The sequence below is a fragment of the Pseudomonas sp. ACN5 genome, assembly GCF_002303975.1.
Taxonomy (GTDB): domain Bacteria; phylum Pseudomonadota; class Gammaproteobacteria; order Pseudomonadales; family Pseudomonadaceae; genus Aquipseudomonas; species Aquipseudomonas laurylsulfatiphila.
This window is the reverse complement of the sequence record NZ_MRCP01000003.1, coordinates 57672-173014: the sequence shown is the minus strand read 5'-3', so window position 1 is coordinate 173014 and position 115343 is coordinate 57672. Positions and strand designations below refer to the sequence as shown.

The 115343-nt window shown below is 59.7% G+C and carries 106 protein-coding genes and 2 tRNA genes (1 of these 108 only partly in view); 64 read left to right on the top strand and 44 right to left on the bottom strand.

Annotated elements, in window-relative coordinates:
- Positions 1 to 23: 23 nt before the first annotated feature.
- From BSF40_RS06930 to BSF40_RS06920, 3 genes are all read left to right on the top strand, one after another.
- Positions 24 to 99: transfer RNA gene (locus tag BSF40_RS06930), tRNA-Phe, on the top strand.
- 315 nt (positions 100 to 414) lie between these two features.
- Positions 415 to 1494 carry a hypothetical protein gene (locus BSF40_RS06925; RefSeq protein ID WP_095964559.1) on the top strand — a complete coding sequence of 360 codons (1080 nt, stop codon included), beginning with the start codon at positions 415 to 417 and terminating at the stop codon, positions 1492 to 1494.
- A gap of 72 nt (positions 1495 to 1566) precedes the next feature.
- Complete coding sequence (locus tag BSF40_RS06920) at positions 1567 to 2373, top strand: TSUP family transporter (RefSeq protein ID WP_095964558.1); 807 nt, start codon at positions 1567 to 1569, stop codon at positions 2371 to 2373.
- Between the two features lie 30 nt (positions 2374 to 2403).
- On the opposite strand, the gene BSF40_RS06915 is transcribed toward BSF40_RS06920, so the two are convergent.
- Positions 2404 to 2853, bottom strand: a complete 450-nt coding sequence (locus BSF40_RS06915; RefSeq protein ID WP_095964557.1) for a hypothetical protein — start codon at positions 2851 to 2853, stop codon at positions 2404 to 2406.
- A gap of 254 nt (positions 2854 to 3107) precedes the next feature.
- Here BSF40_RS06915 and BSF40_RS06910 point away from each other — a divergent pair, with 254 nt between their 5' ends.
- The 6 genes from BSF40_RS06910 to vapC all read left to right on the top strand — a co-directional run bounded on the left by BSF40_RS06910 (position 3108) and on the right by vapC (position 6932).
- Positions 3108 to 4166, top strand: a complete 1059-nt coding sequence (locus BSF40_RS06910; protein ID WP_095964556.1) for a YhcG family protein — start codon at positions 3108 to 3110, stop codon at positions 4164 to 4166.
- Between the two features lie 68 nt (positions 4167 to 4234).
- Positions 4235 to 5209: an alpha/beta fold hydrolase gene (locus BSF40_RS06905; protein WP_095964555.1), complete on the top strand. Its 975-nt coding sequence runs from the start codon at positions 4235 to 4237 to the stop codon at positions 5207 to 5209.
- A 36-nt stretch (positions 5210 to 5245) separates the two neighbouring features.
- The gene (locus BSF40_RS06900; protein ID WP_007972780.1) at positions 5246 to 5662 is read left to right on the top strand and encodes a hypothetical protein; all 417 of its coding nucleotides are present in this window, start codon (positions 5246 to 5248) and stop codon (positions 5660 to 5662) included.
- Between the two features lie 6 nt (positions 5663 to 5668).
- Entirely contained in the window at positions 5669 to 6124 is a 456-nt protein-coding gene (locus BSF40_RS06895) for a hypothetical protein (RefSeq protein ID WP_015093065.1), read from the top strand.
- Between the two features lie 170 nt (positions 6125 to 6294).
- The gene (gene vapB / locus BSF40_RS06890) at positions 6295 to 6525 is read left to right on the top strand and encodes a type II toxin-antitoxin system VapB family antitoxin (RefSeq protein WP_015093064.1); all 231 of its coding nucleotides are present in this window, start codon (positions 6295 to 6297) and stop codon (positions 6523 to 6525) included.
- A complete protein-coding gene (gene vapC, locus BSF40_RS06885; RefSeq protein WP_095964554.1) occupies positions 6525 to 6932 on the top strand; it encodes a tRNA(fMet)-specific endonuclease VapC in 408 nt (135 codons plus the stop codon). Before vapB ends, vapC begins: the two co-directional genes overlap by 1 nt.
- 70 nt (positions 6933 to 7002) lie before the next feature.
- Here vapC and gabP read toward each other — a convergent pair whose 3' ends face one another.
- Positions 7003 to 8394, bottom strand: coding sequence for a GABA permease (gene gabP, locus BSF40_RS06880; RefSeq protein ID WP_015093062.1), 1392 nt, complete (start codon positions 8392 to 8394; stop codon positions 7003 to 7005).
- 563 nt (positions 8395 to 8957) lie between these two features.
- On the opposite strand from gabP, the gene BSF40_RS06875 reads away from it, so the two are divergent.
- The 12 genes from BSF40_RS06875 to BSF40_RS06820 all read left to right on the top strand — a co-directional run bounded on the left by BSF40_RS06875 (position 8958) and on the right by BSF40_RS06820 (position 23831).
- Positions 8958 to 9731 (top strand): ABC transporter ATP-binding protein, encoded by a 774-nt coding sequence (locus BSF40_RS06875; RefSeq protein ID WP_007972784.1) that lies wholly within the window; start codon positions 8958 to 8960, stop codon positions 9729 to 9731.
- Between the two features lie 13 nt (positions 9732 to 9744).
- Complete coding sequence (locus BSF40_RS06870) at positions 9745 to 10494, top strand: ABC transporter substrate-binding protein (RefSeq protein WP_095964553.1); 750 nt, start codon at positions 9745 to 9747, stop codon at positions 10492 to 10494.
- A 72-nt stretch (positions 10495 to 10566) separates the two neighbouring features.
- Positions 10567 to 11262 (top strand): ABC transporter permease, encoded by a 696-nt coding sequence (locus BSF40_RS06865; RefSeq protein ID WP_015093060.1) that lies wholly within the window; start codon positions 10567 to 10569, stop codon positions 11260 to 11262.
- A complete protein-coding gene (locus BSF40_RS06860; RefSeq protein WP_015093059.1) occupies positions 11259 to 11948 on the top strand; it encodes an ABC transporter permease in 690 nt (229 codons plus the stop codon). Before BSF40_RS06865 ends, BSF40_RS06860 begins: the two co-directional genes overlap by 4 nt.
- Positions 11929 to 13158, top strand: coding sequence for a methyltransferase (locus BSF40_RS06855; protein WP_095964552.1), 1230 nt, complete (start codon positions 11929 to 11931; stop codon positions 13156 to 13158). Before BSF40_RS06860 ends, BSF40_RS06855 begins: the two co-directional genes overlap by 20 nt.
- 343 nt (positions 13159 to 13501) lie before the next feature.
- On the top strand, positions 13502 to 14326 hold the full coding sequence (locus tag BSF40_RS06850) for an FkbM family methyltransferase (protein WP_095964551.1): 825 nt from the start codon (positions 13502 to 13504) through the stop codon (positions 14324 to 14326).
- Between the two features lie 78 nt (positions 14327 to 14404).
- Positions 14405 to 14480 (top strand) — tRNA-Thr (locus tag BSF40_RS06845).
- A 493-nt stretch (positions 14481 to 14973) separates the two neighbouring features.
- Positions 14974 to 16998, top strand: coding sequence for an NUDIX hydrolase (locus BSF40_RS06840; RefSeq protein ID WP_095964550.1), 2025 nt, complete (start codon positions 14974 to 14976; stop codon positions 16996 to 16998).
- A gap of 70 nt (positions 16999 to 17068) precedes the next feature.
- Positions 17069 to 19435 carry an EcoAI/FtnUII family type I restriction enzme subunit R gene (gene hsdR, locus BSF40_RS06835; RefSeq protein WP_095964549.1) on the top strand — a complete coding sequence of 789 codons (2367 nt, stop codon included), beginning with the start codon at positions 17069 to 17071 and terminating at the stop codon, positions 19433 to 19435.
- A gap of 87 nt (positions 19436 to 19522) precedes the next feature.
- Positions 19523 to 20992, top strand: a complete 1470-nt coding sequence (locus BSF40_RS06830) for a class I SAM-dependent DNA methyltransferase (protein WP_095964548.1) — start codon at positions 19523 to 19525, stop codon at positions 20990 to 20992.
- Positions 20989 to 22701: a restriction endonuclease subunit S gene (locus BSF40_RS06825; protein ID WP_095964547.1), complete on the top strand. Its 1713-nt coding sequence runs from the start codon at positions 20989 to 20991 to the stop codon at positions 22699 to 22701. The genes BSF40_RS06830 and BSF40_RS06825 overlap by 4 nt, the downstream gene beginning before the upstream one ends.
- A gap of 38 nt (positions 22702 to 22739) precedes the next feature.
- On the top strand, positions 22740 to 23831 hold the full coding sequence (locus BSF40_RS06820; protein ID WP_095964546.1) for an endonuclease NucS domain-containing protein: 1092 nt from the start codon (positions 22740 to 22742) through the stop codon (positions 23829 to 23831).
- A 472-nt stretch (positions 23832 to 24303) separates the two neighbouring features.
- On the opposite strand, the gene BSF40_RS06815 is transcribed toward BSF40_RS06820, so the two are convergent.
- The 14 genes from BSF40_RS06815 to BSF40_RS06750 all read right to left on the bottom strand — a co-directional run bounded on the left by BSF40_RS06815 (position 24304) and on the right by BSF40_RS06750 (position 35363).
- Complete coding sequence (locus BSF40_RS06815) at positions 24304 to 24600, bottom strand: hypothetical protein (protein WP_095964545.1); 297 nt, start codon at positions 24598 to 24600, stop codon at positions 24304 to 24306.
- Positions 24601 to 24940: 340 nt separating this feature from the next.
- Positions 24941 to 26740 (bottom strand): DUF927 domain-containing protein, encoded by a 1800-nt coding sequence (locus BSF40_RS06810; RefSeq protein WP_095964544.1) that lies wholly within the window; start codon positions 26738 to 26740, stop codon positions 24941 to 24943.
- Positions 26733 to 27608 (bottom strand): toprim domain-containing protein, encoded by an 876-nt coding sequence (locus BSF40_RS06805; protein ID WP_095964543.1) that lies wholly within the window; start codon positions 27606 to 27608, stop codon positions 26733 to 26735. The genes BSF40_RS06810 and BSF40_RS06805 overlap by 8 nt, the downstream gene beginning before the upstream one ends.
- Positions 27601 to 27891: a hypothetical protein gene (locus tag BSF40_RS06800; RefSeq protein ID WP_095964542.1), complete on the bottom strand. Its 291-nt coding sequence runs from the start codon at positions 27889 to 27891 to the stop codon at positions 27601 to 27603. The genes BSF40_RS06805 and BSF40_RS06800 overlap by 8 nt, the downstream gene beginning before the upstream one ends.
- A gap of 6 nt (positions 27892 to 27897) precedes the next feature.
- On the bottom strand, positions 27898 to 28107 hold the full coding sequence (locus tag BSF40_RS06795; RefSeq protein WP_095964541.1) for a hypothetical protein: 210 nt from the start codon (positions 28105 to 28107) through the stop codon (positions 27898 to 27900).
- 3 nt (positions 28108 to 28110) lie between these two features.
- Positions 28111 to 28329 (bottom strand): AlpA family transcriptional regulator, encoded by a 219-nt coding sequence (locus BSF40_RS06790; protein ID WP_095964540.1) that lies wholly within the window; start codon positions 28327 to 28329, stop codon positions 28111 to 28113.
- A 431-nt stretch (positions 28330 to 28760) separates the two neighbouring features.
- On the bottom strand, positions 28761 to 30203 hold the full coding sequence (locus BSF40_RS06785) for a tyrosine-type recombinase/integrase (RefSeq protein ID WP_095964539.1): 1443 nt from the start codon (positions 30201 to 30203) through the stop codon (positions 28761 to 28763).
- Positions 30204 to 30479: 276 nt separating this feature from the next.
- Positions 30480 to 31190 (bottom strand): SDR family NAD(P)-dependent oxidoreductase, encoded by a 711-nt coding sequence (locus BSF40_RS06780; protein WP_007972810.1) that lies wholly within the window; start codon positions 31188 to 31190, stop codon positions 30480 to 30482.
- A 44-nt stretch (positions 31191 to 31234) separates the two neighbouring features.
- A complete protein-coding gene (locus tag BSF40_RS06775; RefSeq protein WP_095964538.1) occupies positions 31235 to 31891 on the bottom strand; it encodes a DsbA family oxidoreductase in 657 nt (218 codons plus the stop codon).
- Positions 31888 to 32109, bottom strand: coding sequence for a 4-oxalocrotonate tautomerase family protein (locus BSF40_RS06770; RefSeq protein ID WP_008046542.1), 222 nt, complete (start codon positions 32107 to 32109; stop codon positions 31888 to 31890). Before BSF40_RS06770 ends, BSF40_RS06775 begins: the two co-directional genes overlap by 4 nt.
- Before the next feature lie 264 nt (positions 32110 to 32373).
- Entirely contained in the window at positions 32374 to 32664 is a 291-nt protein-coding gene (locus BSF40_RS06765; RefSeq protein WP_095964537.1) for a DNA-binding transcriptional regulator, read from the bottom strand.
- Entirely contained in the window at positions 32664 to 32978 is a 315-nt protein-coding gene (locus BSF40_RS06760; protein WP_095964536.1) for a hypothetical protein, read from the bottom strand. The genes BSF40_RS06765 and BSF40_RS06760 overlap by 1 nt, the downstream gene beginning before the upstream one ends.
- A 166-nt stretch (positions 32979 to 33144) precedes the next feature.
- A complete protein-coding gene (locus BSF40_RS06755; protein ID WP_095964535.1) occupies positions 33145 to 34431 on the bottom strand; it encodes an OprD family porin in 1287 nt (428 codons plus the stop codon).
- A 260-nt stretch (positions 34432 to 34691) separates the two neighbouring features.
- Positions 34692 to 35363 carry a DsbA family protein gene (locus BSF40_RS06750; RefSeq protein WP_095964534.1) on the bottom strand — a complete coding sequence of 224 codons (672 nt, stop codon included), beginning with the start codon at positions 35361 to 35363 and terminating at the stop codon, positions 34692 to 34694.
- A 263-nt stretch (positions 35364 to 35626) separates the two neighbouring features.
- Between BSF40_RS06750 and BSF40_RS06745 the strand changes: the two genes are divergently transcribed.
- Positions 35627 to 37720 (top strand): TonB-dependent siderophore receptor, encoded by a 2094-nt coding sequence (locus tag BSF40_RS06745; protein WP_095964533.1) that lies wholly within the window; start codon positions 35627 to 35629, stop codon positions 37718 to 37720.
- Between the two features lie 178 nt (positions 37721 to 37898).
- Here BSF40_RS06745 and BSF40_RS06740 read toward each other — a convergent pair whose 3' ends face one another.
- From BSF40_RS06740 to BSF40_RS06730, 3 genes are all read right to left on the bottom strand, one after another.
- Positions 37899 to 38111: a hypothetical protein gene (locus BSF40_RS06740; protein WP_007972820.1), complete on the bottom strand. Its 213-nt coding sequence runs from the start codon at positions 38109 to 38111 to the stop codon at positions 37899 to 37901.
- Positions 38112 to 38355: 244 nt separating this feature from the next.
- Positions 38356 to 39462 carry an agmatine deiminase gene (aguA, locus tag BSF40_RS06735; protein WP_095964532.1) on the bottom strand — a complete coding sequence of 369 codons (1107 nt, stop codon included), beginning with the start codon at positions 39460 to 39462 and terminating at the stop codon, positions 38356 to 38358.
- A gap of 294 nt (positions 39463 to 39756) precedes the next feature.
- Complete coding sequence (locus BSF40_RS06730; RefSeq protein ID WP_095964531.1) at positions 39757 to 42669, bottom strand: aminotransferase; 2913 nt, start codon at positions 42667 to 42669, stop codon at positions 39757 to 39759.
- 258 nt (positions 42670 to 42927) lie between these two features.
- On the opposite strand from BSF40_RS06730, the gene rfbC reads away from it, so the two are divergent.
- From rfbC to BSF40_RS06710, 4 genes are all read left to right on the top strand, one after another.
- A complete protein-coding gene (gene rfbC, locus BSF40_RS06725; RefSeq protein ID WP_095964530.1) occupies positions 42928 to 43473 on the top strand; it encodes a dTDP-4-dehydrorhamnose 3,5-epimerase in 546 nt (181 codons plus the stop codon).
- 93 nt (positions 43474 to 43566) lie between these two features.
- Positions 43567 to 45375 carry an ATP-binding protein gene (locus BSF40_RS06720; RefSeq protein WP_095964810.1) on the top strand — a complete coding sequence of 603 codons (1809 nt, stop codon included), beginning with the start codon at positions 43567 to 43569 and terminating at the stop codon, positions 45373 to 45375.
- Positions 45372 to 46766 (top strand): sigma-54 dependent transcriptional regulator, encoded by a 1395-nt coding sequence (locus BSF40_RS06715; RefSeq protein WP_095964529.1) that lies wholly within the window; start codon positions 45372 to 45374, stop codon positions 46764 to 46766. The genes BSF40_RS06720 and BSF40_RS06715 overlap by 4 nt, the downstream gene beginning before the upstream one ends.
- A 41-nt stretch (positions 46767 to 46807) precedes the next feature.
- Positions 46808 to 47263: a YiiD C-terminal domain-containing protein gene (locus tag BSF40_RS06710; RefSeq protein WP_095964528.1), complete on the top strand. Its 456-nt coding sequence runs from the start codon at positions 46808 to 46810 to the stop codon at positions 47261 to 47263.
- A gap of 153 nt (positions 47264 to 47416) precedes the next feature.
- On the opposite strand, the gene cysQ is transcribed toward BSF40_RS06710, so the two are convergent.
- Positions 47417 to 48244, bottom strand: coding sequence for a 3'(2'),5'-bisphosphate nucleotidase CysQ (gene cysQ, locus BSF40_RS06705; RefSeq protein ID WP_095964527.1), 828 nt, complete (start codon positions 48242 to 48244; stop codon positions 47417 to 47419).
- Positions 48241 to 48807, bottom strand: a complete 567-nt coding sequence (nudE, locus tag BSF40_RS06700) for an ADP compounds hydrolase NudE (protein WP_095964526.1) — start codon at positions 48805 to 48807, stop codon at positions 48241 to 48243. Before nudE ends, cysQ begins: the two co-directional genes overlap by 4 nt.
- A gap of 88 nt (positions 48808 to 48895) precedes the next feature.
- Between nudE and yrfG the strand changes: the two genes are divergently transcribed.
- Positions 48896 to 49558, top strand: coding sequence for a GMP/IMP nucleotidase (yrfG, locus tag BSF40_RS06695; protein WP_015093038.1), 663 nt, complete (start codon positions 48896 to 48898; stop codon positions 49556 to 49558).
- Positions 49559 to 49687: 129 nt separating this feature from the next.
- On the opposite strand, the gene lysM is transcribed toward yrfG, so the two are convergent.
- Complete coding sequence (lysM, locus tag BSF40_RS06690; protein WP_007972838.1) at positions 49688 to 50128, bottom strand: peptidoglycan-binding protein LysM; 441 nt, start codon at positions 50126 to 50128, stop codon at positions 49688 to 49690.
- Positions 50129 to 50256: 128 nt separating this feature from the next.
- Here lysM and BSF40_RS06685 point away from each other — a divergent pair, with 128 nt between their 5' ends.
- The 4 genes from BSF40_RS06685 to BSF40_RS06670 all read left to right on the top strand — a co-directional run bounded on the left by BSF40_RS06685 (position 50257) and on the right by BSF40_RS06670 (position 55297).
- A complete protein-coding gene (locus BSF40_RS06685; protein WP_095964525.1) occupies positions 50257 to 51144 on the top strand; it encodes a LysR family transcriptional regulator in 888 nt (295 codons plus the stop codon).
- Positions 51145 to 51236: 92 nt separating this feature from the next.
- Positions 51237 to 52091 carry a formate dehydrogenase accessory sulfurtransferase FdhD gene (gene fdhD, locus BSF40_RS06680; RefSeq protein WP_095964809.1) on the top strand — a complete coding sequence of 285 codons (855 nt, stop codon included), beginning with the start codon at positions 51237 to 51239 and terminating at the stop codon, positions 52089 to 52091.
- On the top strand, positions 52088 to 54436 hold the full coding sequence (locus BSF40_RS06675) for an FdhF/YdeP family oxidoreductase (protein ID WP_095964524.1): 2349 nt from the start codon (positions 52088 to 52090) through the stop codon (positions 54434 to 54436). The genes fdhD and BSF40_RS06675 overlap by 4 nt, the downstream gene beginning before the upstream one ends.
- Before the next feature lie 369 nt (positions 54437 to 54805).
- The gene (locus BSF40_RS06670) at positions 54806 to 55297 is read left to right on the top strand and encodes a glycine zipper domain-containing protein (protein WP_095964523.1); all 492 of its coding nucleotides are present in this window, start codon (positions 54806 to 54808) and stop codon (positions 55295 to 55297) included.
- 66 nt (positions 55298 to 55363) lie between these two features.
- On the opposite strand, the gene BSF40_RS06665 is transcribed toward BSF40_RS06670, so the two are convergent.
- The 3 genes from BSF40_RS06665 to BSF40_RS06655 all read right to left on the bottom strand — a co-directional run bounded on the left by BSF40_RS06665 (position 55364) and on the right by BSF40_RS06655 (position 59370).
- Positions 55364 to 55786, bottom strand: a complete 423-nt coding sequence (locus tag BSF40_RS06665; RefSeq protein ID WP_095964522.1) for a thioesterase family protein — start codon at positions 55784 to 55786, stop codon at positions 55364 to 55366.
- A 176-nt stretch (positions 55787 to 55962) separates the two neighbouring features.
- Entirely contained in the window at positions 55963 to 57189 is a 1227-nt protein-coding gene (locus tag BSF40_RS06660; RefSeq protein ID WP_095964521.1) for a 3-hydroxyacyl-CoA dehydrogenase, read from the bottom strand.
- A 246-nt stretch (positions 57190 to 57435) separates the two neighbouring features.
- Positions 57436 to 59370: an ATP-dependent DNA helicase RecQ gene (locus tag BSF40_RS06655; protein ID WP_095964520.1), complete on the bottom strand. Its 1935-nt coding sequence runs from the start codon at positions 59368 to 59370 to the stop codon at positions 57436 to 57438.
- A 263-nt stretch (positions 59371 to 59633) separates the two neighbouring features.
- On the opposite strand from BSF40_RS06655, the gene BSF40_RS06650 reads away from it, so the two are divergent.
- The 7 genes from BSF40_RS06650 (at position 59634) to BSF40_RS06620 (ending at position 63689) form a co-directional block, all read left to right on the top strand.
- Complete coding sequence (locus tag BSF40_RS06650) at positions 59634 to 60698, top strand: S8 family peptidase (RefSeq protein ID WP_095964519.1); 1065 nt, start codon at positions 59634 to 59636, stop codon at positions 60696 to 60698.
- A gap of 410 nt (positions 60699 to 61108) precedes the next feature.
- A complete protein-coding gene (locus BSF40_RS06645; RefSeq protein WP_095964518.1) occupies positions 61109 to 61447 on the top strand; it encodes a hypothetical protein in 339 nt (112 codons plus the stop codon).
- Between the two features lie 13 nt (positions 61448 to 61460).
- On the top strand, positions 61461 to 61628 hold the full coding sequence (locus BSF40_RS06640; RefSeq protein WP_331459849.1) for a hypothetical protein: 168 nt from the start codon (positions 61461 to 61463) through the stop codon (positions 61626 to 61628).
- Positions 61629 to 61964: 336 nt separating this feature from the next.
- Positions 61965 to 62264, top strand: coding sequence for a hypothetical protein (locus BSF40_RS06635; protein ID WP_095964516.1), 300 nt, complete (start codon positions 61965 to 61967; stop codon positions 62262 to 62264).
- Positions 62265 to 62520: 256 nt separating this feature from the next.
- The gene (locus BSF40_RS06630; protein ID WP_095964515.1) at positions 62521 to 62691 is read left to right on the top strand and encodes a YhfG family protein; all 171 of its coding nucleotides are present in this window, start codon (positions 62521 to 62523) and stop codon (positions 62689 to 62691) included.
- 56 nt (positions 62692 to 62747) lie between these two features.
- On the top strand, positions 62748 to 63299 hold the full coding sequence (locus BSF40_RS06625; RefSeq protein ID WP_256589441.1) for a Fic family protein: 552 nt from the start codon (positions 62748 to 62750) through the stop codon (positions 63297 to 63299).
- A 36-nt stretch (positions 63300 to 63335) separates the two neighbouring features.
- Entirely contained in the window at positions 63336 to 63689 is a 354-nt protein-coding gene (locus BSF40_RS06620) for a DUF1493 family protein (RefSeq protein WP_095964514.1), read from the top strand.
- Positions 63690 to 63747: 58 nt separating this feature from the next.
- Here BSF40_RS06620 and BSF40_RS06615 read toward each other — a convergent pair whose 3' ends face one another.
- The 3 genes from BSF40_RS06615 to BSF40_RS06605 form a co-directional block, all read right to left on the bottom strand.
- Positions 63748 to 65289, bottom strand: a complete 1542-nt coding sequence (locus BSF40_RS06615; protein WP_095964513.1) for a phosphoenolpyruvate carboxykinase — start codon at positions 65287 to 65289, stop codon at positions 63748 to 63750.
- Between the two features lie 180 nt (positions 65290 to 65469).
- Positions 65470 to 66372, bottom strand: coding sequence for an Hsp33 family molecular chaperone HslO (hslO, locus tag BSF40_RS06610; RefSeq protein ID WP_095964512.1), 903 nt, complete (start codon positions 66370 to 66372; stop codon positions 65470 to 65472).
- Positions 66373 to 66601: 229 nt separating this feature from the next.
- Positions 66602 to 67006: an RNA-binding S4 domain-containing protein gene (locus BSF40_RS06605; protein WP_015093021.1), complete on the bottom strand. Its 405-nt coding sequence runs from the start codon at positions 67004 to 67006 to the stop codon at positions 66602 to 66604.
- A gap of 234 nt (positions 67007 to 67240) precedes the next feature.
- On the opposite strand from BSF40_RS06605, the gene BSF40_RS06595 reads away from it, so the two are divergent.
- Positions 67241 to 67702: an ATP-dependent zinc protease gene (locus tag BSF40_RS06595; RefSeq protein ID WP_172435679.1), complete on the top strand. Its 462-nt coding sequence runs from the start codon at positions 67241 to 67243 to the stop codon at positions 67700 to 67702.
- Positions 67699 to 68604: a 30S ribosomal protein S6--L-glutamate ligase gene (gene rimK, locus BSF40_RS06590; RefSeq protein ID WP_007972871.1), complete on the top strand. Its 906-nt coding sequence runs from the start codon at positions 67699 to 67701 to the stop codon at positions 68602 to 68604. The genes BSF40_RS06595 and rimK overlap by 4 nt, the downstream gene beginning before the upstream one ends.
- A gap of 168 nt (positions 68605 to 68772) precedes the next feature.
- Here rimK and BSF40_RS06585 read toward each other — a convergent pair whose 3' ends face one another.
- The gene (locus BSF40_RS06585; protein WP_095964511.1) at positions 68773 to 70086 is read right to left on the bottom strand and encodes an ATP-binding protein; all 1314 of its coding nucleotides are present in this window, start codon (positions 70084 to 70086) and stop codon (positions 68773 to 68775) included.
- Between the two features lie 115 nt (positions 70087 to 70201).
- Positions 70202 to 70942: a two-component system response regulator OmpR gene (gene ompR / locus BSF40_RS06580; protein ID WP_007972873.1), complete on the bottom strand. Its 741-nt coding sequence runs from the start codon at positions 70940 to 70942 to the stop codon at positions 70202 to 70204.
- Positions 70943 to 71303: 361 nt separating this feature from the next.
- Here ompR and BSF40_RS06575 point away from each other — a divergent pair, with 361 nt between their 5' ends.
- From BSF40_RS06575 to BSF40_RS06540, 8 genes are all read left to right on the top strand, one after another.
- Positions 71304 to 73628, top strand: a complete 2325-nt coding sequence (locus tag BSF40_RS06575; RefSeq protein ID WP_095964510.1) for a Tex family protein — start codon at positions 71304 to 71306, stop codon at positions 73626 to 73628.
- A complete protein-coding gene (locus BSF40_RS06570) occupies positions 73628 to 74011 on the top strand; it encodes a PaaI family thioesterase (protein ID WP_008003235.1) in 384 nt (127 codons plus the stop codon). Before BSF40_RS06575 ends, BSF40_RS06570 begins: the two co-directional genes overlap by 1 nt.
- A gap of 243 nt (positions 74012 to 74254) precedes the next feature.
- On the top strand, positions 74255 to 75838 hold the full coding sequence (gene gshA, locus BSF40_RS06565) for a glutamate--cysteine ligase (RefSeq protein WP_095964509.1): 1584 nt from the start codon (positions 74255 to 74257) through the stop codon (positions 75836 to 75838).
- A 245-nt stretch (positions 75839 to 76083) separates the two neighbouring features.
- Positions 76084 to 77061 (top strand): taurine ABC transporter substrate-binding protein, encoded by a 978-nt coding sequence (gene tauA / locus BSF40_RS06560; protein ID WP_095964508.1) that lies wholly within the window; start codon positions 76084 to 76086, stop codon positions 77059 to 77061.
- A 16-nt stretch (positions 77062 to 77077) separates the two neighbouring features.
- A complete protein-coding gene (tauB, locus tag BSF40_RS06555) occupies positions 77078 to 77872 on the top strand; it encodes a taurine ABC transporter ATP-binding subunit (RefSeq protein WP_095964507.1) in 795 nt (264 codons plus the stop codon).
- Complete coding sequence (gene tauC / locus BSF40_RS06550; protein WP_095964506.1) at positions 77869 to 78702, top strand: taurine ABC transporter permease TauC; 834 nt, start codon at positions 77869 to 77871, stop codon at positions 78700 to 78702. Before tauB ends, tauC begins: the two co-directional genes overlap by 4 nt.
- 128 nt (positions 78703 to 78830) lie before the next feature.
- On the top strand, positions 78831 to 79673 hold the full coding sequence (gene tauD / locus BSF40_RS06545; protein WP_095964505.1) for a taurine dioxygenase: 843 nt from the start codon (positions 78831 to 78833) through the stop codon (positions 79671 to 79673).
- Positions 79674 to 79886: 213 nt separating this feature from the next.
- Complete coding sequence (locus tag BSF40_RS06540) at positions 79887 to 80147, top strand: hypothetical protein (protein ID WP_041474972.1); 261 nt, start codon at positions 79887 to 79889, stop codon at positions 80145 to 80147.
- A gap of 23 nt (positions 80148 to 80170) precedes the next feature.
- Here BSF40_RS06540 and betT read toward each other — a convergent pair whose 3' ends face one another.
- Positions 80171 to 82132, bottom strand: a complete 1962-nt coding sequence (gene betT, locus BSF40_RS06535) for a choline transporter BetT (protein ID WP_172435678.1) — start codon at positions 82130 to 82132, stop codon at positions 80171 to 80173.
- Between the two features lie 406 nt (positions 82133 to 82538).
- Positions 82539 to 83465 (bottom strand): serine O-acetyltransferase EpsC, encoded by a 927-nt coding sequence (gene epsC / locus BSF40_RS06530; RefSeq protein ID WP_007972891.1) that lies wholly within the window; start codon positions 83463 to 83465, stop codon positions 82539 to 82541.
- Between the two features lie 190 nt (positions 83466 to 83655).
- Here epsC and BSF40_RS06525 point away from each other — a divergent pair, with 190 nt between their 5' ends.
- The 13 genes from BSF40_RS06525 to BSF40_RS06460 all read left to right on the top strand — a co-directional run bounded on the left by BSF40_RS06525 (position 83656) and on the right by BSF40_RS06460 (position 96924).
- A complete protein-coding gene (locus BSF40_RS06525; protein ID WP_095964503.1) occupies positions 83656 to 84648 on the top strand; it encodes a D-cysteine desulfhydrase in 993 nt (330 codons plus the stop codon).
- Positions 84649 to 84949: 301 nt separating this feature from the next.
- Entirely contained in the window at positions 84950 to 85750 is an 801-nt protein-coding gene (tcyJ, locus tag BSF40_RS06520) for a cystine ABC transporter substrate-binding protein (protein WP_095964502.1), read from the top strand.
- Positions 85750 to 86415, top strand: a complete 666-nt coding sequence (gene tcyL / locus BSF40_RS06515) for a cystine ABC transporter permease (protein WP_007972897.1) — start codon at positions 85750 to 85752, stop codon at positions 86413 to 86415. Before tcyJ ends, tcyL begins: the two co-directional genes overlap by 1 nt.
- Before the next feature lie 4 nt (positions 86416 to 86419).
- Positions 86420 to 87175 carry an L-cystine ABC transporter ATP-binding protein TcyN gene (tcyN, locus tag BSF40_RS06510; RefSeq protein ID WP_007972898.1) on the top strand — a complete coding sequence of 252 codons (756 nt, stop codon included), beginning with the start codon at positions 86420 to 86422 and terminating at the stop codon, positions 87173 to 87175.
- Between the two features lie 480 nt (positions 87176 to 87655).
- Positions 87656 to 88429 carry a hypothetical protein gene (locus BSF40_RS06505; protein ID WP_095964501.1) on the top strand — a complete coding sequence of 258 codons (774 nt, stop codon included), beginning with the start codon at positions 87656 to 87658 and terminating at the stop codon, positions 88427 to 88429.
- A 372-nt stretch (positions 88430 to 88801) separates the two neighbouring features.
- Positions 88802 to 90034 carry an SfnB family sulfur acquisition oxidoreductase gene (locus BSF40_RS06500; protein ID WP_095964500.1) on the top strand — a complete coding sequence of 411 codons (1233 nt, stop codon included), beginning with the start codon at positions 88802 to 88804 and terminating at the stop codon, positions 90032 to 90034.
- A 23-nt stretch (positions 90035 to 90057) separates the two neighbouring features.
- Positions 90058 to 91251: an SfnB family sulfur acquisition oxidoreductase gene (locus tag BSF40_RS06495; RefSeq protein WP_095964499.1), complete on the top strand. Its 1194-nt coding sequence runs from the start codon at positions 90058 to 90060 to the stop codon at positions 91249 to 91251.
- A complete protein-coding gene (locus BSF40_RS06490; RefSeq protein ID WP_095964498.1) occupies positions 91252 to 92604 on the top strand; it encodes an LLM class flavin-dependent oxidoreductase in 1353 nt (450 codons plus the stop codon). It abuts the gene before it with no gap.
- A 119-nt stretch (positions 92605 to 92723) separates the two neighbouring features.
- Positions 92724 to 93533, top strand: coding sequence for a MetQ/NlpA family ABC transporter substrate-binding protein (locus tag BSF40_RS06485; protein WP_095964497.1), 810 nt, complete (start codon positions 92724 to 92726; stop codon positions 93531 to 93533).
- Positions 93534 to 93535: 2 nt separating this feature from the next.
- The gene (locus tag BSF40_RS06480; RefSeq protein WP_095964496.1) at positions 93536 to 94657 is read left to right on the top strand and encodes a methionine ABC transporter ATP-binding protein; all 1122 of its coding nucleotides are present in this window, start codon (positions 93536 to 93538) and stop codon (positions 94655 to 94657) included.
- Positions 94647 to 95291, top strand: coding sequence for a methionine ABC transporter permease (locus BSF40_RS06475; protein ID WP_007972909.1), 645 nt, complete (start codon positions 94647 to 94649; stop codon positions 95289 to 95291). The genes BSF40_RS06480 and BSF40_RS06475 overlap by 11 nt, the downstream gene beginning before the upstream one ends.
- A 467-nt stretch (positions 95292 to 95758) precedes the next feature.
- Complete coding sequence (locus BSF40_RS06465) at positions 95759 to 96100, top strand: DUF6124 family protein (protein WP_095964495.1); 342 nt, start codon at positions 95759 to 95761, stop codon at positions 96098 to 96100.
- A 197-nt stretch (positions 96101 to 96297) separates the two neighbouring features.
- The gene (locus BSF40_RS06460; RefSeq protein ID WP_095964494.1) at positions 96298 to 96924 is read left to right on the top strand and encodes a bifunctional 2-polyprenyl-6-hydroxyphenol methylase/3-demethylubiquinol 3-O-methyltransferase UbiG; all 627 of its coding nucleotides are present in this window, start codon (positions 96298 to 96300) and stop codon (positions 96922 to 96924) included.
- 134 nt (positions 96925 to 97058) lie between these two features.
- On the opposite strand, the gene BSF40_RS06455 is transcribed toward BSF40_RS06460, so the two are convergent.
- Genes BSF40_RS06455 through BSF40_RS06445 form a run of 3 tightly spaced genes read right to left on the bottom strand, consistent with a single transcriptional unit; the run spans position 97059 to position 102270 of the window.
- Complete coding sequence (locus tag BSF40_RS06455) at positions 97059 to 100109, bottom strand: efflux RND transporter permease subunit (protein ID WP_095964493.1); 3051 nt, start codon at positions 100107 to 100109, stop codon at positions 97059 to 97061.
- Entirely contained in the window at positions 100106 to 101170 is a 1065-nt protein-coding gene (locus BSF40_RS06450; protein WP_095964492.1) for an efflux RND transporter periplasmic adaptor subunit, read from the bottom strand. The genes BSF40_RS06455 and BSF40_RS06450 overlap by 4 nt, the downstream gene beginning before the upstream one ends.
- Positions 101167 to 102270 (bottom strand): efflux RND transporter periplasmic adaptor subunit, encoded by a 1104-nt coding sequence (locus BSF40_RS06445; RefSeq protein ID WP_095964491.1) that lies wholly within the window; start codon positions 102268 to 102270, stop codon positions 101167 to 101169. Before BSF40_RS06445 ends, BSF40_RS06450 begins: the two co-directional genes overlap by 4 nt.
- A gap of 177 nt (positions 102271 to 102447) precedes the next feature.
- Between BSF40_RS06445 and BSF40_RS06440 the strand changes: the two genes are divergently transcribed.
- The gene (locus tag BSF40_RS06440; protein WP_095964490.1) at positions 102448 to 103644 is read left to right on the top strand and encodes an AAA family ATPase; all 1197 of its coding nucleotides are present in this window, start codon (positions 102448 to 102450) and stop codon (positions 103642 to 103644) included.
- 395 nt (positions 103645 to 104039) lie between these two features.
- On the opposite strand, the gene BSF40_RS06435 is transcribed toward BSF40_RS06440, so the two are convergent.
- From BSF40_RS06435 to BSF40_RS06400, 8 genes are all read right to left on the bottom strand, one after another.
- Positions 104040 to 104822, bottom strand: coding sequence for a MetQ/NlpA family ABC transporter substrate-binding protein (locus tag BSF40_RS06435; protein WP_007972924.1), 783 nt, complete (start codon positions 104820 to 104822; stop codon positions 104040 to 104042).
- A gap of 268 nt (positions 104823 to 105090) precedes the next feature.
- Positions 105091 to 106011 (bottom strand): sigma 54-interacting transcriptional regulator, encoded by a 921-nt coding sequence (locus BSF40_RS06430; protein WP_095964489.1) that lies wholly within the window; start codon positions 106009 to 106011, stop codon positions 105091 to 105093.
- 55 nt (positions 106012 to 106066) lie between these two features.
- The gene (locus BSF40_RS06425; protein WP_007972928.1) at positions 106067 to 106648 is read right to left on the bottom strand and encodes an alpha/beta hydrolase; all 582 of its coding nucleotides are present in this window, start codon (positions 106646 to 106648) and stop codon (positions 106067 to 106069) included.
- Between the two features lie 276 nt (positions 106649 to 106924).
- The gene (locus tag BSF40_RS06420; RefSeq protein ID WP_007972930.1) at positions 106925 to 107326 is read right to left on the bottom strand and encodes a biopolymer transporter ExbD; all 402 of its coding nucleotides are present in this window, start codon (positions 107324 to 107326) and stop codon (positions 106925 to 106927) included.
- 1 nt (position 107327) lies between these two features.
- Positions 107328 to 108053: a MotA/TolQ/ExbB proton channel family protein gene (locus BSF40_RS06415; protein WP_007972931.1), complete on the bottom strand. Its 726-nt coding sequence runs from the start codon at positions 108051 to 108053 to the stop codon at positions 107328 to 107330.
- Between the two features lie 44 nt (positions 108054 to 108097).
- Complete coding sequence (locus tag BSF40_RS06410; protein WP_095964488.1) at positions 108098 to 108907, bottom strand: energy transducer TonB; 810 nt, start codon at positions 108905 to 108907, stop codon at positions 108098 to 108100.
- A 259-nt stretch (positions 108908 to 109166) separates the two neighbouring features.
- Positions 109167 to 111527, bottom strand: a complete 2361-nt coding sequence (locus BSF40_RS06405; RefSeq protein ID WP_095964487.1) for a TonB-dependent receptor — start codon at positions 111525 to 111527, stop codon at positions 109167 to 109169.
- Positions 111528 to 111661: 134 nt separating this feature from the next.
- Entirely contained in the window at positions 111662 to 112582 is a 921-nt protein-coding gene (locus BSF40_RS06400; RefSeq protein WP_095964486.1) for a TauD/TfdA family dioxygenase, read from the bottom strand.
- Positions 112583 to 112765: 183 nt separating this feature from the next.
- Here BSF40_RS06400 and BSF40_RS06395 point away from each other — a divergent pair, with 183 nt between their 5' ends.
- Entirely contained in the window at positions 112766 to 113686 is a 921-nt protein-coding gene (locus BSF40_RS06395) for a LysR family transcriptional regulator (RefSeq protein WP_095964485.1), read from the top strand.
- A gap of 103 nt (positions 113687 to 113789) precedes the next feature.
- On the opposite strand, the gene BSF40_RS06390 is transcribed toward BSF40_RS06395, so the two are convergent.
- Positions 113790 to 114803, bottom strand: a complete 1014-nt coding sequence (locus tag BSF40_RS06390; RefSeq protein WP_095964484.1) for an ABC transporter substrate-binding protein — start codon at positions 114801 to 114803, stop codon at positions 113790 to 113792.
- Positions 114804 to 115184: 381 nt separating this feature from the next.
- On the opposite strand from BSF40_RS06390, the gene BSF40_RS06385 reads away from it, so the two are divergent.
- Positions 115185 to 115343: the 5' end (the start) of an ABC transporter permease gene (locus BSF40_RS06385; protein WP_095964483.1), read on the top strand. The gene runs 1440 nt beyond the window's last position; only the first 159 of its 1599 coding nucleotides appear in the window; the start codon lies at positions 115185 to 115187; its stop codon lies off the right edge, out of view.

The following is a 115343-nucleotide window of genomic DNA, read 5'->3' as shown; positions in this document are numbered from 1 at the left end:
AAACCCGTTTAATGCGCCCCGTTGCCCAGATAGCTCAGTCGGTAGAGCAGGGGATTGAAAATCCCCGTGTCGGCGGTTCGATTCCGTCTCTGGGCACCAAATACCGAAAACCCTGAATCGCAAGATTCAGGGTTTTTTTATGCCTGCGATTTGATTAGGCACTGGTCCGGTCACCATCAAAGCGACAATTCCCCCCCCTATCACCACACCTGCCAGCATCCGCAACGGTTGCCGGGGCCAAGCCCCGAAAAGCTTCAGGCATTGGAGATCAGCCCTTCCTGGCAGTCTTTGGTCTGTAAGAACGCTCCGTATGCTTTACCGGAAGCGGATGACATACGCTGATCTTCAGTTTGTGCAGAATCGAAGGAGGAGCTGCCGCATAACCGGGAGCGGATACACAACAGGATGTAGACAATGACTGACGCCATCAAACCAGACGTCGAAACCACTGGGTTTTTTACTGAACAAGAAATCAGAACTTTCAGCTTTGATATTCACCAGTCAACACTGCTTCACACGTTCACCAAAAAACTGGCCGCCATCGGCAGGCCGCAGGCACCAGGAGCCAAGTCCAAAGCGTTTCTGGCAGCGACCGAATTAAAGCTCTCGTTTTCGAAAAACCAATGTGAACTGTTGGGCGCCTATTCCGATGGCCTTATCTCCGTGTTGATTTTTGAAGGGCTGCAAAAAATCACCGAAATCAGCCCTCCAAATGAACTGCCAGATCTGGCATCCCTGGAAAATCGTTACGACGTACTTTGCCTGGCCGCCCGCAATCAGATCTTGTTGAAACTGGTGGATAACAGTGCCTTTGCCTATGACATGGACAATGAAGGAAAACTGATTCGACTGGTGGCCAACTTCAAGGGCGGCGGACTGACCAAGATCCCAGCCGAGCCGGACATCAAGGAACTGAGTTCCCATTCCGGCCTCGCGCTTGGACCGCATACAGAGGCGCCTTACTGGTGCGCCGTGACCGCGAAAGACGGGCACTCGCCCTCTCCGTCGTCGCTCATACTTTCCGCCTTGTGGAACCCGAGCCTGGAACCTACGCGAGTCATTGCACTACCCCCCATACTCGAAAAAATCGGCATCACCAACTGCCTCGCACTGACCACGGGCAACTTCCAGTTCACTCGTAGTGACTCCTTTGTCAGTGGCAAAGGGGAGGATGGCCGCAACGTTTCGATTCTGGAGTTCGACGATAAGGTAGGGTTCGCAGCCCGCTTCAACTCGTATCGCTTTTCGGTCAATGACAACGCCTCGACCTTTGTGAAAACGGCTTACACCGCCCTTTGCCAAGGTGTGGATGAAGCAACTCCGATCGAATGCACGCTGACCCAGGAATCAGCCATGGTTATCAATAACATCCGGGCTCTGCACTGTCGCGATGTCATCAAAGACAACAGACGGGTCTTGGTTCGTATTTTCGGACTTTCAAAATTTTCTACCCCCATCGTTGTTTCAGAAGACCCGTTAGTGCTGCAGGGCTGATTCCTTATGTGATCAGGCTGTTGAACGACCAGTCATGTGATTACTGGCCAATAACCATAAAGAGAGAATGCAATGTCCTTGGATGTAATTGGCATGTTGGCGCTCGTCGCTTTTTGCGCCGGCTTTTTTGATGCGATTGCCGGTGGGGGTGGTTTGATCACCTTGCCTGCATTGTTTCTGGCAGGTGTAGATCCGATCAGTGCAATTGCAACGAACAAGTTCCAGGCCGCTTCGGCAACTGTTTCGGCAACGGTGACCTTTGCTCGCAAAGGATTGATCGAGTGGCGCGAAGGCCGTTTCCTGGTTATTTGCGGATTTATTGGTGGCGCTAGTGGTGCCTTGCTGGTCAGCTCTATTGATAAGCACTACCTGGAAGTTTGCGTGCCTATCATGCTGATTCTGGTAGCCATCTATTTTGCGCTATCTCCAAAGCTGGCCAATGAAGATCGACGCAAGAGAATTGGTGTACTGCTGTTTTCGTTTACCGTGGCACCTATCCTGGGTTTTTACGATGGTGTATTTGGCCCCGGCGTGGGCTCTTTCTTCATTGTCGGATTTGTACTGCTCTGCGGCCTGGGCATGATGCGGGCCATGAGTTTTACCAAGCTTGCCAACGCCTCTTGCAACCTCGGCTCTCTGTCGGTCTTTATCACCAAAGGTGTGATTATCTGGCCGTTAGCCATAGCCATGGCTTTGGCGGCCTTCATCGGCGCTCAATTGGGTGCACGGGCCGCCGTCCGGGTCGGACCACGGTTGATCAAACCCATGTTGATCGTGGTCTGCTGCGCCTTGGCCATCAAGCTGCTGAGCGTAGAAACCAACCCTTTACGCGTTGCACTCATCCAAGCGTACGCGGGCGTTAATAACGATAAACCCTGAGTCGCAGGACTCAGGGCCTAGAGCGTCTCGCTAACTCGCATCATTCCAGTGGAAAACCAGGTTACGGGCTACACCACCGCCAACATCGGCAACGTCCTGCCGGGTTTCGCCGTTGCGCGTCGCAATGACCGTGTATTTACCGGCAGGCAGCTTCACGTAAACCAACGGACCGGCGTTATTGAGTGTCAGCACGGTTTGCCCCGGGGCTTTCTGAATGACCACGCTCACGTCAGGAATGTATTCATTTTTCGCCCCGACAGAGAACGTCATGTGCAGGTTATAGCCGGTGGTCTGCTGGATGGCCCTGGACTCATCCTCGCCGATACCGCCGGACAGGTAGGCGATGCCGTTTTGCTCCTGGCGCTGCACCTGTACGCCAGTGCTTTCGATTGGATCAAGGCTGGCGGCGGGCGACATCGATGGAAACATCAGCACGCCGACGGCGGTGAGTGGCAACAGGAGTGAATGGAGGTACTTCATGATGACGACTCCCGGGTTCTGCAGAACCCAATCGTTACATTCTTTGGATTTCCAGTCGCAGGGCGGGGTTTTAGATTGATTTGGCCTGAGTACGAAACGTACTACGCCATTTGCTCCTCAGCCCTCGCCTGCCCTCCGACGCGTCCTGCCAGCGAACCTGGCATTTCCTGCCTGTTTTTCAGTCACTCCCGGCAGCTTCGAAGGGTGCTCACTGGTCATTCTCTTTCGCTATCCAATCTGCTGCGGAAGACCTCATGACGGCCCTCACACCCAACGACACTCACGACCCCTATCTGGCTTCACTGCTTGGGAACCTTGGCAAATCGATCCATCAGGCACGTCAGAAGGTGCTTCGGGCGGTCGATACCGTTCAGGTGCAAACCTGTTGGCAGATTGGTCGACATATCGTCGAGTTCGAGCAGGAAGGCGCTCGGCGGGTGAGGTATGGCAAAGAATTACTCTCGACCCTGGCAAACAGGCTTACTGCAGAATTCGGGAAAGGCTTTGACGAAACCAATCTGCGAAAAATGCGCCAGTTTTATCAGGCGTTTCCAATTCGTGACGCACTGCGTCTCGAATTGAGCTGGAGCCACTACCGCCACCTGCTTCGGGTCGACAACGACAGCGCCCGTCTCTGGTACATGAACGAATCAGCCACCCAAAACTGGTCAAGCCGCGCCCTGGAACGCCAGATCAATACGCTGTACTACGAACGCCTGCTGGCGAGCCGAGATCGCGGCAGTGTCAAGCAGGAGGCCGCCACCAACATTCAAAACATGAAGGCCAGCCCTCGGGACTTCATCCGTGACCCGGTGGTAATGGAGTTTCTGGGCTTGCCCAATGCCGGCAAGCTTCAGGAAAGCGGGATCGAACAGGCGTTGATCGAACAGCTGCAAGGCTTCTTGCTGGAGCTGGGCAGGGGTTTCGCGTTCATTGCCCGCCAGCAACGCATCAGTACCGACAGCAAAGACTTCTACATCGATCTGGTGTTCTACAACTACTTGCTCAAATGCTTCGTCATCTTCGATATCAAGCGCGGTGAACTGACCCATCAGGATGTGGGGCAGATGGACATGTACCTGCGCATGTACGACGACCTGAAACACAGCGCGCAAGACAGCCCTACCGTCGGCATCATTCTCCGTGCGCAAAAAGATGAATCCGTGGTGCGCTACTCAATGCGGGAAGGAAGCGAACAACTGCTCGCCAGCAAGTACAAGCTCGTCCTGCCGAGCGAAGAGGAACTCCGTAACGAACTGGATCGGGAACGGGCGGCCCTTGAAGAACGATTGCCCGATCAATCACTGCGTTGAGGCCAATGGATTGTTCATCAACGGCATCAAGACTATCGTTGGCAGCTACCCGCAAAGGTCCGACGCCGATGAGTTTGCAGGAAACGCCTTCACTCGTCCCAACTCAAATCGAGTTGCCGTTGCAACGCGTTGCGTCCGGCGAACCGTTCAAGGAAACCGCTGCAGACGGCTTTGTCCTCGGTGGTTTCACCTGGCGACACCCGTCCCGGGATGCCGCTCGTCCGGTCGTCATCATCAACGCCGCCACCTCGGTCCGTTGTCGTCATTACTCGCGCTTCGCCGACTATCTGTTCGATCACGGCTTCGACGTCATCACCTATGACTACCGCGGCATCGGCGAGTCGCGGCCGGCATCGCTCAAAGGTCTCAAGGCCTCATGGACCGATTGGGGAGCGCTGGATTTCGAGGCGATGCTCAAGCGCGCACAGCGTGAGTTCCCCGGGCAGCCTATCGATGTGGTCGGCCACAGCTTTGGCGGCTGCGCAGCGGGCCTGGGGGCGTCCGGGCACCTGATCCGGCGTCTGGTGACGGTCGGAGCGCAATTCGCCTACTGGCGCGACTATGCACCCGCCCTTCGCTGGCGGATGTTTGCCAAGTGGCATGTGCTGATGCCACTGGTGACGATGATCTACGGCTACTTTCCGGGCAAGCGCCTCGGATGGCTGGAGGACACACCCGCCGGCGTGGTCCGTGACTGGAGCCTGTCCACTGCCCGTTACGAAAAACGCTCCAGCGGCCGCGCGATCAGCACAACAAGCGGGCAACTGCCCTTTGCCGACGTCACCGCACAAACCCTGGCCATCAGCATCAGTGATGATCCTTACGGCACGGTCCCGGCCATCGAACGCCTGCTCAGCTACTTCACCGGCAGTACAAACGCTCACCTGCGTATCCATCCCGAAGACATCGGCGAAGAAGAAGTCGGACATTTCGCCTTTTTTCGCAGCCCATACCAAGCCACACTATGGCCCATTGCATTGGCCTGGCTGCAAAACGGCGAACTGGCCCCCGATACCCCCGGGCGGCGAGTACCGCACAGCTAAGTCAATTGCCCTTTCAACGAATACGGAACGACGCCCATGGCCTCCGCCAACAAGCAGCACAAACGCGCCTCCCGCGCCAAGGCCAAGGCCAAGCAGAACCGCACCCAGCGGGCCGCCGCGCCGGTCGAACTGGACCCGAACGACGATCGCATCGATTTCGAATCGGTGGACCTGACCGAACTGTTCAAGAAAATGATCGACGCCGAAAAGATCAGCCAGCAAGCCATGTGCACAGCCTTCCTCGAAGACCCGTTGCTGGAGCTGGTGTACGAGCAGGAAGGCGAAGAAGGCGCGATGGACTTCATCCTCGCCGCGCTGATCGAGTATCGCCAATGGTCGGCCGAAACAGACGAAGCCGGCGCCCTGGCGTGGATCGAATCTCCGGCCTTCCAGGCCGACTATGTGGCGGCGTCCGACGCCATTGCCGCGCAAACCCAACAGAAACCGAACTGAGTTCCCATGGCCTCCCTGAACAAGCAACAGAAACGCGCCAAGCGTGCAAAAGCCAAAGCCAAGCAGATCAATATCCACGGCAGGAAACCCGCTGCACTGGACGATGATGAACTCGGCCACCTCGCCGAACCGATCCCGGAATACACCCTGGCGATGTTCAGCAAAATGCGCGACGCCGAAGCCGTCAGCCGCAGCGAAATGCTCTCGGTCCTGCTGACGAACCTCGCCTTTATCATCGTCGACCACCCAGAACTGCTGGACATGGAAAACGCCGACGACGAAGGCATGGCCGCCACCCACCTGGCCGCCGACATGCTGATCGACTACCGCATGTGGGCCGACGGCATGGACCGCGACGCCGCCCAGGCATGGCTGAGCGAACCACAGTTCATTACTGACTTCGGCACTGCGCTGGACGCCTACCGCGAGTCGCAGGAAATGCCGGCAGAAAAAGCCGAGTAAAGGTTACGGCGCAAACAAAAACGGCCGCTTGTCATCACTGACAGCGGCCGTTTTTTTGCTCCGAATTGGGCGCTTTCCTTCCGTCAGGCACCACGTATATCCCATTGACATATCCAACACAAAACCTATCCTTTGGACTCAAAGCGCCAGCAAAGGCGCAGGAGGTCCAAATGGAACAGACAACCCTTTTCATGAGCAATCGAAGCCAGGCCGTTCGCCTGTCAAAAGCCGTGGCCATGCCAAGCGACGTGAAACGGGTCGACGTGGTCGCCGTAGGCAGAGCCCGCATCATCACGCCCGCAGGTGAAACCTGGGACAGTTGGTTCGATGGCGAAAGCGTCACCGCAGACTTCATGACCGATCGCGAGCAACCCGCCGAACAGGAGCGTGAGTCGTTCTGATGATCAAGTACATGCTCGATACCAACATCTGCATCTTCACCATCAAGAACAAACCACAGGCGGTACGGGAGGCGTTCAACCGTCATCACGGCCAACTGTGCATCAGTGCGATAACGCTGATGGAACTGATCTACGGAGCGGAAAAGTCAGCAGCACCCGAAAAAAACCTGGCGGTCATCGAGGGCTTCGCTGCCCGACTTGAAGTCCTGCCCTTCGACAACGAAGCAGCAGCGCACACCGCAATGATTCGATCCGAACTGGCAAAGGCCGGCACTCCCATCGGCCCGTACGACCAAATGATTGCCGGGCACGCACGCTCATGCGGGTTTATCGTGGTCACCAACAATCTGCGGGAGTTTGAGCGCGTTCCGGGGTTACGTGTAGAAGATTGGGTTCACATCGAATGAACAATCGATAGAAACAAAAACGGCCGCTCGTCATCACTGACAGCGGCCGTTTTGCATTACGCGATATGGATCAGTTCAGCACCACCGCGCCACGCTTTTCCAGTTTGCGACGGCGAGCCACCAGCAAGCCGGCTGCTACTACCAGGGCACTGAGCAAGCCGGTCGCGAGGATTTCCACACGATGGGCATCCTGGAACAGCATGATGGTCAGGGCCGCAACGATGAAGACGATCACCGCGTAGGTCAGGCCCGGGAAAAGCCACATGCTGAAGACGATTTTCTCACCACGAGCCATACGCTGCTTGCGCATGCGCAGTTGCGAAATCGCGATCACCAGGTACACCAGCAATGCGATGGCGCCGGAGCTTGCCAGCAGGAATTCGAACACGGCAGCCGGGGCCACGTAGTTGGCGAATGTTGCCAGGAACGCAGCGCCGGTGGACAACATCACCGCCCAGTAAGGTGTGCCACTTTTGTTGGTGCGCGTGGACATGGCCGGTGCATCACCGCGCTTGCCCAGGGAGAACAGCATCCGCGACGAGGTGTAGAGCGCCGAGTTCAGGCAGCTGGTCACAGCAACCAGTACCACGATGTCGACGATCATCTTGGCATTCGGGATGCCCATGCGCTCAAGCACGGTCTGGTAGGAGCCCAGGCTTGCCAGTACCGGGTCGTTCCAAGGCACCAGGGCCACAACGATGAAGATCGACACGAGGTAGAACAAGCCGATCCGCCAGATCACCGAGTTGGTGGCCTTGGAGATTTGCTTGCCAGGGTTCTTCGATTCCGCGGCCGCGATGGTCACGATCTCGGTGCCCATGAAGGAGAACATGGTGGTCAGGATCGCGCCCAGTACTGCGCCCATGCCGTTTGGCAGGAAGCCCTGGGTGTCGAACAGATGCGAAACGCCGCTGACCTGGCTGTTCGGCAGGAAGCCGAAGATCGCCGCTACGCCGAGAATGATGAAACCGATGATCGCCAGGACTTTGATCAGGGCGAACCAGAATTCGAACTCACCATAATTCTTCACGCTGAACAGGTTGGTCACGGTCAACAGCATCGTGATGACCAGGGCGAAGGCCCAGATATCCACGCCAGGGAACCAGGCATGCAGGATGGTCGCGGCAGCGTTGGCTTCCAACGGGATCACCAGAACCCAGAACCACCAGTACAACCAGCCGATAGTGAAGCCGGCCCAGTGACCGATCGCGCGGTCGGCGTAAGTCGAAAACGAACCGGTGTCCGGCGAGGCAACGGCCATTTCGCCGAGCATGCGCATCACCAGCACCACCAACATGCCGGCGGCGGCGTAAGCCAACAGAACAGCCGGACCTGCAGCGGCGATGGCGTGACCCGAGCCGACGAACAAGCCGGCGCCGATAACCCCGGCAATCGACAGCATGGTCACATGGCGCGGTTTGAGCCCCTGTTCGAGGCCATTAGAGCTTTGGGTACTGCTCATTAAAACTACCTTTGTAAGGAGAAGCGAATGCGTGCATCCCGTTCGGCGGACCTTCTCGTAAAAAGAAGCCAACAGGGCGTTCTGGATTCTGCACGCAATAATTGCGCCAAAATATTTCAAAACCCTCTAACCCGGCGGCCTCGCCTCGACCGGACAGTCATCGCAACCCATTGAATTTAATGGCACTTTGCCAGAGCGTTACCCTGCGACCCACTTTGTGTGGTGAATCAGCGCACCGGAAACACACCTGAAAATGGCTGCGCGCACATTAAAAGTGCACAAGCGGTGCATTTGGCCGGATAGCGCTTCCAACACCCTGTCAAAGCTGGCAACATCGCGCCTTTTTTTGCGGCAGCCACCGCGCTTTTTATCGACAGCAAGGTTCAAACGGCTGTTCGGTTGTTGATGGGGCGACAGTCTGCTGCGCCGATGCGACAACCTGCCACGTACCAGCCGTTTACCGTCCGTAGCGCTGTTGGCTGCCATTGAAACGCTATGCTAGGTTGGCCGCCTCGCCAGGAAGGCCGCCAAGAGCAGGAGCGCAACATATATGAGGAACGCACATGGCTGAGGCCACGCCCGCGCTTGAAATCCGCAACTTGCACAAACGCTACGGTTCGCTGGAGGTGCTCAAAGGCATCTCGCTGACCGCCCGCGACGGCGATGTGATCTCGATCCTGGGTTCCTCCGGCTCCGGCAAATCCACGTTCCTGCGCTGCATCAACCTGCTGGAAAACCCGCACCAGGGCCAGATCCTGGTGGCCGGCGAAGAACTCAAGCTCAAGGCTGCGAAGAACGGCGAGCTGGTGGCCGCCGACGGCAAGCAGATCAATCGCCTGCGCAGCGAAATCGGTTTTGTATTTCAAAACTTTAACCTGTGGCCGCACATGAGCGTGCTCGACAACATCATCGAAGCCCCGCGCCGCGTGCTCGGCCAGAGCAAGGCCGAAGCCATCGAAGTCGCCGAAGCCCTGCTGGCCAAGGTCGGCATCGCCGACAAGCGCCACGCCTACCCGGCGCAATTGTCCGGCGGCCAGCAACAACGCGCGGCCATCGCCCGCACCCTGGCCATGCAGCCCAAGGTCATCCTGTTCGACGAGCCCACCTCCGCGCTTGACCCGGAAATGGTCCAGGAAGTACTTAATGTCATCCGCGCGCTGGCCGAAGAAGGCCGCACCATGCTGCTCGTGACCCACGAAATGGGCTTCGCCCGTCAGGTCTCCAGCGAAGTGGTGTTCCTCCACCAGGGCCTGGTAGAAGAGCAAGGATCGCCACAGCAGGTGTTCGAAAACCCGCTTTCGGCGCGCTGCAAACAATTCATGTCCAGCAACCGCTAACGGAGCTATCCACATGCAGAACTACAAAAAGGTCTTCCTGGCTGCCGCCGTCACCCTGGCGTTCAGCGCCGGTGCCATGGCCGAAACCCTGAAGATGGGCATCGAAGCGGCCTACCCGCCGTTCAACAACAAAGATGCCAGTGGCAATGTCGTCGGCTTCGACAAAGAGATCGGCGACGCGCTGTGCGCCAAGATGAAAGTCGAGTGCACCGTCGTGACCTCCGACTGGGACGGCATCATCCCGGCCCTCAACGCCAAGAAGTTCGACTTCCTGATCTCCTCGATGTCGATCACCGACGAGCGCAAGCAAGCGGTGGACTTCACCGACCCGTACTACTCCAACAAGCTGCAGTTCATCGCCAAGAAAGACATCGACTTCAAAACCGACAAGGCGGCGCTCAAAGGCAAGATCATCGGCGCCCAGCGCGCGACCCTGGCCGGCACCTTCCTGGAAGACAACTATGGTGACGACATCACCATCAAGCTCTACGACACCCAGGAAAACGCCTACCTCGACCTGACTTCCGGCCGCCTGGACGGCATCCTGGCCGACAAGTACGTCAACTACGAATGGCTGAAAAGCGACGCTGGCCGTGCCTACGAGTTCAAGGGCGACCCGGTGGAAGAAAGCGACAAGATCGGTATTGCCGTGCGCAAGAAGGACCCGATCCGCGAGAAGCTGAACACCGCACTCAAAGAAATCGTCGCTGACGGCACCTACAAGAAGATCAACGACAAGTACTTCCCGTTCAGCATCTATTGATACTGACCTGCCTGACCGGCGCCTGATGGCGCCGGTTCTCGGCCTTGCCTGCCGCGATTTGAAAAGAAATCCATGATTATCGACCTCTACGGATTCGGCCCGGCGCTCGCCGCTGGCGCGCTGATGACTGTGAAACTGGCACTCTCGGCCCTGTGCCTGGGGCTGGTGCTCGGCCTGCTCGGCGCCTTGGCCAAGACTTCCCCGTACAAGCCGCTGCAATGGCTTGGCGGCACTTACTCGACCCTGGTTCGCGGCATCCCGGAATTGCTCTGGGTGCTATTGATCTACTTCGGCACGGTCAACCTGATGCGTGCCCTGGGCGAGTTCTTCGGCAACCCCGACCTTGAACTCAACGCCTTCGCCGCTGGCGTGATTGCACTGGGCCTGTGCTTCGGCGCCTACGCCACGGAAGTGTTCCGCGGTGCGATCCTCGCCATCCCCAAAGGCCATCGCGAAGCCGGCGTGGCCCTGGGCCTGTCGAAGTGGCGCATCTTCACCCGGCTGATCATGCCGCAGATGTGGCGCATCGCCCTTCCGGGCCTTGGCAACCTGTTCATGATCCTGATGAAGGACACCGCGCTGGTGTCGGTGATCGGCCTGGAAGAAATCATGCGTCATGCGCAAATCGGCGTGACCGTCTCCAAACAGCCGTTCACCTTCTATATGGTGGCCGCGTTTATGTACCTGAGCCTGACGGTGCTGGCGATGACCGGCATGCACTTCCTGGAAAAACGTGCCGCTCGCGGCTTCGCGAGGAGCACCCAATGAACTGGGAAGTCATCATCAAGTGGCTGCCGAAACTGGCCCAGGGCGCGACCCTGACCCTGGAACTGGTGGCCATCGCCGTGATCGCCGGTTTGCTGCTGGCCATTCCACTGGGCATCGCCCGCTCGTCGCGCCTGTGGTGGGTACGGGCATTTCCCTACGGCTACATCTTTTTCTTCCGTGGCACGCCGTTGCTGGTTCAACTGTTCCTGGTCTACTACGGCCTGGCGCAGTTCGACGCGATCCGTAACAGTTCGATGTGGCCGTACCTGCGCGATCCGTTCTGGTGCGCCACGGCGACCATGACCCTGCACACCGCGGCCTACATTGCGGAAATCCTGCGCGGCGCCATCCAGGCGATACCACCGGGCGAGATTGAAGCGGCACGGGCGCTGGGCATGTCCAAGCCAAAAGCGCTGTTCTTCATCATGCTGCCGCGCGCGGCGCGCATCGGCCTGCCGGCCTACAGCAACGAAGTGATCCTGATGCTCAAGGCCAGCGCCCTGGCCAGTACCGTGACCCTGCTGGAACTGACCGGCATGGCCCGCACCATCATTGCCCGGACCTACCTGCCGGTGGAGATCTTCTTCGCCGCGGGCATGTTCTACCTGGTGATGGCTTACGTGCTGGTGCGCGGCTTCAAGCTGCTGGAGCGCTGGTTGCGCGTCGATGCCTGCCAAGGACGTTGAGGATGGCGTGTTGACGGGCGAGGCCCTGCTCGCCCGCTTCACCGCGCTGGATGCTTTTCTGACAGAGCATCAGGCACTGTGGAAACCTCGGCCGTTCACTCATCTGCAGCTTCCCTGGGAAGCGTCCTACCCAGCTCTGGCCGAATGGCTACGCAAGCGGTCGCTGGAAGATGCGGAAAACGCCCACAATCAACCAGCCCTACTGAATGCGCCGGAACCCTTTGCTTCCTTGGCATCGATGTCCGTTGCCTTGAGTGCTGTGGATGAATTGCCTGCACACGCACTCGAAGCGGCCGGCCATCGGCTGAACGTCGATGTACCGGGGCGCAAATGGCAGCAGATCGAAGCCTTCGCCAGTCGATTGCAGTTCTGCGAAACACCGAAGCATTGGCTGGACTGGTGCTCGGGCAAGGGACACTTGGGGCGCCGCCTGCTGCAACCTGGGCAACAACTGACTTGCCTGGAATACGACCCGGCACTGGTAGCCAGCGGCCAGGCACTCAGCCAGCGTCATGACCTGCATGCGCTGCACATTGAACAGGATGTGCTCGCGGCAAACGCAGCTTCGTTACTGAGTGCGCACCACACGCCCGTCGCGCTTCACGCCTGCGGTGATTTGCATGTGCGGCTGATTCAACTTGCCAGCGCCACAGGCTGCAAACAACTCGCCATTGCGCCGTGCTGCTACAACCGGATCAGTCTTGCCCAATACTCGCCGATTTCCTCGGCCGCCCAAGGCTCCGGCCTACAGCTTTCCCTCGACGACCTCGCGCTGCCCATGAGTGAAACCGTCACCGCTGGCGCCCGCGTGCGCCGTCAACGCGACACCTCCATGGCTCGGCGCCTGGGCTTCGACTTGCTGCAGCGGCAACTGCGCGGCATGGACGAGTATCTGCCAACCCCTTCCCTGCCCAGCGCCTGGCTGGACAAACCCTTTGCCGATTACTGCCATCACCTGGCCGCACTCAAAGAGTTATCCACAGTCGGCCCGCAAAATTGGCCAGCCCTCGAAGCCGCCGGTTGGCAGCGACTGGCCGAAGTGCGCAACCTTGAACTGTTACGCGGACTTTTCCGACGCCCACTGGAGCTTTGGCTGGTTCTTGACCGGGCACTTTTCCTCGCCGAGCAGGGCTACAGCGTCCGCGTCGGCACCTTCTGCAAAACCCCGCTCACACCGCGTAATTTCCTGCTCCTGGCCGAACGCGCTTAAGCACATCCGACCTGTGGATAACTCTGTTGATGAAATAATCGTGGATCCAATATCTACGCCTGTTTCAGGGCTAAATCCACACTGTTCATTTTTTGTACACCCGCATAAAAAATCGAAAAAACAGGCATTTGCGGACAAATGAGAACGGATCCACAAATTCGGCCTAAACCCAGTGCGCCGCCAATGCCATTGTGCATAAGCATTTAACCAAAACGACATAAACGCCTAATCCCGGACCGCAGACAGGGGAAATTGCACCCTTTCATTACTCTTGATATACACACACGCAAGGGCGCCGGCAGTGCGGCCACGAACAAGATCATTCCTCCGACAGGATGCGCCAGTGACGTTCATTTCCTACGCACAGAATTTCGAAGACATACGCCTGTGGCGCGCCCTCAAAACCGTCGAGAACGGCTTCTACATCGACGTCGGGGCAAACGACCCCACCCATGACTCGGTCACCAAGGCGTTCTACGACAACGGCTGGACCGGCATCAACGTCGAACCGATGCCCAACTACTACGAAGCCCTGTGCCAGCAACGCCCCAAGGACACCAACCTGCAATGCGCGGCCGGGGAAAGTGCTGAAGAACTGACCTTCTACGGCATCGCCGGCACCGGCCTCTCGACCCTCGACCCAGCCATGGCGAAAATGCACAAAGACGCCGGCATGGACGTTCGCACCCAGACGATCAAGTCCCGCACCCTGAGCTCCATCTGCGAAGAACACGCCCGGGGCCGCGCGATCCACTTCCTGAAAATCGATGTCGAAGGCCACGAAGAAACCGTCCTGCGCGGCATGGACTTCACCCAGTGGCGGCCATGGGTGATCCTCATCGAAACCCCTTGGGCCCGCGACCAGGCCTGGGAAACCCTCGTCACCGACGCTGGCTACCACTCCATCCTGTTCGACGGCATCAACACCTACTACCTCGCCGAAGAACACCTGAACCTCAAACCCGCCTTCGACATCCCGCCGTGCAACCTGGACGAGTTCCAGTTCTGCAAAGGCCACAACTTCAGCCACCCCGTCAGCGATGCCGAACACCAGCTCGCCGCCGCCCTGCAACGCGCCGAACAGGCCGAAGCACAGCTGCGCGCAATGCAAAACAGTCGAACCTGGAAAGCCATTCAGAAACTCAAGAAAACCCTGCTGCGCGCCTGACCCGAAGTCCGCGCAAAAATAGTCAGAATTCAGGGGTTTACAGAACCTATCCAATCGCTATAATCGTCGCCCTGACACGCCGGTATAGCTCAGATGGTAGAGCAACTGACTTGTAATCAGTAGGTCCCGGGTTCGATTCCTGGTGCCGGCACCATACAAAACAACGACTTAGGCTCACCGGAAGGTGGGCCTTTTTCGTTTATGGGTAATTCAAGGCGATTTGGTCACAGCTTTGGTCACAGCTTCTCGTATGGTTGAACATTCCAAGCCGTAGTCACCCCTTCTCCCCCGCAACACCTTGAACGCCTGCCAAGCCAGCGCAGACAACCTTCGCCAGTGAATAAATCAGAACACAGCACTAGCTTAACGGGCCGTATCACGCTACCTCACAGATACTGCGCCTCGACAACCTGACAGGTATATCGGCACCTACCTGCCTGGCAATCGTAAGGTGACAAAACACCAATCTCTTTTTTGTGTTTCCCGTGACAAGCGCGAGGGTGACACGTCACCCCAAGTGGCACCATCACCCAAACGCAGCGTTAATTTAACCTCGTCAGGCCCTGCTAAATTAACTTTGAGATTGATCTCCAAATTAAGGCGTTGCCGCCCCCCAGCTAGCCCACTAGAGCAAGGAGGCTACATCTATGTGGCTCATCACACCTCTCGGTTTTTTCAGCATCGTCCAGAAGTCAGGTGACAAGCAAAATGGCACATTGACCGTTCGTGCTCGGGTACGCGGCGATCTAGTTGCTCTCAAACAACACTACCTCCCCGGACTTGGAGCGATTCAGGAAAGCCAGGACACCGACTATCGCTTCCGCGCAACAGCGCCACGAGCTGAAGTGTCTGCCGCAATGGCTCGTTTCGTCGATGATCTGGACTACAGCAACTTCAAATCAGAAGTCGCCAAGAAGCAGGGAAACCAGCGATCCCATCTTTACCACGACGTTTGGGACGTTTTGCTCAAACTGCAAACCGACCCTGCTTTTGCCGAGAAAGAGCAGGCGACTGAAAGCTATGGCGGTGTCGTCATCAGCGGAGGTGGCAAGGTTCTTCTCCGCGAGCCGACCAACCATCACGGTGGCTACGCTTGGACGTTTGCCAAAACTGAAGTGAAGCCGGGCGAGTCACCGCGCGATACTGCTATCCGTGCAGTACGAGAAAAAACCGGCTACGACGCACGCATCCGCATCAGTGTGCCGGGGCTCTACGAGGGCTCCTCGACCAGCTCGAATTTTTATGTGATGGATGCCAAGCATCCTCCCACGAAACCAAACTGGCAAACCCACAGTCTTCGCTGGGTTAGTTTTGACGAAGCGCGAGTATTAATTCGTCAGTCACACAACGCTCAGGGGCGAGATCGAGACCAAGCCATCCTTAATGCCGCAGAAAAAGTAGCTGGTTTCATTTCTTACAAAGAGCATGCAAGCGTCCAGCCAGAAGACTGGAATGACCTTATGAGCATGTCCGAGCGCCATACAACTTTGCATCCGAGACTTTGCTTTACCCCCGACGAGATGGAGAAAATCCAGCGTGGCTTCTATCCCACTGTGCCGGAACAAAAGTGGTTCATCTACTTTACTGGCACACGTCTACGTCTCCACCGAAGCTGGACAGGACATCTCTACTACGACGTAGGGTTTAACTTTGATCCGAAAGGTGGAGCCTCGGTTACGGACGTCATAGTTAATTGCGAACTCCATGGTCCAGACTACAGATTTGACGAGACAGAGGAGCTTGAGCTGCTTGAATTGATCCTTCGGACCTATTTGCTGGAACCACTTGAAGAGCCCTTAGTGGATGGTCTGGTTATGGCCCTATCACAGGCCCTCAAACCGAACTATCTAGGTTCACCAGAAGTGGTTTCCAACCTGCTCGAAGGCATCTTCGACGTCGTAATAGGTCAGATTAAGGGCGAGGCAACCCGAGATGACTTCGAGGCATCAGTAATCAAGGTGCTTGCCGCTTTTACGGACGACTCATCAGGTTATACGCGCATGCCAGACTGGCATACAGCCAACCAGATGGGCGCAGCCATCAAGACATACCTAGCCTCTGCCTCGGTTTTTCAAGGTCAGGAAGACTTGGCAAAGATACTGGGTACCGGAATGGCGGCCCTGGCGTTGAAACTTGGCGAAATTCTCGCAGCTTTCTTGACGGACCCAACTGCGGCCTGGGAGAAAGACGCATTGGTGCAACTCAACGCCGTTCACCAGTTTGTCGTCGCGGTACTGTTGGGCACCAATACCTTGACCTACGGTGAAAAGACACTGCTGGATTTCGACTGGAAACCAGTAGCGAAAGCAAAACCTAGCGACATCAAGGTCATCCTAAGCATGGACTACGAGGGTGGATCACTGAAGCTGCTAGGACTTCATGAGCATGACTCATGGAAGTTCATGGTAAAAACGGGAGGATCTGACGTCCAGAACACCCTGGATGAGCTAAGCCAAATCTCGCCTGAAGACCAGCATTGGGTATCTACGTGGCGTAGCGCCTTGAAACTGCTGGATCAGTATCCGTGGACACAACTTGCCCCAACCGTTATTCATTCGGGGTTCAGTGTCAAGCTCATGTCGGCTTTAGATAAACGGCAAAAAAAGGGAATATTCGTCGTCTGGAGTAACTGGGGCGAATGGGAAATGGCAGAAACTCCAGTCTCCTTCTGAGCCTCAGGTCGTGAGAACAGCTGCGACGTCTGATAAAGTCGCCGCACGCTGAATCAGGAGCTATGCGGTCATGGACAAGAAATCGCTTTCCGAACGGGACATTTGCACCAAGTTCATCACTCCGGCCATCCAGCAGGCTGGCTGGGATATCCAGAAGCAAGTGCGTGAAGAAGTCAGCTTCACCAAGGGCCGCATCATCGTCCGTGGCAAACTGCATAGCCGTGGCGAGTCCCGTCGCGCCGACTTCATCCTTTATCACCAGGCCAATCTACCAATTGCAGTCATCGAGGCGAAAGACAACAAGCACTCCGTCGGCTCTGGCATGCAGCAGGCCCTTGGTTACGCCGAAGCGCTGGACGTGCCTTTCGTGTTCTCCAGTAATGGGGATGGTTTTCTGTTCCATGATCACAGCGGTACTGGCGATCAAGTTGAAACCGAACTAAGCCTCGAGCAATTCCCTAGCCCCGATGAGCTATGGCAGCGCTACTGCCAGTGGAAAGGCTTGAACGGTTATGCCCGTCAGAAAGTCGAGTCGCCCTACTACGATGACGGCTCCGGGCGCACGCCGCGTTATTACCAAACCAATGCAATCAATCGTACCGTCGAGGCCGTAGCCAAGGGGCAGTCACGCATTCTGTTGGTCATGGCCACCGGCACCGGCAAAACCTACACCGCCTTCCAGATCATCTGGCGGCTTTGGAAGTCCAAGCAGAAGAAACGCATTCTCTTTCTGGCCGACCGCAACATCCTGGTCGACCAAACCAAGAACAACGACTTCAAGCCGTTCGGCCAGGCGATGACCAAGATCGCCAAGCGCCAGATCGACACCTCCTACGAGATCTACCTGTCGCTCTATCAGGCCGTGACCGGCACTGAAGAGGAGATGAACGTCTACAAGCAGTTCTCCCGCGACTTTTTCGATTTGATCGTGATCGACGAATGCCACCGTGGCAGCGCTGCCGAGGATTCCGCCTGGCGCGAAATCCTCGATTACTTCTCCAGCGCCACCCATGTCGGCCTCACCGCCACGCCGAAGGAAACCAAAGAGGTGTCCAGCATCACCTACTTCGGCGAGCCGGTGTACAGCTATACCCTCAAGCAGGGCATCGAAGACGGCTTCCTCGCCCCCTACAAGGTGGTGCGCATCGACTTCGACAAAGACCTGCAAGGCTGGCGCCCGCCCAAGGGCATGCTCGACAAAAACGGCGAGCTAATCGAAGACCGCATCTACAACCTCAAGGACATGGATCGCACGCTGGTCATCGAAGCACGCACCCAACTGGTCGCGCAGAAGGTCACCGAGTTTCTCAAGGCCAGCGATCCGTTCCAGAAGACCATTGTCTTCTGCGATGACATCAACCATGCCGAGCGCATGCGCCAGGCCCTGGTCAACCTCAACCCCGAACGCGTGGCCGAGAACCGCAAGTACGTCATGCGCATCACCGGGGACGATCAGGAAGGCAAGGCCGAACTGGACAACTTCATCAACCCAGAGGAGCGCTATCCGGTCATCGCCACCACCAGCAAGCTGATGACCACCGGCGTTGATGCCCAGACCTGCAAACTGATCGTGCTCGACCAGCACATCAAATCGATGACCGAGTTCAAACAGATCATCGGCCGCGGCACCCGCATCAACGAAGACTTCGGCAAATACTGGTTCACCATCATGGATTTCAAGAAGGCCACCGAGTTGTTTGCCGACCCGGCCTTCGACGGTGAACCGGTGGTGATCTATGCCCCTGAAGGCAATGAGTCACCCGTGCCACCGGATGATCCTCAGACAGATGAGGATGGCATGGGCTCGGGCTCCGACCCAGATGGCGATGATCCGGACTTTCCCGGGGATGATGACGGCAAGAAGCGCATCAAGTACGTCATCGACAGCATCCCGATCTATGTGATCGCCGAGCGCGTGCAGTATTACGGCCCGGATGGCCGGCTGATTACCGAATCCCTGCATGACTACACCCGCGCCTGCGTGCAAAAGCAGTTCGCCTCGCTGGATGACTTCCTGCGGCGCTGGAGTGATGCCGAGCAGAAGAAGGCCATCATCGAAGAAATGGCTACCCAGGGCGTGATGTGGGAAGCCTTGGCCGAAGAAGTTGAAAAGAAACAGGGCAAAACCCTCGATCCATTCGACCTGATCTGCCATGTGGCCTTCGACCAGCCTGCGCTGTCGCGCAAGGAGCGTGCCGAGCAGGTGAAGAAACGCAACTACTTCGGTAAGTACTCCGGTGCCGCACGCCAGGTGCTCGAGGCATTGCTGGACAAGTATGCCGACGCCGGCATCGAGCCCATCGAAGACATCAAGATCCTGCGGCTCGCGCCCTTCAGCCACATCGGCGCGCCCATGGAGCTGGTCAATTCATTTGGTGGTAAGGCCGGTTACAACAAAGCCATCCATGAACTGGAAGATGAGCTCTACGCCAGTTAAGCTTCCCGCCCCGCATTTTCGGCCCAGGCAGCCCTACGCTGCCTGGGCCTTGAGCCCTCCATTATGCAGTAAGCCAGCGAGATTCCCATGTCCATCAGCAGCACCATCAAATCCATCCAGGACATCATGCGCAAAGACGTTGGCGTCGATGGCGACGCCCAGCGCATCGGCCAGTTGGTCTGGTTGCTGTTCCTGAAGATCTTCGATGACCGCGAAGTGGAATGGGAGTTGATGGACGACGACTACCACTCGCCGATTCCCGCGAGTTGCCGCTGGCGCTCCTGGGCCGCCGATCCGGAAGGTATGACCGGCGACACCCTGAAGGACTTCATCGACAACAACCTGTTCCCGCAGCTGCAAAACCTCAACGAATACAGCAACACCCCTTCCGCCTTCGTGGTGCGTAGCGTGTTCGAAGACGCTTACAACTACATGAAGTCGGGCCAACTGCTGCGTCAGGTGATCAATAAGATTCAGGAAGGCGTGGACTTCAACAAGGCCCAGGAACGCCACGAGTTCGGCAACCTCTATGAGCAACTGCTGCGCGACCTGCAAAACGCCGGCAATGCCGGTGAGTTCTACACCCCGCGCCCGGTCACCGAATTCATGGTGCGCATGGTCGACCCCAAGCTGGACGAAAAGGTCATGGACCCGGCCTGTGGTACGGGCGGCTTTCTCACCTGCGCCATCGAACACAAACGCAGCCGCTACGTAAAAACCCCGGAAGACGAACGCACCCTCCAGGCCAGCATTTACGGCGTCGAGAAAAAGCCGCTGCCGCACCTGCTGGCCACCACCAACATGATCCTGCACGGCATCGAAGTGCCCAGCCAGATCCGCCACGACAATACCCTGAGCAAGCCGCTGATCAGCTGGGGCCCGAGCGAGCGCGTGCATTGCATCGTCGCCAACCCGCCGTTCGGCGGCATGGAAGAAGACGGCATCGAAACCAACTTCCCCGCCGCCTTCCGCACCCGCGAAACCGCCGATCTGTTCCTGGTGCTGATCATGCAACTGCTCAAGGACGGTGGCCGCGCCGCCGTAGTGCTGCCCGATGGCTTCCTCTTCGGCGAGGGCATCAAAAGCCGCATCAAGGAAAAGCTGCTGACCGAGTGCAACCTGCACACCATCGTCCGGCTGCCCAATGGTGTGTTCAACCCCTACACTGGCATCAAGACCAATTTGTTGTTCTTCACCAAGGGCACGCCGACCAAGGATGTGTGGTTCTACGAACATCAGTACCCGGCCGGGGTAAAGAACTACTCCAAGACCCGCCCGATGCGTATTGAAGAATTCGCCGTGGAAGAAGCCTGGTGGGGCAGCGAAGCCGATGGCTTTGCGGCTCGGGTAGAAAACGAATTCGCCTGGAAGGTCAGCGTTGAGGAACTGCAGGCGCGTAATTGGAACCTGGATTGCAAGAATCCGCATATTGGCGAGCAAGTTAGTCATGATCCGGATGAGTTGCTGCGTGACTATGCCAAGTTTCAAGAAGAGATCAGTGAGTTGCGTGATCAGCTTAAAGCGGTGTTAGCTGAAGCGCTGGAGCGTCAGGTATGACTGCGTTGCTGACTGAAAACCTGCCGCTGCTGGCGGGTGCACCGAATGGGATCAAGAAGCTGCGAGAGTTGATTCTGGAGTTGGCGGTGCGAGGGAAGTTGGTGCCGCAGGATCCAAGTGATGAACCGGCTAGTGAGTTGCTTAAGCGGATTACCGAGGAAAAGACGCAACTGGTGGCTGAGGGCAAGATCAAGAAGCAGAAGCCGCCGGTTGAGATCAATGAAAGGGAAAAGCCATTTGAGGTACCCCTAGGATGGGCATGGACTCGTTTGGGCTGCACTTCGAGCTTGGAGAACGGCGACCGTAGCAGTAATTACCCCAACAAAAGCCAACTCGTTGACTCAGGCATCCCGTTTATCAATGCTGGGCATCTCCAAAGTGGACTTGTTGATTTGCGAGAGATGAACTTCATAACTAGGAGTTGCTTCGATAATTTACGAGCAGGCAAAGTTCAGGAAGGCGACATTCTGTTCTGTTTGAGAGGTTCACTGGGAAAGGCTGCAATTGTTCGCGGAATTTCTGAAGGAGCTATTGCGTCATCGTTAGTAATAGTTCGCATGACGGAATCATTTAGCGCTCAGTACCTGATGATCTATTTTTCCAGCCCTTTAGCCTTTGGAATGGTTAAGCGTTTTGACAATGGCACAGCCCAGCCAAATCTGTCAGCGGCAGATTTGAATCGCTTTTTGGTGCCAGTACCGCCTCTTGCCGAACAACACCGCATCGTCGCCAAAGTCGATGAACTGATGGCCCTATGCGACCGCCTTGAAGCCCAGCAGGCCGACGCCGAAAGCGCCCACGCCCAACTGGTACAAGCATTGCTCGACAGCCTGACCCAGGCCAGCGACGCCATCGACTTTGCTGCCAGCTGGAAGCGCATGGCCGACCACTTCCACACCCTGTTCACCACCGAATCCAGCATCGACGCCCTCAAACAAACCCTGCTGCAACTGGCCGTGATGGGTAAGCTGGTGCCGCAAGATCCAAGTGATGAGTCTGCAAGCAAGTTGCTCAAACGAATTGATGAGGAAAAAAGAAGGCTCGTTGCTGAAGGCAAGATTAAAAAGCAGAAGCCGCTGACGTATATCGACGAGGATGAAGCACCGTTCGATTTACCTAAGAGCTGGCAATGGGCTCGCTTAGGAGATCTTTCCGAGTTGATCACCAGTGGCTCGCGAGACTGGGCTCAACACTACTCTAATGACGGTGCAATCTTTGTCCGAATGGGCAACCTTTCCCGTCGTAGCTATGCGCTACGCCTCAGTAGCATTCAGCGTGTTTCGCCTCCCGAGGATGGCGAAGGAAGCAGAACCAAGTTGGAACCTGGTGACTTACTGCTATCCATCACAGGTGAGGTTGGCCTGTTGGGATTGATCCCGGAGAAATTTGGTGAGGCGTACATAAATCAGCATGTGTGCCTAATTCGCTTTATCAGTTCAGTTCGCGGTCGCTTTCTCCCCGAAGCACTGCGATCTCCGTTGGCTTACGAGCAGTACGAAGCGCCTCAGCGAGGAATAAAAAATAGTTTCCGCCTGAGCGATGTCTCGGAAATTTTGGTGCCGTTACCACCTCTCGCCGAACAACACCGCATCGTCGCCAAAGTCGATCAACTTATGGCCCTCTGCGACCAACTGAAAGTCCGCCTAAGTCAGGCCCGTCAACTCAACGAACAACTGGCCAGCACCCTGGTCGGGCAGGCGGTCGCCTAGGGCGAAGCCTTCAAAGAATTTGAGCCAAGGACAATCCCATGCCCATCAAGACGCAAATCTGGACGGTAGGCGGCCAACCTAGCCAGCTTGGTGAGTGCATCCTGCCCAGCGAGCAGTTGCTGGAAGACATGATCGTTGCTGCGCCACGGCTGCTGTCGGATGAGTGGATGCTGATCGGTCGCCAGGAAAGCACCGGGCTGGGTGGACGGATCGACCTGCTGGCCATCGCCCCAGATGCCTCGCTGGTGCTGATCGAACTCAAGCGCGACCGCACACCGCGTGATGTGGTGGCGCAGGCGCTAGATTACGCCTCCTGGGTGGACCGTCTGGCAGCCGAGGATATCGCTGCCATTTACAAGCGCTTCAATAAGGATGCTGATCTGGCTGCCGATTTCCGCAAGTACTTCGGCCAGCCGCTGGATGAGGATGCACTCAACCAGCGCCATCAGATCATCATCGCCGCCTCCGGGCTGGACGCCAGCACCGAACGCATCGTGGCTTATCTCAGCGAGCGGAATATTGCGATCAACGTGCTGTGTTTTCAGGTGTTCCAGCTCGGCGAGCAGCAGTTGATCAGTCGCTCCTGGCTGATCGACCCGGCAGAAACACAGGTCAACGCCAGCAGTGGCAATGCGGGTGGGCAAAGTGAACCCTGGAATGGCGAGTACTACTGCTCCTTCGGTCACAGCGCCAGGCGTACCTGGCAAGATGCGCAGGCATTTGGCTTTATCTGCGGGGGCGGCGGTACTTGGTACAGCAAAAGCCTGAAGATGCTCGCGCCAGGCGACCGGGTATGGGTGAACATCCCGCAGCAAGGCTACGTGGGTGTCGGCCGAGTCACCGGTTTGGCCACCGCCGCGGCGGACTTCACCGTGAAACAAAACGGTATCGATGTGCCGGTCATGCAAGCTGACATACACGGCAACTACCATGCCGAGCACATCAGTGACCCTGACAAATCCGAGTACTTCGTGCCGGTTGAATGGCTACAAACAGTCCCAGTCGAGCAGGCCGTCAAGGAGGTCGGTATGTTCGGTAACCAGAACACCGTCTGCCGCCCGACCACGCCGAAGTGGCGTTGGACGATTGAACGATTGAAAGAGCGTTTTCCGCAGTACGACAAAAGCTGACTGCAGCACCTGGCTCTAGGCTGGAACGGATGGGCGTTGATGATGGCTGGAGGGCCAGAGACTGGCAAATCGCAGGCAACAAAAAACCCCTGAACAGTCTGAGCACCGAAGCGCATCAACCGACAGGGGCCGTGTTGCCGGTGATTGTAGGTAGTCGCGGGCCTGAGTCTTCTGCGACTCAGCCCAACTACCGCTTTGACTTGGCTTTCAGAACACTCTCCGGCAGTGTATCTGATACCCAGCGGCGACCCGACCAAGCCCGTCTGACGAGGGTCACCAGATGTCACGCTGACCATCCATAGCCGCCAGCACGACGAACTCGACATGGCGCATGTCCCCCCGCCCCTCAGGTGACACCCCTTTTTTTATACTCGCAGCGTCACCTTGTCACCTGTCACGGATACGCTCGAGCTGATGCCGGGCTTATCGGCAATATTCAGTCATCAAGATCGCGGTTCAAGGACTGTTTTGATCATGACGACTCCATAGGGGTGCGGTCGTAGGTAGCGCGCAGGTCGGCGCCAGCCAGGCAGTAACGAGCTTTAGGCGCGCAGCAGGCGCGACACGTCATGACGTGATTGAGGTATTGGTCGCGGGCAAAACGCCATTCAGACGTGGCATTGGCGGCGTTCATGTAGGGTGAGGTGACCGGTGCGTGCTCAACCCTGCGAACAAGCACCAGGACTGGCGCCGGTTGAGCTGGGCGTGCCAGGCGCTCCGGCGCAATGGTCGGCGGCATGTTATCGAGCAGGCCGGAAAGGAGACTCATTCGACCACCTTGCCCGGATTGTTCAAGAACACATGTTGCTGTGATTTCAAAAACGGTGGGAACAGTGGGAACGATTGGAAAAGCCAATGTTTCCGGGAGGTTGAGCGCTCCCGATCTGTTCCCACTCTTTTTTTTGTGGGAACAGTGAAAACCAAAAGGCACATAATTGCCGCGGTCTTATATTGAAACTTTGGTGTGTGTTCCCAATTGTTCCCACTTTTTTTATAGGGTGGGAACGGCTGCAAGCCGCGGCTTTGCTTGGCGTTCCCACCGCTCCCAATGTTCCCACCGAATTCAGGTTCCTATGAATATGGGCATTCGTGATTGTCGGTGGTCGCGGTCATACGCTGCCCCCTTCGCCGTCGATGGTTTCTGGGTTGATCACATACAAGCCAGGCGACCCGCCACCCGGTACGCGGTATTTTTTGGTGTGGCGTTTGCGGTCAGAGTCGCGCTTAGCAATGGCGCCAGCCCCCTCCAGCGCCTTAATAATGCGACTAAGGCCGTACCCATGCGCAGCCTCGATCAGAGCCGACTTGTTGAACAGGTACAACCGCCTGGTGCCAATCAGCTCCCAATACCCGGCCCGGTTGAACACCTTGGTGTCATCATCTGATGCGTTCACATCGGAAAAACGGCTGCTACCGTGTTTGTCGATGAAGTCGGCGATGCCTGCGAGGATTTGGCGGTCTTCGGCATTGCCGCTGCCAACACGGCCCAGCCACTCGCCATAGAGCAACTGGCAGTCGGCCAGGGCGCTCCCCGGCGTCCAAGGCAGCAGGCCATAGGCGATAGCCATTTCCCCCGCCAGCGCTATGACGGCGAAGCGATCCGCTACCCGTCCGGCTTGGGCGTTGTCCTCGGTGAATCTGGAGCGGATGCCGGCGAAATCTTTCAGCAGGCCGGGACGGTCATCACTGGCGAGCAGCTTTTCCACGAATGCTGGCCCGATATGCCCATGGTGGGCACCGACAGCAACCGTCAGTTCACGGTGGAAGTTGGCGCCGTCAAGACCGTGCAACTCATCGAAGGCCCGGTGGGTGCGAGTACCGGCGTTCACATCCACCATGCGCAGCTCAGCGCCAGCGTGGGCCGCATTGCCGCCGATGGCCGCGTGTTCGGACAACGACCGCTCGCCGCTGGAGAGCGTCAGCAGGCGCCAGCTTAGCTTGGGCCGACCTTCACGCTCGCGGGTCATGGTGCCCTTGCCCTGGCCGTTGGCGAGCGAGTAGGCCATTTCCTGTACGCGCTTGGGGTCGGCGCGCTTGATCTCGTCCAAGGGCAGCAGAGTGTCATTGCGGCCCGAGGCTTCAATCTCCAAACCACCCTTGGTCATGTCCCAGGACGCGGCAAAGATGCTAGGGTCGCCCCACACGGAGGAGCCGATCAGTTGTGCCAGTGACTTGCCGCTGGAGCTGTCACCCACCAGATGGACACCGCCACCCAATACGCCCACCAGGCTCAGCAGCGGGCCAGCTAATGCGCAACCGATAGCGAGGGTCAGCACCGGGTTGCCTTCACACTTGGTCGCGACTTCGGTTTTCCAGGCCTCCAGGTCGCCGCGCAGACTGAACAGGCTCTGCCCCTTGCCGCTGGACTGATAGCGCACCTTGTCGCTGCCAAGGGTGCGCCCAGGCAGTACAAAGGCGCCCGACTCATGCCAGCCCGGTCGGCAAGTGGTGGCGAACACCTCGGTGGGGCACTGCGCCAACAAGTACTCCATGAACGCGCCACGTTTCTTGAGCGCGATGATGCCGCCCATGCTGAACAGCTGCCGTCTTGCATCCTCGCCACTGCCGCCGAAGACTTCCATGGGGATAATCCATTCCCTGACCCCGCGCTCGGTCACCAGGCGCAGTAAGCGGCCTTCGCTGTCGTCGTCGCTGTTGGTGGTGCGGGCAATCACCGTCACCGGGGTGGCGATCCACTCGTCAACGGTGGGGCGGGCGGTGTTGCTGTCCTCGTCGGTTTCTTGATCGAGGACGCTGCGCTTGAAGCCATGCCGGTACACGCCCGGACGCAGCTTTTCGCCCTTCTCGTTCGTTACCCAGTGTTCATACACGGCCCAGCACGGGCGATCCGGCTTAATGGTCGCAACGTCTGGGCGCAGTTTGATGACGTTGGCGTCAGGGTTATTCATGGGAGCGTTTCCAGTTGGCGAGGTCGTTGAAGTCGGAGAGCGCGGTGGGCGCGTCGGCGGGCCAATCGGGGAAAGCCACTTGACCACCGGCAGCGACTGCCGCCGCATTGGCAGCAGTGCGCCCCGGATTGCCCTCGGTATGCCTGTCGTCGTCGCCAGCGAGGATGAGTTCCAGACCCGGATAGCGGGCACGCAGCGCCAACGCGCTCGGCTTGAGGTTGCCCGCGTTCATGGCGGCGGCAACGGTGTAGCCGCCCTCCTGATGAAGCGTGGCACCCGTGGCCCAGCCTTCGCAGATACACAGCGGACGGTCGGCGGTGACCTGACCCAATAGCGAATAGCAGCCCTTGATGCGCCCGCCGAACAGAAAGCGCTTGCTGCCGTCCAGGGCAATGCGTTGCAGGTTGACCAACTGGCCATCGGCGTTCAGTGGCACCAGCAGTTCGTCACCACGCTGGCGCAGGCCGTGAGGGCCTACCCCCTTGGCCAACAAGTACGGGTGATCCGGATCGGCGCGGCGCGCATCCCTCCACCAGTGGTTGGCCAACCTGGCGGTCTTCTGCTGACGCCGCTGTTGCTCGGCTTCGCGCTGCTGGCGGGCCTGCTCGATGCGTTGGCGCACCTGATCGGCCTCGCGATAATCGGCAGGTTCACGACTGCTCCAGGTTTGAGTGCCGCCAGCCTTCCAGCTGCCGAACGCACCCGAGGGAATACCGTCCAGGTACAGCACGTACCAGCCATTGAGCGAGCCGGACTTGTCGTCGGGCACACAGAAACGGTGAATAGCACCATCCGGCACTGGCAACCAGTCGAGCGAGCCATAGACCGACTGGAGCACCTCATGGAAAAGGATCGTGGCATCAGTCATGGCGGGCGCTTCCTTGGTGATCAGCGCCAGCAAAGGCCCGACAGACCTGCCCGTTATTCACGGCGTGCGAGCGGGTGAAGTCGTCCAGGTGATCGACCAGAGCGGACGTAACTACGGCATCGGCATTACGCATGACGATGCGCCCACACTCGGCGTCGGCTTCGGTCAGGAACGGCCCCATCAGCGGTTTTGGCGTTTTCGGATGGGTCACATAAAACAGCTTGGTGACTTTCTTCGGACAAGCCTTCGGCGTACCCGCGGTATTGCAGGTTTGGTTACTCATGCTGGGTTAAGTCCCTGGCTTGATGGCGGCGCGTCGGTCGTCGAGGGCGCTATCGGTGAGCGTTGCGATGGATTGGACTGGGGAGGTCAGCCAGAACAAGACGATCAGCAACAGCAGCAGGCCAATAAAAATCTCTCTGTGGCATGGCTCAGCAGCGGCTTTCTTGAGGTAAAGCGATTCCCGCCCCGTCAGTTTGCAGGGTTGTTTGAGTACCATTTATTACACCTCCTGCTGAGTCAGGAAGGCGTTGACCGCTTCGATAGGCCAACGAACGGAGCGACCAAAACGAATAGCGCGCGGAAAACCAGTAGTCTGCGACCAACGCCACCAGGTAGTGCGGCTGATTTGGTAACGGTTACAGAGCTGCTCAGTGGTAGCAAGGGTGCCGGGCTTCGGCAGGTTGAGTTCACAGGTAGCACGATCGATAGTTCGAGTCATATCAGGCCCTTCACAATGAATAAAAGAACCGAAGGGCGTGAGCTAGAAACCACCAGAGCGAACAGCAGGGACATTTAGATAACTGCACCTGAGTAAAATTTTGATTGTTGTTGCACAAATCAAACTCTGATAATACAGTTCACATCGTCAGGCGCGAATGCGCCCAACTGTTGAAGAGCATCAAAAATCTTCACCCCCTCGGAGCGGTACTGGCTTAGCTGGTAAGCGAAGGACACGGCAAATGTCCTCCTCCAAAGATCTGTCTGGGTACGGCAAATACCCAGGCTTTTCCCATCTTTAAAGTGGTGCGAGCATAAAAGCGACGCTAGTTGCAGAGCCACCCGTCACCAGGATGCTCAGCCAGTTAGTTCATCTTATAGTGTTTTCATTAAACTGCCGGTTGTTACGTTTCAACAGCAGTCAATAAGTCACTAACCGCCCAGCTTCCGATGGTGAAGCGACACGACGTTAATGTCGCTATTACCTTTTTCTCCAAGCACCTTCGCTAGCGCTTGATCAAATTGCTCAATGGCTCGACGTTTCTCCGGCAATGCCGCTTCTGGATTATTGCGGTAGTGAGTAGCGACGACCCCAGTCTGTCCATGTGCCTGCACTAGATCGGACAGCCGATCATCAATGCCATGCTTTTGCATCAACTGAGTACAAGTACGACGGAGATCGCGCGGCGAGAAGCGCGGGAAAGAATGACTATCGATAGCTGCGCGCTCTGAACTGAGCCAATCAGCCACAGCATGGGTCGGACTGCTGATAACAAATGGTTGCTTGCCATGAGTTGTCCACGGCCAAGAGTAACAGCCGTTGATCTGCCGCACTCGCTCCAGAATCTCGATGGCTCGCCCGGTCAGCGGTACCAAGTGAGGCCTGCTCATTGTCTGCCCCCCTCGCCCTTTACGGTGGATCAGTCGCACCGTGCCGGCCTCTACATCGTAATCATCCCAGGTGGTTTCGATGATGTTCTTGATACGTTGCCCACCAGTGGCGATTACAAATTTGAACAGCAGAGCCATTGCTGGACCAACACCCTCGGTACTTTCGATGGTTTCCCAAAATCGGCGCAGCTCGATATCAGATAGAGCGCGTTCAACAGGCGCCGAGACCTTCTCGACAGCGACCACAATGGCTGGATTGCTCTCCAAGCTATAGCTCTTGGCATTCGCTCGTCCGACAGCATTCTCCGCGCGCAACCCATGATTGAAGGCCGCGACCAGAAATGAACGCATACGATCAGCTTGTACCTTTGCGCCGCGATCCCAGATCGGATTGAGAATATCGAGGATGTGGTCGGAGCGAATTTCACGCGCCTTCATCGCCATGATGCTGGGGTGAGGGCTCAGCATATTGGTCTGATACAGCCGCTCCAGCTCCTTGACGACGCCAGCAGTGGCCTTCTCCCGGCGCGACTCGATGTAGTCGAGAAAAAGCTCTCCGAAGGTGCCGCGTGACGCTTCGATCTCAGCCAGGCGCTGACGCTCTCGGGCTTCCTCCTCCGCTTTCAGTAATGCTGCCTCGACAGCGCGCTCATTTTCGATGCGCGCCGCTTCGAGCTTTGCCAGGTACGCCTTAACGTCGCCGTGCGCTTTAGCTATCTGCGCCATTGCGGCGGCTTGGTCGCGCAGTTCCGGCAGGGAAAAGCCGACTTCCCGAGTTGTGCGTCGATATACTCCTAGTTTGATCAGCACTTGCTTGCCGGCCAAGTGATAGCGGTAGTAGCAAACGGGTGAGCCCTCGTTCGCACGCTTGAACACAAGTGACCCGGTGCCACGTCCTGGCAGGCTTTCGACCAGAGGTGAGCAGCCGGGAGTCATGCCTCGCACTTTCTGGTCATTCACTGTCTTCGATGCGTTGTTCGCCATTGGTCACCCCTCGGTCTCGGTCACAGCTTTGGTCACAGCTTCTCGGATCACTGAAGGCTACAACGAGTAACGAAGCGAAACAACGAAACAAGGTAAATCCCTTGAACTCAAAGGACTTGTCGGATTTTTGTTACCTGGTGAATCATGAAAAAACGCCGAAGCAAGCCGCTTGTAATCAGTAGTTCCCGGGTTCGATTCCTGGTGCCGCACCATACAAAACAAAGCCCCTGCAGAAATGCAGGGGCTTTGTTGTTTCCGGACTTTGAAAAATCGCTTTCAGTGACCCGCGCTCTGACCACCATCCACATGCAGGATTTCGCCAGTTACAAACTTGGCGCCGTCCAGATACACAACCGCCTGCGCAATATCATCGACCTCGCCCATGTGCCCGACCGGGTGCAGATTGCCCAGTGCTTCATGGGTTTCTGCGCCATGCATCGGCGTCTTGATGATGCCCGGGCTGACCGCGTTCACCCGGATTCCGCGCTTGGCGTATTCGATGGCCAGGGATTTGGTGGCCGCGTTGAGGCCGCCCTTGGTCAGCGAAGCCAAGACCGATGGCACACCGTCGATGGCGTGGTCCACCAGGCTGGTGGTGATGTTGACGACGTGGCCGCTGCCTTGCTTTTCCATCTCGGCGATGGCGAGTTGGGTGATGTAGAAGAAGCCATTGACGTTCACCGACAGCACATTGGCGTAATCTTCTGCGGTGTACGCGGTGAACGGCTTGGCGATGAAGATCCCGGCGTTGTTGACCAGGGTATCGATGCGACCGAAACGGGACATCGCTTCGCGGATGACGCGGCGGGCGGTTTCCGGCTCGCCGATGTCACCGGCCACGGTGAGAATGTCCGGGTCGGTGGATGGCTTGATCGAGCGCGAAGTGGCGACGATCCGGTAACCGAGTTCACGAAAGGCTTTGACCATACCGTCGCCGAGACCTTGGGATGCGCCGGTGATTACGATGACTTTTTTCGAAATGCTCATGATGAAGACCTCTGACAATTAAAAGTGGGGGTAAAAATCTGTGATCAGGCGTCGGCCGGTGCCTTGGCCATTTCTCTCAACATCTGTTCGTAGTACTCGACCGATTGCGAGCCGGACACCAGGTGGCGACCGTTCAGCACCATGGCCGGGACCGAGTTGATGCCGCGCTGCTGGTAGTACGCTTCAAGCTCCCGCACCTCAGCGGCGAACGCACCGGACGCCAGCACCTCTTGTGCAGTGGCCCTGTCCAGCCCCGCTTCAGTCGCCAGACTCACCAGCGCCTGGTGATCGCTCGGGTTCTGGCCTTCACTGAAATAGCCCTGCAGCAGCTCCTTCTTCAGCTCGACTTGCCGCCCTTCCTGCAACGCCCACAGCAACAAACGGTGTGCATCAAAGGTGTTGTAGAAGTGCGTGCGCTTCTCCAGATCGAATTTGAAGCCGATGGCCTCGCCGCGAGCGATCTGCATGGCCTTGCCGGCAGCGACGTCGTCGGCGGTTCTCCCGTACTTGCGCATCAGGTGCTCGACCGCTGGCTCACCTTCAGCCGGCATGTTCGGGTTCAATTCGAACGGCTTGTAGGTCAGCTCGACCGAGACTTCCCCGGCCACGTTCTCGATCGCCTGCTCCAGCGCCGTCGCCCCCAGCGCGCACCAAGGGCACACCACATCGGAGATGAAATCGATGGTGACGGAGGACGTCATGACTGCCCCTCCGCCTCAGCCAGTTGCTTGCGGTACTGGGTGGTGGTGATGCCGGCGTAACCCCAGTTATCGGTGTCGACTTCCTCGATCACGATGTGGGTCAGGTCAGGGCGCTTGTTGAGGACGCGTTCCAGTGTTTCAGTGATTTCGGCGATCACCTGAGCTTTCTGCTCAGTGGTAACGCCATCGCGAGTGATGCGTACAGTTACGAAAGGCATGAGGGCAACTCCAGTGACCTTCCCGTCGGGATGATGGGAGAGGCGTTGGAGATGAATGTATGGGGTTGGCGGAAGGGGATAAAGGTGGGGGCGGGAACTTCATTCGTTACGTGGTGTAATGAGTTTGGCATACCGAAAATACAAGACTGCAAGACTCATCCGGGTCAATGCGACCCGCGTCCAACAAAAAACGCAGCCTTGGGAGGCTGCGTTTTTTGTGACGGGGGCTGGAAACGCCGCAATCATTAAACTGAGATTGACTGATCAGTAACCCAACGCTGCAAGTACATGCTCCGGGTCATTATGAATCGCTCGCAACAACGCACGGGCAGGCCCCTCAGGATCACGACGTCCTTGCTCCCAATTGCGTAACGTTCCCACAGGAACATCAATTCTCTTGGCAAACGCTGCCTGGGAAAGTCCCGTGGCGAGGCGAATTTTTTTAACCTGTGCAGCATCGACATGGAATTCGCGTGATGGCTCTCGCTCACCTCGGTCGATCTCATCCATCTGCGTCATGCTTTCAACAAGACGATCGAAGAGATTTTTTTCCATTATTTCCATCCTTTATTGATGGCACAAAGAACTGCTTTTTCTCTATCCGAAAGGGTGTCTTGAATCCCTTTCCGGTAAATCAGTAGCAAACGTATCTGAAAAGCAGAGGTTACGTGATAGTAGATCACCCTTACGCCACCGCTCTTGCCCCTGCCATGCGCGGCCCAGCGAATTTTTCTAAGCCCGCCAGTGCCCTCGATCAAAGCGCCTGCCTCGGGATGCTCGGCGAGATACTGCTGAAATTCTCCATATTCGTGATCGCCCAGATGACCTGGAAGGTCAGCGGTAAAAATCGGCGTCTCGATGAAGACCATGCAGTCCCTGCTATGCGTCAATGGCGTATAGCATGAATTCTAGGTGTCAGGATAGTTAAGGGCAATTAGTCTTTCATTTCAGCGTTTTTATTAAAAAAAAGCCCCGAACCAGTCGGGGCTTTTTCTTTCTCAGCCTCTGATCAGGCCTCGAGACCACAACCCATCATCAGAAGATGTTGATCGGGTAATCCACAAACACACGCACTTCATTGCCGCTGACGTTGTACTCGCTCGACTTCTGCGACACGCGCAGGACCGAGCTGCGCAGTTTCACGCTGAGGTCTTTGGCCGGGCCGCTTTGGACGACGTATTTGATCTGGTTGAAGATCTCGCGCTCGGTGCCGCCTTCGCTGGTGGACGTGGTGATGTTGTCACCGCGTACGTAGGCGAAGTTGTAGCTCAGGCCCGGTACACCGAAGGTGCTGAAGTCCAGGCCGTAGCCCAGTTGCCAGCTGCGTTCGTCTTCGGCGTTGAAGTCGGACCAGTAGGAGTTCGCCAGGTAGATGGTGTTGCCACCGTCGCCGATGCGACCCTGGTCTTTCTGGTAGCCGCCGTAGGCGTAGCCCAGGTTGCTGTCGCCAGTGCTGCGCTGGTGCGCGAGGGTGAACGAGTGCGGGCCGGTGATGAAGGTGGCCGCCAGGCTCCAGATCTTGTTGTCGTCGCCGGTGATAGCGTTTTCGCGGACGTAGGAGTCGTCCAGCTTGGTGCGATAGCCGTTGAAGTCCAGGGTCAGGGACTGATCCTTGTCGATCGGGAACACGTAGTTGGCGTTCACGTATTGCTTCTTCAGCACGTCTTCGACGTCGGAAGCGTACAGCGCGGCCTTGAATTGTTCGGTGAACTGGTAGCTACCGCCCAATACGTTGATCGACTTCAAGCCACCACTGTCACGGCCTTCAGCGCTTTTACGCGATTCGGCGGTGAAGCGCCCGGCGTCCAGTTGCAGGCCTTTGATCTCCCTGGAGGTGATCAGGGTGCCGGTATAGCTTTCCGGCAGCAGGCGCGAGTTGTCGTAGCTCAGCACCGGCAGGGCCGGCATCTGGTCGCCGTAGGTCAGGGTGGTGCTGGACAGGCGGAACTTGATCGCTGCGCCGCCCTTGGACAGGTCGTCCGCCGGCTGGCCGCTGTCGCCCTTTTTGAAGAAATCGATGCCTTGCGCGCCGCTACGGTCTTCGCTGCGCTCCAGGTTCAATGCGTACAGGCCAAAAGCGTCCACACCCACACCCACGGTGCCTTGGGTGAAGCCGGACGAGAACGTGCCGATGGCCGCCTGGCCCCACTCGGACTTATCCGGGTTGCCGTCTTTGTAGTCACGGTTGATGTAGGCGTTGCGCAGCAGCACTTTGAGGCTGCTGTCTTCAACGAAACCCTTTGATTCGGCCTGGTCGTTCGCCATGGCCTGTGTAGCGCTCAACATCCCCAGAGCAATCAGGCTGATTCTCTTGTTCAACATTTTGTTTTTTTCCTTGATACGGTTGATACGCGCTGTGTCGAATGGCCGAAACGGCGCTATTGCGCTCTTATTTCAAGGCGAAAACAAAAAGGCCCGCCCACGATTTCTCGCGGCGGGCCTTTTATTGTTTTTGAGTCGTGGCGGTCGGCCACAGGCGTTGGGCCGAATCGTAGCTGCGCCCTTAACGAGGTGTCAATTTCATGAATCTTCTAGAAATAGGCGAAAAACGTCTAAGAAACTGCTTTACGCGGCAGAAATATTCAATCCGCGCAGCCTTCGAGAGCACAGGCTGCTACGGTATTGGATGAGTGCTGCTCCGGCAGCGACTGACTCAGCCATTGCGCAAATGCCTGGGGTTTGCCCAGCCATGGCCCGATATCGATCAGGGTGAATTGGCCATTGTGTTCAAGTACCAGGGTCGGAAAACCCTGCCCGCCCACCTTGGCCAGCAAAGCCCGGCTGTCATTGATATGGCCCTCGGTGTCGGCTGCCCCGAAGGCTCTTTCGAAGGCTTGAGGCTCCAGCCCCATACCGTTGGCCAGTTCAAGCAGTACCGACTCGTCGGCGATGCGGCGCCCTTGCACGTAGTGAGCGCTTTGCAAACGCCCCAGCAACTCCAGCCCGCGACCAGCCATTTGCTCGGCAGCCAGCACCGCAGCGATGGGTGGAGCTGAGTCGAACACGGCACTGTGATCTCGCAGCAAACCTTCGAAATAGGCTTCACCGAACGGCTGCCCGCTGTATTCGGCAATGCGCCGGTCATGGGGCATGACGTAACTGCGCAGTTGTGGCGAAACCCTTTGCCGATTGGCCCCCGTCATCATGCCGCCACCGTGGGCAAGCACGGGCAGCACAGCCTGGGCGGCTTGCACCAGCGGTTTGGCGCCGTAGCACCAACCGCACAACGGGTCATAGATGTAGTGCAGGATCATGGGAAAGCTCCGACAGAAATTCAGGAAAATTCGATGTCGGCAGATTAGTGCCGTAGCAACCCCGGAAAAACGCCGGATCAGCTTTCAGTCTGTTGCTTGAATCGGTCGAATGACTGCGTAAACCCGTTGTATCAACTCAGAAATAATTCGAAACAATCAAATGAGAAAAGCTCTCAATAACCACTAACAACAGTAAATGACAAGCATTACTATTCGCGCCCTCCACATGCTTCAACCTAAAAATCCCACGGATGCGCTCTTCAATGCCTGCCCCTTTTCGCCTTGCGCCCTACAGCCTTGGGCTCTCTGCCTTGTTGTCTGCCGGTTTTTCCTTCGCTGCACCGACCACCTTGCCTGCCACATCGATCAGCGCCGAAGCTGAAGCCGACGACCCGCGCGTGACACAAACCAACACGGCGACCCGGACCGCCACGCCGGTGCGCTACGTGCCACAAGCCATCGACTCGATCAAAACCTCGAACGTGATGGATTACGGCACCAACGATCTGGGCACGGCGCTCAGTGGCATCCCCAACGTCAGCAGCGGTGCCGACACACGCTTCGACAGCCTGCGCATCCGCGGTTTCGACGCCAGCAACGATTTCTATCTCGATGGCATCCGCGACGACAGCCAGTACGTGCGCGACTTGCACAACATCGAACGCATCGACGTGTTAAAAGGCCCTGCCGCCGTGTTGTATGGCCGTGGCAGCCAGGGCGGGATCGTCAACCGGGTGAGCAAACTGCCCGAGTTCGGTCGCCGCTCGACCCTTGAAGCCCAGGGCGGTAGCGAGGACTTGCGCAGCCTGTATGCCGACCTCAGCACCGATCCTTCCGAAAACATCAGCCTGCGCCTGAACATGGGCAACATGGACGAGAACAGCTTTCGCGATGGCGTGAGTGGCAATCGCCAGCTATTCGCACCCTCGATGAGCTGGCAGCTGACACCCGACCTGAATTGGTTGGTGCAGTACGAATACAGTCGCTACAACCGCACGCCGGATCGTGGCGTCCCCGGCGTAAATGGGCGCCCGGCCGACGTAGGACGCGATACCACCTACGGCAGTGAAAACGATTTCATCGACGACAAGGCGCAATCCCTGCGCTCGAAACTCACCTATGAACTGAGCGACAACTGGCAACTGCGCCAGACCCTGGGCGTGTTCAAGCTCGACAGCGATTTCGACAATACTTACTTGAGCGGCTATGTCCCGGCCACCAACAAGGTCACGCGCCAGCACTGGCAGCAGGACCTGAGCACCCGCAACCTCTACAACAACGTCGAGCTGGAAGGTGGCTTCGATACGTTCGGCCTGGAGCACCGCCTGCTCACCGGTATCGAGATCGGCAGCCAGCGCCGCGACCCGCTGCTGTACACCGCGGCCACTTCAGGGCCGGGCAGCTCCCCGGTGCCGGCGCTGGACCTGTACGCCCCCGACCGCAATTTGCGTCATACCGGGCGCATGGTGGTGTCGAGCAACACCCATACCGAGGTCGAGAGCCGCGCGGTGTATGTGCAGGATCAACTGCGCCTGAACGATCAATGGCAGTTGCTCGCCGGCCTGCGTTACGACACGTTCGATATCGAGTCGACCAACAAGGTGCGCAACATTTCCGAATACCTTGACAGCCATAGCACCAGCCCTCGCGTTGGCGTGGTCTGGACGCCGCTGCAAAATCACTCCTTCTACGCGTCCTGGAGCAAGACGTTCTCGCCGGTCGGTGGTGGCTTGATCGGCATCACCCCGGGTGCGGCCGGTAACAGCAATGACCTGAGCCCCGAGCTGACCAGGCAGAAGGAAATCGGGGTCAAGAGTGACTGGCTCGATGATCGCCTGAGCACCACGCTGGCCATCTACGAGCTGGAGCTCTACAACCGCCGCACCAGCGATCCGAACAACCCGACCATTACCCTGCTCTCAGGGCTGCAACGTTCACGTGGTATCGAGCTGACCGCTGCCGGCAGAATTACCGGCAACTGGTACGTTCGCGGTGGCGTGGGTCTGCAGGACGCAACCATCGAAAAGGACAACAACGGCCTGGAAGGCAAGCGCATCAACAACGTGGCCAAGCACAACGGCAGCCTGTTCCTGACCTGGAAACCGGAAATGGGCTGGTATGCCGAAACCGGTTTGACCCTGGTTGGTGACCGCTATGCCGACAACCTCAACACCGTCGTGTTGCCGGGTTATGGCCGCTGGGACGCCTTGGCGGGCTTCCGTCAGAAAGATTGGGATTTGCGCGCGGCGTTGAACAACATCAGCGACAAGACGTACTACTCGTCGGCGACCAGTGCATTCCAGATCCAGCCGGGGGCACCGCGTAGCCTGGTGGTGACGGGCACCTACAGCTTCTAGACACCACAAAACCTGTGGGAGCGGGCTTGCCCGCGAAGGCGTCGTGTCAGCCGATGGCAACGTTGCTGACACACCGCTTTCGCGAGCAAGCCCGCTCCCACAGTGTTCAGTGAGTTGAAAAAAAAAAGCGCTGCCATCCCGGCAGCGCTTTTTCTTGATCAATCCGTTGTTGTTCTTCTTATCCTTCCATTACATCCCACAACGCATCCAGTTCCGCCTCGCTGAATAAACCAGCAGGGTAACGCTCGATCATCGTCCGGCGCGGATCAGTTTCACTGATCTGACGCATTCCATTGGACTTGAACCAGTGCGCCAGAATCTGGAGCGATTCGCTGTTTACGGCCAGGGGATGCAACGCCTTGTCGCTCACTACGTTCACTTCGGCGTTCATTTCAGCGCTCTCTCCCGGTTTGTGAGCGGCTAACTTATCCAAGGTTTATGACAGAACATCGAAGTCCTCCCCCTCCCCGAATTACACCAGCAGAGATACAAGAGCTGTGCCAAGGTGTCTGAAGTGTGGCCTCGCGGATACAAAAAAGCCCGCAACCCTGAAGGGCTGCGGGCTCTGCGCATGGCGGGAGGCTGATTTACAGTTTGAGAAATTTCGCAATCAACTCAAGATGTTACAACCTCACTCACTCCTTGTGCGGCGCGGGTTGCTGCTGGGTAAGGCAGTGAATATTGCCGCCCCCCAGTAACAGTTCGCGACCAGGCACCATCACCACTTCATGCTGTGGGAACAGGTTCTGCAGGATTTCCTTTGCCGGGCCATCCTGCGGGTCGTCAAAGCATGGCGCGATGATGCCGCCGTTGACGATCAGGAAGTTCACGTAGGAACCGGCCAGACGAACAGTCGGGTTACGTTCCTGAGTACCGTCTACCGGATCGACGCCGGCACATTCTTCCTCGGTCGCAAACAGCGGGCCCGGGATCGGCATTTTGTGCACCGTGAACGGGCGACCCTTCGCGTCGGTGCTGCCTTGCAGCACGTTCATCGCCGCCTGGCAGCGCGGGTAGTTCGGGTCCTGCGGATCATCGGTCCAGGCTAGCAGCACTTCACCCGGACGCACGTAGCAGCAGAAGTTATCCACATGGCCGTCGGTTTCGTCGTTGAACAAGCCATCCGGCAGCCAGATGATTTTATCCACAGCCAGGTTCGCACTCAGGACCGCTTCGATTTCTTCGCGGTTCATGTGCGGGTTGCGATTGCGGTTGAGCAAGCACTCTTCAGTGGTGATCAGCGTGCCTTCACCGTCGACGTGAATCGAACCGCCTTCAAGTACGAAGCCTTCGGTGCGGTAACGCGGGCTGCGTTCGATCTCGAGGATCTTGCCGCCGACCTGCGAGTCACGGTTCCACGGCGAATACAGGCCGCCGTCAAAACCGCCCCAGGCATTGAAGTCCCAGTTCACGCCACGGACTTCGCCACTGTTATTGATGACGAAAGTCGGGCCGGAGTCGCGAACCCAGGCGTCGTCACTGGACATTTCCACTACGCGAATATTCGGCACGTCCAGACGGGCACGGGCGTTTTCGTACTGGCCGGCGGAAACCGCCACGGTGACCGGCTCGAAACGGGCGATGGCCTTGGCCACGGCCACGTGGGCGGCCTGTGCCGGTTTGCCACCCAGGCGCCAGTTGTCCGGGCGCTCAGGCCAGATCATCCAGGTCTGGGTTTGGGGGGCCCATTCGGCTGGCATGTAGAAGCCGTCGGCGCGAGGGGTGCTGTTCAACGTGGTCATGACTCAGGACTCCGGAGTGGCGTTGATGCCTGACAGAAAAGAAAGCGCATGGGTACACGCCGTGGACTGGCCACTTTATATCCGATAAATATCGGCTTTTAAAGCACCGTCAATCCGTAGCTACAAAAATAACCGACAGAAAGCCGATATCAATCGAATTAACACCACCCTTCCTGTGGGAGCGGGCTTGCTCGCGAAGAGGCCGGTACATCCGACGCAAATATTGAGCCTGGAATGCCGCTTTCGCGAGCAAGCCCGCTCCCACATTGGCCCGCATTTACAGGGGGAATGTGTCTACAACCCTTCCGCCAGCACCTTCGACAGCATGTCCACGAAGAAATCCACGCTCTGGCGCGAAGTGACCATCGGCGGCTTGATCTTGAGGATGTTCAGGTAATCGCCGGTCGGTTGCATGAAGATCCCCAGCTCACGCAAACGATCACACAGCGCGGTGGTTTCCTCGGTGGCCGGCTCCAGGGTTTCGCGGTTGCGGATCAACTCGACGCCCAGGTAGAAACCGGAACCGTGCACCGCGCCCACTAACGGATGAATATCGATCAACGCTTCGAGGCGCTGCTTGAAGTGACCGCCAACGACCTGAGCGTTCTCCCAGAGCTTTTCCTCTTCCATCACGTCCAGCACGGCCATGCCGACCTGACAACTGACCGGGCTGCCACCGGCGGAGGAGAAGAAATAACCCTCGGCCTCCAGCGCCTCGGCGATTTCCCGGCGGGTGATGACCGCGCCCAATGGCTGACCGTTGCCCATGCCTTTGGCCATGGTGATGATGTCCGGCACCACACCTTGCTCTTCGAAGCCCCAGAAGAAATCGCCCATGCGTCCGTAGCCGACCTGCACTTCGTCGGCGATGCACACGCCGCCCTGGGCCCGGACCATGCCATAGACTTGCTTCAAATAGCCTGGTGGCAGCGAGATACCACCGGCATTGCCGTACACCGGTTCGCAGATGAAGCCGGCCAATTGGCGTTTCTGTTCGGCGATTTTCGCCAGGTTGTGCTCGACGCTGCGCACATAATCAGGCGCACTGTCGGGGCCACGGAATTCACCGCGATAGGTGTTTGGCGCGGTCACCGGGTGTACCCAGTCCGGGCGGCTGCTCAAGGCCTTGGGGTTGTCGGCGATCGAGGTCGACACCGAGTCCGCGCCCACCGTCCAGCCGTGATAGGCCTCCAGCACGCTGAGCATGTCGCGGCCGCCGCTGTAGGCCCACGCCAAACGAATCGCCAGGTCGTTGGCCTCGCTGCCGCTGTTGACCAGAAACACGCGGTCCATGCCGTCAGGGGACAGTTTCAGCAAGCGTTCGGAGAACTCGGCCACGGCCGCGTAGTTGAAACGCGAGTTGGTGTTGAGCAACGACCACTGGCGGCTGGCGACCGCCGCCATGCGCGGATGACCGTGGCCCAATACCGCGACGTTGTTGAGCATGTCGAGGTAGGAGCGCCCCTGCATGTCGATCAAATGGTTGCGCCAGCCACGCTCGATGCGCGGCGGGTCGACGTAATAATGTTTTTGCGTACGGGCGAAACTGGCGTCACGCCGGGCCAGCAAGGTCGCGCCGTCGAGTTCTGCTTCGGCATCACAGGCCAGCCCCAGCAGTGCTGCGGGTGATGGGCACAGTGCCTGCCAGGCAGCGGCGCGCGATGGCGTGCAGAACAACGGCGCATCGATCGACGCGCCACGGCTCAACTGCACGATCAACGGCCCGCTGACCGAACCCAGTACCTGGCCTTTGACCAGTGCCGCGCCGCTGTGCAGCGACGGCGTGACACCCCAAAGCCGCACACTCAATTGCGGGCCGTCCAGTTGCAGCATGCCCGTCGACGGGTGGTGCACCACACCGGCAAACGGTGCTTCGACCGTCGAGCCCTGAGGTACACGCAGTTCAACGTGCAAGGGGCAAGTGTCCGGTTCGGTGGCGCTGTCCGGGCGAGTGTGGGACAGGCGGTACTGTCCATAGCGACTGGCCGCCAGACCATGAGCCACGGCCGCTTCATCCAGCAGGCGCTGATCGACACCCTCCTGCTCCCAGTTCCCGGCCTCGAAATGCGGGCTGAGCACCCCCAGATCGATCAAGGCGAACTCTCGCCCCACCAGACTTGGCAACAGCGGTGCAAAGCCTTCACTGCCGATGGTGGGCAGGTTCTGGCCGACGGCAGTGAGGATCGCCGCTTCCATCAATGCCAACGGCACCGACGCGGCCACCCGGAAGATTTCCCATTCATGGACCAGGTTATCGCGACTGTAGGCATTGCCCGGATCGATGCTGACCTGCTGTTCGCCACTGAGCACCAGCACCGCCGCACGGGCGACGATCAGCGGCCACAGCGCCAGCAGCTCTTCGTGTTGCAAGGGGTTGACCGCGTGGTACGCCTGGATTGCCGGCAAAATGCAGAACGGATCGCCCTCGCCATGATGCAGCAGCGCGGCGCAGGTGACCGACAGATCGGTAATGCGCCAGGTACGCACCAGGTCACCGAAATCGATCACGCCTTGCAGTTGCCAATGGCGTTGCGCATCGCGCTGCCACACCACGTTGTCGTCGGTGATGTCCATGTGAATGGCCTGCACCGGCAGCCTGGCTTCCAGCGGCTGCAAATGCCGCTCGGCTTGTGCAGACGCTTCGACGATCAGTTTGCGCTGGGCTTCATCCTTGATCACCGGCAGCAAGTGCGCGATCAGGGCGTGAGCATGGCGGGCGTCCCATTGCAGGGTTCGCACCAGGCCCGGATGGTCGAAATCCGCCAGGGCCAGGTCCATTTCACCGCACAGGCGACCGAAACCGGACACCACCGTCGGGTTGAAATGACCGAGGCTCGTCAGCGGCTGGCCTTCGATGTAGTCGAGCAGGCGAACGTGCACGGCCTGGCCACCCACGTCCAGAGACAGCAGGTCTGCACCGTTTTTCGCCACGATAACGCGCGGCACATGGACATCGGGGTGCGCGCCCAAGTGCTTGAGCCCGGCATGCTGTGCCTGAAGCTCAACGACCGAGTAGTCGCCACGGCAGATTTTCAGGACGAAACGTCCCCGCTCGCTGTCGACGCGGTAGTTCAGGTCTTGCTGGCTGCCCAGGGCCTGAAGTCTGCCGCTGAACCCGTAATGTTCTTCCAGGAGCTCTAGCGCTTGCTCCGCAGACACCTGCGGGCTGGGCAAACTGGCGCGATGAATCAACGTGGCGAGCGGCATACAACAACCCCTGAAATTTTATTAGGCGCCTATATCGCCACTGCTTCGGGCGATACGCAACCCCCCGCAAGCTGCTATGAGGGCATTTGTGGGAGCGGGCTTGCTCGCGAAGGCGGGGTGACAGGCAGCCTGAATGTGACTGACACGCCCTCTTCGCGAGCAAGCCCGCTCCCACAGGTTTTGGTTCTGGCACTCGCCTCGAATGGCACTTTGCGCAAGAATGGCGGCCATTAAACGCATGCAACTGGAGAGCCCACCATGAACGTAGTGACCACCGACCTGCCCGGTGTTCTGATCCTCGAACCCAAGGTCTTTGGTGACGAGCGTGGTTTCTTCTACGAAAGTTTCAATGCCAGGGCCTTCAAAGAGGCCACCGGGGTGGACACTGAGTTCGTTCAAGACAATCACTCCCGTTCGCAGAAGGGTGTGCTGCGCGGCCTGCATTACCAGCTGGAAAATACCCAGGGCAAACTGGTCCGCGTCACCGTCGGTGAAGTGCTGGACGTCGCCGTGGACATCCGTCGCAGCTCGCCGCACTTCGGCAAATGGGTCGCCGTGCGGCTGTCCGCCGCCAATCATCGGCAGCTCTGGGTCCCGGAAGGCTTTGCCCACGGGTTTGTCGTACTCAGCGAATTTGCCGAGTTCCTGTACAAAACCACCGACTACTACACGCCATCGGCCGAACGCAGCATTCGCTGGGACGACCCGGACCTGGCCATCGACTGGCAACTCGAAGGCACACCGCAACTGTCGGCTAAAGATCAGGCCGGCGTGTTTTTCAAGGACGCCGACGTCTTTGCCTGAAAGACCGGCTGAAACTCGCCTTTCAAGATGCAACTGACCCAAGGCGGGCAAGCCTAGGCATAATGCGCCTGTACCCATAGGCGCATGCTGCTCATGAAACCAACTCTCCCCCCCAGACCCCGTTGGCGCAGCCTGGCCTTGTTGGCACTGTGCCTGGCGCCGTTGCTGTGGCCGCTGGAGCATCTGGCCGAGCGCTATTACCGCAGCGAACTGGCCAGCCAGAATCGTCAGACCCTCGACCTCTATGTCGCCAACCTGTTGGGCACCCTGCACCGCTATGAAGTGTTGCCGCAAATCCTCGGTGACCTGCCGGCCCTGCGCGCTGTTGTCGGTGCACCGGACGATGGCGTCACCCAGGGCAATGCCAACCGCCTGCTGAAAAATATCGCCACCCAGACCGGTGCCGAAGTCATGTACCTGATGGACGCCACCGGCAAGACGCTGGCCGCCTCCAACTGGGACAAGCACGACAGCTTTGTCGGGCGCAATTTTTCCTTCCGGCCGTATTTCAGCGAAGCCATGGCCGGGCGGCTCGGGCGCTTCTTTGGTTTGGGTACCACCTCCGCCAAGCGCGGTTACTTCTTCGCCGCCGGCGTACGCAATGGCGAAAAAATCGTAGGGGTGCTGGTGGTCAAGGTCGACCTCGACCACACCGAAAGCCTCTGGGGCAAAACCCCGGAACAACTGCTGCTGACCGACCACAACGGGGTGGTCATTCTCACCTCGAGACCGGAGTGGCGATTCCGCTCGACCCGCCCGTTGAGCGAGGCCGAAAGCAAAGCCATCACTGCGATCCAGCCCTATCCAACCCGCGATCCCAAACCGCTGGAGCTCAACCCCAACGCCTGGCTGACCCAGACCCAGCAGATCGCCGAAACCGGCTGGAATGTCAGCATCCTCGCCCCGCGCACCTTGATCGACCGTCCGGTGCGCACGGTGGTGGCCATCGGCGGTGCAACGCTGCTGGTGGTGATGCTGTTGCTTGGCCTGATGATGCAGCGCCGCCGCCATTACCTGGATCGCATTGCTTTCGAAGCCAAGGCCCGCCGCGAACTGGAAGGTCGGGTCGCCGAGCGCACCAGCGATCTCGAAGGCCTGAACCGGCGCCTGAAACAGGAAGTACTGGAACGCGAGCAGGCCCAGCAGGAGCTGGTCCGCGCCCAGGACGATCTGGTCCAGGCCGGCAAACTGTCGGCACTGGGCACCATGTCGGCGAGCATCAGCCATGAACTCAATCAGCCACTGGCAGCCATTCGCAGTTATGCGGAAAACGCCGAGATATTGCTCGACCACCAGCGCACCGACGATGCCCGCGGCAATCTCAAGCTGATCAGCGAACTGACCGGTCGCATGGCCTCGATCATCGCCCACCTGCGCGCCTTTGCCCGGCGCGACCGGCATGCCCCGGAAAGCGTGGCCCTGCAACCGGCACTGGATGATGCCCTGGCCTTGTTGGCCAAGCGCCGACGCAGCATGGACGTCGAGCTGATCCGTGATCTGCCCGCCGCCACCCTGTGGGTCGAGGCCGGGGAAACCCGCCTGCGCCAGGTGCTCGGCAATCTGCTGGCCAACGCCCTGGATGCCCTGACGGAAAAAGGCCCGCCACGCAAACTCTGGTTGAGTGCCCAATCCACGGCCGAAGGCGTCAACCTGTACATTCGCGACAACGGCCCGGGCTTTTGCATGGAGGCCCTTGGACGCGCCAGCGAGCCGTTCTACACCACCAAGACTCGAACCCAGGGTCTCGGTCTGGGTCTGGCGATTTGCGAAACCCTGATGCGCGCCTTCGGGGGTGAACTGTCGTTCGCCAACCACAAGGAAGGCGGCGCCCTGATTACCCTGAAGCTGCGCGCAGGCGCACCAGGCGTGAGCCTGCAACCGTCCGAGGACCGAAGTGCATGACCATCGACAACCGCATTCAGGTCGTGTTGATCGACGACGATCCCCACTTGCGCCAGGCCTTGAGCCAGACGCTGGATCTGGCCGGCCTGAAGATCCTGCCGCTGGCCGAAGCCAAGGGCCTGGCCGGGCAACTGGAGCGCGACTGGCCGGGTGTGGTGGTCAGCGACATCCGCATGCCTGGCATGGACGGTCTGGAACTGCTGACCGAACTGCACGCCCAGGACCCTGAATTGCCGGTGCTGCTGATCACTGGCCACGGCGATGTGCCACTGGCGGTGCAGGCCATGCGCGCCGGGGCCTATGACTTTCTCGAGAAGCCGTTCGCCAGCGACGCCTTGCTCGACAGCGTGCGCCGCGCGCTGGCCCTGCGCCGGCTGGTGCTGGACAACCGCAGCCTGCGGTTGGCCTTGAGCGACCGCAACGAGCTGAGCGCCCGCCTGGTTGGCCATTCACCTTCGATGCTGCGCCTGCGCGAGCAGATCGGCGCCTTGGCGGCGACCAAGGCCGACGTGCTGATCCTCGGCGAAACCGGCGCCGGCAAAGAAGTCGTGGCCCGGGCGCTGCACGATCTATCAAGCCGTCGCAACGGTCCGTTCGTGGCGATCAATGCTGGTGCCCTGGCCGAATCAGTGGTCGAAAGCGAGCTGTTCGGCCACGAGCCCGGCGCCTTCACCGGCGCGCAGAAACGCCGCATCGGCAAGTTCGAATTCGCCAATGGCGGCACCCTGTTCCTCGATGAAATCGAAAGCATGAGCCTGGATGTGCAGGTCAAATTGCTGCGCTTGCTGCAGGAGCGCGTGGTCGAACGCCTGGGCGGCAATCAACAAATCCCGCTGGACATCCGCATCATCGCCGCGACCAAGGAAGACCTGCGCCAGGCAGCGGACCAAGGGCGCTTTCGTGCCGACTTGTATTACCGCCTGAACGTCGCGCCGCTGCGGATTCCACCCTTGCGCGAACGGGGCGAAGACGCGCTGATGCTGTTCCAGTATTTCGCCGATGAAGCCAGTGCCCGCCACGGCTTGCCGCCCCATGAACTGCAACCGGGACAACGTGCCTTGCTGCTGCGCCACACCTGGCCCGGCAACGTACGCGAGCTGCAAAATGCGGCCGAGCGTTTTGCCCTCGGGCTGGAACTGGCCCTCGACAACAGCACACCGGAAGGCGGCGCTGGCCCTTTGGCCGAAGTCGTCAGCGGCGGTTTGAGCGAGCAAGTGGAGAACTTCGAAAAAACCCTTATCGCCGCCGAACTGGCGCGCTCGCACAGCTCCGTGCGCAGCGTCGCCGAAGCCCTCGGCATTCCGCGCAAGACCCTGCACGACAAACTGCGCAAGCACGGTTTGAGTTTCTCGGACAGTGGCGCTTCAGCCCACCCTGACGACCTCGACTGAGCTACCGTCCAATCATCCACTTCAAGCAAGAGGCCCCCTGAATGAGCCGCGACAGTCGACAACTGGAATCAGTCCTCCATCACGACATTCCCCTCACCCGGGACATGGGCCTCAAAGTGCTCGACTGGCATGACCAGCAACTGCGCCTGCACTTGCCGCTGGACGCCAACGTCAACCACAAGAGCACCATGTTCGGCGGCAGCCTGTATTGCGGCGCGGTCCTGGCCGGTTGGGGCTGGCTGCATCTGCGCCTGAAGGAAGAAGGCATCACGGACGGGCACATCGTGATTCAGGAAGGGCAGATCAGCTATCCGCTGCCGGTGACGGGCGATGCCAACGCCATTTGCCAGGCGCCGGATCCGGTGATCTGGAAGAAATTTCTGACCACGTTCCAGCGGTACAGCCGAGCGCGGTTGACGCTGCATACACGGGTCGTCAATGAAGGTCGTGATGAAGATGCGGTGAGGTTTGTCGGGCAGTACGTGCTGCACCGCTAAATCGGGACCACCACAAAACCTGTGGGAGCGAGCTTGCTCCGGGCGGTGTTCCGACGATGGGGTCGTCCAGGCCAACATTGTAGTTGCCTGACCCACCGCCATCGCGAGCAAGCTCGCTCCCACAAGGATTTTCATCAGCGCGCGGGAACGATCTTATGCGCGTGCCAATCCCAGCAGCTTCTCCCGCCAAGCAGCCTTCGCCGGCAACGCCAGAAAGAACGCATTCAACAGCGACTCCCGCGCCGGATAGCTGAACGGCTCACCGCTCAGCTCCAGCACCTCACCACCCGCACCTTCCAGTACGCCTTGCGCCGCCGCCGTGTCCCACTGCGAAGTCGGTGCCAGGCGCGGATAGCAATCCGCGGCCCCTTCAGCCAGCAAACAGAATTTCAGCGAACTGCCGATGTTGACCAGTTGCAGCTCGCCAAGACTGGCGCTCAACCCGGCCAGCAAACGTTCCTGCTCCGGGCTCGAATGGCGACGGCTGGCCACCACGGTGAACGACTCTCCGGGCGCTAATGCATCACGCACCTTGATCGCCACGGGCGTACCACCTTTATCGCCGCGCCAGGCGCCGAGGCCGGCGCCACCGACATAGAAGCGACCGTTGGTCGGCATCGACACCACACCGAACACCACCCGACCGTTTTCGATCAGGGCGATGTTGACGGTGAACTCTTCGCTGCCGCTGATGAACTCCTTGGTGCCATCCAGCGGATCGACCAGCCACCAGCGCTGCCATCCGGCCCGCACGCTTTGCGCAATGTTGGCGTCCTCTTCGGAGAGCACCGGGATGCCCGGATCCAGCGCCGTCAGTCCGGCCAGAATCAGGTGGTGCGCGGCCAGGTCAGCAGCGGTCACCGGCGAATCATCCGCCTTCGCCGTGACGGCCGTGCCTGTACGCCAGAACGGCAGGATCGCATCACCGGCTCGCAGGGCCAGCTCAATGACCGGTGCCATCAACGGATGCGGGAAATTCATGACTGGAACGCTCCGCGCTGAGCCAACAGGTCTCGGGCCAGGTACAGCGCCGCCAAGGCACGGCCTTCGGTAAATTGCGGGTTTTGCGCCAGCGCCGAGAGTTCACGCAGATTGACCTTGTCCACCCGCATCGGCTCGGGTTCGTCGCCTTCCAGGCGCGCTTCGTAGAGGTCGGTGGCCAGCACCACCTGAATCTTCTGGCTCATGTAACCGGGGGACAGCGACAACTCGGTCAGGTGCTCCAGCTGTCGCGCGCCGAACCCGGCCTCTTCCTTGAGCTCACGCTCGGCCGCCGCCAACACGTCTTCGCCCGGCTCGATCAAACCCTTGGGCAAAGACATTTCGTATTCATCGGTGCCGCCGCAATACTCCTCGACCAGCACCGCATGCTCGGCATCGAGCATCGCCACGATCATGACCGCGCCGTACCCGGCCCCTTTGCCAACCAGGCGCTCATACGTACGCTCCACGCCATTGGAAAAGCGCAGCTTCAGCTCCTCCACGCAGAACAATCGACTGGTGGCGACAATTTCGCGGGCGAGTATGGTGGGTTTCTGGCGCATGCAAAGCTCCTTGGCGTGAACGCGCTACTATAACGCGGCTTTCCCGTTTGTTTACGCCAGAAATCTTTCTACTGCCCGAGACGTTGCCATGCCTTCATTACCCTGGTCCGACATCGATACCGTTCTGCTGGACATGGACGGCACGTTGCTTGACCTGCATTTCGACAACCACTTCTGGATGGAGCACCTGCCCCAGCGTTACGCCGAATTGCACGGGGTCAGCCGGGCCATGGCCGAGATGGAATTGCAGCCGTTGTTCGAGCGCAATGCCGGCCAGTTGCAGTGGTACTGCCTGGACTTCTGGAGTGCCGAACTGAAGCTGTCGGTGCGCGACCTGAAACTGGAAACCGCGCATCTGATCGCCCTGCGCCCGGATGCCGATACCTTTCTGACGGCCATCAAACGGGCCGGCAAGCGCGTGGTGCTGATCACCAATGCCCATCGGGATGCGCTGTCGTTGAAGCTGGAAAAAATCGAACTGGCACCCTACTTCGAACGCCTGATCAGTTCCCATGACTACGGTTTCCCCAAGGAAAACCCGCAGTTCTGGGATGCGCTGCAAGCCGATATCGATTTCGATCCGGCGCGCAGCCTGTTCATCGACGACACCTTGCCGATCCTGCGCAGTGCGCGGGATTTTGGTGTGGCGCATTTGCTGGCCGTGCGCGAGCCGGATAGTCGCAAGGGGCCGAAGGATACGGCGGAGTTTGCGGCGGTCGGGGATTATCGGGATTTGATCGCAGGACTTTGATACCGAGGCGCCTGCTTCGCGGGCAAGCCACGCTCCCACAGGATCTGCGTCGTTCGCATCCTTTGTGAAACGGCTCAGATTCTGTGGGAGCGTGGCTTGCCCGCGATGGCCATCACGCGGTTTGACGACTTACTCAGGAATCCGCAACGACTGCCCCGGGTAGATTTTGTCCGGGTGCGACAGCATCGGTTTGTTGGCTTCGAAAATCTTGTTGTACTTGTTGGCATCGCCGTACACGCGCTTGGAAATCGCGCTGAGGGTGTCGCCCTTCACGACGGTGACAAACACCGCGGCCTTCACCACCGGCCCGGTCACAGTGATCTGATCATCCACGCTGCCAACCCCGGCAATATTGCCCACGGCCAACAGAATTTTTTCCTTCTCTTCCTGGCTTGCCACCTCACCGGTCACGGTCACCTTGTCCCCATCGACCGTCGCCTGCACATTCGGGTTGCCCAGGCCGACCTTGCTGATGTGCTCCTTCAACTGTTCACTGGCATTGGCGTTGCCTGGCGTCAGCAGATCCAACAGTTTTTCGCCTGCTTCCTTCACAAAGCTCAAAAGACTCATGGTGCACTCTCCTTGGGGTTGGGGTTCCAGACGCAAAAGCCTAGACCACGGCCGCCACTTGCGAATCCAACCCGACCAATGACCCCGCTTGCGATAGAATCCGCACCTTCCCGCGCCCAGGAGCGAAGATGGACATCAAGCAGCTGAAATTCCTCATCGCGCTCGACGAAACCCGCCATTTCGGCCAGGCCGCCGCACGCTGCCACATCACCCAGCCGACCCTGTCCATGCGCCTGCGCAGCCTCGAAGAAGAACTCGAGCTGCCGCTGGTCAATCGCGGCCAGCGCTTCGAAGGCTTCACCGCGCCGGGCGAGCGGGTGCTGGCCTGGGCGCGCACGGTGTTGGCGGCCTATGACGGCTTGTATGCCGAGGCCGCTGCCTGTCGCGGCAATCTGGTCGGCACGTTGCGCCTGGGCATGGTGCCGTTGTCGAACTTCGATCCGCTGCCCCTGCTGCAACGCCTGCACGCCCAACACCCGAACCTGCGCTTCGAGCTTTCAGCGTTGAGTTCGGAACAGATCCTCGAACAACTGGCGAACAATCGCCTGGATCTCGGTGTTTCCTACCTGGAACGCCTGGACGCCGAACATTTCGACTCCCTGGCCTTCAGCGAAACCCGCATGGGTCTGCTCTACGACCAACGCTTCTTCACCTTTGGCGAGGCGCCGCTGAGCTGGGAATCGTTGATCGAACTGCCACTGGGCATGCTCACCAGCGGCATGCACTTTCGCCAGTCCATCGACCATAACTTCCATAGCCGCGGCCTCACCCCACAACCCTTGCTGCAGACCGACGCCGTCCATCAACTGCTTCAAGCCGTGCACGGCGGCCTGTGTTGCGCCGTGATGCCCCTGGACGGCGGCCTCGAAGGACTGACCGAACACTTGCGCCTGCAACCGATCGAGAACGCCCAGACCCTTGGCCGCCTGGGGCTGATCATGCGTCGCAGCGCGCCACGCTCGGCCTTGGCGGAAGCCTGTTTCGCGATCTATCAGCAATCACTGGCGAGCGCTTGATCGACGGCATCTATCGGTAGATCAGTATTAGCGATTAGACGCGACAGTTTGCCGCGCCTAGTCTTAAAGCTGATCAAACCGTGGGTGATGCCATGAACACCAAGCGCCCTGCCTGCGCGGCGCCTGCCCTCGAAACGCCCGCGCCCGCCGCCAGCCAGACGTACAGCTACAGCAATTTCCGCCCCACCGAAACGGAAAGCGTCGAATCGGACAGCACCGCGCTGGCCGAGGAAGTCGCGTTGGCGATTGCCTATAACGGCATCAGCCAGGCGGTCATGCTGGTAACGCCAACGGATCTGGAGGACTTCATTGTCGGCTTCAGCCTGGGCAGCGGCATCATCCAGGACGCCACGGACATCTACGACCTGCAACTGAGCGGCTCGGGCTCGGCGCAATACGCGCAAGTGACCATCGCCAATCGCGCCTTCTGGAACCTCAAGCAGCAGCGTCGGCAACTGGCCGGCACCAGCGGTTGCGGGCTGTGCGGCGTAGAAGCGGTCGAGCAGGCGTTGCCGGACCTTCAGGTATTGCCCGGCGCCCCGCTGCCACCCGTTGAATGGCTCGATGGCCTGCGCCAGCGCATCGGCGCCTTCCAGCCGTTGGGCCAGCATTGCGGTGCGGTGCACGCAGCGGTGTTCATGAACGACCAGGGCGAGTTGCTGATGGGCCGCGAAGACATAGGCCGACACAACGCCCTCGACAAGCTGATCGGTGCCCTTGTCCGCCAAAACATCCCGACCGCCGGCGGGCTGGCGATTGTCACCAGCCGCTGCAGTCTCGAATTGATCCAGAAAGTCCTGCGCGCCGGCATCCAGACCCTGGTCAGCCTGTCGTCGCCCACGGGCCTTGCCGTGCAATGGGCTCGGCGCCACAACCTCAACCTCATCCATTTGCCACAGAAGAATGCGCCGCGGGTCTACAGCCCAACGTTGGAGAATCAAGCGTGAGTCAACACCGTCAAGCCGACCAGACCCCCGTCCCTCGCTACAAGCCCTACAAAGGTCCTGCCGGTGGCTGGGGTGCTCTGATCAGTGTGGCCCAGGCCTGGTTGACCAGCGACAACGCACTGAAAAACCTGCGCATCATGCTCAAGACCAACCAGAACGGTGGCTTCGACTGCCCGGGTTGCGCCTGGGGCGATTCTCCGGAAAAGGGCATGGTGATGTTCTGCGAGAACGGCGCCAAGGCGGTGAACTGGGAAGCGACCAAGCGCCGTGTCGACGCCAAATTCTTCGCCAGACACAGCGTCACTTCGTTGCTGGAGCAGAGCGACTACTGGCTCGAATACCAGGGTCGCCTGACCGAGCCGATGAGCTACGACGCCGAAACGGACCGCTATAAACCGATCAGTTGGGACGACGCTTTTGCACTGATCGCCAAACACCTGAACGGCTTGTCGAGCCCGGACCAGGCCGAGTTCTACACCTCGGGCCGTGCCAGCAACGAAGCGGCTTATTTGTACCAGCTGTTCGTGCGCGCCTACGGCACCAACAATTTCCCTGACTGCTCGAACATGTGCCACGAGGCCAGCGGTGTGGCGCTGTCGCAAAGTGTCGGCGTCGGCAAAGGCACCGTGACGTTCGACGATTTCGAACACGCCGATGCGATTTTCGTCTGGGGCCAGAACCCCGGCACCAACCACCCACGCATGCTCGAACCGCTGCGTGAAGCGGTGAAACGCGGTGCGCAAGTGGTGTGCATCAACCCGCTCAAGGAACGCGGCCTGGAACGTTTCCAGCACCCGCAACACGCGATCGAAATGCTCACCAACGGCGACAAACCGACCAACACCGCGTTCTTCCGCCCAGCCCTGGGCGGTGACATGGCGATCATGCGCGGCATGGCGAAATTTATCTTGTTGTGGGAGCGCGACGCACAGAAAACCGGCGCACCCGCGGTGTTCGACCATGACTTCCTCAATGAGCACAGCGCCAATGTGCTGGAGTACCTGGCAGTCATCGACGACACCCCGTGGGAGCAGATCGTCGAGCAGTCCGGCCTGACCCTGGTCGAGATCGAGCAAGCGGCGCGCATGTACGCCAAGGGCAAGAACGTCATCATGTGCTGGGCCATGGGTATCACCCAGCATCGCCATTCGGTGGCGACCATCCAGGAGATCGCCAACCTGATGCTGCTGCGCGGCAACGTTGGCCGCCCGGGTGCCGGCCTGTGCCCGGTGCGGGGTCACAGCAACGTGCAGGGCGACCGGACCATGGGCATCAACGAACGTCCGCCGGCAGCCTTTCTCGATGCCCTGGAGCGCCGCTTCCAGTTCAAGGTGCCACGCCACAACGGCCACAACGTGGTCGAGGCGATTCATGCCATGGCCGAAGGCCGGGCGAAAGTCTTCATCGGCCTGGGCGGCAACTTCGCCCAGGCCACGCCGGACAGCCCGCGCACGTTCCAGGCTTTGCAAAACTGTGACCTGACCGTGCAGATCAGTACCAAGCTCAACCGCAGCCATTTGACCCACGGCAAGGACGCGTTGATCCTGCCGTGCCTGGGCCGCACCGACATCGATATCCAGAACGAAGGCCCGCAAGCAATCACCGTCGAAGACTCGTTCAGCATGGTCCACGCCTCCAATGGCCAGTTGCAGCCGCTGTCGAACCAGATGCGCTCGGAACCGGCGATCCTGGCCGGCATCGCTGCCGCGACCCTGGGCAGCCACCCGGTGGACTGGAACTGGCTGGTGGCCGACTACAGCCGCATCCGCGACCTGATCGCCGAGACCATTCCCGGTTTCAACGACTTCAACGAGAAGGTCAAGAATCCCGGCGGTTTCTACCTGGGCAACAGTGCCGGCGCACGCAAGTGGAGCACCGCCTCGGGCCGGGCCAACTTCCGCCCGAACGCACTGCCCAAAGACCTGGTGCACGAACGCACCCGCGCCACCGGTGTGCTGCCGGACCTGATCATGCAATCGATGCGCTCCCACGATCAGTACAACACCACGATCTACGGCCTGAATGACCGCTATCGCGGGGTGAAGGGACAACGCGACGTGTTGTTCGTCAACGAGGCCGACATCATTCGCCTGGGCTTCAAACCGGGGCAAAAGGCTGACATCGTTTCGCTCTGGGACGATGGTGTCGAACGTCGGGTGAAGGGCTTCACACTGCTGGCATTCGACATCCCGGCCGGGCAAGCGGCGGCGTACTACCCGGAAGTGAATCCGCTGGTGCCGCTGGAAAGCACCGGCGATGGCAGCCATACCCCGACATCGAAGTTCGTGGCGATCCGGTTGGAAGCGGCGAGCGAGACCGGGTTGATCATGGCCAGGTCTGCGTAACGCGTCGCCTGAGCCGGCCTCTTCGCGAGCAAGCCCGCTCCCACATTGGATCTTCAGCGAACACAAATTTTGTGAACGGCAGAGATTCAATGTGGGAGCGGGCTTGCTCCGGGCGGCGTTCCGACGAATACGGTAGATCAAACAACAAACTTTCTGAATTCTGCACTTTCCTTTCGCCCACAAAAAAGGCCGTTTCCTCATGGAAACGGCCTTTGCGAAGTAGTAAAAGACCGGCAAAAAAACGTTAAGTTCCGCCCAAAAAACAGCAACTTGCAATATTGTATACAAGTCGTGTTATTCGTCGGATTTCGATTGTCACGCCCATTCCAGAGCCTCAGGATCGCGCCGTCATCCCCTTGAGGTTCCTCCATGAAGTTCTCCTCGATTCTCTTGTTGTCCCTTGGCCTGGTCAGCGGTATCGCGTCTGCTGGCGGCACCACCGAAGCCGGTGTAGGCGGCGCATTGGGCGGGGTTCTAGGCTCGGTCGTCGGTCAGTCGTTAGGCGGCAGTACAGGCTCCACCATCGGCGCGGCCCTGGGCGGCGCGGGTGGTAGTGCCGTCGGCGCAAACAAACACAGCCGTGGCGAAGCGGCCATTGGCGGTGCGTTGGGCGCCGCGGGCGGTAACGTGGTCGGCCGCAGCGTGGGCGGCACCACCGGCAGCCTGATCGGCGCAGCAGCAGGCGGCGGCGCCGGTGGCGCGCTGGGTAACTACATGGGCAAAGAGTACGATAATGATGACGACGACGATCGTCGTTCGTATCGCGGCCATGGTGATCGTCGTTACTACCGTGACGGCCATCCAGGCCGCGGCCATGCCTATGGCCATCGCAAGCACCGCCACAAGTACTACCGCGACTAAGGCCTCGAGCGCCTCGCTGATCAGTACAACAAAAATCGCAGCCCAAGGGCTGCGATTTTTTTTGCCTTACTGAACCACCAGACGCTCCAGCGCCCCGCGTAACCTGGCAGGAATCGCCACGGGTTGATTCGACCCGCGATCGACAAACACATGCACGAAGCGCCCTGCCGCACAGGCTTCATCCTCGCCTTGCTTGAACACGGCCAGTTCGTATTGCACCGAACTGTTGCCCAACTTGCCCACGCGTAGACCGATCTCGATACGATCCGGGAACGCGATGGACGCAAAGTAATCACAGGAGGAGCTCACCACGAACCCCACCACCTCGCCGTCATGGATATCCAGGCCGCCGACTTCGATCAGGTAAGTGTTCACCGCCGTATCGAAGAAGCTGTAATAGGTGACGTTGTTGATGTGACCGTAGGCGTCGTTGTCGTGCCAGCGGGTGGTGATGGGCTGGAAGTGGGGGTAGTCGGTGCGTTGGGGCATTGGCGTTGCATCCTGGAATGAGTTCACCAAGTCTAAGGCGAAAACCGCGTTATCGTTCTTCGCGAGCAAGCCCGCTCCCACAATTGATCTTCGGTGAACACAAATTTTGTGTACGACCGATATCCAGTGTGGGAGCGGGCTTGCTCGCGAAGGCGCCCTTGCAAGCGCCACATCAATCACATGTCAGCAAAGCCCTTGCCCGCCACCGCCAACTCTCCAATCAACTGCGCCGGGTTCCAGTGATCGCCCTGACGCGTCTCAAGATCGATCAGGCGCCGATGGATATCCGCCAGCCCTTGTTGATCCGCCCAGGCCATCGGCCCGCCCTTGTCCGCCGGAAAACCGTAACCATTGAGGTAGACCAGATCGATATCCCGAGCCGATCCGGCAATGCCTTCCTGCAGGATCTTCGCGCCTTCGTTGACCAGTGCCAGCAAGCAGCGCTCGAGAATCTCCTCCGGGCCGATATCGCGACGCTGAAATCCCAGCTCTTCACTGACTTGAAGCACCAGTGCATCGACCTGCGGATCGTGCTCGGCCTGCCGGCTGCCCGGTTCGTAATGGTAAAAACCGTTGCCACTCTTTTGGCCGAAACGTCCCATCTCGCACAGTCGATTGTCCACCTGAACTTCAGGCGCGTCCTGCCCGACACCGGACAGTTGCCGTGCTCGCCACTGCAGGTCGACGCCTACCACGTCGAACATGCGGAACGGCCCCATGGCGAAACCGAACCCTTGCAGCGCTGCGTCCACCTGGTAGGGATAAGCCCCTTCGAGCAGCATTTTCCGCGCCTCAAGCACATAGGTATTGAGCATGCGGTTGCCGATGAAACCGTCACAATTGCCCGCCACTACACTGACCTTGCCCATGCGCTGGCCGAGCGTCAGCGCCGCGTCAAGGACTGCCGGAGCAGTCTGCGCGCCACGGACGATCTCCAGCAGCTTCATGATGTGCGCCGGGCTGAAGAAATGCAGGCCCAGCACTTGCTGTGGCCGGCGTGTGACTGCCGCGATAGCGTCGATGTCCAGCGCCGAAGTATTGCTCGCCAGAATCGCCTCAGGTTTGAGCAGGCCATCGAGCTCACGGAAGATTTTCTGCTTGAGCTCAAGGTTTTCGTACACCGCTTCGATGACCAGGTCGACATCGCGGATGGCCACATAACCATCGGCCGCCGTTACGCGCGCGATACGGGCGTCGGCTTCTGCCTGATCAATGCGGCCCTGACGCACACTGTGGGCATAGGTGTCCGCCACGGTTGCCATTGCCTGTTCCAGCATTTGCGGATTGTTGTCGACCCACTGCACGGCCACTCCGGCGTTGGCCAGGCACATGACAATGCCACGGCCCATGGTGCCCGCGCCGATGACGGCGGCGCGCTGAATATTCGACGGTGTCTGGCTCATGTTTTGTTCTCTTGTTGGCGATCCGAAGACAGCCACCACCATAGTCAGCCACTGCACATTTTTGAAATTTATTCCTGTGATGAGCAACATTCAGCGGATGGATATAGCCCTTTGAGTACACCGTAAATCCCTGTGGGAGCGAGCTTGCTCCGGGCGGCGTTCCGACGATGGCGATTTGTCAGTCACCATCACTGTTGAATGTGCCGGCCTCATCGCGAGCAAGCTCGCTCCCACAAGGGTTGTGGTTCAGCCTGCCAGATGCCGCTGGGCCCACCCGCGTACCTCGGCGTACGGATAATCTTCCAGCGCCGCAAATCCGGGAATCGCCCGTGCCTTGAGTTTGGTGAACAGCGGCACGCTGATCCCGCACAGAAACCGCGTCACGCGTTCAGCCGAAGGCACGTTGTCCGTGTGCTGCTCGTGCCTGTGGATAAAGTCGCCACACAACGCTTCGAAATTTTTATCCACAAGCGCCGGCAACTCTGGTGGTGCCGGTAGCCGCGCCACATGCCCATGACACACCGAACAATGACCACATTGCTGCGGAGCATTGTGGTCGCCGAAATACTCGGCCAGGCGATAGCCCAGGCAACGGTCGGTGGCGAACAGATCCAGCATCGCGTGAATCCGCGCGATCTCGGTGTGTTCATGCCGAGTGAAATAACTGTGCAGCTCTTCGCTCAACGCGGCGCTGTCGAACCCGCTTTGCAGCACGCTGTAGACCTCGGTCATCTGCTTGCTTTCGAGCTCCACCCAACCCTTCTCCTGGAAGTAGTCCAGCGCCTTGACCACCCGACTGCGCTCGGCCTGATGCTGCTCGTGCAACGTCTCGAAATTCACCGTAGCCCAGGTCCGGGCGCGGCTGGAGGTCTGGATGATCGCAGCGACAAAATCCCTGCGCTCGCCTTCAAAACGCGCCAACAGTGCCTCGGGCTCCTCCAGATACTTGAAACGGTACTCGGCGTAGTAGGCGTAACGCGGTGCGATCAACCCGCGCAGTTCGAGTTGCACCAGCAAGGTCTTGAGCGGCAATTGGCGAATATTGCTCTGATCCGCCAACGGCCCCAGCAGAAACTCCCACTGCCCTTCGGGTGCTGCGGCAAGCATCTCGTCCAGCACGCAACGAATGCCATCGAGCTCGGGGGTGTCGCCGTAGACGAAGTTCTCCAGCACGTTGAGGCTGTCGCGGTTGGCCAACACCAGGCAGTCCGACGGCTGCCCGTCACGCCCGGCGCGACCGATTTCCTGGCTGTAGTTTTCGATGGATTTGGGCAGGTCGAAATGCACCACATTGCGGATGTCGCTTTTGTCGATGCCCATGCCAAAGGCGATGGTGGCAACGATGCAATTGGACTGCCCGCCCATGAAGCGGCGCTGGATCGCTTCCCGTTGTTCATGAGGCAACCCGGCGTGATAGGCCTCGGCCTGAATGCCGTTGCGGTTCAGGTGTTCGGCGATGTGTTCCGCCGTTTTTTGCAGGGTGACGTAGACGATGCTGGGCTGGTCCGCACGCAGGCTCATCCACTCGACGAGGCGTCTGCGCTTGTCCGCTCCACGAACCGGTTCCACCAGCAAATTGAGGTTCGGGCGATAGAAACCGGTGGTTACCACATCGTCGGTGGCGATGGCGAACTTCGCCTGCATGTCGGCGATGACCCTGGGCGTCGCCGTTGCGGTCAGCAGCAGCACCTGAGGGATATTGAACTGGCGTTGATAGTCGGGAAGCTTGAGGTAGTCCGGGCGAAAGTTGTGCCCCCATTCGGAGATGCAATGCGCCTCGTCCACCACCAGCAGCGAGATCGGTACTTGCTGCAGAAAATGCCGGAAGCGCTCGTTCTTCAGGCGTTCCACCGAGATCATCAGAATCTTCAGTTCACCGGATTTTGCCCGAGCCATGACATCGCTGGCGTCATCGCGGCTCTGGGCCGAATCGATACTGCCCGCCGAGATGCCGTGGCGTTGCAGGAACGCCAGTTGATCCTGCATCAACGCCAGCAACGGCGAGACCACCAGCGTCAGGTGCGGCAGCAACAACGCCGGCAATTGGTAGCAAAGGGATTTGCCGGAACCGGTGGGGAAAATCGCCGCCGCCGAACGCCCGGCCAACACGGCACTGACGGCCGCCTCCTGACCGGGTCGAAACTGTGGATAACCGAAAACCTGTTCCAGGGTGTTGTGCATAAGCTGTCACTCCATTGACCGCTGCGGAGTCAAAAGCCTAGCCGGCGATTGCAGCGAGTCGAGAAAAGGTCGGGGGCGAAAACGCTACGGGATGATACAGCGTCCCAACCCACCGCCCCTTGGCCATAGGTTGAAACACAGGAGGCACTTTGCCCACTGATCTCGGCCTTACATCACCCGGTATGGTTTACCGCCATCAACTTCCGCCAGGTATCCATCATGCAGGAAGCCTGAGATACGCGGATCTTTATCAAGGAACGACCATGTCCCCACAACACTTTTTTCCGCTTGCCTGCACCCTCGCACTCCCCCTTCTTTTGAACGGATGCCTGACCGTCGCGCAACAGCCTTCCCTGAACACAGCAGCATTTGAAACGCCGGAGTATCAGGCCCAAAAAGGTCTGGCGATTGTCAACGCATCAAGTCTTTATGCCCGCGGCGGCACCGGCCAGGATGTAGCTGTCGCACTGATCGATTCGGGTCTGAACAGCAGCCTGCCGGCGTTTCGAGGAAGGCTCCGTGATCCGGGTTTTGACCATGTCGAGAATCAGGTCGGCACTTTTGATCGGGTCGGTCACGGCACCCAGATGGCCGGCATCCTCGCAGCCAACAAGGATAATCAGGGCATGCACGGCGTCGCGTTCAACGCACAGCTGATCCCCTATCGCTTCGGCGACGACAACGAACCCTTTTTCTTCGACCGTGAAATCGCTCAGTCCTGGCAAGCAGGTTTCGACAAGGGCGCGCGCATCCTCAACAACTCGTGGGCCAACGCCATTCCTGCGACCGAAATCAACGAGGCGCGTTACAAGCAAGTCATGCCGCAATCACTGGTGACCGCGCGGAAACTGGTTGAGGACGGCGCCGTCTTTGTTTTCCCTACCGGCAATGAACTGAAACGAGAACCCTTGGCTGAACCCGGCTTGCCTGTCGCCCTACCCGAACTGGAAAAAGGCTGGATCGCGGTGGTTGCGTTGAAAAACGACGGCAGCGCCATCAATGCCAAATCCAACTATTGTGGCGTGGCGGCAGCCTGGTGCATTGCTGTACCGGGTGGCGACTCCGGTGCAGGGCAAGGCCTGCTGACCACCAACAAGGATGGCACCTACACCCAGACAGCTGGCACCTCGCCTGCTGCCACGCTGGTCAGCGGAGCATTGGCGGCACTGCAAAGTCGTTACCCCGAGCTCACTGCGCAGCAAGTGCGCGAGCGTCTGCTGGCGACGGCGAACCGGACTGGCCTCTATGCCAACAGTGAAGCGTACGGTAGAGGCTTGATGGATCTGGAAGCAGCCTCGCGCCAAGCGCCAGAAGTCATGACCGAGTAAGCCTGTAGGGGTCGTTCGGCAGCGTCGAGACAACCTCACCAGTCTGAACCACCCACACGACTCAGGCCCCTTGTGGGAGCGGGCTGGCTCCGGGCGGCGCTCCGACGAAGAGGTCAGCACAGCCACTGTAAAACTCGAAACACCCGACATTGTCCGAGGCACCCTCTACCGAGAGGTAATGCGAAGCGACTGAGAACGCTGTAAGCATTTTTACCTCTCGCCATTTCACGTTGAAAAACCAGCAACAACCTGTAGTCCCCTTCCTCCAAATATGACAAAACCCTTACAAAGCCTGTCGACCTCAGCCGTCTTGTCCCCCAACGCCATACCCTCCTATAGTTTCCTGCGCGGCTGAAAACAGTGTCTCGGCCTGCCGGGAACACTTGCCGATTTCGCACAGGACGCACTCAATGAAAAACCGCGACTCACTAACAACCCGCTACCACCCGCTAAAGACCCGCTACAGCGAAACCCCGGTGCTGGTCATCGATACCGAGGCCGATCCCTACGAGATCCTCGACGCCGCCCGACAACGCATCCGCGCCGCCAGCGACCTGCTCGAAACCCTTTATTGCACCTGCTTCAAACAGGCCGAAGCGAGTGACATCCCCAATATCGTCAGCGCCCTGTACCTGCTGACCCAGGACGGCAACGACCTGCTCGACATCGCCCGCCAGCGCTTGCCGAAACACGTTGCTTGCCCCACCACAACTCCCTGTGGGAGCGGGCTTGCTCGCGAAAAACGATAACGCGGTGAGCCAGATGAAAAACAAAATACCCGATACCCAAGAACCGCTCGTACAAGCAGCCTACGACGCATGGTTCAAAGCCCAAGTACAAGCCGGCCTAGACGATTCCCGCCCCTCCATTCCAAATGAAGAGGCTAAACGCTTGATGGCAATCAAACGCGAAAAATTGCGCAAGAGATAAGCCCGTCAGCAACGCCCTATCAAAGCTTCGGCAAGGTCCTACAAAACAAGACACCTTATCGGCTATCGATGACCAGCCACTCAATCCTATAGTCCGGGCTGTCGCTGCCAAATCAGCGACCGGGTTTGGTCACCCGAATAGGGAACTCATTTTGCTTCCGATGTATGCTGCGACACCTCAAGTGTTTGCACGCTATATGGTGGCTGTGTTCGGGACGTCTTCGGGCGTACCGGCAATGTGAGTTCTCACCGGTTTGACCAACCCGAACACAGTCCGCCTCCCATCGCTTGGTCACGATAATGGCGGTTTTTTCTAAAGCACTTGAGAATTCTCACAATGAACAAATGGAATCCGTTCACCAACGAACGCTACCTGCCGCTCCACACCAACCTCACCGACACTACACCGCTAATCATCGACACAGAAGCCAACCCCCAAGACATCCTCGAAGCCGCACTTCAACGCATCCGAGCTTCCAGCGAGCTCCTCCAAACCCTGCACTGCCAAAGTTTCAAGGACGGTGACGTCGAAGACATTCCCCACATCACCCACGCACTTTATCTCCTGACCCAAGACGGCTGCGACCTGCTCAAGGTTGCCCAGCAACGAATGTTGAACTGGAAAGCCCCGGTCTGACGCCATGCACTCGCAAGTAAGCCGCCTGCCCATTGGTGCCGGTTTGCTTGCGATGAAAAAGGAGTAGGTAAGTGGCATTATTCTGGCTGTTAAAGCGCATTACAGCTGGAATAATGGCAGTTCATGCGCGGTTATCGCCGGCCTTATTCCCATGGTGTGCATGGAAATGGTCAACCCCGCGAAACATCAAAAATACCGGTCTATCGACCAAATCCTTTGAGCTACACTGGGTCATTGCACTAAAGAGGCAGATGTCATGAGCGAACTGACTTTCCAGCAAAAGCAGGATTATTACGACAAGGTGCGCCGTTCAAACTATCTGGCGAGCTTGCGCCTTGAAGGCTTCAATACTTCCCGTGCAGACGCAGAAAAACCACTGCCGACGCGGGAGTCGGTGCTCGAAAAATATCGTCAGAACCCACGTTAATGGTGGATAAATATGGGGTCTGACAAGACCCCTATTGCTACCCAGGTAGCGACGTTCTGCGTAACTTGCTCAATATCCAAGACGAAGAACAGCTACAAAAAGCGGAGCGAGAACTCTCAGAAATTGCCGTCAGCAATTTTCGCCTCCTCCCCCCTCCATACGACCTTAGCCTTCTACAACACATTCATAAGACCTTGTTTTCAGATATCTACGAATGGGCGGGATTGCTGCGAACTGTCAACATCCGCAAAGGCGACACACTTTTTTGTACCGCAGACCGAATTGCCCCTGAAACCGAGAAAATTTTTCGCGTCATGGAGGGTGCTTCGTGGTTTGTCGGAACCAGTAAAACCGAACTAGTCGAGAGGATTGCTGAATCGTACGGTGATCTTAACGTCGTTCACCCTTTTCGTGAGGGCAACGGTCGCGCTCAAAGGATCCTATTCGAACAGATCATCATTAATGCCGGCTTTGCAGTAGATTGGTGGCTGATAAAAGACGCTGTATGGGTACCCGCGAATATCGCTGCGGTGGCCTGCGACTACCGTGGTCTTGAAGCTATTTTCGAGCATTGCATTGGTGACCCGTTGAATGCTCCACATACTTGACCGTTTCCCGCTCCAACATCGGATGCACTCCCCGCAATGAACCTCGCCCCCAACCTCCCCGACGACCACTTGATGCAGCAACTCATGCAACTGCTGCATGAAGAACTCGGCTTCCCCGAACGCAAAACTATCAGTTTCAACACCTCGATCAACTTCGACCTGGGCTGCAACGGTGCCGATGCTCAACACCTGATCGAAACCCTGGAAGACCACTTCGCCATCGATTTCGTGGATTTCGACAGTTATCGCTATTTCCAGCCCGACGGCCACGATATGAATCTAAAGCGAAAAGCCAAGGGTCGCGGCAATAAGGTGCCATTGACCATCGGCATGCTCTACCGGGCCATCAAGACCCAACGCTGGGACACGCAGGCGCTGGAAGGATTGTAACGACGCGCACAAAAAAGCCGCCCCGAAGGGCGGCTTTTTCGTTAGCTCAATCCAGCACTTACAACTTTGGACCCGCAGACTTGATCGCGTCGCTCACTTCGAACTTCTTGAAGTTTTCGATGAACAGGCCGGCCAGTGCTTTGGCGGCTTCGTCGTAGGATGGCTTGTCGGCCCAGGTGTTGCGCGGGTTCAGCAGGCCAGTCTCAACGCCCGGTACGGCCACTGGCACGTCGAGGTTGATGGTGTCCAGGTGCTCGGTCTCGGTGCCGATCAGCGCGCCGCTCTGGATCGCTGCGATCACGGCACGGGTGGTCGGGATGTTGAAGCGTTTGCCGACACCGTAGCCACCGCCGGTCCAGCCGGTGTTGACCAGGTAGACCTTGGAGCCGAAGCCGCGGATGCGCTTGATCAGCAGCTCAGCGTATTCACCAGCCGGACGCGGGAAGAACGGTGCGCCGAAGCAGGTGGAGAAGGTCGACTTGATGCCGCTGCCCGAACCCATTTCAGTCGAGCCCACCAGTGCGGTGTAGCCGGACAGGAAGTGGTAGGCCGCTTGTTCTTCGTTGAGGATCGACACTGGCGGCAGCACGCCGGTCAGGTCGCAGGTCAGGAAGATCACAGCGTTCGGCTCGCCACCGAGGTTCTTCTCGGAGCGCTTGGCAACGTGCTCCAGCGGGTAGGCGGCGCGGCTGTTCTGGGTCAGGCTGACATCGGCGTAGTCGGCGTGCTTGGCATCGTCGATAACGACGTTTTCCAGTACCGCGCCGTGCTTGATGGCTTTCCAGATAACCGGCTCGTTCTTCTCGGACAGGTCGATGCACTTGGCATAGCAACCGCCTTCGATGTTGAACACCACGCCTTCGCCCCAGCCGTGTTCGTCGTCACCGATCAGGTAACGGCTTTCGTCGGCGGACAGGGTGGTCTTGCCAGTGCCGGACAGACCGAAGAACAGGGTCACGTCGCCCTCTTCGCCGATGTTGGCGGCGCAGTGCATTGGCAGTACGTCGGCAGCCGGCAGCAGGAAGTTCTGCACCGAGAACATGGCTTTCTTCATCTCACCGGCGTAACGCATGCCGGCGATCAGCACTTTCTTCTGTGCGAAGTTGATGATCACGCAGCCGTCGGAGTTGGTGCCGTCACGCTCTGGCACGCATTCGAAGTTGGCAACGTTGAGGACCTGCCACTCGTCACGACCCGCCGGGTTGTACTGAGCCGGGTTGATGAACAGGCAACGGCCGAACAGGTTCTGCCAGGCAGTCTGGGTGGTCATCTTCACGGCCAGGTAATGCTCGGAAGCCGCACCTACATGCACGTGGGAAACGAAATGCTCTTGCGCGTTGTTGAAAGCTTCAACACGGTCCCACAGGGCGTCGAACTTGTCGGCCGGGAACTTGCGGTTGATCGGGCCCCAGGCGATGGCGCCTGTGGTGCTCGGCTCATCAACGATGAAACGATCGACTGGCGAACGGCCGGTACGGTGACCGGTACGAACAACCAGTGCGCCGGTATCGGCAAGCTCGCCTTCACCGCGATTGAGGGCTTCTTTAACCAGATCATCAACACTCAGATCGGTGTACACGGCATTGTTGGCTTGCGTCATGAGGTTCCCCGTCGGCCAGTGGCCGAGTGCTCCAAACGTTTTTGTAGTAGAAAGTCGTGCACTACTACCGCGAAAAAAGTGGGCCGGATTATGCCAGAAAAGCCCAAAAAAAGTAGGCCCCTCCTGTCGTAACGGCGTTAATCCGGCGGTAGCCAGTGAATTTACCTGCGCTGAACCGTTTTAGTGACGGGTATCTGACGGCGTCTCGATACCCGCGCCGGCGAACAATTGGGTGACATCGGCGGCATCGAACAGGTAGCGCTGGTTACAGAACTGGCAATCGATTTCGATGTTGCCACCGTGTTCGACCACCAATTGCTGCGCATCTTCCACACCCAGACTGACCAGCGCATTGGCCGAACGTTCGCGCGAGCAGCTGCAACGGAAGCGCAACTTCTGTACATCGAACAGGCGCACCTGCTCGTCGTGGTACAGGCGATGCAACACGGTTTCGTTGTCCAGGCCCAGCAGTTCATCGGCGGTCAGCGTGCCGCCCAGGGTGGTGAGATGCTGCCAGCTGGCGGCGCGCTCGTCTTCGTCCTTCAAACGGTCGGCAGGCAGCTGTTGCAGCAACAGGCCACGGGCGCGACGGCCGTCGGCGTACAGCCAGAAACGTGTGCCGACTTGCTGGGACATGACGAAATAGTTGGTGAAGCATTCCGACAGGGTGGCGCCATCGAGGTCGACGATGCCCTGATAGCGCTGGCCCTGTTTCGGGTCGATGGTCAGTGCCAGGACGCCATCGGGCATCAGGTCGGCCAGGGTCGCGTCAGGTGCGATACGGTCCGCGTCGTAACGGGCCAGGCCACGGATGTCGCGCTCGCTGGAGCACTCGATCATCAGCAGAGGGATCGGGCCTTCGGAGCGGGCTTGCAGAATCAGCAAGCCATCGAACTTCATCGCGCCGACCAGCAACGATGCAGCCGCCATCAGCTCGCCGAGCAGTTGCGCGACCGGCTGCGGGTAGGCGTGTTTGGCCAGGACTTCGGCGTAGCTGAGCTCCAGCGAGACCAGCTCGCCACGGGTGTCGCTGTCATCGAAGATGAAGCGTTGGGTGAAGTCGTTATCCGGTAGGTCGGTCATAAGTCTGGGTATCTGAAGTGGTGACAAAAGTGATTACAGAATTCGAGGTCGCGCCTTGCGCCATAGCGTCTTGCTGTCTGGTTATGGCTTACAGGCGGGCGATTGTGTGCGCTTTACGACGAATGGCACTGCCAATGGCTCGTTTAGGGTAGGCGAATTACCCCATATGGCTACGCGCAAGCACAATTACAAGTCGTTGCCTGTTTGAGTGATCGACGGACCCGGTCACTCATTCGTTGCTACTGCCACGAAACTTGAACAGATCCCGTCGCTGTTTCTTGCTCGGTTTGCCATCGGTGCTCACGCCCAGGGCGCCTGCCTTGCGCTCGGCGGCGGCGTTTTCGCGCTTGGCGATGCTGGCTTCCGTTTCGGCGTACAGCATCTGCGCCTCCGGTGCGCCACGGCGAACGATCGACAACGCCTGGACCACCACCGTGCGCTCCTCGAAGCCGGTACGGATCACAAACTCGTCACCGACCCGTGGCTCTTTACCCGGCTTGCAGCGTTCGCCCCGGCAGTGCACCTTGCCGCTTTCGATCGCCGCCTTGGCCAGCGCGCGGGTCTTGTAGAATCGTGCAGCCCACAACCATTTATCGAGGCGGACTTTGTCGTCCTCTTCGCTTTTTTGTGCCATGGAATTTCCTCATTCTGAAATATTGGTGAACTGTACTACCGTTTCTGACGTACCAAGAATTTCACCGGCTCGGATTACAATACCGACATTCCATAACCTCCTGGCGAGGCTGGAAATCCGGGCTGTAGATATCTGTCGCCTTTTAATCATTATTCTGCGTGAATACCGCGAATCCGGCCGCGTGCGGCCCGAGCGGTTTCTACCGGTTGAGCACTTTTGAAGACATTTGACCATTTGACCGTTGTCGGTCTGCGCGAGTGGGTGGCGCTCCCGGATTTGGGAGTCGCCGGTCTTCGGGCAAAAATCGACACCGGTGCCAGCACCTCAAGCCTCCACGCCACCGACATCGAGTTGTTCGAGCGCGATGGTGAGCAGTGGGTGCGTTTTACCGCCCACCTGGGCTCCGTCGTACAACTGCGCCACCGACGCTGCGAAGCACCGCTGGTGACGATGAAAACCATTAAAAGCTCAAACGGTCACGCGCAGGTGCGATACGTGATCAGCACCACCCTGGCCCTCGGTGATCGGGTCTGGCGGGTCGAGTTCACGCTCGCCTGCCGCAAGTCCATGCGTTATCGCCTGCTGCTCGGCTCCAAAGCCCTGATCCACGGCCAGTTGGTGGTCAATCCGGGCATCAAGTATGTACAAGACAAGCCGGTGTTCCCGGTATCTACCTCCTCCACAGGTGTTGCATGAAGATCGCTGTGCTGTCGCGGAACCCGCGTCTGTATTCCACCCGCCGCCTGGTTGAAGCCGGTACTGAACGCGGCCATGAAATGGTGGTGGTCGACACCCTGCGCGCCTACATGAACATCGCCAGCCACAAGCCGCAGATCCACTACCGCGGCAAGCCACTGGAAGGTTTCGATGCGGTGATTCCACGGATCGGTGCGTCCGTGACTTTTTATGGCTGCGCCGTGCTGCGCCAGTTCGAAATGATGGGGGTGTTCCCGCTCAACGAATCGGTGGCCATTGCCCGCTCGCGGGACAAGCTGCGTTCGCTGCAATTGCTGTCCCGTCGCGGGATCGGCTTGCCGGTGACCGGCTTTGCCCACTCCCCCGATGACATTCCCGACCTGATCGAAATGGTCAACGGCGCGCCGCTGGTGATCAAGGTGCTGGAAGGCACCCAAGGCATTGGAGTGGTGCTGTGCGAAACCGCTACCGCCGCAGAGTCGGTGATCGAGGCGTTCATGGGCCTCAAGCAGAACATCATGGTCCAGGAGTACATCAAGGAAGCCGGTGGTGCAGACATTCGCTGCTTCGTCGTCGGAGACAAGGTGATTGCGGCGATGAAGCGCCAGGCCAAACCCGGCGAGTTTCGCTCCAACCTGCATCGCGGCGGCAGCGCGAGCCTGATCAAGATCACGCCTGAAGAGCGCATGACGGCCTTGCGCGCAGCCAAGGTCATGGGGCTGGCGGTGGCGGGTGTGGACATCCTGCGCTCCAATCACGGGCCGCTGGTGATGGAAGTGAACTCGTCGCCGGGACTGGAAGGGATCGAGACCACCACTGGCAAGAATGTGGCGGGGATCATCATTGAGCATCTGGAGAAGAATGGCGGGCCGAATATGACGCGGACCAAGGGTAAGGGTTAACCCTGGTTTTTGTGGCGGTTGGGAGGCCGCCTTCGCGGGCAAGCCCGCTCCCACAGGGTTTTGGGTTGATAGCGATATTTCGGCTAGCCAAAATCACTGTGGGAGCGGCGGTGCGGCGATCCGACTTGCCCGCGAAGGGGCCATCAGCCCCACTGAAAAAATCAGGTTTTAAACCGCATCCCTCGGCAACATCAACCCCAACGGCAAGCGCACCCGCGCTTCCAGCCCACCACCGGTACGGTTACGCAGTTCAACATTCCCGCCATGCATCGAAGCAATGCGCTTGACGATCGCCAGCCCCAACCCGGTGCCCTTCCCGCCCCGGGCACGATCACCACGGGTGAACGGGTTGAAGATCGCTTCCAGCTCCGACGGATCGATCCCGGCACCGCGGTCCATGACGCTCAGCACCACGTATGGTGCGCTCACATCCCCAGACACATACGCCGCCACCTCCACACCGCTGCCGGCATGATGCAACGCATTGCCAATCAAGTTGTTCAGCAGTCGCTTCATCGACACACGACGCAATGGAAACGGCTGAATCGGCTCCAGGCGCAGCCGCACTTTCTCTTCATTCTGGTTGTAGGGCGCCGCGACTTCGCGGACCAGGTCGCTCAGGTCAACTTCTTCCACCGACTCGTCGCGCCCGTCACGAATGAACGCCAGGAACTGATCGAGAATCGCGTCCATGTCTTCGATATCGCGCACCATGTCGTCGGTCAGGTCGGTGCGATCGCCCATCAACTCCAGAGACAGACGCAAGCGGGTCAAGGGCGTGCGCAAATCATGGGAAACCCCGGCCAGCATCAGCTCACGCTCGCGACCGGCCTGTTCGACGTCTTCGGCCATCTGGTTGAAGGCGCGGTAAACCTCGGTCATCTCACTGGGCGTATCGCTGATCGGCAGGCGCACGCTGCGACCCTGACCCAGTTGCCGCGCGGCATACACCAGACGCTTCAAAGGCTGGTTGAGCTGGCTGACGAAGATCCACGCAGACGCCGTGGACAGCAGACCGATAGCAAGGAACCAGCCGAGCACATTCCAGATTTTCTGGCCACGCAACGGGTGCGGATACAACGGCACTTTCAGCCAACCTTCGCCCAGGCTCGGCGCACGAACCCACAATGCCGGGGGAGAATGCATGCGTAGTCGCACTTCGGTGTCCGGCCCCAACTCGGTCTGCATCTGTCGCTGGTAAATTTCACTGTATGGCCAATGTTGCTCGCCTTCCGGGACACCGGCGCCCACTACCCGAATCAGGGGTGCACTATCGGCGATCTTGGCGCGGTTCTCTTCATCAGCCGCCCAGTAGGCGCGCAGCACCAGGGCGACACCGTGGCTGTACTGGCGGTCCACCAGCACATCTTCGTTCATCAGCAGATAAACCAGGGTCAGCGCCTTGGAGAAGAGAACGACGATGAGCACCAGCCAAAGGGTGCGGGAGAAGAAGCTCTGGGGGAACCAAACGGGGGTTTTCATGGATAACCGTTAAACACTTGCAGGAGAGAGCGATGCTCGCATATTGCGGTTTGCGAGTCTGCGGACAGGATCGATTGATCCGGTATCCGCATGACCCGCTCCTACACATCGCCAATCACTTGGTGGCGGTACCATCCGGAACAAACACGTAACCCACGCCCCAGACAGTCTGGATGTAACGCGGTTTGGACGGATCGGGCTCGATCATCCGGCGCAGACGGGAAATCTGTACATCGATGGAACGCTCCAGGGCATCCCACTCGCGGCCACGGGCCAGGTTCATCAGTTTGTCGCGAGTCAGCGGCTGACGCGCGTTCATCACCAGGGCCTTGAGGACCGCAAATTCACCGGTGGTGAGCATGTGCACTTCTTCGCCACGCTTGAGCTCGCGGGTGGCCAGGGACAACTCGTAGTCACCGAAGGTCACGCTTTCGTCTTCGCTGCCCGGGGCGCCTGGCACCGGGGCCGACTGGCGACGCAGTACCGCCTTGACGCGAGCCATCAGCTCATCCGGGTTGAACGGCTTGGCCAGGTAATCGTCGGCGCCCAGTTCCAGGCCCTTGATGCGGCTCAGCTCGTCGCCCTTGGCAGTGAGCATGATGATTGGAATCTGGTTGTTCGCGTTGCGCAGGCGGCGGCAGGCGGTCAAACCGTCTTCGCCGGGCAACATCAGGTCGAGGACGACCAGGTTGAACACTTCGCGCGCCAGCAGGCGATCCATTTGCTCGGTGTTCGGTACGGCGCGGGCGCGGTAGCCCTTGCTGACGAAAAAACGTTCCAGCAGGCTGCTCAGCCCCGGATCGTCGTCAACGATAAGAATTTTCTCGCCTTCAGCAGTTTGTGCAGTGCTGCTCATTGGATGCTCCTTTGATCTCGGCGCGCATTATGGCGTAGCTGCCGTTATACGCACCGTGTGCATTGTTAGCAGATTTTTCCTTTAGTGCCAGAAAACCGGCCATTGCACCGGCAACCCCTGATACCCCCGAATGACAGAACGCTGGTTATAATGCGCGGCCTTTTGTGTCAGGCAACATCAGACAGGTACTACAGACAGACGCCATTTATTTTCATGGCGTCGGCAGTAATTGTTCGATTTCACGGGTCAACGGGATACCTTTTGATCCAGGTAGCGGCGCAGGCCAGGCCGCTCAACCAGACTCGCTGAGCCCTTATCCTTGAGCCTGCGAGCCTGCTTTCACAATTTGTCAGGTGGTTTTATGGACAGCATCAACAGCCGCATCGCCGAGGAACTCGGTGTACGCCCACAACAGGTCGAAGCGGCCGTCGCGCTACTCGATGAAGGCTCTACCGTTCCCTTCATCGCCCGTTACCGGAAAGAAGTGACCGGCAGCCTCGACGATACGCAATTGCGTCATCTGGAAGAGCGCCTGCGCTACCTGCGAGAACTCGACGAACGGCGCATCAGCATCCTTGCCAGCATCGAAGAGCAAGGCAAGCTGACCCCGCAACTTGAACGCGACATCAAGCTTGCCGACACCAAGACCCGTCTCGAAGACTTGTACCTGCCGTACAAGCAGAAGCGCCGCACCAAGGGCCAGATCGCCCTGGAAGCCGGCCTCGGCGAACTGGCCGACGGCTTGTTCAACGACCCGTCCCTGAGCCCGGAAACCGAAGCCGCACGTTTCATCGACGCCGAAAAAGGCGTGGCCGACGCGAAGGCAGCCCTCGAAGGCGCCAAGTACATCCTCATGGAGCGCTTCGCCGAAGACGCCGGCCTGCTGGACAAGCTGCGCAACTACCTCAAGCAGGAAGCCACCCTCAGTGCCCGCGTGATTGCCGGCAAGGAAGAGGAAGGCGCCAAGTTCCGCGATTACTTCGAACACGACGAACCGCTGAAAAGCATGCCGTCGCACCGCGCGCTGGCGATTTTCCGTGGCCGCAACGAAGGCATCCTCAGCTCCGCGCTGAAAGTCGGCGACGAACTGCCGGGCACCATGCACCCGTGCGAAGGCATGATCGGCCAGCATGTCGGCATCCAGAACCAGAACCGCGCCGCCGACAAATGGCTGGGCGAAGTCGTGCGCTGGACCTGGAAGGTCAAGCTCTATACCCATCTGGAAACCGACCTGCTGGGCGAGCTGCGCGATGGCGCGGAAACCGAAGCGATCAACGTGTTCGCCCACAACCTGCACGACCTGCTGCTGTCGGCCCCGGCCGGCCCGCGCGCCACTTTGGGCCTCGACCCTGGCCTGCGCACCGGCTGCAAGGTGGCGGTGGTTGATTCCACCGGCAAGCTGCTGGATCACGCCACGGTTTACCCGCACGTGCCGCACAACAAGTGGGACCAGACCATCGCTATACTCGCCGCCCTGTGCGCCAAGCACTCGGTGGACCTGATCGCCATCGGCAACGGCACCGCCAGCCGTGAAACCGACAAGCTCGCTGCCGAGCTGATCAAAAAATATCCAGCGATGAAGATGACCAAGGTCATGGTCTCCGAGGCCGGTGCATCGGTTTACTCGGCATCGGAACTGGCTTCCAAGGAATTCCCGGACCTCGACGTGTCGATCCGTGGCGCCGTGTCGATTGCCCGTCGCCTGCAAGACCCGTTGGCCGAGCTGGTGAAGATCGATCCGAAATCCATCGGTGTCGGCCAGTACCAGCACGACGTGTCGCAGCTCAAACTGGCCCGTGGCCTGGATGCAGTGGTCGAGGACTGCGTGAACGCCGTCGGCGTCGACGTGAACACCGCGTCCGTGGCGCTGCTGGCGCGCATCTCCGGTCTCAACGCGACCCTGGCGCAGAACATCGTCAGCCACCGCGACGAGCATGGCGCGTTCAAGACCCGCGCCGCGCTGAAGAAAGTCGCGCGCCTCGGTGAAAAAACTTTCGAGCAGGCCGCCGGATTCCTGCGCGTGATGAACGGAGACAATCCCCTGGACGCCTCCGCGGTGCACCCGGAAGCCTACCCGCTCGTGCAGCGTATCGCCGCCGAGACCGATCGCGATATTCGTTCGCTGATTGGCGACAGTGGTTTCCTCAAGCGCCTGGACCCGAAAAAATTCACCGACGAAACCTTCGGTCTGCCAACGGTCACCGACATCCTTCAGGAACTGGACAAGCCCGGCCGTGACCCACGCCCCGAGTTCAAGACCGCCGAGTTCCAGGAAGGCGTCGAAGACCTCAAGGACCTGCAACTGGGCATGATCCTCGAAGGCGTGGTGACCAACGTGACCAACTTCGGTGCTTTCGTCGATATCGGCGTGCATCAGGACGGTTTGGTGCATATCTCCGCGCTTTCGGAGAAATTCATCAAGGATCCGCGCGAAGCGGTGAAGGCCGGTGACGTGGTGAAAGTGAAGGTCATGGAAGTCGACATCCCGCGCAAACGCGTGGGCCTGTCGATGCGCATGAGCGATACCCCGGGCGAGAAAATCGACGGCGCTCGCGGTGCGCGTCCGGGGTCGGCGCCACGCCAATCCCAGAACACTGCACCGCGCAAGGAAACCACGGCGGCAGCACCGAGCAACAACGCCATGGCTTCGCTGTTCGCCAATGCCAAGCAGTTGAAGAAACGCTGATGGACATTCCCGCCGGGCTGACCGAAAGCGCGTTTTTCAAGCTGCTCGGCTGCCGCTTGCACAGCCTGGAAACCGGGGTGGCGCAAGTCGCCCTGGCGCTGGAGCCCGAGCTGCGCAATCGCGGCGGCAAGCTGCATGGCGGGGCCTTGTTCAGCCTGGTGGACATTGCCATGGGGCTGGCCTGCTCCAGCACCCACGGCTTTGACCAGCAGAGCGCGACCATCGAGTGCAAGATCAACTACATCCGCGCCGTATCCGAAGGCGAGGTGATGTGCACGGCGCGGGTGATCCACCCGGGTCGCCGCACATTGGTAGTCGAAGCCGATGTGATGCAGGGCGACAAACTGGTCGCAAAAGCACAAGGCACGTTCGCTGTCCTGTAGCTAGATGTCATCGATTTGAGTTAATTTCAGCGCAACGCAAACTGTGGGAGCGGGCTTGCTCGCGAATGCAGTCTGTCAGTTGACATCTCTATCGACTGACACGACCCCTTCGCGAGCAAGCCCGCTCCCACAATGATTGCGGCGAGTTCCAAAACCAGGCGAAAACGCCAGTTTTAACTTCACCCTTGTAGACCGTCTTGCCCACCCCCATATTGGGGCGACTGACGCGTGAAGGAATCCAACTTGAGCGAACTTCTCAACCGCCGCCTGGCCCTGCTCGGCGAGCGCGCTAACCTCTCTCTGCTCGAACAGTGCCTTCACGGCATCGAACGTGAATGCCTGCGCGTGACCGGCGAAGGTCGCCTGGCGCAAACGCCGCACCCGGAAGAATTGGGTTCCGCGCTGACCAACGAACAGATCACCACCGACTACTCCGAGTCGCTGCTGGAGTTCATCACGCCGGCCCTGCCAGACCCGGCGGACACGTTGGCGAGCCTGGACAGCATTCACCGCTTTGCCTACAGCAAGCTCGGCAACGAGTACCTGTGGAGCCCATCGATGCCGTGCCCGTTGCCGGCCGAGGAAGATATCCCGATCGCCTATTACGGCACGTCCAACATCGGGCAGCTCAAGTACGTGTACCGCAAGGGCCTGGCCCTGCGTTACGGCAAGACCATGCAATGCATTGCCGGCATCCACTACAACTTTTCCCTGCCGGAAAAACTCTGGCCGCTGCTCAGGCAGGCCGAAGGCTTTGTCGGCAGCGACCGCGATTTCCAGTCGTCGTCCTATATCGCGCTGATCCGCAACTTCCGCCGCTACAGCTGGCTGCTGATGTACCTGTTCGGTGCGTCGCCAGCGCTGGATGCCGGCTTCCTGCGCGGCCGTTCGCACCAGTTGGAACAACTGGACCCGCACACCCTGTACCTGCCGTACGCCACCAGCCTGCGCATGAGCGACCTGGGTTACCAGAGCAACGCCCAGGCCGGCCTGACGCCGTGCTACAACGATCTGGCCAGCTACACCGACAGCCTGCGCAAAGCGGTGGCCACGCCGTATGCACCCTATGTCGAAGTCGGCACCCACCAGGATGGCGAGTGGGTACAGCTCAACACCAACATTTTGCAGATCGAAAACGAGTACTACTCCAACATCCGCCCGAAACGCGTGACCTACACCGGCGAGCGGCCGATCCAGGCGCTGATGGCCCGGGGCATCCAGTACGTCGAAGTGCGATGCCTGGACATCAACCCCTTCCTGCCGATGGGCATTGACCTTACCGAGTCGCGCTTCCTCGATGCGTTCCTGCTGTACTGCGCGCTCAACGAAAGCCCGCTGCTGACCAACACCAGCTGCGGCAATGCGACCTCGAACTTCCTCAGCGTGGTCAAGGAAGGTCGTCGTCCAGGCCTGCAACTGCAACGCGACGGTCTGCCGGTTGATCTGAAGGAATGGGCCGGTGAGCTGCTGGAAAAAATCGCTCCGCTGGCGGCGATGCTCGACCAGAGCCATGGCGGCGATGCCCACAGCAAGGCGCTGGACGCCCAGATGGCCAAGGTCCGGGACCCGTCCCTGACGCCGTCGGCACAAGTGTTGGCGGCGATGGCCGAGCACAAGGAGAGCTTTGCCCAGTTCTCCCTGCGCCAAAGCCAGGCGCATGCCGAGTTCTTCCGCAGCGAGCCGTTGCCGGCTGAGGAACAAGCGCAGTTTGAAGAGCGGGCGCGTTCATCGCTGGCTCAACAGGCTGAGCTGGAGCAGAACGAAGTCGGTGATTTCGATGTGTTTGTCGGGGCGTACCAGGCGAGCATTCTGGCGATCAGCAACTAAGCGTCAAACACAGGTTCCTGTGTGGGAGCGGGCTTGCTCGCGAATGCAGAGTGTCAGGCGACTTTACTGTGACTGACATACCGCTTTCGCGAGCAAGCCCGCTCCCACAAAGGGAATGATCGGCTGCGCTCCCCCAGAGTTTTCCCCTCATAAGCTAATTCTAAAAAGTTATTTATTTTAGGATTCTTAGATCATTTAGTCTCTTTATCACGCCGACATTCGGTCGCCTGACAAGGAGCTTTCTGATGAAACTGACTTTCCCTCTACGCTTGCTGGCGGCCGCAACGCTGGCTACCGCGACTTTCTTTGCCCAGGCGGCCGACGTCACCGTTGCCTACCAGACCACCGTTGACCCGGCGAAAGTCGCCCAGGCCGACGGCGCTTACGAAAAGGCCACGAAGGCCGATATCAGCTGGCGCAAATTCGACAACGGTGCCGATATCATCGCCGCCATCGCCTCCGGCGACGTGCAGATCGGCTATCTCGGTTCCAGCCCCCTGACCGCTGCAATCACTCGCAAAGTCCCGGTGGAAACTTTCCTCATTGCCACCCAGATCGGCGCCGCCGAAGCCTTGGTCGCCCGCGACGGCTCCGGGATCAAGACCCCGCAAGACCTGATCGGCAAGAAAATCGCCGTGCCCTTTGTATCCACCGGCCACTACAGCCTGCTCGCGGCACTGAAGCACTGGAACATCGATCCCTCGAAAGTCACCGTTCTCAACCTGGCGCCACCGGCGATCATCGCCGCCTGGAAACGCGGTGACATCGACGCCACCTACGTGTGGGACCCGGCCCTCGGCGTGGCCAAGGAAAACGGCAAGGTCCTGATCACTTCCGGTGAACTGGCCAGGTTCGGCGCCCCGACCTTCGATGCCTGGATCGTGCGCAAGGATTTCGCCGAGAAGCATCCGCAGATCGTCACCGCGTTCGCCAAGGTCACCCTCGACGCCTACGCCGACTACCGCAAAGACCCACAAGCCTGGCTCGCCAACCAGGGCAACGTCGACAAGCTTGTAAAGCTGTCCGGCGCCAAGGCCAGCGACATTCCGCTGCTGCTGCAAGGCAACGTCTACCCGCTGGCGGCTGACCAGGTGCTCACCCTCGGCGCGCCGACCACCAAAGCCATCACCGACACCGCGGCGTTCCTCAAGGAGCAAGGCAAGGTCGAGGCCGTGCTGCCGGACTACGCGCCGTACGTCAGCGCCAAGTTCATCACCAATTGATCGGGAGTTGACTGCGATGGCATTGCTACAGCTGGAGCGCATCAGCGCACAGTACCCCGGCAACCCGGAACCGGTGTTGGCGGATATCTCCCTGAGCCTGGGGCCCCGGCAATTGCTGGTCGCCCTCGGCCCGTCCGGCAGTGGCAAGACTTCGCTGTTGAACCTGATTGCCGGTTTCGTCGAACCCAGCGCCGGGCGCATCACCCTCGACGGCGTGCCGGTCAAAGGCCCGAGCGCCGAGCGCGGCGTGGTGTTCCAGGACGACGCGCTGCTGCCCTGGCAAGACGTGCTGGCCAACGTCGGCTTCGGCCTGGAGCTGGCCGGTATTGCCCGGGACAAACGCGAAGCTCGCGCCCGGGAAATGCTCGCACTGGTCGATCTTTGCGGTTTTGAACAGCGCCGCATCTGGCAGCTCTCGGGCGGCCAGAAGCAGCGTGTCGGCCTGGCCCGCGCGCTCGCTGCCGACCCGCGCGTGTTGCTGATGGACGAACCTTTCGGTGCCCTGGATGCCTTCACCCGCGAGCAGATGCAGGAGCTGCTGCTGCAAGTCTGGCAACGCACCGCCAAGCCGGTATTCCTGATTACCCACGACATCGAAGAAGCCGTATTCCTCGCCACCGACCTGATTCTGTTGGCACCGAACCCGGGGCAAATCGTCGAGCGCCTGAGCCTCGACTTCGGTCAGCGTTATGCCGCCGGTGAGTCGGCTCGCTCGATCAAATCCGATCCGCGTTTTATCGAAACCCGCGAACACGTACTCGCCAAAGTGTTCTCCCAACGCAGCGCCGTCCAGCGGCAGGAGCGCGCATGAGCAGTTACGAAATTCCCGTCGCCGCGATAAAGCCAGGCACTCCTGTGCCTGCGGCACGACGCAGCTTGAGCACTCGCTGGATCAGCGTGCTGACACTGGCCGCGCTCGTTGCCATTTGGTGGGTTGTTACGGCGACCGGTTTGATCGAGCCGCTGTTCCTGCCGCCTCCTTCCGCCGTGCTGCAAAAAGGCTGGCTGCTGGCGACCTCGGGTTACATGGACTCAACCCTGTGGCAGCACCTCGGCGCGAGTCTGAGCCGCATCGGCCTGGGCCTCGGCGTTGCGATTCTCACCGCCGTGCCGGTGGGCATCGCCATCGGCGCCAACCGCATCGCCCGTGGCGTGCTCGACCCGCTGATCGAGTTCTATCGGCCCATTCCACCGTTGGCCTACCTGCCGCTGATCGTGATCTGGTGCGGCATCGGCGAACTGTCGAAAGTGCTGCTGATCTACCTGGCGATCTTCGCCCCGATTGCCATCGCCACCGCCACCGGCGTGCGCACGGTCGACCCGGCCAAATTGCGTGCCGCGCAGTCGTTGGGGGCAACGCGCGTGCAGTTGATTCGCCACGTGATCTTGCCGAGTGCCTTGCCGGACATTCTGACCGGGGTGCGCATTGGCCTTGGTGTCGGTTGGTCGACCCTGGTCGCCGCCGAATTGATCGCCGCCACCAGCGGTCTTGGCTTTATGGTGCAGTCCGCCGCGCAGTTCCTGGTCACCGATGTGGTGGTGCTGGGGATCTTGGTGATTGCGCTGATCGCCTTCGCGATGGAGCTGGGCCTGCGCGCCCTGCAACGCAAACTGGTGCCGTGGCACGGCCAGGCCCACTGAAATCATAAATGTGGGAGCGGGCTTGCTCGCGAATGCAGAGTGTCAGGCAGCATTATTAAGACTCACACACCGCTTTCGCGAGCAAGCCCGCTCCCACAAAAAGCGCACCCGAACTCAAGAGAACAACCATGTGCGAGTTGACCATCACCCCTTTAAGCTCGGCCCTCGGTGCACAGATCAGCGGCGTCGACATCAGCCAGCCGCTGAGCGCGGAACAACGCGACGCCATTGAGCAGGCCCTGCTCAAACATCAAGTCCTGTTCTTTCGCGACCAGCCGATCACGCCACAACAACAGGCGCGATTCGCCGCGAATTTCGGCGACCTGCACATTCACCCGATCTACCCCAATGTGCCGGAACAACCGGAAGTGCTGATCCTCGACACCGCCGTCACCGACGTGCGCGATAACGCGATCTGGCACACCGACGTGACCTTCCTGCCGACCCCGGCCATGGGCGCGGTGCTCAGCGCCAAGCTGCTGCCGGAGTTTGGTGGCGACACCCTGTGGGCCAGCGGAATTGCCGCGTATGAGGCGCTGTCGGCACCGGTGAAAACCTTGCTCGAAGGCCTGACCGCCACCCACGATTTCACCCGTTCGTTCCCGCTGGAGCGCTATGGCAACACGCCCGAAGCGTTGGCCCAGTGGGAGGAAGCACGGCGCAAGAATCCGCCGCTGTCACACCCGGTGATCCGCACGCATCCGGTCAGCGGGCGCCGCTCGCTGTTCGTCAACGAAGGCTTCACCTCGAAGATCAACGAATTGTCGGAAACCGAAAGCGAGGCGATTCTGAAGTTTCTGTTTGCCCACGCGACGCGGCCGGAATTCACCATTCGCTGGCGCTGGCAGCAGGACGACATTGCGTTCTGGGACAACCGCGTGACCCAGCATTACGCCGTGGATGATTACCGGCCGGCGCGGCGGGTGATGCAGCGGGCGACGGTGTTGGGGGATGTGCCTTTTTTTCGCTGATCAGCCAGTTTCTGTATTGATTGAAATGGCCCCTTCGCGGGCAAGCCCGCTCCCACAGTGCCCGTGTCGTACACAAATCCTGTGAATACCGCTGAACCTGTGGGAGCGGGCTTGCCCGCGAAGAGGCCGACAGACTTGCGTGATCCGGGTCGACAGGAACACAGTCGCCAAAGCAACGAAGACGCGATAACGATCGCAAGGATGGAAGAAGCCATGCACACCACCATCATCATCACCTTCGGCCTGGCCCTGCTCGCGATGATGCTGTTCATCGGCGAGAAACTCGGCTTCAGCCGCCAGACACTCACCTACAGTTTCGTGATCCTGTGGCTGGCGCTGACGGTGATCAACGGCGCCATCGGCGTGGTGACCGCCGGCCAGTCGTTGAGTACGGAACTGGGGATCGGCACGATGGTGTTCAGCATCCCCGTGGCGGCGCTGGTGTTGTTCATGGTGCTGAGCGCCGAGAGCTAAAAGCCCCGGCGCCCTGCCCGTAATCAACGCACCAGATGCAGGAACTGCATGTGCCGCTCGTACTGGTCGAGGATGTCGTTGATGATCTGCTCCTTGGTGTAGCCCACCAGGTCGTAGTCCTGGCTGCCCTCGCTCAAATGCACTTCGGCCCGGTAGTAACGGCGATTGTTGAGTTGCTTGGAGCCCATGCCGCCACGGGCAAACGAAGGCGTGAAATAGCCGCGCATCTGCACCTGATAAACGAACGGATGCTGATCGCCGTGGCCGATTTCCAGGCTGACGCTGTCATGGGCCAGGTCCGGGTGCATGACCACGTGCAGCCCCTTTTCGCGAAACACCGCCGACACTTCCTCAATGGCCGGGCGCACCGTCGTATCGAGGAAGCGATAAACCTCGTCCCGCGACGGAAAATGCACAGCCTGACTCAGGCGTTGCCGCCAGCCGCCCTTGCCACGCCGAGCACCCGAGATCGGTGCGAGCGAATGCATCTGCGCAATCTGCTTCTGCGACTCCAGATAAAACGCCTTGTGCAGACCCCACATCATCAACAGCAAGATCAGCGAGAACGGCAACGAAGTCAGGACCACCGCCGACTTCAACGCATCGATGCTGCCGGAAAACAGCAGCGCGCTGGTCACCAGTGCGGTCATTGCGCCCCAGAACACCCGCAGCCATTTCGGCCCGTCTTCATCGGGATTGCCACCCTTGGCGGACAGTGTCGACAGCACCACGGTGCCGGAGTCGGCGGAGGTGACGAAGAACACAAAGCTGATGAACACCGTCACCGCGATGACGGTTTTGCTCCACGGGTAGGTTTCCAGCAGCAGGTAGAGCGTCATCGACGGATTGTCGATAGCCGACAGGCCGAGCGCGCTCATACCGTGGTTGAGCACTTGATCGATGGCGCTGTTGCCGAAGATCGACATCCACGCCAGGGTGAAGCCGAGCGGAATCAGCAGCACGCCGAAGACGAATTCGCGGATGGTGCGACCACGGGAAATCCGCGCGATGAACAAGCCCACGAACGGCGACCATGCGATCCACCAGGCCCAATAGAACACCGTCCAGCCACCCAGCCAGTCGCTGGGTTTGTCGTAGGCGTAGAGGTCGAAACTCTTCATCGGCAAGGCACCGAGGTAATCGCCGAGGTTCTGGATCAGGGTATTGAGCAAGTGCTGCGTGGGGCCGGCGAACAACACGAACAGCAACAGCGCACAGGCCAGCAGCATGTTGATGTCGGACATGACCCGCACGCCCTTGTCGACGCCCGACACCGCAACGATGATCGCCGCGCCCATCATCAGGGTGATCAGGCCGACCTGAATCCATTGGGTGTGGGCGATGCCGAACAGGTAGTCCAGGCCCGAGTTAAGGTGCAACACACCAAAGCCCATGTCGGCGCCAAGGCCAAACACCGTGGCGATGATGCCGAAGCCATCCACCGCGTAGCCGATGGGGCCATTGATGCGCTTGCCGATCAGCGGATACAGCGCCGAGCGCAGGGCCAGCGGCAGGTTGTGGCGATAGGCGAAATAGGCCAGCGCCATACCGACAAAGGCGAACACGCCCCAGCCATGCAGGCCCCAGTGCAAAAACAGAATCTGCATCGCCTGACGCGCCGCGTCCGCCGTGCCGGCCTCGCCTTGCGGCGGTTGCAGCATGTGGGTCAACGGTTCGGACACACAGAAGAAAAACAGGGTGATGCTGATCCCCGCGGCGAACAGCATGCCGGCCCATGACAAATAGCTGAATTCGGGCTCGTCGTGGTCGGCACCGAGCTTGATCTTGCCGTAGCCGGACAAGGCGGTGACCACCACGAAGACCAGATACAGGGTCATCGCCAGCAGGTAATACCAGCCGACCGTGTTGGCCGCCCAGTTTTGCGCCGCCAGCAACCAGGCACCGGCCTGTTCGGGCATGGCGATGACAACGACACCAAACAACAGAATGAAACTCGCCGAGAACCAGAACACCGGCGGATTCATGCGGACCAGGCCGCTTGGAGGGATGGACGATGCACTCATGTACGGTGCACCTCTAAGGGGTAAAACGTGGCTGTAGAAATCGGACTCAGCAAAGGCAAGCCTCCTGTTGTGAGCGGGCAGCGAACTGCCGGTTTAACTTGAATGAACGTTCAAGTTAAACATGGATAGGGGGCTAAGGACTAATCGCAGGGCTCGGCGGTACTGGTTGTACGCTAGCTCAAGGGAGGATCTGGTGCGGGATTGGCGACTCGATTCGGCTTGAAATCCAATCGCGAGCAAGCTCGCTCCCACAGGATTCAATGCCGGTCACAACCGTTGTGTTCAGCAGAGATCCACTGTGGGAGCGAGCTTGCTCCGGGCGGCGTTCCGACGATGAGGCCAGACCAGTCAAAGAAGATTCTGGAGCCTACTTCTGCGCCCCATCTTCATGCTGCAGATTTGCCTGGGTCAGGTTGCTGCCCGCCGGCACGCTGCGGGTCAACCAGACGTTGCCGCCAATGGTCGAACCCTGGCCGATGGTAATCCGCCCCAGAATCGTCGCCCCGGCATAAATCACCACGTCATCCTCGACAATCGGATGCCGAGGCTGGCCTTTCTGCAACTGACCGTCTTCGTCCGCCGGGAAGCGCTTGGCGCCCAGGGTCACGGCCTGATAAATCCGCACGCGCTCGCCGATGATCGCGGTTTCGCCGATCACCACGCCGGTGCCGTGGTCGATGAAGAAACTGCGGCCGATCTGCGCGCCGGGGTGAATGTCGATGCCCGTGGCCGAATGGGCGATTTCCGCGCTGATCCGCGCCAGCAACGGCAGCCCGGCACGGTACAAATGGTGGGCCAGCCGATGGTGAATCACCGCCAGGATCCCCGGGTAGCACAGCAGCACTTCATCGACACTGCGCGCCGCCGGGTCGCCGTGATAGGCCGCCAGTACGTCGGTGTCCAACAGGCTGCGCAACCCCGGCAGGGCGAGGGCGAAGTCCTGGATGATCTGGATGGTCTTGGCTTCGACTTCGGTATCGGCCTGGGCACTGTGGCGCGCGGCATAGCGCAATTCGAGTCGCGCCTGGGCCAACAGCGCATTCAACGCCACATCCAGCGTGTGACCGACGTAGAAATCTTCACTCTCTTCGCGCAAGTCAACCGGCCCCAGGCGCATCGGGAACAGCGCACCGCACAAGGCTTCGAGAATCTCTGCCATGGCCGCCCGGGAGGGCAGCTCGCGACCGCCCTGCTCGGTACTGGCCCGGCCATTTTGCGCTCGCCACTGCTCACGCGCGGTGCGCAGCTGGCTGACGATGGTCTGCAATTGCCAATGGCTGGAACGCTCACTCACGGTAAAAACTCCTCACGGGCGGCCGGACTGTCTGGCCGCACTGACGGCGATTACTTTACGGCAAGGGCAGTGGGGCAAATTAAGAACCAATAATGCTGTGCTCATTACGATTAGCTATAAGCAATTGACGGTTGCCCAGCCTTTTTCGCGTGCCTATAGTCCTGAGATCTTCCACGGCCAGTACGGACCCATGATCAAACAACAGCTCGCCCGCTTTAACCGCCTCGACCTGCTCGGTCAACCCACCGCCCTGGAAAAACTCGAACGCCTGTCGACCTGGCTGGGTCGCGACCTGTACGTCAAACGCGATGACCTGACGCCGCTGGCAATGGGCGGCAACAAGCTGCGCAAACTCGAATACCTGGCCGCCGATGCGCTGGCCCAGGGTGCCGACACCTTGATCACCGCCGGCGCGCTGCAATCGAACCACGTGCGCCAGACGGCCGCCATTGCGGCGAAACTGGGTCTGGGCTGCGTAGCCCTTCTGGAAAACCCACTCGGCACCGATGACAACAATTACACCGGCAACGGCAACCGCCTGCTGCTCGACCTGTTCGATGCCAAGGTCGAACTGGTGGAAAACCTCGACAACGCCGACGAACAACTGCAGGCACTGGCCGACAGACTGCGCAGCAACGGCAAGAAGCCGTACCTGGTACCGATCGGAGGCTCCAACGCGCTGGGCGCCCTCGGCTACGTACGTGCCGGGCTGGAACTGGCCGAACAGATCAAGGACACCGGCCTGACGTTCGCCGCCGTGGTCCTGGCCTCGGGCAGTGCCGGTACCCACAGTGGTCTGGCACTGGCCTTGAGTGAAGCACTGCCGGATCTGCCAGTGATCGGCGTGACGGTCTCGCGCAGCGATGAAGACCAGCGGCCAAAGGTTCAAGGCCTGGCTGAACGCACTGCCGAACTGCTGGGTGTGAGCTTGCCGGATGCTTTCAAGGTCGAGTTGTGGGACGAATACTTCGCCCCGCGTTATGGCGAGCCGAATGCCGGAACACTGGCGGCGGTGAAGCTGCTGGCGAGTCAGGAAGGCTTGCTGCTGGACCCGGTCTACACTGGCAAGGCCATGGCAGGCCTGCTGGACGGGATCGGGCGTCAGCGTTTCGACGAAGGTCCGATTATCTTCCTGCACACTGGTGGGGCGCCGGCGTTGTTTGCCTATAAGGATTTTCTGTAGGAGCGAGCTTGCTCGCGATGGACGACAGGGCACCGCGGGGTGTCAGGTTGCCCGCGTTATCGTTGACGACCATCGCGAGCAAGCTCGCTCCTACAGTAAAAAACGCAAGTTATTCAAAAATGGAATAACCAGAAGAATAACTATTATTTTCCAATCTAAAAACGCCATCATATAGTCATGCTACAGGCGAATTTCCCGAGAGACGCATACGCTGCTTTAAGGCAGGATAGCGCTGTCGCTGAATTCCCGAATTTGCCAACTTTCCTAAAGCGTCTTCCATAAGAAAACACAGGGGCTTGTCATGAATTTTTCCGCACTACGTCGCAATCTGCTGGTGGGCTCGCTGGGCCTGGCACTGAGCGCCGGCCTGATTGGCCAAGCCGTTGCCGGTGAGCAACTGCAAAAAATCAAGGACGCCGGCGTGATCAACGTTGGCCTGGAAGGCACTTACCCACCGTTCAGTTTCGTCGATGCCGACGGCAAACTGACCGGCTTCGAAGTCGAGTTCTCCGAAGCCCTGGCCAAAGAACTGGGCGTCAAGGTCAAACTGCAACCAACCAAATGGGATGGCATCCTCGCGGCCCTGGAATCCAAGCGCCTGGACGCAGTGATCAACCAGGTGACCATCTCCGAAGAGCGCAAGAAGAAGTATGACTTCTCCGAGCCTTACACCGTTTCCGGTATCCAGGCGCTGGTGCTGACCAAGAAGGCCGCCGAGCTGAACATCAAGACCGCTGCCGACCTGGGTGGCAAGAAAGTCGGTGTAGGCTTGGGCACCAACTACGAAGAGTGGGTGAAAACCAATGTGCCGACCGCTGACATCCGCACCTATGAAGATGATCCGACCAAGTTCCAGGACCTGCGTGTCGGCCGTATCGACGCCATTCTGATCGACCGCCTGGCCGCGCTGGAATACGCCAAGAAAGCCAAGGACACCACCGCCGCCGGTGACGCGTTCTCCCGTCAGGAAGCCGGCATTGCCCTGCGCAAAGGCGAGCCTGAACTGCTGGCCGCGGTGAACAAGGCAATCGACAAGCTGCGCGCCGATGGCACCCTGAAAAAGCTCTCGGAAAAATACTTCAACGCTGACGTCACTCAATAATGGAAGAAGCTTTCCAACTCGCACTGGACTCCGTGCCCTTTCTGCTCAAGGGCGCGTACTACACGGTCATCCTCAGCCTGGGCGGGATGTTCTTCGGCCTGGTGATGGGGTTCGGCCTGGCGCTGATGCGCCTGTCGCGCTTCAAACTGGTGAGCTGGATCGCCCGCATCTACGTGTCGTTCTTTCGCGGCACGCCGTTGCTGGTGCAACTGTTCGTGATCTACTACGGCTTGCCGCAATTGGGTCTGGAACTTGATCCGCTGCCGGCGGCCCTGATCGGCTTCTCGCTGAACATGGCCGCCTACGCCTGCGAAATCCTGCGTGCCGCGATCAGCTCCATTGAGCGCGGCCAGTGGGAAGCAGCCGCCAGTATCGGCATGACCCGCGCACAGACCCTGCGCCGGGCCATCCTGCCGCAGGCCATGCGCACCGCATTGCCACCGCTGGGCAACAGCTTCATCTCGCTGGTCAAGGACACGGCGCTGGCCGCTACCATCCAGGTGCCGGAGCTGTTCCGTCAGGCACAACTGATCACCGCCCGTACCTTCGAAATCTTCACCATGTATCTTGCCGCCGCACTGATCTACTGGGTCCTGGCCACGGTGCTGTCGCACCTGCAGAACCAGTTGGAAGCGCGGGTCAATCGGCACGACCAGGAGTCCTGACCCAATGATTGTCGTGGAAAAACTGACAAAGCAGTTCAAGGGTCAAGTCGTGCTCAATGGCATCGATCTTGAGGTCAAGGAAGGCGAGGTGGTCGCGATTATCGGCCCCAGCGGTTCGGGCAAGACCACCTTCCTGCGCTGCCTGAATTTCCTGGAAGAACCCACCAGCGGCCGAATCAAGGTCGGCGATATCGAGATCGATACCAGCCGTCCCCTGAACCAGCAGCAGAGCCTGGTGCGACGTTTGCGCCAGCACGTGGGCTTCGTGTTCCAGAACTTCAACCTGTTCCCCCATCGCACCGCCCTGGAAAACGTCATCGAAGGCCCGATCGTGGTCAAGAAGACCCCGCACGCCGATGCTGTAGCCCTGGGTAAAAAACTCTTGGCCAAGGTCGGTCTGGCGGGCAAGGAGGACGCTTACCCGCGTCGCCTCTCCGGTGGCCAGCAACAGCGCGTGGCGATTGCCCGGGCGCTGGCAATGGAGCCCGAAGTGATCCTGTTCGATGAGCCGACCTCGGCCCTCGACCCGGAACTGGTGGGCGAGGTATTGGCGACCATCCGTGGCCTGGCCGAAGAGAAACGCACCATGGTGATCGTCACCCACGAGATGGGTTTTGCCCGGGACGTGGCCAACCGTGTGGTGTTTTTCGACAAGGGCGTGATCGTCGAACAAGGCGAAGCGAAGGCGTTGTTTGCCAATCCGAAAGAAGAGCGAACTCGGCAATTCCTGAGCAAATTCCTGAATAACGCTCACAACTAATAACCCTGCGCAACAACGGCAAACTTCCATGGATGGAAGTGACACCCCTCGAAAAACCCTTCATTAATACCAAACCAAATCCATCTATTAAACATGCATATCCTGTACGCGTGCACGGTACAAATATATGCATCACGATAATTAAGCAATGCCAATTCAACCAGATCCCATGTCGTAAGACGTGCCCACGACCTGCACCAATTCGCCCATATTTCCGCGCTTTCAGCAGAAAAATTCGACGCACAGACATGGTTTACTTACTTGGAACCGTAGGAACTTTCTGAATAGCATCACACACCACCCATAACTAACAATTCTTATTGACACCTGATCTCTCTGACTCTTATCTAGTCTCCAACCAGCAATTCCAATCTCATTTAAATCATTATTTCCAATCAAAATAATGAATGGTTTTTCTGTTCGATTATTGGTTTTGATATTCCAGAAACGGACTTCGTTGCAAGACTTCAAGGAGACTTCATGAATAGCACCTCGAACAAATCCGGGCTTGCAGCCCCGACCCTGGCGCAATCCAACAAGGCCGGCATCAACGTCACCTGCGCGGCGCACCTGCTGATCGATGTGGCGCCCTACCCCGCCATGGACGCAGGAGACCTGATCGAACTGTTCTGGGACAACTGCTACGTGGCCTCCCGCGTGCTGACGGCCAGCGATGTCGGCCGACCGGTGCAGTTGCGAGTGCCTGAGAGTTTTGTCGCCAACGGTACCTCGCGCATTCACTACCGGGTCATGCAGATTGGCCGGGGCCCGGCGGTATCGGCCAGCCAAAACGTGCAGATCAAACTCGACTGTCCAGGCGGCCAACCCTCGGCGCTGTGCGGCGATGAAAACCAGTGCCTGGCACCGGTGAGCATTCCCGAGGCGATTTGCCGTCAGGGGGTCAATCCGAGCCAGGTCAAACGCGGTGTTCCCTTGACCATCGAGCCGTACCTGAACATGGCCGTCGACGACGAGATCACCCTGCGTTGGGGCGATGTGCGCCTGGATCTGCCACCGCTCAAGTCCGCCGATGTAGGCCAGCCGATCCAGGTCTGGATACCGCCGGCCATCATCCTCGAAGCCGGCGAAGATCTGCGGCTGGAAGTGACGTACTGCATTCTCGACAGGGTGGGCAACAACTCCCGCTGGGCACCGGCCCGCACGCTGAAGATCGGTTGCGCCAATCCTTATCTGAAAGTCCCGAAGAAACAGCACCTCAAGGCCGCTGAACCCTGCAGACAGCGGCGGCAGTGACTGTGCCCATAGTGTTGTTGTGGCGAGGGGGCTTGCCCCCGTTGGACGCGAAGCGTCCCAAAATATGCAACTTCGCTCCATCAGGACATCGCGTAAGCAGGCTTTGCGGCCGCTGCGCGGCCGAACGGGGGCAAGCCCCCTCGCCACAGGGATTGCGCCCCCCACAGAACACCCTTCTATCCATATTCCTAAAAGTTAGTTCATAAAATATTTATACCCGTTTAGGGTATATGAACCGGACCACCGGACATTCTTGTTTTCATGCGCGGCCACAAGCGGCGCTTCCATGAGATGTGAGGTAGGTATGGTCCGGAACACAATCACCCCAGTGCAGATCGCCAGGGCATTGCGAGCAGCCAAGGAGTGGCACTGATGTCCAGTCTGGCAGATGCAATCGTCCAGAGTGACCTGGACATCGCCCCGTTGTTGTTGCCCGCACAAATCTTGCGTAACGACGCCCAAGCCATCAAGGCGGCCCAGGAACTGGCGCACGTTGCGCGCCTGCAAGCGGCCAAACGTGACCAGTTGCGCAAGCTCCCATGGTCTGAAATCGAACTGTTCACCCGCAGCGGCCTGGGCAGCATTTCCATCCCCCGCGAATACGGTGGCCCGCAGGTTTCGTTCGTCACCCTGGCCGAGGTCTTCGCGATCATTTCCGCCGCCGACCCGGCGCTTGGGCAGATCCCGCAAAACCAGTTCGGCATTCTTAACCTGATCCTCGGCAGCGCCACCCAAGCGCAGAAAAGGCAACTGTTCAAAAGCGTCCTGGATGGCTGGCGCATCGGCAATGCCGGGCCGGAACGCGGCACCAAAAATACCCTGGAACTGAAAGCGCGCATCACCGCCGATGGCGTCCTCAACGGCCAGAAGTTCTATTCCACCGGTGCGCTGTTCGCCCATTGGGTCGCGGTCAAGGCATTGAACGGCGACGGCAAACAAGTGCTGGCGTTCATCCGTCGCGGCACGCCGGGATTGCGCATCGTCGATGACTGGTCCGGCTTTGGTCAGCGCACCACCGCCAGCGGCACGATTTTGCTCAACAACGTGCAGGTCGATCCCGAACTGGTGGTGGATAACTGGCGGATCAACGACACGCCGAACATCCAGGGCGCCGTCTCCCAACTGATTCAGGCGGCCATCGACGCCGGTATCGCCCGGGGCGCCATTGACGACGCCATCGACTTCGTGAAAACCCGCGCACGGCCGTGGATCGACGCCAAGGTCGAGCGGGCCAGCGATGACCTGTATGTGATCGCCGATATCGGCAAGCTGAAAATCGAACTGCACGCCGCCGAAGCGCTGCTGCGCAAGGCCGGGCAGGTGCTCGATGAAGTCAGCGCCGCACCGTTCACCGCCGAGTCCGCCGCCCGCGCCTCGATTGCCGTGGCCGAAGCCAAAGTGCTGACCACCGAGATTTCGTTGCTGGCCAGCGAAAAGCTGTTCGAACTGGCCGGCAGCCGCGCCACCCTTGCCGAATTCAACCTCGACCGCCACTGGCGCAATGCCCGGGTGCACACCCTGCACGATCCGGTGCGCTGGAAGTATCACGCCATCGGCGCCTATCGCCTCAACGGCACGCGGCCTAATCGTCATTCCTGGATTTAACGACCAGACATCTGGAGAAGCACATGAGCATTTCTCAACACGTCGCGGTCATCACCAGCGATGAGCAAGCCCTGATTGTCGCCAGCGATCTGGCCGAAGATTTCAAACGTGACAGCGCCACACGCGACCGTGAACGCCGTTTGCCACACCCCGAACTGGAGGTGTTTTCCCGCTCGGGCCTGTGGGGCATCAGCGTGCCAAAGGAATATGGCGGCGCCGGTGTTTCCAACGTCACCCTGGCCAAGGTCATCGCCCTGATCGCCCAGGCCGACGGCTCGCTGGGGCAAATTCCGCAGAACCATTTTTATGCCCTCGAAGTGCTGCGCGTGAACGGCAGCCACGAGCAGAAAAAACGACTTTATGCCGAAGTGCTGGCCGGCCAGCGCTTCGGCAATGCCCTCGCCGAACTCGGCACCAAAACCGCCCACGATCGCATCACCCGCCTGACCCGCGACGGCAGCGGCTATCGCATCAATGGCCGCAAGTTCTACGCCACCGGCGCGATTTACGCCCAGCGCATTCCCACCTCAGTGGTGGATGAAAACGGCGTACAGCAACTGGCGTTCGTCCCGCGCAACAGCAAGGGCCTCACCGTAATTGACGACTGGAGCGGCTTCGGCCAGCGCACCACTGGCAGCGGTTCGGTGGTGTTCGAAGATGTCTACGTCGAGGCCGAAGATGTCATCCCCTTTCAAAGCGCCTTCGAACGCCCGACTCCGGTCGGCCCGCTGGCGCAGATTCTCCATGCGGCCATCGACACCGGCATCGCCCGCGCTGCGTATGAGGATGCGCTGCACTTCGTGCGCAGCAAAACCCGGCCATGGATCGACGCCACCCACGAAAAAGCCACGGACGATCCACTGATCCTCAAGAGCTTCGGCCACCTGAGCACTCGCCTGCACGCCGCCGAGGCACTGCTGGAGCGTGCCGGTGAATACCTCGACAAGGCCCAGGCCGACACCCAGGCCGAGACCGTCGCAGCCGCATCGATTGCCGTCGCCGAAGCCCGCGCCCTGAGCACCGAAATCTCCCTGGCCGCCGGCAGCACGCTGTTCGAACTGGCCGGCAGCCAGGCGACCTTGATCGAACACGGTCTCGACCGCCACTGGCGCAACGCCCGGGTGCACACCCTGCACGACCCGGTGCGCTGGAAGTACCACGCCGTGGGCAACTACTACCTCAACGATGAAAACCCGCCACTGCGGGGGACCATCTGAATGGCTAAAAAGAAGATCCTGCTCAATGCCTTCAACATGAACTGCATCGGGCACATCAACCACGGTTTGTGGACGCACCCGCGCGACACGTCCACCCGTTACAACACGATCGAATACTGGACCGAACTGGCGCAATTGCTCGAGCGCGGGCTGTTCGACGGCCTGTTCATCGCCGACATCGTCGGGGTCTACGACGTCTACCAGAGTTCGGTGGACGTGCCGTTGAAAGAGTCGATCCAGCTGCCGGTCAACGACCCGCTGTTGCTGGTGTCGGCCATGGCCGCGGTGACGAAAAACCTCGGTTTCGGCCTGACCGCCAACCTCACCTACGAAGCGCCGTACCTGTTCGCCCGACGCCTGTCGACGCTGGATCACCTCAGCCGTGGCCGGGTCGGCTGGAACATCGTCACCGGCTACCTCGACAGCGCCGCCAAGGCCATGGGCCTGCGCGAACAGGTCGAGCATGACCGTCGTTATGACCAGGCCGACGAGTACCTGGAGGTGCTCTACAAACTCCTGGAAGGCAGCTGGGAAAGCGGCGCGGTGCTGAACGATCCACAGCAGCGGATCTATGCGCAGCCTGAGAAAGTGCACAAGGTCGAGCACAAGGGCGAGTTCTATCAGGTCGAAGGCTATCACCTCTGCGAACCCTCGCCGCAACGCACACCGGTGCTGTTCCAGGCCGGCAGTTCGGATCGCGGCTTGCTGTTCGCCGGGCGACATGCCGAGTGCGTGTTCATCAGCGGCCAGAACAAGCCATCGACCAAGGCTCAGGTGGACAAGGTCCGTGCCAGCGCCGTCGAAGCCGGGCGCAACCCCGAGGACATCAAGGTGTTCATGGGCCTGAATGTGATCGTCGGCGCCACCGAAGAGCTGGCCTGGACCAAACACGCCGAATACCTGAGCTACGCCAGTGCCGAGGCCGGCGTGGCGCACTTTTCGGCGTCCACCGGGATCGATTTTTCCCACTATGAAATCGACGAGCCGATCCAGTACGTGAAGAGCAACGCGATCCAGTCCGCCACCAAGCACCTGCAAAACAACGACTGGACCCGGCGCAAATTGCTCGAACAACACGCCCTCGGCGGTCGCTACATCACCGTGGTCGGCTCACCGCAGCAAGTGGCGGATGAGCTGGAATCCTGGATCGCCGAAACCGGGCTGGATGGCTTCAACCTGACCCGCATCGTCACACCGGAAAGCTATGAGGATTTCATTGAGCTGGTGATTCCCGAGTTGCAGCGGCGGGGGTCGTACAAGACGGCTTATGACGATGGGACCTTGCGCGAAAAGCTGTTTCAGCAGGAGGCGCATCTGCCTGAGCAACATACGGGCTCGACTTACCGCCGCTAAAAGCTTCGCGAGCAAGCCCGCTCCCACAGGGGAATGCATTCCAAATGTGGGAGCGGGCTTGCTCGCGAAGAGGCCCGACCAAACAACACAAACCTTATGCACTGACTGGATAACTCATCATGAAAAAGCACTACCTCTCTCACCCAGTCAAAGCACTGGCCCTGGCCCTCGGCCTGTTCAGCTCTGCAGTTTTCGCCGCCGACGCGCCGCTGAAAATCGGCACCACCGCTGCCTTCGCCATTCCCCTTGAAGCGGCTGTCGAAGAGGCCTCCAGACAAGGCCTGAAAGTCGAACTGGTGGAGTTCAGCGACTGGATCGCACCAAACGTCAGCCTCGCCGCCGGCGACATCGACGTGAACTACTTCCAGCACATCCCGTTCCTGGAAAACGCCAAGGCCGCCTCGGGTTTCGACCTGGTGCCGTTCGCGCCGGGGATCATCAACAACGTCGGCCTCTACTCGAAGAAATACAAAAGCTTCGACGAACTGCCGCAAGGCGCCAGCGTGGCCATCGCCAACGACCCGATCAACAGCGGTCGAGGCTTGCAACTGCTGGCCAAGGCCGGCCTGATCACCCTCAAGCCCGGCGTCGGCTACAAGGCCACCGAAGAAGACATCATCGCCAACCCGAAGAACATCAAGATCCTCCAGGTCGAAGCCGTGCAACTGGTGCGCGCCTATGACGATGCCGATCTGGTGCAGGGCTACCCGGCCTATATTCGCTTGTCGAAAACCTTCGACGCGGGCTCCGCGCTGCTGTTCGACGGCCTCGATCACAAGGAGTACGTGATTCAGTTCGTGATCCAGCCGAAGAGCAAAACCGACCCGCGCCTGATCAAGTTCGTCGACATCTACCAGCACTCACCCGCGGTGCGCGCCGCACTGGATAAGGCCCACGGCAAGCTCTATCAAGCCGGTTGGGAAAGCTGAACATGACCGCTGCCATCCAACGGCGACTGGAGATTCCAGAGCCGCAAAGCGCCGAGCGCACCGAGCTGCATCCCGAACTCAACCATGCCCACGTGCGCTTCATCGGCCTGGGCAAAACCTACAACGGCCAGCAAGGCCCGGTGGCCGCGTTGCACGGCATCGACCTGGCGATCCAGCGCGGCGAAGTGTTCGGCATCATCGGCCGCAGCGGCGCTGGCAAGTCGTCGCTGATTCGCACCATCAATCGCCTGGAGCAACCGAGCAGCGGTCGGGTACTGATCGATCAGGTCGACATCGGCGAATTCGACGAAGACCGCCTGGTGGCGCTGCGTCGGCGCATCGGCATGATCTTCCAGCACTTCAACCTGATGTCGGCCAAGACCGTTTGGCAGAACGTCGAGTTGCCGCTGAAAGTCGCCGGCGTGCCCAAGGAACAACGCGAGCAAAAGGTCCGTGAGCTGCTGGAACTGGTCGGCTTGCAGGCCAAACACAAGGCTTACCCGGCGCAGTTGTCCGGCGGGCAGAAACAGCGCGTGGGCATCGCCCGGGCGCTGGTGCATGACCCGCAAATTCTGCTGTGCGACGAAGCCACCTCGGCACTGGACCCGGAGACCACGCAATCGATCCTCGGCCTGTTGCGCGAGATCAATCAACGCCTGGGCCTGACCATTGTGCTGATCACCCACGAGATGGCGGTGATCCGCGAGATCTGTGATCGCGTAGTGGTCCTCGAACACGGGCGGATCGTCGAGCAAGGGCCGGTGTGGGAAGTCTTCGGCAATCCGCAACATGAGGTCAGCAAGACGTTGCTGGCGCCGTTGCAACACGCATTGCCGCAAGAGCTGCAAAGCCGTTTGCAGCCGCAATCGAACGCCCCGGATGCCGCCGTGGTCCTGCGCTTGCAGTTCACCGGCAGCCGACGCGAGGAGCCGGATCTGGCGGCACTGTTCAGCGCCCTCGGAGGCCGCGTGCGATTGCTGCAAGGCGGCGTGGAACGGATCCAGGGCCATGCCCTCGGGCAACTGCTGTTGGCGGTGACGGGCTCACCCCTCGGTGCCGAAGAATTGCGTCAACGCGCCAGCCAATGGGCGCAACAGGTGGAGGTGCTGGGTTATGTGGTTTGATCGCTTGTTGCAGGGTTTTATCGACACATTTCTGATGGTCGGCGTGTCGTCGCTGATCGCGCTGTTGGCGGGCATCCCACTGGCGGTGATCCTGGTCACCAGCTCCAAGGGTGGCATCTACGAAGCCCCGGCGCTGAACCGTGCACTGGGCGCGTTCGTGAACCTGTTTCGCTCGGTTCCTTTCCTGATTTTGATGGTGGCGCTGATTCCATTCACCCGGCTCATCGTCGGCACCACGTATGGCGTTTGGGCGGCCGTGGTGCCGTTGACCATCGCAGCCACGCCGTTCTTTGCGCGCATTGCCGAGGTCAGTTTGCGCGAGGTCGATCATGGGTTGATCGAAGCGGCGCAAGCCATGGGCTGCCGGCGCTGGCACATCGTCTGGCATGTGTTGTTGCCGGAAGCACTGCCGGGGATTGTCGGCGGGTTCACCATCACCCTGGTGACGATGATCAACTCCTCGGCCATGGCTGGGGCGATTGGCGCGGGCGGGTTGGGGGATATTGCCTATCGGTATGGGTATCAGCGGTTTGATAGCCAGATCATGCTGACGGTGATTGTGCTGCTGGTGGCGTTGGTGGCGGTGATTCAGTTGGGCGGGGATCGGTTGGCTCGGGGCCTCAACAAGCGGTAGCCCTGTAGGAGCGAGCTTGCTCGCGATGGAGGTCAACGATAACGCGGGAAACCTGATTCCCCACGGCGCCCTCAGGTCTTTCGCGAGCAAGCTCGCTCCTACACGAGTGGCGACCCTGGCGATATTTCGTACAAAAAATCAGCGCTTCCGAAGGCCCGTTCCCTTTCCTTTGCAGGACATTTCCTAGATCATTTCGCTCGCTTGCGCCTGCCAAATCCGGTGGCTAGTCTCGGTCCGTCACTGCTCATCAGTGATCGGGTTTAGTAGCCCGGAACAATAGGCGCATAGCAATTCCATGCTCATGTCCGGCAAATTTTGCCGCATGCAGAATATGGTGGCTGTGCGTGGGGCACCTTCGGGTGCACCGGTTTTCCTATTGACCGGCCTACTAACCTGCGTACAGCCGCCACCCAATCGTTTAGTAGGCGATAAGTGATGGCTCCCATGCAGCAATAGGAGTAACACTCATGGAAAAATCCGTTCCAGATCCACCCCCAGAAACCTCCACCGAAGACCCGCTCAGGGATCGCTCAGCGCTCTACCGCGCCATCGATTTCCACCTCACCGGCAAGCAACCCGCACCACCTGATGAAATGCGCTTCTACAACGTCAGCAAGGATGTGAGCTTCGAGGACACCCAACTCTATGTCGCCGATCTGCTGCGCTGTGCTTCGGTCACGGCGTATCAGTGTGGCGACCAGCTCAAGGGTGCCGACCGGGCGATGGTGTACTCGATCTGGCATTTGCTGGAGATTGCCAAGGCGATGGTGGATCACTCCATTGAGGGTTTGGGGATGAAAAAAAGCTGAGCCAGGCTTTAGTAATCCGTTGTCAGTGATGCAGCTTTCGCGAGCAAGCCCGCTCCCACACTTGGTCTCTGGCGAACACAAACCATTTGTTCGACGCGGTTAAGTGTGGGAGCGGGCTTGCTCGCGAATGGCTGCGAAGCAGCCCCCAACTTGATGGCGTATATTGGCCAAATCTCAATTGCCCGCGCAGCCCGACGATGAAACAGACGCCCGACGACCTCGAACAGATCACCGCCACCACCCTGGGCCATTACAACGCAGTGGCCGAAGACTTCCGTGAAGGCACGCGCGATCACGACGTCAGCCAGAACATCGATGCCCTGTTGCGGCATATTCAGGGCGATGCGCCCTTCGACATTCTCGATTTTGGCTGCGGACCGGGTCGTGATTTGCAGACGTTCACCCGCATGGGCCACACAGCCGTCGGCCTCGACGGTTCGGAAAAATTCGCGCAGATGGCCCGGGACGACAGCGGTTGCGAGGTGTGGCAACAGGACTTCCTGAAGCTTGATCTGCCGGCCGAGCGTTTCGACGGGATCTTTGCCAATGCGGTGCTGTTTCATGTTCCGCGTCAGGAGTTGCCACGGGTGTTGAAGCAGTTGTGGGGAACGCTGAAACCGGGTGGAGTGTTGTTCAGTTCCAATCCTCGTGGCGAGAATCAGGAAGGCTGGAACGGGCCGCGTTATGGGTCGTATCACGACCTGGCGGCCTGGCAGCAGTTGCTGATCGAGGCGGGTTTTGTCGAGTTGGAGCATTACTACCGGCCGGCCGGGCTGCCGCGGGAGCAGCAGCCTTGGTTGGCGAGTGTCTGGCGTAAGGTGTAAGCGCTTTAGCCTGAGGTGTCTGTTCTGGCGCTTTCGCGGGCAAGCCCGCTCCCACAGGGAACCGAGTGTTGCTGAACAACTCGGTCAACTGTGGGAGCGGGCTTGCCCGCGAATAGAGCGCGCAGCGCTCGCCTTTACTGCACCTCTTTCTTCGGCTCGCGAATCTTGTACCAGGCCACATACAGCGCCGGCAAAAACAGCAGCGTCAGCAAGGTGGCGATGACGATCCCGCCGATCATCGCGTAGGCCATCGGCCCCCAGAACACTTCCCGGGCAATCGGGATCATCCCCATGCTCGCCGCCGCCGCGGTCAACAGGATCGGACGACGCCGATGCTCGGTGGCCTGCACCACCGCATCCCACGGCGCATAACCCTTCTGCTCGTACTCCTCGATCTGGGTCACCAGGATCACCGAGTTACGGATGATGATACCGATCAACGCGAGGATCCCGAGGATCGCCACGAAGCCCATGGGCGTACCCGTCGGCACCAGCGCGATCACCACGCCGATCAGCCCCAGCGGCGCGACGCTGGCCACCAGGAACAGCTTCTGCACGCTGTGCAGCTGAATCATCAGGAAGGTCGCCATCAGGAACAGCATCAGCGGCACAACCTTGGCAATCGGGCCCTGGGCCTTGCCGCTTTCCTCCACCGTACCACCGGTGGCGACCTTGTAGCCCGCCGGCAGTTTGGCAGCGAACGCGTCGATGGACGGCTTGAGGATTTTCACCAGGTCCGTCGGCTGGATCTCGTCGCGGATCGCCGCCTTGATGGTGATGGTCGGCAGGCGATCGCGACGCCACACCAGCGGTTGCTCCAGTTCGTAGCGCACCGTGGCGAACGCCAGCAGCGGAATCGACGTGCCGTTCGGCGTGACGATTTGCAGGTTCTGCAGGGTTTCCGGCGTTCCGCGCTCGGAATCCACCGCACGACCGACCACGTTGATCAGGTAAATGTCGTCATCGACCTGGGTCACCGACTGGCCGCTGACGATGCCGTTCATCAGGTTGGCCACATCCTCGGAAGACAGCCCCAACTGCCGCGCCTTGTCCTGGGCGATGTCGATGCGCAGCACTTTGCCCGGTTCGTTCCAGTCGTAGATGATCTCGCCCACATGCGGGTTCTTGTCCAGCTCAGTGGCCAGGTCGATGGCATGTCGGCGCACCTGGTCGATGTCCTTGCCGCTGATCCGGTACTGGATCGGACGCCCTACCGGCGGGCCCATTTCCAGTGCCTGGACATAACTGCCGATGCCGACGAAGTCGTTGCGCAAGCGCTCGCGAAGCTTGTGCATCATGGCCTCACGGGTGTGGCCTTTGCTGACGATCACCAACTGCGCGTAGAAGGGGTTCTGCAGTTGCTGGTCCAGTGGCAGATAGAAGCGGATCGCGCCCTGCCCGATGTAGGTGCTCCAGCGCTCGATGTCCGGATCGTCCTTGAGCGTGGCCTCGAGACGATCGACGGCCCGGCGGGTTTCATCGATCGAGGCGTTTTGCGGCAGGTTCAGGTCCACCAGGATTTCAGGGCGGTCCGAAGACGGGAAGAACTGGTTCTGCACAAAGCGCATGCAAAACAGCGCCAGCACAAAACACAGCACCGTAATGCCGATGGCCCACCAGCGATTGCGCATGCACCACAGCAGCCCACCGTTGAACGCCTTGCCGATGCGCCCGGGTTCGCCTTCATGGGGTTTCACCTTGGTGCTGAGAATGTGCACGCCGATCACCGGCGCAAACAGAACCGCCACCACCCACGACACCAGCATCGCACAGGCAATCACCGCAAACAGGGTGTAGGTATATTCACCGGCCGAGCTGGCGTTCAAGCCGATCGGCACGAAGCCCGCCACCGTCACCAGCGTACCGGTGAGCATCGGGAACGCCGTGGAGGTGTAGGCGAAGGTTGCCGCCTGCTCCTTGGTCTCGCCCAATTCCAGCCGCGTGACCATCATCTCCACGGTGATCATCGCATCGTCCACCAGCAGGCCGAGGGCGATGATCAGTGCACCGAGGGAAATCCGCTGCATGGTGATGCCGCTGTACTCCATGAACACGAACACCATCGCCAGCACCAGCGGGATCGAGCAGGCCACCACCAGCCCGGCGCGCACGCCAAGGCTGACGAAGCTGACCAGCAGCACGATCACCACCGCCTCGAACAGCGCGCTGGTAAAGCCGCCGACGGCCTCCTCGACCACCACGGCCTGGTCGGACACGTTGTAAATGCCGACGCCCACCGGCAGGTCGGCGGTCAACTCGTCAATACGGGCGTGCAAGGCCTTGCCGAACGCCTGGACGTTGCCACCCTTCTGCATGGCAATCGCCAGGCCGATGGCCGGTTTGCCGTTGAAGCGGAATTCCGGCGAGGCCGGATCGACGTAGCCGCGGCGGATTTCGGCAATATCGGCCAGGCGATAGTAGCGGTCGTTGAGCTTGAGGTTGACCTCGGCCAGGTCTTTCTCCGAAGCGAACTTCCCTGACGTGCGCACCGAAATCCGCTCCGGCCCGGCCTCGATGACACCCGCCGGGGTCACCGCGTTCTGGGATTGCAGGCTCTGCACCACCTGACGCTCATCGATGCCCAGCGCGGCGAGTTTGCGCGTGGAGAAGTTCAGGTACAGCACTTCGTCCTGCTGGCCGACCATTTCGATCTTGCCCAGCCCCGGCACACCGCGAATCTCCATGCGCGCCTGTTCCACGTAGTCGCGCAACTGACGCAGGGTCAGGCCGTCGGCGGTGAAGGCGTAGATCGACCCGAAGACATCACCGAACTCGTCGTTGAACGATGGCCCCTGTATGCCCTGCGGGAACTGGTATCTGATGTCGTTGATCTTTTTGCGCACCTGGTACCAGATTTCCGGGATGTCCTTGGCACTGGTGGTGTCGCGCAGGTACACGTACACCGTCGATTCGCCGGGGCGCGTGTAGCTTTTCACGTAGTCGAGGGAGTCGAGCTCTTCGAGCTTTTTCTCGATCCGGTCGGTGATCTGCTTGAGGGTTTCCTCCTGGGTCGCCCCCGGCCATTTGCTCTGGATCACCATGGTTTTGATGGTGAACGACGGGTCTTCTTCGCGCCCCAGGTTGAAATACGAGAACACACCCATCAGCAACGCGACGAACATCAGATACCAGATGAACGACTGATGCTTGAGGGCCCATTCCGAGAGGTTGAAAGGCCCTTTCATTGACTGTCCTCGTCGATTTTCACTGGCTGCCCCGGTTTGAGGCTGTTGACACCGGCACTGACCACCCGCTCGCCGCTCTTCACGCCGCCGGCCAGCACCACGGTGCTGTCGGTGCGGCTGATCACAGTGATGTCACGGGGGGAGACGGTTTTACTCTGTGCATCGATCACCCAGATGCGCGGCTTGCCATCGACCTCCTGCAGCGCGGTGACAGGCAACTCGATGCGCGGCTTGACCGCCGAGCTCAGGGTGACGCTGATGGCCGTGCCCAAGCGGAAGCCCTGTGGCGTTTCGGCCAGGGTCAGGCGGGCACGACGGGTGCGTGTCGCGCTTTGAGCCTGGGGTTCGATTTCACGGATGATCGCGGTGGTGTTAATGCTCGGATCCAGTTGTGCTGCGACCTGAAACACCACATCGCTGGGCAACTGATCAACGAGGGTATCGGGCAGGTCGATCACCGCTTCCTTGATGTCCGGTTGCGCCAGGGTTACCACTTGCTGACCCGCCGTCACCACTTGCCCGGCCTCGGCGCTCCATGCGGTGACCACGGCTTTATGGTCGGCGCGCAGTTCGGTGTAGCCCAATTGGTCTTTGCTCTGGCTGACGGCCGCCCGGGCCTGATCGAGGGAGGCCTGGGTGGTTTTCAGGTCCGTGTTGGCCGCGTCGAGTTGCGCTTGCGCGCCGACCCCGCGATCGAACAGGGCTTGTTGACGCTGGGCACTGGCCTTGGCATTGATCAGTTGCGCCTGGATTTTCGCCAGGTCGCCCTGGGCCGAACGCAATTGGTTCTGCTGATCGGAAGGATCGAGGGTGGCGAGCAGCGTCCCCTTTTCCACCTCGGTGCCAACATCGACGTTACGGCTGGCGATCCGCCCGCCCACGCGGAAACCGGTATTGCTTTCATAACGCGCCTGGATGCTGCCGGCGAAGCGGCCCAGGTCCTCTTCGTTCAAGGTCTGGACCTTGATCGACAACACCGGTCGTACCGGTGCCGGCGGTGGTTCGCTTTCGGAACAGGCGCTCAGCACCAGCCCGATGGACAACGCCCATAAAGGCTTCATGGCTTGGCTCCCCACGTCAGATCCTTGTAAGTGTCTTCGGCAATCTCGACGTCCATGTCAGGGTGCAAGAGTTGGCCGCCCGCGATGATGACTTTGTCGCCGTCTTTCAACCCGCCGCTGATGATGACCTTGCCGGTCAGGTAGCGGCCGACTGTGACCGAATGCAACTGGGCCTTGCCCTTGTCGTCGACAATCCAGACAGCGGGTTCACTGATGTTTTTGGTCAGCGCCGACCAAGGCAATTCGATGACCGACTTTCCCGACCCCTTGGCCGTGGCACTCACCACCGAGCCCAATTGCATGCCGTCGGGCAGACTGTTGAGGCCGATCTTGACCTGCACGGTACCGGATTGCGCCGACACCGCCGGGGTGATTTCGCGCACGGTGCCGGTGGTTTTGATCGCCGGGTTGTCGAGCAGGCTCAGGACAATGGTGTCATCGCTCGGCTTCTCGGCCAGCAGGGATTCATAAACGTTGAACACCGCATCGCGGTCGCCGTCACGGGCCAGGCTGAAGATGGGCATCGTCGCCTGAACCACCTGGCCGACCTCCGCCTGGCGCTCGGTAATGATCCCCGGCGCATCGGCGATCAGCGCCGTATAGCTCAACTGATCCTTGGCATTGGCCAACTGCGCCTGGGCAGCGCTCAGGGCGCTCTGGCTGCTGTTCAAAGCGGCCTGGGCCGAGTCATATTCACTCTGGCTGGTATAACCCTTGGGCAGGAGTTTTTGCTGGCGTACGAATGCCGCCGCGTTCTGCTTCACCCGCGCCTGTTCGGCGGCCACTTGCGCCTGGGCCGAGTCGACGTTGCTCTGCAAGTCCTTGGGGTCGAGCCGGGCCAGCACTTGCTTGGCGGTCACTCGATCGCCGACGTCAACCGAACGCTGGATGATCTTGCCACCCACACGGAAAGACAGCTCCGTCTGTATCCGCGCCTGAATATCACCGGTGAGGGTAACCGGGGCCGCGTAGTCCGTCGGCTTGACGACTTGCACGAACACCCGTGGCAGGTATTCCTGTACGGGTTTTTTCTGGTCGCAGGCCGTCAGCAGGGTGACGACGCTCAAGGCCATGACTACTTTGAATCCGGGAACCACCATGCAAACTCCTTGGCCTTTTTCATGTCCAGCACGACAGAGAGCTTAGAACAGGACAGCAACCTTGCACGAGCGTCTTATGAAGAAAAAATCCACCCTGCCTTACGTCCAGAACACTTGCCCCAGGCACTTGCCCGTAGCGGACAATGGGCGTCGCTCGACCCCGCCACAGGACCCCACATGCTCAACACGCTCGCGGTAGCCAACTACCGCTCGATCAACAAACTGGTGATCCCGCTGGGCCGACTGAATCTGATCACCGGCCCCAACGGCAGCGGCAAGTCCAACCTGTACCGTGCGCTGCGCCTGCTGGCGGAAACCGCCCACGGCGGCGTGGTCAATGCTCTGGCCCGTGAAGGCGGGCTGGATTCGACCTTCTGGGCCGGTCCGGAAACCCTCTCCCGGCGCATGCGCACCGGCGAAGTCGCCATCGAGCCCACCGTGCGCCAAGGCGTCAAGCGTCTGCGCCTGGGGTTTGCGGGAGAGGATTTCGGCTACTCGATCAGCCTCGGCCTTCCCGATTCCAATGGTCACTTCATGCTGCCAGGGCACAGCTCGCCGATCCCGTCCTATTTCAGCCTCGACCCGCAGATCAAGCGCGAATGCCTGTGGGCAGGCGCGTTCTACCGCCCGGCCAGTCTGCTGGTCGATCGTGACGGCCCGATGATCCGCGCCCGCACCGAGCGCACGTGGGATGTGCTGGCGCAGTACACGCCGACGTTCGACAGCCTGTTCGATCAGGTCGGCAGCCTGCGCGGTTCACCGGAAGTGCTGGAGATGCGCGAGTTCATCCGCCGCTGGCGCTTTTACGATCATTTTCGCAGCGATGCCGACGCCCCGGCGCGTCAGCCGCAACTGGGCACTCGCACACCGGTGCTGCATCACGACGGGCGCGACCTGGCGGCGGCCTTGCAGACGATCATCGAAATCGGCGATCCCGACGCCTTGCGGGCGGCGATCAGCGACGCCTTCCCCGGCGCACGACTGAACATCGAACCCCTGCCCGGTGGACGCTTCGCCATCGAGTTCTTTCAGGAAGGTTTGTTGCGGCCGCTGTCAGCCGCCGAACTGTCGGACGGAACCTTGCGTTACCTGCTGCTGGTCGCCGCGCTGCTGACGCCTCGGCCGCCGACACTGATGGTGCTGAACGAGCCGGAAACCAGCCTGCATCCGGACCTGTTGCCGGCGCTGGCACGCTTGATCATCCGTGCCTCGGCGCAGTGCCAGGTGTGGGTGGTGTCTCATGCCCGGCGCTTGATTTCGGCGTTGCAGGAGGACCCGGACTGCAACTGCATCGTGCTGGAGAAAAATCTTGGCCAGACCGGGATCGTGGGCCAGCGCATGCTGGATGAGCCGGCATGGTATTGGCCGGATTGAACGGCGCGTGATTTGCCGGGATAAGGGAAGACGTCTATTTTCCCTTGTACCGTAGGAAGGATCTTTTTTTCGAAACACAGCTCCAAGGACGAACCACTTTTGGCCAGACTCCCGGCCAACACCTCACAAGGACGAGAACATGGCAGACGTAAAAACGCCGCAACGGCTGGATCCACAGGACATTCTGAAATTATTGATGGCGTTGCGCAGGGCGTTGAAGGCCAGGCCGGCCTGATCCAAAAAAGATCGCAGCCTTCGGCAGCTCCTACAGGGAAACGCATTCCAATGTAGGAGCTGCCGTTTAGGCTGCGATCTTTTGATCTTCAGTCGTAAAAAAACGCCGACGCTAAATCAGCCGTCGGCGTTTGAAACCTTGAAGGGGTTTGCTTCGCGAATCAGAACGCTGGCAACACCGCGCCGCTGTACTTCTTCTCGATGAAGGCTTTCACTTCCGGGCTGGTCAGGGCCTTGGCCAGTTTCTGGATGGCAACGCTGTCCTTGTTGTCTGGACGGGCCACCAGGAAGTTCACGTAAGGCGAGTCGGCACCTTCGATCACCAGCGCGTCTTTAGCCGGGTTCAGACCCGCTTCCAGCGCGTAGTTGGTGTTGATCATGTCCAGGTCGACCTGATCCAGCACACGCGGCAGCATGGCCGACTCAAGCTCCTTGAACTTGAAGTTGTGCGGGTTCTTGGCGATGTCTTTAGGGGTGGCCAGGGCGTTTTTCGGGTCTTTCAACTCGATCAGGCCAGCCTTCTGCAGCAGGATCAGGGCACGGCCGCTGTTGCTGCCTTCGTTCGGGATGGCAATGGTCGCGCCGTCTTTGAGCTCAGCCAGGGTTTTGACTTTCTTCGAGTAGCCACCGAAAGGTTCGACGTGCACGCCGATCACGGTTTCCAGGTGAGTGCCTTTGCCTTCGTTGAAGCTCTTGAGGTACGGCAGGGTCTGGAAGTAGTTGGCATCCAGACGCTTCTGGTCGACCTGCACGTTCGGCTGAACGTAGTCGGTGAAGACTTTGATTTCAAGGTCCACGCCTTCTTTGGCGAGGGTTGGCTTGATCAGCTCGAGAATCTCGGCGTGTGGAACCGGGGTCGCGGCAACCACCAGTTTTTCGCCAGCCTGGGCCAGGCCCGCGGTCAGGGCAGCCGCCAGTGCGGTGAACAACAGAACCTTTTTCATGCAGTGTCCTTATCGAAAATCACAGTCGCTTGTGGCGACGGCTTGAAGATGAGAGTGCCAGTGAAGTGCTATCGCTGGCGTGAAGCGGACAATACCGGGATTTTTTATTCCCGAACAATAACGTTTATTCAGCTTCATATTCCATTTTGTTCATACAACTGTAGGAGCGAGCTTGCTCCGGGCGGCGTTCCGACGATGGTCGTGAACGAAAACGCGCAAAACCTGATACCCAACGGCGTCTGTGGGTTTCTCGCGAGCAAGCTCGCTCCTACAGAAATCCGGCGTTTGCGAGCAGTTGTTTCAAGGCGTCTTTTTCGGCGGCTGATCCATTGTCGAAAATCTGCTTAATCTGACTGTCGATCTGCGCCAGCGGATCAGGCAAATTCAAATGCTCCGGCAAAATCTCGTCGCCCGTACTCACCAGCAGCGCAAAGTGAATGACGTTTTCCAGCTCCCGGGTATTGCCCGGCCAACTGTGGCGTTCCAGCACAAGCTGCGCGGCTTCGCTGATCAGCGGCACCGGCAGGTCGAGACGCTGGCTGTAGATGCCGAGGAAGTATTCGGCCAGCGGCAGAATGTCCCCCGTACGCTCGCGCAGCGCCGGCAGTTCTAGCGGGCCTTCGCTGAGGTAGTGATAGAGCCGTTCATGGAATTTTCCGGCGGCCACCGCCTGGGCCAGGTCGATGCTGGTGGCCGCCACCAGCCGTACATCCACCGGGCTCGGCTGCTGAGCGCCGACGCGGGTGACTTCGTGGTTCTCCAGGGCGGCGAGCAGTTTGATCTGGATCGGCAGTGGCAGGTCACCGATTTCGTCCAGGTACAGCGTGCCGCCGTTGGCCGAACCGAACCAGCCGGCACGACTGCTCGCCGAACCGCTGTAGCTGCCCGCCGCATAGCCGAACAGCTCGGCGTCGGCGTAGGTCGGGCTGATGGCGCCGCAGTTGACCGACACGAACAACCCGCCGCGATCACTGGCGCGGTGGATATGACGGGCCAGCAACTCCTTGCCGGTGCCGGTTTCGCCTCGAATCAGCACCGAGACTGAACGCGTGGCCAGTTGCTCAAGGTCTTCACGTAATTGCCGCGAACGCGGATCGACAAACACCAGCGCCTTGGCGCGGATGCTCAGAGGACTTTTTTCGGCGTCGGGAAAAGTCAGCAGCGGCTGACCGAAGGTTTCAAAGCTCATGGCAGACTCCCGCCCAAAACCGCCGGGAGACGGGGGCGTTAAATAAAGAAAGTGTTCAAGCGCGGCGCAGGGCGTGGTGTTCCATGCGGTTTTGCAGGCGATAGAGATAGGCAAAACCCTGCTCCCAACGCTGGTGACCGGACTTCACGTTGATATGCCCCGCCCCCGCCAGAATCCCCGCCTCGGCACCCCAATTGCGCGCCAGCTCCAGGGCCCGCGGCGCACTGACGGCGCTGTCGTTGTCGGAGCTGACGACCTGGCTGGGAAATGGCAGCAGGTCCGTCGGGATCGGCGCGAAGTTGCGCAAGGCCGGTGCACAGGCCGGGCGCTCGACATCCGCCGGTGCGACCAGCAGGGCACCGCGCACCTGACGCAGGAATTGCACAGGCGCAGTGGCCGCCCAATGGGCGACGGTGATGCAACCCAGGCTGTGGGCAATCAGGATGACCGGCGTGCTGTCGGCGGCAATCGCCTCGGCCAGCGCCGCGACCCAGTCTTCACGGCGCGGCGTCAGCCAGTCGGCCTGCTCCACCCGTGCGCTGTTCGGCAGGCTGTTCTGCCAGTGGCTTTGCCAATGATCTTCTGGCGATCCTTGCCAGCCCGGCACAATCAGGTAGCGAATTGATTCGTTGCGCATGGGGGAGCTCTCCTGCTGCGTGTCTGTTCCCGGTCGAGTATAGGGAGGAGAGTTATATTCGTTAAGGAATAAGAAGCTATTTATTAAGACCCATATAGAATATAAAACACATAACCTGTGGGAGCGGGCTTGCTCGCGAAGGGGCCATCAAATCCAACATCCTTGTAGACTGACACTCCGCATTCGCGAGCAAGCCCGCTCCCACAGGGATGAAATTCAGTCCAAAAAAAGGGGCCGCACCCTGCCAAGGAGACGGCCCCGGAAAACGAAAATCTGTTAACGCGCAGTGATCACCGACAACTTGGTAATTCCTGCCCGTTCAATCGATGCCATGGCCCGCGCCACCTCGCCGTAATTCACACCATCGTCCGCCTGCAACTGCACGCGCACCTCGGGGTCTTTGGCCTTCGCCGACTTGAGGTTGAACTCCAGCAAGTCCGGCTGTATCTCGTCCTTGTTGATGAACAGTTTGCCGGCACCGTCGATGCTCACCACCAACGGATCCTTCTGCTCCACCGGCGCCACCGCCTCGGTCTTGGGCAGGTTGATCGGAATGGCGTTGGTCAGCAGCGGTGCGGTGACGATGAACACCACCAGCAACACCAGCATCACATCCACCAGCGGTGTCACGTTGATCTCGCTGAGCACCTCGTCAGTGTCTTGCGTGGAGAAGGCCATATCAGGACGCCTCCTTCACTTTCTGCGCGTTGCCCTGGGCTGCCACCTTGTGCGCCGTCGGGTGGATCAGCACGCGGAACGAACTCTTCTGCGCCAGGCTGTAGAAGTCGTGGGCGAAGTCATCCAGGTCCGCCGCCGTCAGTTTCAAGCGCCGCAAAAAGTAGTTGTAAACCAGCACCGCCGGCACCGCGACGGCGATCCCCACACCCGTGGCGACCAGTGCCGCGCCAATCGGTCCGGCGACCGTTTCAAGGCTTGCCGAGCCTGCCGCGCTGATGCCTTTCAACGCTTCCATGATTCCCCACACCGTGCCGAACAAGCCAATGAACGGCGAGGTACTGCCAATACTGGCGAGCACGGCCAACCCGGTTTCCAGCGACCGGCGCTCGCGCACGATCTGCTGGCGCAAGGCTCGCTCCAGACGATCCTGATGGTTGATCGCCTGGCTCAAGTCCGCCGCCTGTGGCGTCTCGCCCACCTGGATGGCCGCATAACCGGCCTGCGCCACCCGGGCGGCCGCGCCGGGCCGGGTTTCGCTCAGTTCGGCCGCCGAGTCGAGACTCGAAGCGGCCCAGAACTGCTGATGAAACTTTCGATCCTGTGCCTTCAGCCGACCGAACTGCACGCCCTTGAGCAATGCCAGGCCCCAGGTCGCGACGGAAAAAACCACCAGCAGCCAGATCACCGCGCTTTCGATGGATTCAAGTGGAGAGGCCAGTAACGTCATGATGTATTCCTCGTGTAAACGTTTCGCGCGAAATTGGTTTCTGTTTAATGAATCTTGAAATCGATGGGCACGTTGACCCAGCCATCCCGGGCGACATCACCTTGCTTGGCCGGCACGAAACTCCAGCGTTTCACCGCATTCAGCGCGGCGTCGTCCAGTGCATCGCGACCGCTGCTTTTCTGGATCTGAATCTCGCCGGGCTTGCCGCTGGCCAACACATGCACGCGCAACAACACCGTGCCTTCCCAGCCGCGACGCTGGGCCAGCGACGGGTATTCCGGCGCCGGGTTTTTCAAGTAGCCGGCGGTGGCGGAGGCCGGTGTTACGGGCGCAGGAGCCGGTGGTGCAGGTGGCGCCGGGGCCGCGACAGGTGCTGCCGGCTTCGCTGGCGCCGGTGGCTGCTCAACGGCTTTTGGCGCCGGTTTCGGTAGCGGTTTGGCGACCGGTTTGGGCTTGGGAACCGGCTTCGGTGGAGGCGGCTTCACCGCCAGTTCATCCTCCACAGGCGGTGGCGGCTCAATCACGGGTTGCACAGGTTGCGGTGGCGGCGGCTCGACCACCGCGGGCGCCGGACGGGAGAACTCGATAGTCATGGGCGGGACTTCTGGCGGCACGATCGGCAGTACCGGGGTCGGTTGCTGATTGACCCAATAGATCACCGCGCCATGCACCAGCAACGCCAGCACGCCCAACACAATTGCTTCACGCCGGCGAAGGACGCCTTTGGGGGCTCGCTGCAAACGCAACTGCCCCAAGGGCACCCGGTGCGGTCGGCCGAGGTCGACCAATTCGCCACCGGGTGCCTGGCGCCAAAGCACCTCATGTGCACCGGTGGCGATCTGGACATTGCCCATTGTTTAACTCCCTGCGGTCTCTTTGCGGATAACCGGAACGTCGTGCTGAACATCCCCCGACGACGCCCCGGTAGAGCAATCATTGGCTTGAACGCTTAGCTCTTAAAGTAATGTTTAAACTTATATTTAGACTCAAAACGAATAAATAAAACCCTCAACCCACCGCCAGAGCCCGTCGTTCAAGGGCTCCGGCGTAGTGGATAAAATCCGATGCTTTTCGGGCATTGAAAGTATTCATTCGAAGCATGCGTTTTCGCCGTCAGAAGTCGTATCGGCCGGTCACACCCAGCGTGCGGGGCGTACCGAGCAGGCCTTCATAACCACCATTGGCGGCCGTCCACAGCGTCGTGTAGTAGGTTTTGTCGAAGGCGTTTTTCAGCCACAACGAAACGTCCCACTGCCCCTGGTTGAAGTCACCGCGCAGTCCGGTTGACAGGTTGACCACCGCATAACTCGGGATCTGCCCGAAGTCGGAGTCTTCCACCGTGCCCACCGCTTTGGAGCGGAACGCATAGCTGGCGGTGACGTACTCCTCGAAGCCATTACTCAGGTTCCACTTGTATTCGCCGTTGGCGTTGCCGATCCATTTCGAGGCGCCGACCACTTGATGGCCACTGAGGTCGCAAGACGCCGGAGCACCCGGCGCCAGGCTGACTTCCGGCGGGCACGGTGCATCCTTGTAGGAGAGGTAGCTGACGTCGTTGTACGAACCGTTGATGTTCAGCGTCAGGCCGCGTAGCGGGATCAGGGTGCTTTCGAACTCCACGCCACGGGAGCGCACGGAACCGGCGTTGGTCAGGTACTGCACGCGATTGACGTCGTCGTAGGCGTTGGTCTGGTAGCCGTTGACCTGGGTCCAGAACAGGTTGGCGTTGAGTTGCAGGCGACGGTCCCACAGGGTGCTCTTGAAACCGAGCTCGGCGTTGTTGGCGCGCTCGGTGCCGATCAGCAACGAGTCGGCACCGGCCACCGGCGCCATACCGACGGCCAGGTTGACCCCACCGGATTTTTCGCCGTGGGACAACGTGGCGTAAGTGAGCAGGTCGTCGGTGAGGTGGTAGCTGAGGTTCAACAGGCCCGAAGGACTGGAGCTGTACTGGTTCAGATCGCCGGAATCGTAGGCCCCCGCACGAGCGCGTCGTGACGCGGCGGCCGCGCCGGTGACTGCAGCACCACCGGCGGGTGCATTGCGGGTCACCCAGGCGTTTTTCTCTTCATAGGTGCCGCGCAGGCCGGCAGTGAAATCCAGGCGTTCGGTCAGGTGCCAGGTGCCCTGTGCGAACAGCGCGAAGCTGTTGGTTTCGATATGACCGTTGCCGACACTGTCGATGTTGTTCAGCGCACCGGTGGGCGTGCCACTCCAGATATCCGCTTGCGGCCCGTAAAAGGTGAAGGATTTGTTGTCCAGGTCGGAGCCGAAGTAATAGGCGCCGAGCACGTAGTCGAAGAGCCCGCCGGTAGGCGACGCCAGGCGAAACTCCTGGGAGTACTGCTTGTCCTCCACCGAAACCCCGGCGTTGTAGAAGACGGTGGCGTTCAGGCCGTCATCATTGCGCGGGGTGAAATTCCACCAGCGATAGGCGCTGATGGATGTCAGGGTGAAGTCGCTCGGCAGCGTCCAGTTCGCCTCCACCGACGTGCCGCCCTGATGCACGGTGACATGCTGGTCGTTGTTCAGGTTGACCTTGCGGTGCGTGCCGTCGACCAGTGTCGCGCCCGCGGCATTGGCCCGGGTCTGGTAAAGGTTGGTGCCATTGATGGTCGGCCCGGTGCTGAACAACACGCGGGTGCCGGCGCTGGAATCTTCTTCGTTGTAGTCGCCGATCCAGCGCAGGTTGAACGATTCGTTCGGCTTGAACAGCAACTGGCCACGGAAGCCATCGCGCGAGCCGCCGTTCAAATCGTGGCCGTCGAATTCGTTCTTGATATCGCCGTCGCTGCGGGTGCGATACGCAGAAAAGCGCCCGGCGAGATGGTCATTCAGCGGGCCGGAAATCGTGCCCTTGGTCTGGAAGTAGCCATCCTCGCCCACCGAAGATTCGATGCTGCGTTCCGGGGTGAAGGTCGGCGCGCGGGTGCTGATGTTGATCACGCCGGCGGTGGTGTTCTTGCCGAACAAGGTGCCTTGCGGACCGCGCAGCACTTCGAGCTGCTCGATGTCCATCAGGTCGAATACAGCCATGCCCGGCCGGCCGAGGTAAACGTTATCGAGGTACAGACCGACACTGCCTTCCAGGCCATCGCTGGCCGGATTGTTGCCCAAGCCACGAATCGACACGCTGGACTGGCGCGCATGCATGTAGGCGACGTTGACGCTGGGCACCAGTTGCTGCAAATCCTGGATGCGATAGACCCGCTGGGCTTCCAGGGTCTGGCCGCTGACTACGCTCATCGGGGTGGGTACGTCTTGCGAGCTTTCTTCGCGGCGGCGAGTCGTGACCGTCACGGTTGCCAGTTGGGCATTGTCGGCCGTGGCGGTTTTTGCCGGGATGGTTTCAGGGGTGGCGCTTTCGGCCGCATAGCCTTGGGTCCAGCTGGCACTGCCTGCCAGTAGCAGGGCCAGGGGCAGGCGTTTGAGCCGTTGGGGTGAGGAGGTTTGAGCAAAGTGCAACGGACTCATAAGGCGGGGTTCCCGATCAAAAAAAGTTCTTTGTTGCTTGCCAGGCCGCCTTCGCGGGCAAGCCCGCTCCCACACTGACCGTGTGAACACTGGAGATCCCCTGTGGGAGCGGGCTTGCCCGCGAAGGCGTCGGCTCAGACGCCGTCGATATCCGGCCCTTTCACCGTCTGGCTGACCTGCCCGTTCACACCCACCGGCACTTCGCCCTTGAGCGTCACACGGCGCACGATCCGGTCCTGGGTCCCGTAGTCATCCACCGCATAATGCTGGGTGGAGCGGTTGTCCCAGATCGCCACGTCACCGGCCTTCCAGCGCCAGCGCACGATGTTTTCCTGGCGGATCACATGGCTTTGCAGCAACCCGAACAGGTGCGCCGAATCGGCCTGGGAATAGCCCTTGATGCGTTTGACGAAATGCCCCAGCAACAGGCTCTTCTCGCCGCTGATCGGGTGCACGCGCACCACCGGGTGTTCGGTCTCGTAAACCGTCGAGGTGAAGACCTTGCGATAACGCTCCAGCTTCTCCGCCGAAACGTCCGGCCGGGTGCCGGCGTAGTCGTATTCGTTGCTGTGCACGGCGACCAGTTTGTCGGCCAGCTCACGCAGCTCCTCCGACAACCCGTTGTAGGCGGTGGCGGTGTTGGCCCACAGGGTGTCGCCACCGAAAGCCGGGGCCACCACCGAGCGCAGGATCGAGGCTTTGGGGTAGGCCTCGACGAAGGTCACGTCGGTGTGCCAGGAGCTCGCACGCTGGCCCTCGGCACCGTCCAGTTCCAGCAGAAAACGCGTGCCTTCACGCACCGGCACGGTCGGGTGCGCCACCGGCTCGCCGAGCAGGTGGGCAAACGCCTCCTGGCGCTGATCGTCGAGTTGGGTCTGCTCGCGGAAGAAGATCACCTTGTATTGCAGCAGCGCCTGTTGAATGGCTTCAACGGTGGCGGCATCCAGCTCGCCGGAAAGCTGTACGCCACGGATTTCGGCACCGATGCGACCGGCCACCGGGTGGATTTCAAGCGCGTGAACAGCGGGTTGTACTGCGAAAGCGGCATTGCTCATGGGTAGACCCTCATCAGACTGCTTGCGGTTGAACCGGCCGCGAAACACTGCTCTATCTATATTCTATTTAGATCTAATAGATATCAACATGCTTCGTTGACGGAATAAGAGGTTGCATTTAAAACCTCAGTCAACCCTCGTCGCAAATGCCTTCGAGCTATTTTTAGGATGCCGGAAAAGCATATGGATCTTCGCCAGTTGCGTTACTTCATCGCCCTCGACGAACACCGCAGTTTCGTGCGCGCGGCCGAGGCCATGGGCATTACCCAACCGGCCTTCAGCCGCAGCATCCAGGGGCTGGAGCAAGAGTTCGGCTGCGTGTTGGTGGACCGTGGCAACAAGGATTTGCGCCCGACCCCAGAGGGCCTGGTGGTGCTGCAACATGCCCGCAGCCTGGTGCAGGGTGCGGCGCTGCTCAGCGCCGAAGTGACGCAGATGACCAAGCTCGATGCCGGGGAACTGCGCTTCGGTTGCGGCCCGGCGCCGGCGGTAAAACTGGTGCCGGATGCGGTGGCGCAATTCATCAATGCACACCCGAAAGTGCGCACCTGCTTCGAAGTGGATAACTGGGAAAAACTCAGCCGCGCCCTGAGCCGTGAGGAGATCGAATTCTTCATCGCCGACATCCGCCATTTCGAGTCCGACCCGAACTTCCAGACCCAGGCGCTGACGCCCAAACGCGGTGTGTTTTTCTGCCGTCCGGGGCATCCGCTGCTGGCCAAGGAGAGCCTGTCGACCAACGACATGTTCGATTACCCGCTGGCGACCACGAAGATCCCGCCAGGCATTCGCAAACTGCTGGCGAACCTCAGTGGGCGGGTGGATTTTTCGCCGACCCTCGAGACCGAACATTTTCCGGCGCTGGTGAAGGTGGTGCTGCAATCCAACGCCATCGGCGTGGGCACGCAAGAGGCGTTCATCGAGGACATTGCCCAGGGTTCGCTGGTGCTGCTGCACTGGCGCAATTTGCCGCAGAACATCGAGAGCATGAATGCGCGGTGCGGGATTGTCAGTCGCACCGGGTTCCGGTTGTCGCCGGCGGCGCGGGCGATGATCGAGACGCTGGTGGCGGTGGACAGGCAGCAAGTCAGCGTCGCGGTTTAGGGCCTCTTCGCGAGCAAGCCCGCTCCCACATTTGACCGCGTTCGTTCTGGCGACCTGTGGGAGCGGGCTTGCTCGCGAAAGCGTCCGAATTGACGCTAGAGATTCAAAGTTTTGCCGCAGCCAACTCCGGCGCCACCCAATCGCTTACCTTGAACGACTTGCGAATCAGCTTCTGCTGCGAAGCCAGGTCCACCGCATCCTGCAATTTGCCAAGGAACACCGGATCGAGCGTCGACGGGAATACCTCGCTCAATTTCTGATCCTTCAGATCCTGGCTGAGAATCACCGGCGGGTAACTCGCCAACCCCGACACCAACTGAACGTAAGCGTCCTTGTTGCTGTCCTGGGTCAGCCACGCCACCGCTTGCTGTTGGGCCTTGAGCAGTGTGGCGACCGCCTCGGGGTGCTCGTCGACGAACTTCCCGGTCCCCACCAACACGGCCTGCACACTGCCGGCGCCGCCCAGGTCCTTGGTGGTCAGAGGCAGCTCGGCCAGTCCCTTGGCCTGTAATGCGGTAAGCCCGGAACCCCCCCACGAGGCATCGATCTGTTTCGCCGCCAGCGCCGCCACCGCCGCGTTGAAGTCGAGGTTGATGACTTTCACATCCTTCTCGCTCAACCCCTGACTGGCCAGCGCCGCATCGAAGGACAACTGGCTGGCCGTGCCACGGAAGATCGCCACGCGTTTGCCCTTGAGGTCTTGCAGGGTCTTGATCCCCGAACCCGGTACCACGCCGAGGTAGTGCTTGACCCCGCGCGCCGAGGCGCTGAGCAATCGCGTATCCAGACCATTGGACTTGCCGATGATGGCTGCCAGATCACCAAGGTAGGCCAGGTCCACCTGACCGTTGGCGAACGCCTCGTTGATCACCGGGCCTGCGCCCTTGAAGAAGCTCCACTGAATCTTGATGCCTTGATCGGCAAAGGCCTTTTCGAAGATCTGTTGATCGCGCAACACATCCACTACACCGCCACCGCTGTGCTGCGTACCGGCACTCAGATCCGGCACGGCGATGCGGATTTCCTTGAGTTCACCGGCGTTGGCCGTGAAGGCCAGCAGACCCGCCAGGGCCGGTGCGGCGAACAGGCTGATGACACGTTTGAAGGGAAGGTTCATGAGTGCGGCTCCTTGGGGCAACGGGCGTTGATGAGCCGAAAGTAGGCCGAATCAGAACCAACACTTAAATACTATAAATTCACATTTTTAGATCATATGGATCTATATCAACAGCGGCGGACCTCTCCGCCGGGTATGCCTTGGCAGCATTGAAAATATTCTTCGAATGCATTGGATGCGTGCGCGCTCCCAAGCCTTAAATGGCCTTGTTTATCTCTAAATAGAATTATTTATAATTTTTATAGATCAATTTCGAATACACATCAAACCCTGTGGGAGCGGGCTTGCTCGCGAAGAGGGCGTGTCAGTCACCCCATTGTTGCCTGACACACTGCTTTCGCGAGCAAGCCCGCTCCCACAGGAAGACAACGGAGGTCTCTCATGGCCCGTGTTTCCCTGCTCAGCCTGCCACTGGCCGCGCCATCGCTTGAACACAAGCGAACATGGCCGAGCCTGGGCCAACACTTGTTGCCGTGGTTGTTACCCACCGCTCTTTTCACCCTCTGGTGGCTCGCCAGCCGCAACCACTGGATGAGCGAG

Coding starts and splice junctions, on each gene's coding strand:
- BSF40_RS06925 (WP_095964559.1), top strand. CDS start 415: ATGACTGACGCCATCAAACCAGACGTCGAAACCACTGGGTTTTTTACT.
- BSF40_RS06920 (WP_095964558.1), top strand. CDS start 1,567: ATGTCCTTGGATGTAATTGGCATGTTGGCGCTCGTCGCTTTTTGCGCC.
- BSF40_RS06915 (WP_095964557.1), bottom strand. CDS start 2,853: ATGAAGTACCTCCATTCACTCCTGTTGCCACTCACCGCCGTCGGCGTG.
- BSF40_RS06910 (WP_095964556.1), top strand. CDS start 3,108: ATGACGGCCCTCACACCCAACGACACTCACGACCCCTATCTGGCTTCA.
- BSF40_RS06905 (WP_095964555.1), top strand. CDS start 4,235: ATGAGTTTGCAGGAAACGCCTTCACTCGTCCCAACTCAAATCGAGTTG.
- BSF40_RS06900 (WP_007972780.1), top strand. CDS start 5,246: ATGGCCTCCGCCAACAAGCAGCACAAACGCGCCTCCCGCGCCAAGGCC.
- BSF40_RS06895 (WP_015093065.1), top strand. CDS start 5,669: ATGGCCTCCCTGAACAAGCAACAGAAACGCGCCAAGCGTGCAAAAGCC.
- vapB (WP_015093064.1), top strand. CDS start 6,295: ATGGAACAGACAACCCTTTTCATGAGCAATCGAAGCCAGGCCGTTCGC.
- vapC (WP_095964554.1), top strand. CDS start 6,525: ATGATCAAGTACATGCTCGATACCAACATCTGCATCTTCACCATCAAG.
- gabP (WP_015093062.1), bottom strand. CDS start 8,394: ATGAGCAGTACCCAAAGCTCTAATGGCCTCGAACAGGGGCTCAAACCG.
- BSF40_RS06875 (WP_007972784.1), top strand. CDS start 8,958: ATGGCTGAGGCCACGCCCGCGCTTGAAATCCGCAACTTGCACAAACGC.
- BSF40_RS06870 (WP_095964553.1), top strand. CDS start 9,745: ATGCAGAACTACAAAAAGGTCTTCCTGGCTGCCGCCGTCACCCTGGCG.
- BSF40_RS06865 (WP_015093060.1), top strand. CDS start 10,567: ATGATTATCGACCTCTACGGATTCGGCCCGGCGCTCGCCGCTGGCGCG.
- BSF40_RS06860 (WP_015093059.1), top strand. CDS start 11,259: ATGAACTGGGAAGTCATCATCAAGTGGCTGCCGAAACTGGCCCAGGGC.
- BSF40_RS06855 (WP_095964552.1), top strand. CDS start 11,929: ATGCCTGCCAAGGACGTTGAGGATGGCGTGTTGACGGGCGAGGCCCTG.
- BSF40_RS06840 (WP_095964550.1), top strand. CDS start 14,974: ATGTGGCTCATCACACCTCTCGGTTTTTTCAGCATCGTCCAGAAGTCA.
- hsdR (WP_095964549.1), top strand. CDS start 17,069: ATGGACAAGAAATCGCTTTCCGAACGGGACATTTGCACCAAGTTCATC.
- BSF40_RS06830 (WP_095964548.1), top strand. CDS start 19,523: ATGTCCATCAGCAGCACCATCAAATCCATCCAGGACATCATGCGCAAA.
- BSF40_RS06825 (WP_095964547.1), top strand. CDS start 20,989: ATGACTGCGTTGCTGACTGAAAACCTGCCGCTGCTGGCGGGTGCACCG.
- BSF40_RS06820 (WP_095964546.1), top strand. CDS start 22,740: ATGCCCATCAAGACGCAAATCTGGACGGTAGGCGGCCAACCTAGCCAG.
- BSF40_RS06815 (WP_095964545.1), bottom strand. CDS start 24,600: ATGAGTCTCCTTTCCGGCCTGCTCGATAACATGCCGCCGACCATTGCG.
- BSF40_RS06810 (WP_095964544.1), bottom strand. CDS start 26,740: ATGAATAACCCTGACGCCAACGTCATCAAACTGCGCCCAGACGTTGCG.
- BSF40_RS06805 (WP_095964543.1), bottom strand. CDS start 27,608: ATGACTGATGCCACGATCCTTTTCCATGAGGTGCTCCAGTCGGTCTAT.
- BSF40_RS06800 (WP_095964542.1), bottom strand. CDS start 27,891: ATGAGTAACCAAACCTGCAATACCGCGGGTACGCCGAAGGCTTGTCCG.
- BSF40_RS06795 (WP_095964541.1), bottom strand. CDS start 28,107: ATGGTACTCAAACAACCCTGCAAACTGACGGGGCGGGAATCGCTTTAC.
- BSF40_RS06790 (WP_095964540.1), bottom strand. CDS start 28,329: ATGACTCGAACTATCGATCGTGCTACCTGTGAACTCAACCTGCCGAAG.
- BSF40_RS06785 (WP_095964539.1), bottom strand. CDS start 30,203: ATGGCGAACAACGCATCGAAGACAGTGAATGACCAGAAAGTGCGAGGC.
- BSF40_RS06780 (WP_007972810.1), bottom strand. CDS start 31,190: ATGAGCATTTCGAAAAAAGTCATCGTAATCACCGGCGCATCCCAAGGT.
- BSF40_RS06775 (WP_095964538.1), bottom strand. CDS start 31,891: ATGACGTCCTCCGTCACCATCGATTTCATCTCCGATGTGGTGTGCCCT.
- BSF40_RS06770 (WP_008046542.1), bottom strand. CDS start 32,109: ATGCCTTTCGTAACTGTACGCATCACTCGCGATGGCGTTACCACTGAG.
- BSF40_RS06765 (WP_095964537.1), bottom strand. CDS start 32,664: ATGGAAAAAAATCTCTTCGATCGTCTTGTTGAAAGCATGACGCAGATG.
- BSF40_RS06760 (WP_095964536.1), bottom strand. CDS start 32,978: ATGGTCTTCATCGAGACGCCGATTTTTACCGCTGACCTTCCAGGTCAT.
- BSF40_RS06755 (WP_095964535.1), bottom strand. CDS start 34,431: ATGTTGAACAAGAGAATCAGCCTGATTGCTCTGGGGATGTTGAGCGCT.
- BSF40_RS06750 (WP_095964534.1), bottom strand. CDS start 35,363: ATGATCCTGCACTACATCTATGACCCGTTGTGCGGTTGGTGCTACGGC.
- BSF40_RS06745 (WP_095964533.1), top strand. CDS start 35,627: ATGCCTGCCCCTTTTCGCCTTGCGCCCTACAGCCTTGGGCTCTCTGCC.
- BSF40_RS06740 (WP_007972820.1), bottom strand. CDS start 38,111: ATGAACGCCGAAGTGAACGTAGTGAGCGACAAGGCGTTGCATCCCCTG.
- aguA (WP_095964532.1), bottom strand. CDS start 39,462: ATGACCACGTTGAACAGCACCCCTCGCGCCGACGGCTTCTACATGCCA.
- BSF40_RS06730 (WP_095964531.1), bottom strand. CDS start 42,669: ATGCCGCTCGCCACGTTGATTCATCGCGCCAGTTTGCCCAGCCCGCAG.
- rfbC (WP_095964530.1), top strand. CDS start 42,928: ATGAACGTAGTGACCACCGACCTGCCCGGTGTTCTGATCCTCGAACCC.
- BSF40_RS06720 (WP_095964810.1), top strand. CDS start 43,567: ATGAAACCAACTCTCCCCCCCAGACCCCGTTGGCGCAGCCTGGCCTTG.
- BSF40_RS06715 (WP_095964529.1), top strand. CDS start 45,372: ATGACCATCGACAACCGCATTCAGGTCGTGTTGATCGACGACGATCCC.
- BSF40_RS06710 (WP_095964528.1), top strand. CDS start 46,808: ATGAGCCGCGACAGTCGACAACTGGAATCAGTCCTCCATCACGACATT.
- cysQ (WP_095964527.1), bottom strand. CDS start 48,244: ATGAATTTCCCGCATCCGTTGATGGCACCGGTCATTGAGCTGGCCCTG.
- nudE (WP_095964526.1), bottom strand. CDS start 48,807: ATGCGCCAGAAACCCACCATACTCGCCCGCGAAATTGTCGCCACCAGT.
- yrfG (WP_015093038.1), top strand. CDS start 48,896: ATGCCTTCATTACCCTGGTCCGACATCGATACCGTTCTGCTGGACATG.
- lysM (WP_007972838.1), bottom strand. CDS start 50,128: ATGAGTCTTTTGAGCTTTGTGAAGGAAGCAGGCGAAAAACTGTTGGAT.
- BSF40_RS06685 (WP_095964525.1), top strand. CDS start 50,257: ATGGACATCAAGCAGCTGAAATTCCTCATCGCGCTCGACGAAACCCGC.
- fdhD (WP_095964809.1), top strand. CDS start 51,237: ATGAACACCAAGCGCCCTGCCTGCGCGGCGCCTGCCCTCGAAACGCCC.
- BSF40_RS06670 (WP_095964523.1), top strand. CDS start 54,806: ATGAAGTTCTCCTCGATTCTCTTGTTGTCCCTTGGCCTGGTCAGCGGT.
- BSF40_RS06665 (WP_095964522.1), bottom strand. CDS start 55,786: ATGCCCCAACGCACCGACTACCCCCACTTCCAGCCCATCACCACCCGC.
- BSF40_RS06660 (WP_095964521.1), bottom strand. CDS start 57,189: ATGAGCCAGACACCGTCGAATATTCAGCGCGCCGCCGTCATCGGCGCG.
- BSF40_RS06655 (WP_095964520.1), bottom strand. CDS start 59,370: ATGCACAACACCCTGGAACAGGTTTTCGGTTATCCACAGTTTCGACCC.
- BSF40_RS06650 (WP_095964519.1), top strand. CDS start 59,634: ATGTCCCCACAACACTTTTTTCCGCTTGCCTGCACCCTCGCACTCCCC.
- BSF40_RS06645 (WP_095964518.1), top strand. CDS start 61,109: ATGAAAAACCGCGACTCACTAACAACCCGCTACCACCCGCTAAAGACC.
- BSF40_RS06640 (WP_331459849.1), top strand. CDS start 61,461: ATGAAAAACAAAATACCCGATACCCAAGAACCGCTCGTACAAGCAGCC.
- BSF40_RS06635 (WP_095964516.1), top strand. CDS start 61,965: ATGAACAAATGGAATCCGTTCACCAACGAACGCTACCTGCCGCTCCAC.
- BSF40_RS06630 (WP_095964515.1), top strand. CDS start 62,521: ATGAGCGAACTGACTTTCCAGCAAAAGCAGGATTATTACGACAAGGTG.
- BSF40_RS06620 (WP_095964514.1), top strand. CDS start 63,336: ATGAACCTCGCCCCCAACCTCCCCGACGACCACTTGATGCAGCAACTC.
- BSF40_RS06615 (WP_095964513.1), bottom strand. CDS start 65,289: ATGACGCAAGCCAACAATGCCGTGTACACCGATCTGAGTGTTGATGAT.
- hslO (WP_095964512.1), bottom strand. CDS start 66,372: ATGACCGACCTACCGGATAACGACTTCACCCAACGCTTCATCTTCGAT.
- BSF40_RS06605 (WP_015093021.1), bottom strand. CDS start 67,006: ATGGCACAAAAAAGCGAAGAGGACGACAAAGTCCGCCTCGATAAATGG.
- rimK (WP_007972871.1), top strand. CDS start 67,699: ATGAAGATCGCTGTGCTGTCGCGGAACCCGCGTCTGTATTCCACCCGC.
- BSF40_RS06585 (WP_095964511.1), bottom strand. CDS start 70,086: ATGAAAACCCCCGTTTGGTTCCCCCAGAGCTTCTTCTCCCGCACCCTT.
- ompR (WP_007972873.1), bottom strand. CDS start 70,942: ATGAGCAGCACTGCACAAACTGCTGAAGGCGAGAAAATTCTTATCGTT.
- BSF40_RS06575 (WP_095964510.1), top strand. CDS start 71,304: ATGGACAGCATCAACAGCCGCATCGCCGAGGAACTCGGTGTACGCCCA.
- BSF40_RS06570 (WP_008003235.1), top strand. CDS start 73,628: ATGGACATTCCCGCCGGGCTGACCGAAAGCGCGTTTTTCAAGCTGCTC.
- tauA (WP_095964508.1), top strand. CDS start 76,084: ATGAAACTGACTTTCCCTCTACGCTTGCTGGCGGCCGCAACGCTGGCT.
- tauB (WP_095964507.1), top strand. CDS start 77,078: ATGGCATTGCTACAGCTGGAGCGCATCAGCGCACAGTACCCCGGCAAC.
- tauC (WP_095964506.1), top strand. CDS start 77,869: ATGAGCAGTTACGAAATTCCCGTCGCCGCGATAAAGCCAGGCACTCCT.
- tauD (WP_095964505.1), top strand. CDS start 78,831: ATGTGCGAGTTGACCATCACCCCTTTAAGCTCGGCCCTCGGTGCACAG.
- BSF40_RS06540 (WP_041474972.1), top strand. CDS start 79,887: ATGCACACCACCATCATCATCACCTTCGGCCTGGCCCTGCTCGCGATG.
- betT (WP_172435678.1), bottom strand. CDS start 82,132: ATGAATCCGCCGGTGTTCTGGTTCTCGGCGAGTTTCATTCTGTTGTTT.
- BSF40_RS06525 (WP_095964503.1), top strand. CDS start 83,656: ATGATCAAACAACAGCTCGCCCGCTTTAACCGCCTCGACCTGCTCGGT.
- tcyJ (WP_095964502.1), top strand. CDS start 84,950: ATGAATTTTTCCGCACTACGTCGCAATCTGCTGGTGGGCTCGCTGGGC.
- tcyL (WP_007972897.1), top strand. CDS start 85,750: ATGGAAGAAGCTTTCCAACTCGCACTGGACTCCGTGCCCTTTCTGCTC.
- tcyN (WP_007972898.1), top strand. CDS start 86,420: ATGATTGTCGTGGAAAAACTGACAAAGCAGTTCAAGGGTCAAGTCGTG.
- BSF40_RS06505 (WP_095964501.1), top strand. CDS start 87,656: ATGAATAGCACCTCGAACAAATCCGGGCTTGCAGCCCCGACCCTGGCG.
- BSF40_RS06500 (WP_095964500.1), top strand. CDS start 88,802: ATGTCCAGTCTGGCAGATGCAATCGTCCAGAGTGACCTGGACATCGCC.
- BSF40_RS06495 (WP_095964499.1), top strand. CDS start 90,058: ATGAGCATTTCTCAACACGTCGCGGTCATCACCAGCGATGAGCAAGCC.
- BSF40_RS06490 (WP_095964498.1), top strand. CDS start 91,252: ATGGCTAAAAAGAAGATCCTGCTCAATGCCTTCAACATGAACTGCATC.
- BSF40_RS06485 (WP_095964497.1), top strand. CDS start 92,724: ATGAAAAAGCACTACCTCTCTCACCCAGTCAAAGCACTGGCCCTGGCC.
- BSF40_RS06480 (WP_095964496.1), top strand. CDS start 93,536: ATGACCGCTGCCATCCAACGGCGACTGGAGATTCCAGAGCCGCAAAGC.
- BSF40_RS06475 (WP_007972909.1), top strand. CDS start 94,647: ATGTGGTTTGATCGCTTGTTGCAGGGTTTTATCGACACATTTCTGATG.
- BSF40_RS06465 (WP_095964495.1), top strand. CDS start 95,759: ATGGAAAAATCCGTTCCAGATCCACCCCCAGAAACCTCCACCGAAGAC.
- BSF40_RS06460 (WP_095964494.1), top strand. CDS start 96,298: ATGAAACAGACGCCCGACGACCTCGAACAGATCACCGCCACCACCCTG.
- BSF40_RS06455 (WP_095964493.1), bottom strand. CDS start 100,109: ATGAAAGGGCCTTTCAACCTCTCGGAATGGGCCCTCAAGCATCAGTCG.
- BSF40_RS06450 (WP_095964492.1), bottom strand. CDS start 101,170: ATGAAGCCTTTATGGGCGTTGTCCATCGGGCTGGTGCTGAGCGCCTGT.
- BSF40_RS06445 (WP_095964491.1), bottom strand. CDS start 102,270: ATGGTGGTTCCCGGATTCAAAGTAGTCATGGCCTTGAGCGTCGTCACC.
- BSF40_RS06440 (WP_095964490.1), top strand. CDS start 102,448: ATGCTCAACACGCTCGCGGTAGCCAACTACCGCTCGATCAACAAACTG.
- BSF40_RS06435 (WP_007972924.1), bottom strand. CDS start 104,822: ATGAAAAAGGTTCTGTTGTTCACCGCACTGGCGGCTGCCCTGACCGCG.
- BSF40_RS06430 (WP_095964489.1), bottom strand. CDS start 106,011: ATGAGCTTTGAAACCTTCGGTCAGCCGCTGCTGACTTTTCCCGACGCC.
- BSF40_RS06425 (WP_007972928.1), bottom strand. CDS start 106,648: ATGCGCAACGAATCAATTCGCTACCTGATTGTGCCGGGCTGGCAAGGA.
- BSF40_RS06420 (WP_007972930.1), bottom strand. CDS start 107,326: ATGGCCTTCTCCACGCAAGACACTGACGAGGTGCTCAGCGAGATCAAC.
- BSF40_RS06415 (WP_007972931.1), bottom strand. CDS start 108,053: ATGACGTTACTGGCCTCTCCACTTGAATCCATCGAAAGCGCGGTGATC.
- BSF40_RS06410 (WP_095964488.1), bottom strand. CDS start 108,907: ATGGGCAATGTCCAGATCGCCACCGGTGCACATGAGGTGCTTTGGCGC.
- BSF40_RS06405 (WP_095964487.1), bottom strand. CDS start 111,527: ATGAGTCCGTTGCACTTTGCTCAAACCTCCTCACCCCAACGGCTCAAA.
- BSF40_RS06400 (WP_095964486.1), bottom strand. CDS start 112,582: ATGAGCAATGCCGCTTTCGCAGTACAACCCGCTGTTCACGCGCTTGAA.
- BSF40_RS06395 (WP_095964485.1), top strand. CDS start 112,766: ATGGATCTTCGCCAGTTGCGTTACTTCATCGCCCTCGACGAACACCGC.
- BSF40_RS06390 (WP_095964484.1), bottom strand. CDS start 114,803: ATGAACCTTCCCTTCAAACGTGTCATCAGCCTGTTCGCCGCACCGGCC.